At 33.6% G+C, this 115,343-nt stretch carries 96 protein-coding genes and 1 pseudogene (2 of these 97 running past the window's edge); 43 read left to right on the forward strand and 54 right to left on the reverse strand.

From position 1 onward, the window contains the following. The 3 genes in view from FGF67_RS02400 to FGF67_RS02410 are tightly spaced (at most 28 nt apart) and all read right to left on the reverse strand, a layout consistent with a single transcriptional unit that may run on beyond the window. A protein-coding gene (locus FGF67_RS02400; RefSeq protein WP_139694869.1) for a glycosyltransferase family 4 protein crosses the window boundary here: on the reverse strand, positions 1–442 show its start. It extends 839 nt beyond the left edge of the window; the window shows 442 of its 1,281 coding nt (coding positions 1–442); it begins with the start codon at positions 440–442; the stop codon falls past the left edge of the window. Positions 443–466: 24 nt separating this feature from the next. Continuing rightward, positions 467–2,896 (reverse strand): YfhO family protein, encoded by a 2,430-nt coding sequence (locus FGF67_RS02405; RefSeq protein ID WP_139694870.1) that lies wholly within the window; start codon positions 2,894–2,896, stop codon positions 467–469. 28 nt (positions 2,897–2,924) lie between these two features. Further along, positions 2,925–3,212 carry a DUF4834 family protein gene (locus FGF67_RS02410; RefSeq protein WP_139694871.1) on the reverse strand — a complete coding sequence of 96 codons (288 nt, stop codon included), beginning with the start codon at positions 3,210–3,212 and terminating at the stop codon, positions 2,925–2,927. 130 nt (positions 3,213–3,342) lie between these two features. Between FGF67_RS02410 and FGF67_RS02415 the strand changes: the two genes are divergently transcribed. Together FGF67_RS02415 and FGF67_RS02420 are read left to right on the forward strand one after the other, a co-directional pair. Then, positions 3,343–4,359, forward strand: coding sequence for a transporter (locus FGF67_RS02415; protein ID WP_139694872.1), 1,017 nt, complete (start codon positions 3,343–3,345; stop codon positions 4,357–4,359). Positions 4,360–4,384: 25 nt separating this feature from the next. Further along, positions 4,385–5,506, forward strand: a complete 1,122-nt coding sequence (locus tag FGF67_RS02420) for a GTP cyclohydrolase (RefSeq protein WP_139694873.1) — start codon at positions 4,385–4,387, stop codon at positions 5,504–5,506. Positions 5,507–5,562: 56 nt separating this feature from the next. Here the strand turns inward: FGF67_RS02420 and FGF67_RS02425 are convergent, their stop codons facing one another. The 3 genes from FGF67_RS02425 to FGF67_RS02435 form a co-directional block, all read right to left on the reverse strand. After that, complete coding sequence (locus tag FGF67_RS02425; RefSeq protein WP_139694874.1) at positions 5,563–6,822, reverse strand: aminotransferase class I/II-fold pyridoxal phosphate-dependent enzyme; 1,260 nt, start codon at positions 6,820–6,822, stop codon at positions 5,563–5,565. 240 nt (positions 6,823–7,062) lie between these two features. After that, positions 7,063–8,100 (reverse strand): PLP-dependent cysteine synthase family protein, encoded by a 1,038-nt coding sequence (locus tag FGF67_RS02430; protein ID WP_139694875.1) that lies wholly within the window; start codon positions 8,098–8,100, stop codon positions 7,063–7,065. Between the two features lie 82 nt (positions 8,101–8,182). Beyond that, positions 8,183–10,249, reverse strand: a complete 2,067-nt coding sequence (locus FGF67_RS02435) for a S9 family peptidase (protein ID WP_139694876.1) — start codon at positions 10,247–10,249, stop codon at positions 8,183–8,185. 135 nt (positions 10,250–10,384) lie between these two features. On the opposite strand from FGF67_RS02435, the gene FGF67_RS02440 reads away from it, so the two are divergent. From FGF67_RS02440 to FGF67_RS02455, 4 genes are all read left to right on the forward strand, one after another. Further along, entirely contained in the window at positions 10,385–10,708 is a 324-nt protein-coding gene (locus FGF67_RS02440; protein ID WP_139694877.1) for a YbaB/EbfC family nucleoid-associated protein, read from the forward strand. A 130-nt stretch (positions 10,709–10,838) separates the two neighbouring features. Continuing rightward, positions 10,839–11,657, forward strand: coding sequence for a 3-methyl-2-oxobutanoate hydroxymethyltransferase (gene panB / locus FGF67_RS02445; protein WP_139694878.1), 819 nt, complete (start codon positions 10,839–10,841; stop codon positions 11,655–11,657). Between the two features lie 12 nt (positions 11,658–11,669). After that, positions 11,670–12,371: an RluA family pseudouridine synthase gene (locus FGF67_RS02450; RefSeq protein WP_139694879.1), complete on the forward strand. Its 702-nt coding sequence runs from the start codon at positions 11,670–11,672 to the stop codon at positions 12,369–12,371. Positions 12,372–12,380: 9 nt separating this feature from the next. Then, complete coding sequence (locus FGF67_RS02455) at positions 12,381–13,784, forward strand: aldehyde dehydrogenase (RefSeq protein WP_139694880.1); 1,404 nt, start codon at positions 12,381–12,383, stop codon at positions 13,782–13,784. Here the strand turns inward: FGF67_RS02455 and FGF67_RS02460 are convergent. Genes FGF67_RS02460 through FGF67_RS02485 form a run of 6 tightly spaced genes read right to left on the reverse strand, consistent with a single transcriptional unit; the run spans position 13,768 to position 17,747 of the window. Further along, positions 13,768–14,592, reverse strand: coding sequence for a sensor histidine kinase (locus FGF67_RS02460; protein ID WP_139694881.1), 825 nt, complete (start codon positions 14,590–14,592; stop codon positions 13,768–13,770). The two genes, FGF67_RS02455 and FGF67_RS02460, sit on opposite strands and share 17 nt — an antisense overlap. Further along, positions 14,568–15,269 carry a hypothetical protein gene (locus tag FGF67_RS02465; RefSeq protein ID WP_139694882.1) on the reverse strand — a complete coding sequence of 234 codons (702 nt, stop codon included), beginning with the start codon at positions 15,267–15,269 and terminating at the stop codon, positions 14,568–14,570. Before FGF67_RS02465 ends, FGF67_RS02460 begins: the two co-directional genes overlap by 25 nt. Positions 15,270–15,286: 17 nt before the next feature. Continuing rightward, on the reverse strand, positions 15,287–16,033 hold the full coding sequence (locus FGF67_RS02470; RefSeq protein ID WP_139694883.1) for a hypothetical protein: 747 nt from the start codon (positions 16,031–16,033) through the stop codon (positions 15,287–15,289). Positions 16,034–16,092: 59 nt separating this feature from the next. Continuing rightward, the gene (locus tag FGF67_RS02475; RefSeq protein ID WP_139694884.1) at positions 16,093–16,599 is read right to left on the reverse strand and encodes a hypothetical protein; all 507 of its coding nucleotides are present in this window, start codon (positions 16,597–16,599) and stop codon (positions 16,093–16,095) included. A gap of 58 nt (positions 16,600–16,657) precedes the next feature. Then, positions 16,658–17,284 carry a CPBP family intramembrane glutamic endopeptidase gene (locus tag FGF67_RS02480; protein ID WP_139694885.1) on the reverse strand — a complete coding sequence of 209 codons (627 nt, stop codon included), beginning with the start codon at positions 17,282–17,284 and terminating at the stop codon, positions 16,658–16,660. Between the two features lies 1 nt (position 17,285). Then, complete coding sequence (locus FGF67_RS02485) at positions 17,286–17,747, reverse strand: Lrp/AsnC family transcriptional regulator (protein ID WP_139695013.1); 462 nt, start codon at positions 17,745–17,747, stop codon at positions 17,286–17,288. A 154-nt stretch (positions 17,748–17,901) separates the two neighbouring features. Here FGF67_RS02485 and FGF67_RS02490 point away from each other — a divergent pair, with 154 nt between their 5' ends. Further along, on the forward strand, positions 17,902–19,104 hold the full coding sequence (locus FGF67_RS02490; protein WP_139694886.1) for an aminotransferase class I/II-fold pyridoxal phosphate-dependent enzyme: 1,203 nt from the start codon (positions 17,902–17,904) through the stop codon (positions 19,102–19,104). A gap of 2 nt (positions 19,105–19,106) precedes the next feature. On the opposite strand, the gene FGF67_RS02495 is transcribed toward FGF67_RS02490, so the two are convergent. Next, a complete protein-coding gene (locus tag FGF67_RS02495; RefSeq protein WP_139694887.1) occupies positions 19,107–20,129 on the reverse strand; it encodes a metal-dependent hydrolase in 1,023 nt (340 codons plus the stop codon). A gap of 97 nt (positions 20,130–20,226) precedes the next feature. On the opposite strand from FGF67_RS02495, the gene nhaC reads away from it, so the two are divergent. From nhaC to FGF67_RS02525, 7 genes and pseudogenes are all read left to right on the forward strand, one after another. After that, positions 20,227–21,711, forward strand: a complete 1,485-nt coding sequence (nhaC, locus tag FGF67_RS02500; RefSeq protein WP_139694888.1) for a Na+/H+ antiporter NhaC — start codon at positions 20,227–20,229, stop codon at positions 21,709–21,711. Positions 21,712–21,851: 140 nt separating this feature from the next. Further along, positions 21,852–22,496, forward strand: a complete 645-nt coding sequence (locus FGF67_RS02505; protein ID WP_139694889.1) for a peroxiredoxin — start codon at positions 21,852–21,854, stop codon at positions 22,494–22,496. Positions 22,497–22,503: 7 nt separating this feature from the next. Beyond that, positions 22,504–22,818: a thioredoxin family protein gene (locus FGF67_RS02510; RefSeq protein ID WP_139694890.1), complete on the forward strand. Its 315-nt coding sequence runs from the start codon at positions 22,504–22,506 to the stop codon at positions 22,816–22,818. After that, a complete protein-coding gene (locus FGF67_RS02515; RefSeq protein WP_139694891.1) occupies positions 22,799–23,056 on the forward strand; it encodes a DUF6952 family protein in 258 nt (85 codons plus the stop codon). The genes FGF67_RS02510 and FGF67_RS02515 overlap by 20 nt, the downstream gene beginning before the upstream one ends. A 167-nt stretch (positions 23,057–23,223) precedes the next feature. Next, positions 23,224–23,468 (forward strand): annotated as a pseudogene (locus tag FGF67_RS17500) (IS3-like element ISLbl1 family transposase); the annotation flags it as partial. 11 nt (positions 23,469–23,479) lie between these two features. Further along, complete coding sequence (locus tag FGF67_RS02520; protein ID WP_139694892.1) at positions 23,480–23,815, forward strand: hypothetical protein; 336 nt, start codon at positions 23,480–23,482, stop codon at positions 23,813–23,815. After that, complete coding sequence (locus FGF67_RS02525; protein ID WP_139694893.1) at positions 23,799–24,221, forward strand: thiol-disulfide oxidoreductase DCC family protein; 423 nt, start codon at positions 23,799–23,801, stop codon at positions 24,219–24,221. Before FGF67_RS02520 ends, FGF67_RS02525 begins: the two co-directional genes overlap by 17 nt. A gap of 7 nt (positions 24,222–24,228) precedes the next feature. Here FGF67_RS02525 and FGF67_RS02530 read toward each other — a convergent pair whose 3' ends face one another. The 5 genes from FGF67_RS02530 to FGF67_RS02550 form a co-directional block, all read right to left on the reverse strand. After that, positions 24,229–25,047: a sulfurtransferase gene (locus tag FGF67_RS02530; RefSeq protein WP_139694894.1), complete on the reverse strand. Its 819-nt coding sequence runs from the start codon at positions 25,045–25,047 to the stop codon at positions 24,229–24,231. Positions 25,048–25,062: 15 nt separating this feature from the next. Continuing rightward, complete coding sequence (locus tag FGF67_RS02535; protein ID WP_139694895.1) at positions 25,063–26,385, reverse strand: dicarboxylate/amino acid:cation symporter; 1,323 nt, start codon at positions 26,383–26,385, stop codon at positions 25,063–25,065. Between the two features lie 270 nt (positions 26,386–26,655). Further along, complete coding sequence (aroC, locus tag FGF67_RS02540; protein WP_139694896.1) at positions 26,656–27,717, reverse strand: chorismate synthase; 1,062 nt, start codon at positions 27,715–27,717, stop codon at positions 26,656–26,658. Between the two features lie 279 nt (positions 27,718–27,996). After that, a complete protein-coding gene (locus FGF67_RS02545) occupies positions 27,997–28,665 on the reverse strand; it encodes an HAD family hydrolase (RefSeq protein WP_139694897.1) in 669 nt (222 codons plus the stop codon). A gap of 26 nt (positions 28,666–28,691) precedes the next feature. Continuing rightward, positions 28,692–29,714, reverse strand: coding sequence for a threonine aldolase family protein (locus FGF67_RS02550; protein WP_139694898.1), 1,023 nt, complete (start codon positions 29,712–29,714; stop codon positions 28,692–28,694). A 202-nt stretch (positions 29,715–29,916) separates the two neighbouring features. Here FGF67_RS02550 and FGF67_RS02555 point away from each other — a divergent pair, with 202 nt between their 5' ends. Continuing rightward, a complete protein-coding gene (locus tag FGF67_RS02555) occupies positions 29,917–31,041 on the forward strand; it encodes a hypothetical protein (RefSeq protein ID WP_139694899.1) in 1,125 nt (374 codons plus the stop codon). Between the two features lie 152 nt (positions 31,042–31,193). Then, complete coding sequence (locus FGF67_RS02560) at positions 31,194–31,970, forward strand: glycosyltransferase family 32 protein (protein ID WP_139694900.1); 777 nt, start codon at positions 31,194–31,196, stop codon at positions 31,968–31,970. A 104-nt stretch (positions 31,971–32,074) separates the two neighbouring features. On the opposite strand, the gene FGF67_RS02565 is transcribed toward FGF67_RS02560, so the two are convergent. From FGF67_RS02565 to FGF67_RS02575, 3 genes are read right to left on the reverse strand one after another with little or no spacing between them, the layout of a single operon-like run. Next, positions 32,075–33,043, reverse strand: coding sequence for an ATP-grasp domain-containing protein (locus FGF67_RS02565; RefSeq protein ID WP_139694901.1), 969 nt, complete (start codon positions 33,041–33,043; stop codon positions 32,075–32,077). A 24-nt stretch (positions 33,044–33,067) separates the two neighbouring features. Beyond that, positions 33,068–34,102, reverse strand: a complete 1,035-nt coding sequence (locus FGF67_RS02570) for a glycosyltransferase (protein ID WP_139694902.1) — start codon at positions 34,100–34,102, stop codon at positions 33,068–33,070. A 1-nt stretch (position 34,103) separates the two neighbouring features. Then, positions 34,104–35,123: a glycosyltransferase family 2 protein gene (locus FGF67_RS02575; RefSeq protein ID WP_139694903.1), complete on the reverse strand. Its 1,020-nt coding sequence runs from the start codon at positions 35,121–35,123 to the stop codon at positions 34,104–34,106. Positions 35,124–35,265: 142 nt separating this feature from the next. On the opposite strand from FGF67_RS02575, the gene prfB reads away from it, so the two are divergent. The 4 genes from prfB (at position 35,266) to FGF67_RS02595 (ending at position 39,845) form a co-directional block, all read left to right on the forward strand. After that, positions 35,266–36,376, forward strand: a protein-coding gene (gene prfB, locus FGF67_RS02580; RefSeq protein ID WP_139694904.1) for a peptide chain release factor 2 whose coding sequence is annotated in 2 segments (ribosomal slippage) — positions 35,266–35,328 and positions 35,330–36,376 — 1,110 coding nt in all. Because the reading frame shifts where the segments join, the coding sequence is not laid out codon by codon here. After that, positions 36,373–36,993 carry an HAD family hydrolase gene (locus FGF67_RS02585; protein WP_139694905.1) on the forward strand — a complete coding sequence of 207 codons (621 nt, stop codon included), beginning with the start codon at positions 36,373–36,375 and terminating at the stop codon, positions 36,991–36,993. The genes prfB and FGF67_RS02585 overlap by 4 nt, the downstream gene beginning before the upstream one ends. After that, a complete protein-coding gene (gene arsC, locus FGF67_RS02590) occupies positions 36,990–37,331 on the forward strand; it encodes an arsenate reductase (glutaredoxin) (RefSeq protein WP_139694906.1) in 342 nt (113 codons plus the stop codon). The genes FGF67_RS02585 and arsC overlap by 4 nt, the downstream gene beginning before the upstream one ends. Positions 37,332–37,421: 90 nt before the next feature. After that, entirely contained in the window at positions 37,422–39,845 is a 2,424-nt protein-coding gene (locus tag FGF67_RS02595; protein WP_139694907.1) for an outer membrane beta-barrel family protein, read from the forward strand. 61 nt (positions 39,846–39,906) lie between these two features. On the opposite strand, the gene FGF67_RS17435 is transcribed toward FGF67_RS02595, so the two are convergent. Next, positions 39,907–40,074 (reverse strand): hypothetical protein, encoded by a 168-nt coding sequence (locus tag FGF67_RS17435; protein WP_199240640.1) that lies wholly within the window; start codon positions 40,072–40,074, stop codon positions 39,907–39,909. A gap of 227 nt (positions 40,075–40,301) precedes the next feature. Here FGF67_RS17435 and fumC point away from each other — a divergent pair, with 227 nt between their 5' ends. Then, positions 40,302–41,699 carry a class II fumarate hydratase gene (fumC, locus tag FGF67_RS02600; RefSeq protein WP_139694908.1) on the forward strand — a complete coding sequence of 466 codons (1,398 nt, stop codon included), beginning with the start codon at positions 40,302–40,304 and terminating at the stop codon, positions 41,697–41,699. A 200-nt stretch (positions 41,700–41,899) separates the two neighbouring features. On the opposite strand, the gene FGF67_RS02605 is transcribed toward fumC, so the two are convergent. Further along, positions 41,900–42,490 carry a Crp/Fnr family transcriptional regulator gene (locus tag FGF67_RS02605; protein ID WP_139694909.1) on the reverse strand — a complete coding sequence of 197 codons (591 nt, stop codon included), beginning with the start codon at positions 42,488–42,490 and terminating at the stop codon, positions 41,900–41,902. A gap of 231 nt (positions 42,491–42,721) precedes the next feature. Continuing rightward, positions 42,722–43,600 (reverse strand): chromosome partitioning protein ParA, encoded by an 879-nt coding sequence (locus FGF67_RS02610; protein WP_139694910.1) that lies wholly within the window; start codon positions 43,598–43,600, stop codon positions 42,722–42,724. Positions 43,601–43,719: 119 nt separating this feature from the next. On the opposite strand from FGF67_RS02610, the gene FGF67_RS02615 reads away from it, so the two are divergent. After that, positions 43,720–44,733 carry a formimidoylglutamase gene (locus FGF67_RS02615; protein ID WP_139694911.1) on the forward strand — a complete coding sequence of 338 codons (1,014 nt, stop codon included), beginning with the start codon at positions 43,720–43,722 and terminating at the stop codon, positions 44,731–44,733. Between the two features lie 50 nt (positions 44,734–44,783). Here the strand turns inward: FGF67_RS02615 and FGF67_RS02620 are convergent, their stop codons facing one another. Next, complete coding sequence (locus tag FGF67_RS02620) at positions 44,784–45,371, reverse strand: NUDIX domain-containing protein (protein WP_139694912.1); 588 nt, start codon at positions 45,369–45,371, stop codon at positions 44,784–44,786. A gap of 215 nt (positions 45,372–45,586) precedes the next feature. On the opposite strand from FGF67_RS02620, the gene FGF67_RS02625 reads away from it, so the two are divergent. Then, a complete protein-coding gene (locus tag FGF67_RS02625) occupies positions 45,587–45,832 on the forward strand; it encodes a hypothetical protein (protein WP_139694913.1) in 246 nt (81 codons plus the stop codon). Positions 45,833–45,967: 135 nt separating this feature from the next. Here the strand turns inward: FGF67_RS02625 and ettA are convergent, their stop codons facing one another. The 6 genes from ettA to FGF67_RS02655 form a co-directional block, all read right to left on the reverse strand. Next, a complete protein-coding gene (gene ettA, locus FGF67_RS02630; protein ID WP_139694914.1) occupies positions 45,968–47,659 on the reverse strand; it encodes an energy-dependent translational throttle protein EttA in 1,692 nt (563 codons plus the stop codon). Positions 47,660–47,692: 33 nt separating this feature from the next. After that, the gene (locus tag FGF67_RS02635; protein ID WP_139694915.1) at positions 47,693–47,875 is read right to left on the reverse strand and encodes a CAL67264 family membrane protein; all 183 of its coding nucleotides are present in this window, start codon (positions 47,873–47,875) and stop codon (positions 47,693–47,695) included. Positions 47,876–47,973: 98 nt separating this feature from the next. After that, positions 47,974–48,690, reverse strand: coding sequence for a pirin family protein (locus tag FGF67_RS02640; protein WP_139694916.1), 717 nt, complete (start codon positions 48,688–48,690; stop codon positions 47,974–47,976). Positions 48,691–48,703: 13 nt separating this feature from the next. Next, entirely contained in the window at positions 48,704–49,573 is an 870-nt protein-coding gene (locus tag FGF67_RS02645; RefSeq protein ID WP_139694917.1) for a pirin family protein, read from the reverse strand. Positions 49,574–49,613: 40 nt separating this feature from the next. Continuing rightward, positions 49,614–50,051: a MarR family winged helix-turn-helix transcriptional regulator gene (locus tag FGF67_RS02650; RefSeq protein ID WP_139694918.1), complete on the reverse strand. Its 438-nt coding sequence runs from the start codon at positions 50,049–50,051 to the stop codon at positions 49,614–49,616. Positions 50,052–50,053: 2 nt separating this feature from the next. Beyond that, positions 50,054–50,584: an NADPH-dependent FMN reductase gene (locus FGF67_RS02655; protein ID WP_139694919.1), complete on the reverse strand. Its 531-nt coding sequence runs from the start codon at positions 50,582–50,584 to the stop codon at positions 50,054–50,056. A 142-nt stretch (positions 50,585–50,726) separates the two neighbouring features. Here FGF67_RS02655 and FGF67_RS02660 point away from each other — a divergent pair, with 142 nt between their 5' ends. Next, positions 50,727–52,370, forward strand: coding sequence for an acyl-CoA carboxylase subunit beta (locus tag FGF67_RS02660; protein WP_139694920.1), 1,644 nt, complete (start codon positions 50,727–50,729; stop codon positions 52,368–52,370). A gap of 57 nt (positions 52,371–52,427) precedes the next feature. After that, complete coding sequence (locus FGF67_RS02665; protein ID WP_139694921.1) at positions 52,428–52,850, forward strand: DoxX family protein; 423 nt, start codon at positions 52,428–52,430, stop codon at positions 52,848–52,850. 42 nt (positions 52,851–52,892) lie between these two features. Here FGF67_RS02665 and sppA read toward each other — a convergent pair whose 3' ends face one another. The 9 genes from sppA to holA form a co-directional block, all read right to left on the reverse strand. After that, complete coding sequence (gene sppA / locus FGF67_RS02670; protein WP_139694922.1) at positions 52,893–54,656, reverse strand: signal peptide peptidase SppA; 1,764 nt, start codon at positions 54,654–54,656, stop codon at positions 52,893–52,895. Positions 54,657–54,701: 45 nt separating this feature from the next. Next, on the reverse strand, positions 54,702–55,772 hold the full coding sequence (locus FGF67_RS02675; protein WP_139694923.1) for an AMP-binding protein: 1,071 nt from the start codon (positions 55,770–55,772) through the stop codon (positions 54,702–54,704). Positions 55,773–55,785: 13 nt separating this feature from the next. Continuing rightward, positions 55,786–56,742: a CPBP family intramembrane glutamic endopeptidase gene (locus FGF67_RS02680; protein ID WP_139694924.1), complete on the reverse strand. Its 957-nt coding sequence runs from the start codon at positions 56,740–56,742 to the stop codon at positions 55,786–55,788. A gap of 2 nt (positions 56,743–56,744) precedes the next feature. Further along, positions 56,745–57,782 carry an o-succinylbenzoate synthase gene (locus FGF67_RS02685; protein ID WP_139694925.1) on the reverse strand — a complete coding sequence of 346 codons (1,038 nt, stop codon included), beginning with the start codon at positions 57,780–57,782 and terminating at the stop codon, positions 56,745–56,747. Next, entirely contained in the window at positions 57,783–58,460 is a 678-nt protein-coding gene (locus FGF67_RS02690; RefSeq protein WP_139694926.1) for a metal-dependent hydrolase, read from the reverse strand. It abuts the gene before it with no gap. 36 nt (positions 58,461–58,496) lie between these two features. After that, positions 58,497–59,399 (reverse strand): 1,4-dihydroxy-2-naphthoate octaprenyltransferase, encoded by a 903-nt coding sequence (menA, locus tag FGF67_RS02695; RefSeq protein WP_199240641.1) that lies wholly within the window; start codon positions 59,397–59,399, stop codon positions 58,497–58,499. Next, complete coding sequence (locus FGF67_RS02700; protein ID WP_139694928.1) at positions 59,399–60,238, reverse strand: 1,4-dihydroxy-2-naphthoyl-CoA synthase; 840 nt, start codon at positions 60,236–60,238, stop codon at positions 59,399–59,401. Before FGF67_RS02700 ends, menA begins: the two co-directional genes overlap by 1 nt. A 527-nt stretch (positions 60,239–60,765) precedes the next feature. After that, positions 60,766–61,431 (reverse strand): uracil-DNA glycosylase, encoded by a 666-nt coding sequence (locus FGF67_RS02705; protein WP_139694929.1) that lies wholly within the window; start codon positions 61,429–61,431, stop codon positions 60,766–60,768. A gap of 13 nt (positions 61,432–61,444) precedes the next feature. Then, positions 61,445–62,449, reverse strand: a complete 1,005-nt coding sequence (gene holA, locus FGF67_RS02710; RefSeq protein WP_139694930.1) for a DNA polymerase III subunit delta — start codon at positions 62,447–62,449, stop codon at positions 61,445–61,447. Between the two features lie 88 nt (positions 62,450–62,537). Here holA and FGF67_RS02715 point away from each other — a divergent pair, with 88 nt between their 5' ends. The 3 genes from FGF67_RS02715 (at position 62,538) to FGF67_RS02725 (ending at position 64,904) form a co-directional block, all read left to right on the forward strand. After that, positions 62,538–62,984: a type I restriction enzyme HsdR N-terminal domain-containing protein gene (locus FGF67_RS02715; RefSeq protein ID WP_139694931.1), complete on the forward strand. Its 447-nt coding sequence runs from the start codon at positions 62,538–62,540 to the stop codon at positions 62,982–62,984. After that, entirely contained in the window at positions 62,981–63,970 is a 990-nt protein-coding gene (locus FGF67_RS02720) for a glycosyltransferase family 2 protein (RefSeq protein ID WP_139694932.1), read from the forward strand. Before FGF67_RS02715 ends, FGF67_RS02720 begins: the two co-directional genes overlap by 4 nt. Before the next feature lie 94 nt (positions 63,971–64,064). Next, positions 64,065–64,904: an OmpA/MotB family protein gene (locus FGF67_RS02725; protein ID WP_139694933.1), complete on the forward strand. Its 840-nt coding sequence runs from the start codon at positions 64,065–64,067 to the stop codon at positions 64,902–64,904. Between the two features lie 83 nt (positions 64,905–64,987). Here FGF67_RS02725 and FGF67_RS02730 read toward each other — a convergent pair whose 3' ends face one another. From FGF67_RS02730 to FGF67_RS02740, 3 genes are all read right to left on the reverse strand, one after another. Then, positions 64,988–65,608 carry an L-threonylcarbamoyladenylate synthase gene (locus FGF67_RS02730; RefSeq protein WP_139694934.1) on the reverse strand — a complete coding sequence of 207 codons (621 nt, stop codon included), beginning with the start codon at positions 65,606–65,608 and terminating at the stop codon, positions 64,988–64,990. Between the two features lie 148 nt (positions 65,609–65,756). Continuing rightward, on the reverse strand, positions 65,757–68,090 hold the full coding sequence (locus FGF67_RS02735) for an ATP-dependent helicase (RefSeq protein ID WP_139694935.1): 2,334 nt from the start codon (positions 68,088–68,090) through the stop codon (positions 65,757–65,759). Positions 68,091–68,169: 79 nt separating this feature from the next. After that, positions 68,170–69,720: a hypothetical protein gene (locus tag FGF67_RS02740; protein WP_139694936.1), complete on the reverse strand. Its 1,551-nt coding sequence runs from the start codon at positions 69,718–69,720 to the stop codon at positions 68,170–68,172. Positions 69,721–69,802: 82 nt separating this feature from the next. Here FGF67_RS02740 and FGF67_RS02745 point away from each other — a divergent pair, with 82 nt between their 5' ends. Continuing rightward, complete coding sequence (locus tag FGF67_RS02745) at positions 69,803–71,362, forward strand: FMN-binding glutamate synthase family protein (protein WP_139694937.1); 1,560 nt, start codon at positions 69,803–69,805, stop codon at positions 71,360–71,362. A gap of 24 nt (positions 71,363–71,386) precedes the next feature. Next, the gene (locus tag FGF67_RS02750; RefSeq protein WP_139694938.1) at positions 71,387–71,908 is read left to right on the forward strand and encodes a DUF7935 family protein; all 522 of its coding nucleotides are present in this window, start codon (positions 71,387–71,389) and stop codon (positions 71,906–71,908) included. Here the strand turns inward: FGF67_RS02750 and FGF67_RS02755 are convergent, their stop codons facing one another. The 3 genes from FGF67_RS02755 to FGF67_RS02765 form a co-directional block, all read right to left on the reverse strand. Further along, the gene (locus FGF67_RS02755; protein WP_139694939.1) at positions 71,909–72,820 is read right to left on the reverse strand and encodes a patatin-like phospholipase family protein; all 912 of its coding nucleotides are present in this window, start codon (positions 72,818–72,820) and stop codon (positions 71,909–71,911) included. 125 nt (positions 72,821–72,945) lie between these two features. Beyond that, a complete protein-coding gene (locus FGF67_RS02760) occupies positions 72,946–74,910 on the reverse strand; it encodes a M1 family metallopeptidase (protein ID WP_139694940.1) in 1,965 nt (654 codons plus the stop codon). 123 nt (positions 74,911–75,033) lie between these two features. Continuing rightward, a complete protein-coding gene (locus FGF67_RS02765; RefSeq protein ID WP_139694941.1) occupies positions 75,034–76,722 on the reverse strand; it encodes a histidinol-phosphatase HisJ family protein in 1,689 nt (562 codons plus the stop codon). Positions 76,723–76,916: 194 nt separating this feature from the next. Between FGF67_RS02765 and recG the strand changes: the two genes are divergently transcribed. Together recG and FGF67_RS02775 are read left to right on the forward strand one after the other, a co-directional pair. After that, positions 76,917–79,019 (forward strand): ATP-dependent DNA helicase RecG, encoded by a 2,103-nt coding sequence (gene recG / locus FGF67_RS02770; RefSeq protein ID WP_139694942.1) that lies wholly within the window; start codon positions 76,917–76,919, stop codon positions 79,017–79,019. A 576-nt stretch (positions 79,020–79,595) separates the two neighbouring features. Then, positions 79,596–81,761, forward strand: a complete 2,166-nt coding sequence (locus FGF67_RS02775) for an endonuclease MutS2 (RefSeq protein ID WP_139694943.1) — start codon at positions 79,596–79,598, stop codon at positions 81,759–81,761. Positions 81,762–81,883: 122 nt separating this feature from the next. Here FGF67_RS02775 and FGF67_RS02780 read toward each other — a convergent pair whose 3' ends face one another. Continuing rightward, positions 81,884–83,326 carry a sulfatase-like hydrolase/transferase gene (locus FGF67_RS02780; RefSeq protein ID WP_139694944.1) on the reverse strand — a complete coding sequence of 481 codons (1,443 nt, stop codon included), beginning with the start codon at positions 83,324–83,326 and terminating at the stop codon, positions 81,884–81,886. Between the two features lie 240 nt (positions 83,327–83,566). Between FGF67_RS02780 and galB the strand changes: the two genes are divergently transcribed. The 8 genes from galB (at position 83,567) to FGF67_RS02820 (ending at position 94,566) form a co-directional block, all read left to right on the forward strand. Continuing rightward, the gene (gene galB / locus FGF67_RS02785; protein WP_139694945.1) at positions 83,567–86,044 is read left to right on the forward strand and encodes a beta-galactosidase GalB; all 2,478 of its coding nucleotides are present in this window, start codon (positions 83,567–83,569) and stop codon (positions 86,042–86,044) included. Between the two features lie 10 nt (positions 86,045–86,054). Further along, positions 86,055–87,356 carry a sulfatase-like hydrolase/transferase gene (locus FGF67_RS02790; RefSeq protein ID WP_139694946.1) on the forward strand — a complete coding sequence of 434 codons (1,302 nt, stop codon included), beginning with the start codon at positions 86,055–86,057 and terminating at the stop codon, positions 87,354–87,356. Further along, positions 87,353–88,186, forward strand: coding sequence for an alpha/beta hydrolase family protein (locus FGF67_RS02795; RefSeq protein WP_139694947.1), 834 nt, complete (start codon positions 87,353–87,355; stop codon positions 88,184–88,186). Before FGF67_RS02790 ends, FGF67_RS02795 begins: the two co-directional genes overlap by 4 nt. A 10-nt stretch (positions 88,187–88,196) precedes the next feature. After that, positions 88,197–89,588, forward strand: coding sequence for a glycoside hydrolase family 28 protein (locus tag FGF67_RS02800; protein ID WP_139694948.1), 1,392 nt, complete (start codon positions 88,197–88,199; stop codon positions 89,586–89,588). Positions 89,589–89,620: 32 nt separating this feature from the next. Next, the gene (locus FGF67_RS02805; protein WP_139694949.1) at positions 89,621–90,790 is read left to right on the forward strand and encodes a DUF6786 family protein; all 1,170 of its coding nucleotides are present in this window, start codon (positions 89,621–89,623) and stop codon (positions 90,788–90,790) included. A gap of 243 nt (positions 90,791–91,033) precedes the next feature. Continuing rightward, complete coding sequence (locus FGF67_RS02810; protein ID WP_139694950.1) at positions 91,034–92,326, forward strand: MFS transporter; 1,293 nt, start codon at positions 91,034–91,036, stop codon at positions 92,324–92,326. Positions 92,327–92,338: 12 nt separating this feature from the next. After that, positions 92,339–93,499 (forward strand): mandelate racemase/muconate lactonizing enzyme family protein, encoded by a 1,161-nt coding sequence (locus tag FGF67_RS02815; RefSeq protein ID WP_139694951.1) that lies wholly within the window; start codon positions 92,339–92,341, stop codon positions 93,497–93,499. Positions 93,500–93,513: 14 nt separating this feature from the next. After that, a complete protein-coding gene (locus tag FGF67_RS02820) occupies positions 93,514–94,566 on the forward strand; it encodes an SMP-30/gluconolactonase/LRE family protein (RefSeq protein ID WP_139694952.1) in 1,053 nt (350 codons plus the stop codon). 3 nt (positions 94,567–94,569) lie between these two features. On the opposite strand, the gene FGF67_RS02825 is transcribed toward FGF67_RS02820, so the two are convergent. From FGF67_RS02825 to FGF67_RS02855, 7 genes are all read right to left on the reverse strand, one after another. After that, entirely contained in the window at positions 94,570–95,616 is a 1,047-nt protein-coding gene (locus tag FGF67_RS02825; protein WP_139694953.1) for a lactonase family protein, read from the reverse strand. A 38-nt stretch (positions 95,617–95,654) separates the two neighbouring features. Further along, complete coding sequence (locus tag FGF67_RS02830) at positions 95,655–96,944, reverse strand: family 43 glycosylhydrolase (RefSeq protein ID WP_158293164.1); 1,290 nt, start codon at positions 96,942–96,944, stop codon at positions 95,655–95,657. 116 nt (positions 96,945–97,060) lie between these two features. After that, positions 97,061–97,771, reverse strand: coding sequence for a fibronectin type III domain-containing protein (locus FGF67_RS02835; protein ID WP_139694955.1), 711 nt, complete (start codon positions 97,769–97,771; stop codon positions 97,061–97,063). Beyond that, on the reverse strand, positions 97,768–100,305 hold the full coding sequence (locus FGF67_RS02840; protein ID WP_139694956.1) for a T9SS type A sorting domain-containing protein: 2,538 nt from the start codon (positions 100,303–100,305) through the stop codon (positions 97,768–97,770). Before FGF67_RS02840 ends, FGF67_RS02835 begins: the two co-directional genes overlap by 4 nt. Positions 100,306–100,502: 197 nt before the next feature. Then, complete coding sequence (locus FGF67_RS02845) at positions 100,503–102,065, reverse strand: alpha-L-fucosidase (RefSeq protein ID WP_139694957.1); 1,563 nt, start codon at positions 102,063–102,065, stop codon at positions 100,503–100,505. Positions 102,066–102,189: 124 nt separating this feature from the next. Further along, complete coding sequence (locus FGF67_RS02850; RefSeq protein WP_139694958.1) at positions 102,190–104,403, reverse strand: glycoside hydrolase family 3 C-terminal domain-containing protein; 2,214 nt, start codon at positions 104,401–104,403, stop codon at positions 102,190–102,192. Between the two features lie 26 nt (positions 104,404–104,429). Further along, positions 104,430–106,112: a sulfatase family protein gene (locus FGF67_RS02855; protein WP_139694959.1), complete on the reverse strand. Its 1,683-nt coding sequence runs from the start codon at positions 106,110–106,112 to the stop codon at positions 104,430–104,432. A 437-nt stretch (positions 106,113–106,549) separates the two neighbouring features. Between FGF67_RS02855 and FGF67_RS02860 the strand changes: the two genes are divergently transcribed. The 3 genes in view from FGF67_RS02860 to FGF67_RS02870 are tightly spaced (at most 40 nt apart) and all read left to right on the forward strand, a layout consistent with a single transcriptional unit that may run on beyond the window. Continuing rightward, positions 106,550–108,061 (forward strand): sulfatase-like hydrolase/transferase, encoded by a 1,512-nt coding sequence (locus tag FGF67_RS02860; RefSeq protein WP_139694960.1) that lies wholly within the window; start codon positions 106,550–106,552, stop codon positions 108,059–108,061. Between the two features lie 40 nt (positions 108,062–108,101). Continuing rightward, positions 108,102–111,356: a glycoside hydrolase family 2 TIM barrel-domain containing protein gene (locus FGF67_RS02865; protein WP_139694961.1), complete on the forward strand. Its 3,255-nt coding sequence runs from the start codon at positions 108,102–108,104 to the stop codon at positions 111,354–111,356. Between the two features lie 31 nt (positions 111,357–111,387). Continuing rightward, positions 111,388–115,343: the 5' portion of a hybrid sensor histidine kinase/response regulator transcription factor gene (locus tag FGF67_RS02870; protein WP_139694962.1), read on the forward strand. Its footprint extends 301 nt past the window's final position; only the first 3,956 of its 4,257 coding nucleotides appear in the window; its start codon is at positions 111,388–111,390; its stop codon lies off the right edge, out of view.

Below are 115,343 nucleotides of genomic sequence, written 5' to 3' on the forward strand. Positions count from 1 at the left end.
GCGGCCCCGTTGTTATGACTGTTTCAATACCTTCTTTTTTAATGATACCCATCAAGGTTTTAATAGAAGGTTTTACCCAGCCCACTCTAGCATCAGGGATAAAACAATTTCCTCGAATAAACAGCATCATTTTTTCTACCAGTGATTGCTTTTTTTTATCAGATATAATGCCTTTACTTATAGTTTTTGAAGTTTTTTTAAAAAACAAACTAGCCCATTTATAAGGCTCATTGATTGGTTGTTTAATAATTTTTACTTCCGTTGGCACATCTTGATTAAGACTTGTATCTTGAAGAGGATAATTGGGGTTTTCAGGAATAAAAACAATAGGTTCTATGCCAAAATCAGGAAGGTACTTAACAAACTTTAACCAACGTTGTACACCTGGACCTCCAGCAGGCGGCCAGTAGTAGGTAATGATTAACACTTTCTTTTTATTCATGCAACATGGATTAAAACATAATCACTACACCCCTTCTATCTTCTTATTTCTTATCCTAAACTCATAAAATAACCCTCCCAACAACACTAAAGCAACTGCTATAGAACTTGCCAATGCAATACTGCTACCTGTTTTAACCACGTCAGGTTCAAACTTAAACTCGATAGTGTGGCTTCCTGCTGTTACAGGCAATCCTCTTAAAATATAATTAACACGTATATGATCTACTTCATTGCCATCAATAAAAGTCTTCCAGCCGTGAGGGTAATAGATTTCAGAAAACACCGCAAAACCATCATTTTTATTGTTTGATGTATACTTCAAATAGTTAGGTTTTACTTCTTTTAAAGCAATTGAAGCTAAGGAATCAAGAGTAAATGTTTTATTTGATGCAATTGAAGCTGATGTTGTAACGGCTTTAGTTTTGGTTTCTAAACTATCTAGGACTAAAATTTCATCGTTGGCAGAATTTAACCTATCCAACTCTTTTACAAACCATGCATTTCCATTAGCTGTTTCATTCATATAGGGTATAGCATTCCCTTCTTCATCCTGGCCAACAATATATTTTGTATTGAGCATATTTAAAACGTTGATATTGTTTTTAACAATATAAAAGTCAAACACTTCTCTATATCGTCTTAGTTCTGCAGCATTGTACCCATTAAGAGAATTATGGAAATAAGATGGTTTTGAGGGGCCTGAAACCAAATCATAAACTCGATAATACGTGGTGTCTCTTAAAATAAATTGGTCTGCCTCACTTGCTTGAAATGGTTCATTCATTTGCACACTAGGCACAAAATCTTCGGTATTTACATACCGTCTATCAACACCAATCAAATCAAACAGAATAAGAGCTCCAACAAGTATTAATACCACTTTTTCCTGAAGTTTTTCTTTTAGAAACGCAAACAATATACTTGCAAGTACTAACACCAGCGCCAAAGTACGTAGGGTATCTTCAGTAAATAGTGTTTTTCGATCTGCTTTTAAGGCACTTGTAAAATCTGGTCCATAATTTTGTCTATATATACCATCATTCGCTCCTACAAAATCAAATAAACTCGATTTAAACACTAAAAACAAAACACTAAGCCCAGCGGTAATAAGCGTAGTATACTTTAAAGCGTTTAATTTTTCGTCTTTATTCTCCGTTCCATTTACCCATTTAGACAATCCTACAACAGCAAGGGCAGGAACACATAGCTCTAAAACTACCTGAATAGAACTTACAGCTCTAAACTTATTGTAAAGTGGTACATAATCAATAAAAAAGTTGGTTAAAAACCCAAAGTTCTTTCCATACGACAACAAAAGGGATAGTAATGTTCCTCCAACCAACCACCACTTTAATCGTCCTTTAACCAAAAACAACGCCAAAATAAATAAGAATATTACAACCGCACCTACATAGGCTGGTGCCTCAACAATAGGTTGATTACCCCAATACATAGGCGCTCGTTTAACGGCTTCAGAGGCTTGCGCTGATGTTGCGCCTAACTTTCTATAAGCATTATAGGTGGCAGAGTTTTTTCCAACATCCTCACCATTTCCGCCTCCCATAAATCTAGGAATAAACAAGTTAAATGTTTCAACAATGCCATAGCTAAATTGTGTAATATAATCTCTGTCAAGTCCAGTTGTAGCTATCTTAGTGGAACCATCAGGGTTAATGGTTAATTCGCTTTTACTACGTTTACTTTCTTTTACATATTCTTTTGTAGCCAAAATATTAGTTGCATTCATCGCGATAGAAAGCACCACTGCAACCAACAAAACTCCAACAGATTTAAAATACTGGAACAAACTGTTTTTTTTGTAAGCATCATACAAATACACAATACCTAAAATCACCACCAAAAACATGAGATAATAGGTCATTTGAAAATGATTCGCAACCAATTCTAAGCCCATAGCTATGGTTGTGAGCAAAAAACCAGCAACATATTTTTTTCTGAAGACCAATAAAATGCCACTCAACACTAATGGCATATATGCAATAGCATGAGCTTTACTGTTGTGACCAACCCCTAATATTATAATTAAATATGTTGAAAAACCAAATGCTAACGCTCCAATAAAAGCCAGCTTAATATCTACTTTCAGCACCAATAAAAACACATAAAAGCCAAACAGATACAAAAACAAATAATCTGCAGGTCTTGGCAAAAACCGTAGAGCTGAGTCTAATTTTTTAATATAATTATGGGGGTATCTCGCGCCTAACTGATAGGTAGGCATACCACCAAAAGCACTATTTGTCCAATACGTTTCATCTCCTGTTTCTGCCTTAAAGTCCTTCTGCTGTTTACTCATTCCTATAAACTGCACTATATCACTTTGATATATAGTTTTGCCTTCTAAAACAGGACTAAAATACGCTAGAGATACTATAACAAAACCCAGCAAAATAAGTAAATGCGGTAAGAACTTTTTAATGGAAAATGACATGAGTTGGTTTTAGAAAATGATGTCGAAATTAATCAATTTCTTCGTAATCTACATATTCACCAACGTCTTTATTTGAAGTTTTGGTTTTAGGCATTTTATCAATAGTTACTTCGCCTTCTTTTTTTATGTTGTCTTGTTGGTTAGTTGTATTTTGAAAATTACCAAATTGTCCACCAAATCGTTCTTGCGCCTTCTTTGACACATATTTAAAGAGAAACGGAGACAAGAGACGTGCAATGATTTTGATACCAAAATAAACTAAAAGAATTATAAGGATCATCCTAACAAGACCTGTCACAGATGCATATTGTAGCATAACTATAGTTTTAAGGCAAAAATACAATTCTACAGCCTTAAAAAAGACCGATCAGTTATAAAAAAAATATAAAATATCTATATTTGGATAGCTATACACTAATATTTACCTATAAACACACCTAAGTTTTATGACTATATCCCCAAACAAACAAATTTTCTTTTTATTGCTTAGTTTAATGAGCATCAATGCTTTTTGCCAATATACAGACGTTATAAATTCAAACCGACCAGGTGCTTCCAGAAGTGCTTTTTCAGTAGGCACCAATGTACTTCAGTTTGAAGCTGGTCCTTTCTTAATAAAAGAAGACCGTACACCAGCTGCCGCTTATGAGGTTTCTGGTTATGGTGTAGATTTTGCTGTTCGATATGGTTTATTATTAGAACCGTTAGAAATAAATATTGAGGGCACATACCAAAACGACACAAAATCATTTAAGACTAGCATACCCAACGAAGAAGATCGAGCTAATTTTAAACACCTCGCTTTTGGCGCCAAATATTTGGTTTATGACCCTTATAAAAATACAGAAGAAGACAAACCTAATTTATATAGCTGGAAAGCTAACAGACAATTTAAATGGAAATCATTAATACCCGCTGTTTCCGTTTATTTAGGAGCAAATTATGACACCAAAACAAACCCCTATACCGCACCTGGTATTGAAGGATTTAGTCCTAAAGTGATGTTGGCTACTCAGCATAATTTTTCTGGGGGATGGGTGTTTGTCATGAACTTTATTAAAGACCGTATAGGAACCGATCAATCTGATTTTCAATACATTTTAACATTAACACATGCGTTTAGTCCGCAATGGGTTATCTTTGGGGAAACTCAGGGCATTAAAAGTGATTTTTATGCCGATAATTTATTTAGATTTGGCGGAGCTTATTTATGGGGTAAAAATTTTCAGTTAGACACCGCGGTTACATTCAACACGAAAGATACACCGTCTGTTTTTAGCGTTAATTTAGGTGCTTCGTATAGATTAGATTTTCACAAAGATAAGGAGCTGGATAATGGAACTTCAGCTAAAGATGAAGGCAAAAGAAGAAAAAATCGAAGAGGACGTAAAAAGAAAAGTAGCGCCACAGAAAACCCCGTAAACGATAAAAGACAAAAGAAAGATATTAATTTTGATGACTAATTTTACAAAGCATCAATAAAGCATTATGATAACATTAAAAGAAGTACAATCTAAAAAGGATTTAAAAACTTTTATAAAGTTTCCTTTTAAACTTTACAAGGACTCAAAGTATTGGACACCACCTATTATTAGCCAGGAAATAAAGACATTTAACAAGAAAGAAAATCCTGTGTTTAATGATGCTGATGCGCGATTGTTTTTAGCATATAAAAACAACGAGGTGGTTGGTCGGGTTGCAGCCATTGTAAATTGGCTTGAAATTAAAGACCAAAATGTAAAGAAAATGCGCTTTGGTTGGTTAGATTTTATTGATGATATTGAAGTGTCAAAAGCACTTTTAAATAAAGTGGAAGGCATAGGAAAATCATACCAACTTGAATACACTGAAGGCCCTGTTGGATTTTCAAATTTAGACAAGGTAGGTGTTTTAACTGAAGGGTTTGACTCTGTTGCTCCTATGGTCACTTGGTATAACCACCCCTACTATGCTAAACATTATGAAGCTGCTGGGTATGCTGTAGAAAAATCATACATTGAAAGTAGATTTTATTTTAGTAGCGTAAACCCTGACGTATTTACCAAAGCTAACGACTTAATAAAAAGACGGTATCAATTAGAGGTTTTAAACTTTACTAAAACAGAGCAGGTAATGCCCTATACAGATAAGATGTTTGACTTATTTAATGAAACATACGCCTCATTAGCATCCTTTGTTGCTATTAATGATATTCAAAAGGCTTATTTTAAAAAGAAGTTTATCAGTTTTATTAATCCTGAGTACATCAAATTCATTATCGATAAAAATAAAAACCTAGTAGCCTTCACTATTGTGATGCCTTATTTTGCTACAGCCTTACAGCGCGCTAAAGGCAAATTATTTCCGTTTGGTTTTAAATATATATTAGACGCCAAGAAAAATAGCAAAAATGTTGTTTTTTATCTTATTGGCGTACATCCAGATTATCAAAATAAAGGTTTGAATGCCCTTATATTCAATGAATATTACAAAGTATTTAACGAAAAAGGCATTGAAACTTGCTATAGAACACCAGAATTGGAAGATAATGAAGCGATTCAAAAAATATGGCGACATTTTAATCCTGAAGTTTACAAAAGAAGAAAAACCTTTAGAAAAAATCTAGTATAAAAAAATCCGATTCACAAGTTGTGAATCGGATTTTTTTATCTCTAATATATACCAAATTATTCTCCCATTGCAGCCATAACTGCAGCCGATAATCGTTTGTACGTTCCATTTCTTAATCGATCTCTAATAGCGTCAAACGCATCTAAAGTTTCTCTAACATCCTCTAAAGTATGCGTTGCTGTAGGAATTAATCTTAGTAAAATTAATCCTTTAGGTATTACAGGATAAACTACTATAGAACAGAATATTCCGTAATTTTCTCTTAAATCTTTTACTAACGCCATAGCCTCAGGAATACTACCTTTTAAGTACACAGGAGTCACACAACTTTGTGTTGTTCCAATATCAAAGCCACGCTCTTTTAAACCAGATTGTAACGCATTTACATTCTCCCAAAGTTTATTTTTTAACTCAGGCATGGTTCTCAGCATCTCTAAACGTTTCAGCGCCCCTTCAACCAATTGCATTTGCAAAGATTTTGCAAACATTTGAGAACGTAAATTATACTTTAAGTAATCAATAATTTCTTGATCAGCTGCTATAAAAGCGCCTGTACTTGCTAAAGATTTTGCAAACGTAGCAAAGTAAACGTCAATATCATCTTGAATTCCTTGCTCTTCTCCCGCTCCAGCTCCAGTTGCTCCTAACGTTCCAAAGCCGTGGGCATCATCAACAAATAATCTAAAATTAAATTTCTTCTTTAAAGCAACAATTTCTTTTAAACGCCCTTGTTCGCCACGCATACCGAATACACCCTCTGAAATCACCAAGATACCGCCACCTGTCTGCTCTGCCATTTTTGTAGCTCGCTCCAGATTTTTCTCTAAACTTTCAACATCATTATGCTTGTAGGTAAATCGTTTACCCATATGCAAACGCACACCATCAATAATACAAGCATGGGCATCAACATCATACACAATAATATCATCTTTGGCCACTAAAGCATCAATAGTAGAAACCATACCTTGATAACCAAAATTTAAAAGATAAGCAGCTTCTTTTTTTACAAAGGAAGCTAACTCATTTTGTAGTTTTTCATGCAAATCTGTATGACCAGACATCATTCTTGCCCCCATAGGATAAGCTGAGCCGTATTTAGCAGCTGCTTCAGCATCTACTTTTCTAACTTCAGGGTGATTTGCTAAACCTAAATAATCATTAATACTCCATGTAATCACCTCTTTTCCTTGAAATTTCATTCTATTAGAAATTTCCCCTTCTAACTTAGGAAACACAAAATACCCCTCGGCTTGAGACGCCCATTTTCCTAAAGGCCCCTTATCCTTGTAAATTTTCTCAAATAAATCTTTCATTTATTATAAATCTTGTTGCTATTAAAACTAAGACCGATGAGTTCAAGTAGTTGAATTTAAAAAAGTGTTGTGGTAACACTTTTTTGGAAACTTATTGCCCTTAGCTATTTGATGCAAAATTAAATATTTATATGATTTGAACATAATTTTTAATGCCCAATTATTAATAAAATAAGAAAAGAGGTGATATCTTACTTTTGTTGTAAAACACCACCTCTTTTGAATATGCTTATTTCTATTTTATTTTACGTATTGAATGCTTTCTGACACCTCATTAATACTATCAAAAAAGCCTTGATCATCCATCCATTTATCACTGTATATTTTACTCATATACCGTGCACCATGATCTGGATATATAGCAACAACACAATCTCCCTTCTTAAATCGACCTTCCTCTCCTAATTGCTTTAAAGCCTGAGTAACAGCGCCCGAAGTATACCCCACAAACATACCCTCAGCCTTAGCGATAGCTCTTGCGGTATGTGCACTATCTTCATCAGTAACTTTGACAAATTCATCAATCACATCAAAATCAGTAGCTGTAGGAATCAAATTTTTTCCTAAACCTTCTATTCGGTAAGGATAAATTTCTTTTTCATCAAACTCTCTGGTTTCGTGATATTTTTTAATTACCGAACCAAAAGCATCTACACCTATAACCTTAATATCAGGGTTTTTCTCCTTTAAAAATTTTGCCGTACCAGAAATAGTACCTCCTGTACCACTACAAGCAATAAGATGTGTTATTTTACCTTCTGTTTGATTCCAAATTTCAGGTCCTGTTGAATTATAATGAGCATCAATATTTAATTGATTAAAATACTGATTTATATATACAGATCCCTTAATTTCATTATGCAAGCGTTTAGCAACTTCATAGTAAGATCTAGGATCATCAGCACTAACGTGTGCTGGACAAACATAAACCTTAGCCCCCATAGTTTTTAGCATGTCAATCTTATCAGGAGACGATTTAGAACTTACTGCCAGTACACAATCATACCCTTTTATAATACTTACCATAGCAATACTAAACCCTGTATTCCCAGAAGTAGTTTCTATGATGGTATCACCCGGTGTAAGAATGCCTTGTTTTTCGGCCTGTTCAATAATGTAAAGTGCTATCCTGTCTTTGGAAGAGTGTCCTGGGTTAAACGATTCAACTTTAGCGTAAAAGTCACCATCAAACTCTGAGACTATTCTATTAAGTTTAACAAGTGGTGTGTCACCTATTAGGTCTAATATATTATCAAATACTTGATTTTTTTGTGTCATATAACATTTTTAAAAACCGTTACATTTTCACTAAAATGAGGTGGTAGTTTAAAACCTGACAAAAGTAAGACATTTTTTTTTATTAACCATGAACTCCTTCTAAATCTAATAAAAAGGCATATTCTAAAGCCACTTCTTTTAGACTTTCAAAGCGTCCTGAAGCCCCTCCATGACCAGAATCCATATCTGTATGTAGCAGTAATAAATTAGCGTCCGTTTTTAATTCACGTAGTTTAGCTACCCACTTTGCAGGTTCCCAATACTGTACCTGAGAATCATGAAGTCCAGTAGTAACCAAAGTATTTGGATAATTTTTTTTTTGAACATTATCATAAGGTGAATATGATTTCATATACGTATAAAACCTTTCTTCATTAGGATTTCCCCATTCATCATACTCCCCTGTTGTTAACGGTATGGTGTCATCAAGCATGGTAGTCACCACGTCTACAAAAGGCACAGCCGCTATCACACCATGATATAATTCAGGATTCATATTAATAACAGCCCCCATCAATAACCCACCAGCAGATCCACCGTAGGCATACAAATGTTTGTTTGAGGTGTATTTTTCCTCAATTAAAAATTTAGAACAATCAATAAAATCGGTAAACGTGTTTTTTTTTGTTAATAATTTACCATTTTCATACCATGCTCTTCCTAAATACTCCCCTCCTCTAACATGGCAAATGGCATAAATAAACCCTCTATCAATTAAACTTAACCGAATACTTGAAAAAGACGGATCAATAGTTGAGCCATAAGAACCATAAGCATATTGAAGCACAGGATTGGAGCCATTTAATATCATCCCTTTTTTATACACCATTGAAATTGGTATTTTCACCCCATCCCTACTTAGGGCCCAAACGCGTTTAGACTCATAATTTTCTTTTTTAAAGGCTCCTCCTAAAACTTCTTGTTCTTTTTTAATGACAAAAGTTTTACTTTTAAAATTATAGTCAATGACCGAACTTGGGGTGGTTAGGCTATTGTAGGCGTAACGCAATTCATTGCTATTAAAATCGGGATTATTTCCAATATATGCGGTATAGGCTTCAGAATCAAAATTCAAATAATAATCTTCGTCTCCTTTCCAACTCATTATTCTAATATTATTCAATCCATTTTCCCGTTCATTGACCACCAAATAATCTTTGAAAATTTCAATATCTTCTATTAAAACCAAAGCTCTGTGCGGAATAACATCTTGCCAGAAAACTTTTTCTGTTTGATTTACACTCGTTTTTGAAACTTTAAAATTGGTAGCTCCATCAGCATTTGAAATCACATAAAATTCATCTTTGTAATGGGCTAAATTATACTCTAAATCTTTTGTGCGTTTTTGAAACACTTTAAAGACTCCTTCTGGATTATTAGCATCTAAAAAACGGTATTCGGTTGATAGCGTACTTGCCGCACCAATCATGATATATTCCTTCGATTTTGTTTTATAAACAAAGGTATTAAAGGTTTCATCGGTTTCATGATACACTTCAATATCGGCCACACTATCTGTATGTAATATATGTTTGAAAATTTTATGAGACCGCAAAGTCACGTCATCTTTTCTGGCATAAAAAAGCGTTTTATTATCATTCGCCCAAGTAGCACTACCCGTTGTATTTAATATCTTGTCACTGTAAATTTCTCCTGTTACCAAATTTTTAATTTGAATGGTATATTGTCTTCTGCTTACAGTATCTGTTGAAAACGCCGCCATCGTATTATCTGGACTTATGGAAATGCCACCTAGATTAAAGTAGGCATGCGGTTTTGCTAGCTCATTACAATCAAACATCACCTCTTCTTCAGCGTCTAGTGTTTCCTTTTTTCTTACATAAATAGGATAATCTTTCCCTGACTCATATTTAGTAATATACCAATATCCATTGAGCTTATAAGGAACTGTAGTATCATCTTCCTTTATTCGGGCTTTCATTTCTTCAAATAATACCTTCTGAAAGGGCTCTGTATGCTGCATTACTGCTTTGGTATATGCGTTTTCTGCATTTAAATAATCAATAACTTCTGGGCTTTCTCTATCATTTAACCAATAGTAATCATCTATTCTAACATCATTATGAATCTTTAACTCTTTTGGTTTTTTGGTGGCTATTGGTGCTTTAGGAAACTTATTTTTTGTCATTGTCTCATTTCATTTTCAACGCGCCAAAAATAAGGTTTAAGATTATTTTTAAACTGTTTTTTGATTTTTAAATTTTAACCAGTCAAAATAATCGCTTTATTTAATAATTTTGTCGTAATTAAAATTATAGAAACTATGTTTGGAGATATGATGAATATGATGGGTAAATTAAAAGAAACCCAACAAAAAGTAGAGGATACAAAAAAACGTTTAGACACCGTTTTAATAGATCAAGCTAGCCACGACAATAAACTGAAAGTTACACTAACCGCTAATAGAACTATTAAATCTATTGCTATTGATGATGCCTTGTTAGAAGATAAAGAACAACTGGAAGATTACTTAATTCTTACCTTAAATAAAGCCATTGAAAAGGCAACCAGCGTAAACGAAACAGAAATAGCTGCTGTTGCTAAAGAAGGCATCCCTAACATTCCGGGGTTAGATTTGTTTAAATAGATACAATTTTATTTATCAAGCGTTAACTAACATTGTGTTGCAACTCTTTCAAAATATCATAATTAACAGGAAAGATTTATAGCACTTTATAATTTAGTACATTTACCAACCTAATTTAATAATCAAAAAAATGTCTGTTGCCCAAAAAAATTATAAGCGTGTTACCGTAAAAACATTAGTTGATATGAAAGCTAATGGTGAAAAAATATCTATGTTAACGGCTTATGACTATACCATGGCTAAAATTGTAGATGGTGCTGGTATAGATGTTATTCTGGTAGGAGACTCTGCCAGTAATGTTATGGCTGGACATGAAACAACGCTTCCTATCACACTAGACCAAATGATTTATCATGCATCATCTGTGGTTAGAGCCATTTACAGAGCCTTAATAGTAGTTGATTTACCTTTTGGAAGTTATCAAAGTGACCCTAAAGAGGCCCTACGTTCTGCCATAAGAATTATGAAAGAAAGTGGGGCGCATTCGGTAAAATTAGAAGGCGGTAAAGAAATCAAAGAGTCTATAAAGCGTATTTTGAATGCAGGTATCCCTGTTATGGGACATTTAGGGTTAACACCGCAATCTATATATAAATTTGGAACCTATACCGTTCGTGCTAAAGAAGAAGAAGAAGCTCATCGCTTAATTAGCGATGCCAAAATGCTGGAACGCTTAGGTTGTTTTGCTATTGTTTTAGAAAAAATCCCTGCTAAATTAGCCAAACAAGTGGCTGAAAGTGTGCGTATACCTATTATTGGTATTGGCGCTGGCCCTGATGTTGATGGTCAGGTTTTGGTTTTACATGATATGCTGGGCATGACCCATGAATTTAACCCGCGTTTTCTAAGAAGATACCTTAACCTATTTGACGATATGACTAATGCCATTGCGCAATATGTTGATGATGTAAAAACGCGTGATTTCCCTAACAAAAGTGAACAATATTAAGGGGTAAATACGGTGTCTGAAAAAGTTATATCTAACAAAAACAACTTACAGGTTCTTTACGAAGACAATCATATCATCATTGTAAATAAACGTGCAGGTGATATTGTACAAGGCGACAAAACAGGTGATAAACCTTTGAGTGATGTTGTTAAAGATTACATCAAAGATAAGTATAACAAACCTGGTAATGTTTTTTTGGGCACGGTGCACCGATTGGACCGACCAACCACGGGGTTAGTAATTTTTGCCAAAACAAGCAAGGTACTCCCCCGCCTTAATAAGTTATTCTTATCTAAAGACATAAAAAAAACCTACTGGGCACTGGTTAAAAACCACCCCAAAAAACGTAGTGACACGCTAGTTCATTGGCTTAAAAAAAACCCAAACAACAATAAGTCGAAAGCGTATTCAAGGGAAGTTAAAGACAGTAAAAAAGCTATTCTACATTACACGGTTAAAAAGAAACTTGATCATTATGTTTTACTTGAGGTTACACTTGAAACGGGCAGGCACCATCAAATTCGCGCACAACTTGCCGAAATTGGTTGCCCTATTAAAGGCGATTTAAAATATGGCTTTGATAGGAGTAACAGGGATGCTAGTATCAGTTTACATGCCAGACACATTGAGTTTATCCACCCTGTAAAAAAAGACGCCATTAGCATTGATGCGCCTTTACCTAATGATCCGCTTTGGGCTGCTTGTTTCGCATAAATTAGATATATTTATAGAACTAAATTATCCTATGTGGAACATATTGAATCTATTGTAAATAAGCAGCGGGCTTTCTTTAAAACACATCAAACAAAATCTGTCACAGCCAGAATCACCTATTTAAAGGCTTTAAAAAGTAAAATCAAAGATTCTGAAGTATTGATTTTCAATGCCTTAAATAAAGATTTTAAAAAACATAAATTTGAAACCTATTTAAGTGAGGTTGGTTTGGTGCTTTCTCAACTAGATTTAGTCATTAAAAAACTAAAATATTGGACAAAAAACCAATATGTATGGCCATCATTACTTAGCTTTCCTTCAAAAGATTATATGTACAAAGAGCCTTATGGCTCCATTTTGGTTATTGCCCCCTGGAATTATCCGTTTCTTTTGGCTTTTGAACCCTTAATCATGGCAATAGCGGCTGGTAATACAGTTGTTTTAAAGCCAAGTGAACTCACAAAAAACACCTCAAAATTAATTTCACAAATTATTCAAAAAGTGTTCCCAGAAGATTGGGTTATTGCTGTAGAAGGTGATGCCGAAGTGGCCTCTCAGTTACTCGCCCAAAAATGGGACTTTATTTTCTTTACAGGAAGCACAAAAGTTGGTAAAATAGTAGCCAAGGCGGCCGCAAAATACCTGACACCTGTAGTTCTCGAATTAGGAGGAAAATCTCCTTGCATTATTGACGACACTATCGATTTAAAATTAGTGGCCAGACGATTAGTTTGGGGCAAACTTCTTAATGGTGGGCAAACCTGTATTGCTCCCGACTACGTTATTGTAAAAGCCGAAATAAAAGAAGCTCTAGTCACCAACTTAATACAGGAGATTACAAAACGCTATGGAACAGACGCGAAATTATCAGAAGATTTTCCAAGAATTATAAATGATGTGCACACAAAAAGATTGGCAAACCTGATGCAAAATCAACATATTGTATTTGGCGGAGCTATTCATTTAAATTCCTGCTTCGTTGCGCCTACCTTGATAGACAATCCTAAACTTGATAGCCCCATCATGAAGGAAGAAATTTTTGGACCTATACTGCCTATACTATCTTTTCAAACAGAAAAGGATATTGAGCATATCCTTTGGAATTTAGACAAACCATTGGCATGTTATATATTTTCAAAAAATAAGACCTTTATAAAATCTATTTTAAAAACTTTTAGCTTTGGTGGTGGTGTTATTAATGATACCTTAATTCATTTTGGAAACCCCAAATTACCCTTTGGAGGTGTTGGCGCCAGTGGTTTAGGCCATTATCATGGCAAATATGGTTTTGATACTTTTACGCATCATAAATCTATTGTAAAACGTGGTACTTGGGCAGATCCTTCTTTTAGATATGCGCCGTATAATGGTAAACTCAAGGTTCTTAAAAAATTATTTAGATGGTTGGGCTAACCATTAGGTTATTAAACGGATAAGTTAAAACAAGTTCCACCCCTTTTCCTGGTTCAGATTGAATATTTATACTAGAGTGTATTAACTTTGCTCTACTCATCATATTTAACAAACCTGAACCTTTTTCAACCGTATCAGTGTCAAATCCTTTACCATCGTCTTTAACTGTAATTACTAAGTTATCAATCTGATAATCAAGCTTAATATTAATATGGTCAGCTTCGGAATATTTTACTGAATTTGATAAAAACTCTTGAATAATTCTGAACAATATAATTTCATGCTTTTTATTTGAAAATGTTCTGGTCTGCCCTAATATTTTAAGCTCAGCACCTTTAAACTTCATCTTTTTTAATCGATTCAATTCATTGTTTATAGACTTTTCAAAGCCTAGGTTTAATATCACATCATTGTTAAGTGTTTTTGAAAGTGCCCTAACCTCTGCCAAGCTTTCTTTTAACGCCTCTGAAGTATCTTTGAATTTTTCTTTAACATCATTTGGCACTTGCATTTTTAAAATACTCAATTGCATATTAGCAAATGATAACAACTGGCCAATATTATCATGGAGTTCCCAGCCTACATTTTTTAAAGTTTGCTCTTGGGTTTCTGTTTGAGCTTGAGCAATTTCAGCTTCAAAAGCCTGCTGTTGTTTTATACGGTCTTGAAGTAATTTATTTTTTCGTTTTAGAAACACTACAAAAAATACAATAACCAATGTGGTTACTATAACTAATACACCAATCATATAAACCAACAGATAACGCTCTGCTGCTGTACTTACTATTCGTTCTGTGGTTTGCACCATATTAAAGCAAAGGTAAAGGTTAAATACATGCATAAATTGGCAAATAAATAAATTTCCCATTTTAGAAAAATAAAATTCCAATCGAAATGCGCATTATAAATATCATAGAACACCAAAGGCGTTATAATGAGCCACCAAATAAAGATAGCCGCACTAATATAAAAATTTAATGACTTGTAGAAGGTAAGTATCTTGTCACTCTGTAAAACTTCAATAAAGTAAAACATGGTACACAAAAAAATAATAACAGCACCTAAAACACTTATAATTGGAAAAAACTGCTTAAAAAAAGCCTCCCAGTGCCATATTATATAAATTACTGAAAACCCTAAAAATATGCATCCCGCATATTTTAGTATTTGCTTAAAACGTTTTTTCTGGAGTATCATGTAATAATAAAAAGCAAAAAAGAGAATAGCCCCTACTTTCCAATAAATTGTAGTCCACCAATAATTACGCACCAATTTAGTACCTTGTAAAAACGAAAAAAAACCGTTTTGTATATGATGCACATAGTTATTGGCATAATCGCAAATAGTTAAATATACTAGAAACCAAATAAAGTATCTTGCCGTAGTAAGTCTATACTTTTTGTAGCATATTAAGGCTGTTATAGCTGATAAACCCTCTAAAATTGAATAAATTGCGTTGTAATGTTCTAATAAAAAATCGTTCATAAAGACCTATATCAACTTCAATGCTTATCAGTGATTTTAGATTTTTTTGCCTCTTGTCTGCACCATATAAAAGCAAAGGTAAACGTTAAATACATAAAGAGATTAACAAATAAATAAATATACCGTCTCAGAATGATGTAAGCTCTATCTTTAATTGGAACACCTATTTCATACGCAGAATAACCATCATAAAACACAATTGGTGTTATAACGAGCCACCAAATAAATAAGACAAAACTAATGTAGAAATTTATAAATTTATAGAAATTAAGTAGCTTATCAGAATTTAAAAGTTCAATAAAATAGAATATGCTACATAACATAATAAGCACTGCTCCAAAAACTTTAATACTTGGAAAAAACCTTGAAAAGTAAGCATCAAAATTTAAACCAATATAAATAAAAGCAAATATCAAGAATATTATATTACTTACTTTAAGTGTAACTTTAAACACATGTGTTTGAAGTATTTTTTCAAAATAAAACGTATAAAATACTATGGCGCCTATACTCCAATATAAGGTAGACCACCAATAATTTTTCTCTATAAGGGTTCCTATTAAAAAACTAAAAATTTTATCGGGTTCAACTAACCAAGTGTAGAAACCAATAAAATCACATATAGCAATACAGACCAAAAAGTAAATGAAATATCTGGTATAGGTATGCCTATAATATTTAAGAACGAGTAAACCTGTTAAGGCTGCTAACAACTCTACACCACTTATCAACCAAACATAATTTCTTAGTAAAAACCCTCCCAATAGCGTTGTGTTCCGTTTTAATGTTCTAAAAAAATAATAGCGTTATTTTATATTGAGAATTATTGTGGATAACCACCTTGGCCACCACCACCTTCATTTAATGGACCAACAGGTATTGTTTTATCCCCCTGAATATTTAAATTAACACTATTAGCTTCTGAAAGCGATTTTTTTCCAGTAGGCACTATAAACATAGTCGTTAAATCCTGTTTGCTTTGTCCTGCGTTTTTACCATACACCCCTAAATAAATACGAATACCTGTCATATCAAATCCTAAGATTTTAGATTCTTGTTTGGCGTAATTCAAATAATCTTCTACATCGGTTAAAGACCAATCAACGGAACGGTCGTCTACGCTTCTTCCTTGTTTTGCTGCTGCCGAATCTACCGCCTTTTTTCTGTATTTAGTCCAATTGTTACTCAATGCAGTCGCCTCTTCAACAGTAATGACACCTTTGGGTTTGGTGATAACTACTTCTTCAGTATCAACAGTTCTTGGGCAAAAATAATAGGTTAAAATAGCACCAATGGCAAATCCTATTAAGATATAAGCTAAGTTTTTCATTGTTTTGGTGTGTTAGTTATTATACTAAAATAAAGAAAACTTCTGGGACTACACGAATTTACGACGGAAATCCTAGTATATTTCCCATTCCCACAGTAAACAACCAGCAACCATAAATGGTATGTTCTATACTCACCAAAAGTGTAGAACGCGTTTTTTGATAAGTGCCTGCAAACAATAAACCTCCAATAAACGTAAGTACTAAAACCAAATTATTCTTAAAAAACAAGTGCCCCAATGTAAATAAAGCTGCGTTGAGTAATACAAAACCAATTTTACTTTTTACTAAAGTCTCATATCTGTAAAAGAAAAACGTTCGGTATAAAATTTCCTGAGGATACACAGAAAATACGGTATAAATAAACAGAATCATCAACCATAATTTGGGCTTGTTAAGTACAACAAAAAAAAGTAACTCCTTATTAGTAAACCAAATAAAAAAGGTTGTCAGCAAGGCTATAAGTAAAAACTTTATCAATGTCTGCTTCAAAAATAAGTGCCAATTGAGATGTTTTGATATATTGAGTGGTAACTTTTCTACCACAGTAAGCACATAAACCACATAGAGGAAACCAATAACCCCCAAACCTAATTTTAGCCATATTGAATAATTAATCATAAAGCTTAAAGGAATCACTACAAAAAGAATTAAACCTTCTAATACTTTATACGCTCTAACTTTCATTCTATAAATTTATAGCGGTTTCATGTTTTACTTCATTAATAACAAACATGCTATGCGTACTACCAATATGATTAATCTTGGTTAGTTTTTTTACCATAAATTCTCTGAAAGCTTCCATGTCCTTAACGATAACTTTTAGTAAATAATCATAATCACCACTTATATGATAACATTCTAAAACTTCATTAAGCTGTTTTACTTCTTTTTCAAAACGTACTACAAAATCCTGACTATGCTGCACTAGTTTTATGTGGCAAAACACCATAAAATTGCGCTCTAGCCTTAACTTATTCACTTTAGCCACATACCCATCAATAACACCTTCACGTTCCAGTTTTTTTATCCGCTCAAAAACAGCGGTAACTGAAAGCCCTAACTTAAGGGACAGTGCTTTGTTAGTTTGTTTACTATCCTCTTGCAAGAACTTAAGGAGCTTAATATCGGTATCATCAAAGGTTACCATTGAAAAATTTTCTTTTTGACGTGAATACAATTTGAATATACTATTTTATTTTCTATAAAAATAAATTTAAATAGAATAATATTTTATAAAATTAATTAACTATTGATTTTTACACATATATAAAAGACATTTGAATAAAATTAAAATCAACATCATGGCTTTTAAACCCGCAAATAACATTCAGGATTTGCAGTATTTTGGTGAATTTGGAGGCGTAAATCCATCTATTTCCGATTCATCCACCTACACCTTTCTTTCTGCAAAAACCATGTTTGACACCTTTGAAGGAAATGCCGATGGTTGTTATTTATACTCCAGGCATTCATCACCTTCAAACCTATACCTTGGAGAAGCTTTAGCCGCTATGGAAGGCACCGAAACGGCTAATGTATCAGCTTCTGGAATGGGAGCTATTACAGCGGTACTCATGCAACTTTGTGATGCTGGAGATCATATTGTTTCTAGCCGCACTATTTATGGCGGTACGTATGCTTTTCTTAAAAATTTTGCTCCAAAATTTAATATGAGCACCAGCTTTGTTGCTATTACTAATTTAGAAGCCGTAGAAGCTTCTATTACCAGTAAAACAAAAGTGTTGTATTGTGAATCGGTCAGTAACCCGCTTTTAGAAATTGCTGATATAAGAGGTTTGGCGCGCTTAGCTAAAAAATACCAGTTAACCCTTGTGGTAGACAACACGTTTTCTCCTTTATCTATTTCACCAGCTACACTGGGAGCTGATATTGTTATTCATAGTTTAACTAAATTTATTAATGGGGCAAGTGATACCGTTGGCGGTGTTGTTTGTGCCTCGCAAGCATTTATCAATGATCTACGTCATGTGAATGACGGGGCTGCCATGCTTTTGGGGGCCACGATGGATAGTTTGAGAGCGTCATCAATTTTAAAAAACCTAAGAACGCTTCATATTAGAATGCAACAGCATAGTAAAAATGCACTTTATTTAGCTGAAAAATTTGAAGCAGATGGTTTAAAAACGGTATATCCTGGCTTAAGGTCTCATCCTTCGCATGTATTGTTCAAATCAATGATGAATACAGAATATGGGTTTGGTGGCATGCTCACTATTGATGTTGGCAGCATCACTAAAGCCAATGCGCTTATGGAATTGATGCAAAATCGAAACCTTGGCTACTTAGCGGTGAGTTTAGGGTTTTATAAGACGCTATTTAGTGCACCAGGCACCTCTACGTCTTCTGAAATTCCCGAAGAAGAGCAAAAAGATATGGGTTTAAGCAATGGGTTAATTAGATTTTCCATAGGATTAGATGCCGATATAGCCCGTACATATAGTATGATGAGAGATTGCATGGCAGAACTTAATATATTGACTTAATTTTACTTTCCCTTTAGGCGCTCCCATAGCGCACGTAATGCATCCGAAATATTATCTTCATTACGCCGAAATGGTTTCATATTCAATTCGCCTTGCTCATCATATAACACAAATTTAAAAACAGATGATTTAGAATTTTCTTCAATGGTTAGCGGATACCTTAAATCGTTATATTGATAGGTGTTCTCCCCTATTTTAAATATGCTATAATATTGATTACTAAACCACGCCAACTTTTTAACCCGCTTGTAGTCACGAGGCGACAATGCCCTTTCTTTTTTAAGTGCTTTAAAATCTGAAAATATATGCTCCTTATCTAACAATGAATAATACCCTACAAAATACGTAGAGTCTGTTTCGGCTATACCATACCATAAAATATTATTGAATATAGTGGGTTGTGTATAGCACCTTTTAAAATCTATTTTGTTCTTTTTTAATGACTTTTCAAAAGTTATATCCATATATATTTTATTACCAATAGTAAATAACATATATATAGAACTTATTACTATGCCTAATTTCAAAATGAAACGTCGTTTTATAGAGATGCGGTTAAAAAACATCAAAACTATCATACATAATAAGAAAGGCAAGGTGTAAATAGGATCTACCACCGCTATATTATTAAAAGCTACACGATAATTAGTAAACGGTGTAAAAAGTTGGGTGCCGTAAGGCGTAAAACAGTCTAATATGGGGTGTGTGAATAATGACCAAAAAAACAAAAGCGTCCAGCTGTGCTGTGTAGTAAGATGGCGTCGTTTGCCTGTGTTGTATAACTTGTAGACCAGCCATCCCAATAAAAACGCAGCTAAAACAGAAAACAAAATAGAATGCATAAACCCTCTATGAAATAGCATAGCATCTATTTCATTGCCATATAACCAACTACCAACTATAACATCTAGATCTGGAATAGTGCCTCCTATAGCTCCAAAGAGTAACGCTTTGTTACCTATTTTTTTTCCAAGTACAGCCTCTCCACAGGCTGCTCCCAATACAATTTGGGTTAATGAATCCATACTTTTCAAATTATCATGGGTAAAATTACGTAACTATTTCCATTTGCGTACATGCCTTGAAAATTGTAACATTACATGATAATTTCAAAGTTACATAATGGATAGCCAAGACATAACACCCAAAACACCACAAGAAGAAAATATTATTGAAAATAAAGAACTTAATATTTGGGAGGCTTTAATTCCTGTATTTGCTTTGGTTCTTTTGTTATTTTTCAATGTTTTTTTTGTTTTTGGAGATGATTCATTAAGTGGTAGTAACCAATTCATTTTACTTATAGGGGCAGCCATAGCAGCTATAGTAGGCTTTTTTAATAAAGTATCTTATGAACAAATGCTTGATGAAGTTGCTGAAAATATAAAGTCAACGGCTGGTGCTATTCTAATTTTACTCATGGTAGGCGCTTTGGCTGGAACTTGGCTAATTAGTGGTATTATTCCGTCTATGATTTATTATGGGTTGCAACTTTTAAACCCTACTATTTTTTTAGTAGCATCTGTAGTTATAAGTGCCATTATTTCAATAGCCACAGGAAGTTCTTGGACAACATCGGCCACCGTTGGTATTGCCTTAGTTGGTATAGGCAATACGCTAGGTATACCAATTGGCATGACAGCTGGAGCCGTACTTTCGGGGGCTTATTTTGGTGATAAAATGTCGCCTTTAAGCGATACCACAAATCTGGCTCCGGCTATGGCCGGGAGCGAATTGTTTTCACATATAAAATATATGGCATTAACCACCATACCAACTATTGTGATTACCCTTGTTGTTTTTATGATTATTGGCTTTACTATTGATACAACTGGGACTCCTAATATTTCAGGTAAGTTGACAGCAATTAAAGATGCTTTCAATATTTCTCCTTGGTTGTTTTTGGTACCATTAGCGGTTATTTTTATGATTATTAAAAAAACACCACCGTTAGTGGCTTTATTAGTTGGTACGCTTTTAGGAGGCGTGGCAGCCATTATAGTACAACCTGATATTGTAGTGTCTTTAGCAGGCGCTCAAGAATTGACATTTAATTCAGCATATAAAGGGGTTATGAACGCCATTACCGTTGATAGCGCCGTAGAAACCACTAGTGAAGAACTGAATGACTTGTTTACCTCTGGAGGCATGTCTGGTATGTTAGGAACCATATGGCTTATTATCTGTGCCATGGTTTTTGGGGGAGTCATGGATGCTATTGGTGCTCTTGCGAGGATAAGTCAGGCACTCCTCAATTTGGCCTCAACAACTTTCGGGCTTTTTGCTTCAACGGTAGCCAGTTGTTTAGCACTAAATGTAACCGCATCCGATCAATATTTAGCCTTGGTTGTACCAGGTAAAATGTTTAAAAAAGCTTATGAAGATAAAAATTTAGCTCCAGAAAATTTAAGTAGAACTTTAGAAGATTCTGGTACGGTAACCTCTGTACTTATTCCTTGGAACACCTGTGGTGCCTATCAATCTGGTGTATTAGGTGTTCCTGTTGCTGAGTATTTCTTTTTTGCTATTTTCAATTGGCTAAGCCCGTTCATGACGCTTATTTTCGCAGCTTTTCAAATCAAAATAAAGCAACTCCGTTCTAAATAGATTGAAATTATTTCATTTAGCAACTACCATAAACATTTTCTATTATTTAATAAGAAATTAAGATTTTATTTGCATCAAATAATGATGCCGTGTTTTATATTTGCCCTCGAAAATTAATAACATTATAAATATATTATACTATGGCATTAGTAGGAAAAAAATTTCCAGATTTATACGTTGACGCAATGAATGATTTAGGCGATACTTTTAAAGTAAACGTTCTTGAAGAAGCCATTAAAAACAAAAAGAAAGTGGTACTTTTCTGGTACCCCAAAGATTTCACATTTGTTTGTCCAACGGAATTGCACGCGTTTCAAGCGGCCTTACCTGAATTTGAAAAACGTAATACTATTGTAATTGGAGCATCATGCGATACCCCAGAGGTTCATTTTGCTTGGTTAAACACCGCAAAGAATAATGGCGGTATAGAAGGGGTAACCTATCCTATCCTAGCTGATAGCAATAGAAATTTATCAAGCATTTTAGGTATTTTAGATATCACAAGCGAAACGTTTGATGAAGAATCAGGTACCGTTCAAGTTGAAGGTGATAATGTGACTTACAGAGCCACTTATATCATTGATGAAGATGGTGTTGTGCAGCATGAAAGCATCAATAACATGCCATTAGGACGAAATGTTGGTGAATACATTCGTTTGGTAGATGCCCTAACTCACGTTCAAGAAAAAGGTGAAGTATGTCCAGCTAACTGGGAAGAAGGTAAAGAGGCGATGCATGCTAACAGAAATGGTGTTGCAGAATATCTTGCGGCTCACACAATCTAAATTTATTATGGTAAAAGAATTAGAACAAGATAATTTAAAAACTATTGTAACTGAAAACCATACAGTTGTGGTACAATATTCGGCTACTTGGTGTGGTAACTGTAGAATTATGAAGCCTAAGGTAAAAAAGTTAGCTTCAGAATTAACAGACATCACTTTTATTATCGCTGATGCGGAAAAATTTCCTGAAAGCAGAAAATTAGCTACGGTTGATAACTTACCAACTTTTGCTACATTTAAAAATGGAGCATTTGTGAATCAAGTTCAAACCAACAAGTTTGATGTTCTAAAAAACTTAGTAAATGAAGTTACCAGTAATTAAACACCTAACACAATTCATTGAGGAAAACGACGAGGATTTTGTTGTTGAAACCATTGAAACCTTAGAAGCTTTAACAGAAGTACCGTCATTAAAAGATGAAGAATTAGATGTTATTGGAGAATTGATATCTAATATGTATGGCGCTATTGAAGTCCATAAAATGATAAAAGATGGCACACCCAAAAAGGACGCTTTAAATGGTTTCATGAAACGTGTTATGGGGTCTATAGATACCTAGAAAAAGAAAAATTATTGCTTAAAAAACCACTTCAAGTGAAGTGGTTTTTTTGTTGCTTATTTCTATATGCGGTTGTAAAACATATTAGAAGGTTCTTTTGGACTTCCTATATTAAACTGGACATAAAAGAGGATAGAAAATGTTTGTTAGCTTTTATCTTAGAAATTATGAGAACTAAACCCAAACATTAAACTTTAGAATTTAAACACAAGGCAGTGGAGTTGAGCTATGCCAAAGGCAACGTAATACAAGTACGTGAAGGTTTAGATATATTTTAATAAGTACTTTATCATTAGCCTAGAGAGTTAAAGATTACGGTAACAACTTTTTTCTAGGCTGCGGTAGTTCTAAAATGACCGGTGAAGAAAAAGAGATAGCTCGATTAAAAAGGGCATTGAAAGAAGCTGAGTTACCCATCTTTGGATGGATGGAAACCTCTTAATGCTACTCAACAAGAAAGTGGTGAAGATAAAGATTGGGAAGCTTTTAAATCTTATTTCTGTGTTACGTAATAACTTTGATAAAAAGTTGAAATTTATTGCTAGTGATGTGATTGAAAAAGAAATAAGACTTGCTTCTTTTTTACATATGGATATTCCTACTAAAGAAATTGCCGGGATGCTAAACGTATTGCCTGAAAGTGCGCTTAAAGGCAAATATCAATTAAAAAGAAGCTTCAACTTGATAAGAAATCGGACCTTTACCAATTTCTTTATACTTTGTAAGTTCATATCTTTGAAACATGGAAATTGCTATTGAAAAGAACAAAAAACTAATTTTGTTTGACGGGGTTTGCAACCTGTGCAACAGCAGTGTGCAATATGTTATAAAACGAGACAAAAACAATTTGTTTTTATTTGCTCCCCTTCAAAGTAAAACAGGATATGAAATTTTGAAAACATTTCAAATTGATTCAAAAAAAACAGACTCCATTTTACTATACAATCCCTCTACTCATAAAATAAACTACAAAAGTACAGCTGCTTTAAACATAGCTAGTAAGCTTCGGTTTCCTACTAACCTTTTAGGCATCTTTCTAGTTATTCCCGTATGTATTAGAAATTGGGTATATGATTTTATTGCCAAAAATCGTTACAAATGGTTTGGTAAGCAAGATGCTTGCATGGTTCCTACTTCAAATTTGAAGGATAAATTTTTAAGTTAAAACAAAATTACTCTACCAAAGTACCCCACTCGGTCCAAGAACCATCATACACCGAAATATTATTATAACCCGCTACAGTAGCGCCTAAAGCCAAAACACATGCTGTTATTCCTGAACCACAAGAAAAAATGAGAGCTTCATCTTTTTCAGCTAACATATAAAATGCTTTTTCTAACTCCACTTTAGGTTTTAATTCACCATTTTCTAATAAATCTGTAAATGGTAAATTAACGGAGTTCGGAATGGTTCCACTACGTAATCCAGCTCTTGGCTCAGGAACTTCACAATTAAAACGTGCTTGTGACCTGGCATCAATGATAGTATATGATGTTTCTTGAGAAGCTTTTTTAACATCACCAAAAAACTTCATAAAGTTAGGTTGCAAATTAGCCGTGAAATTTCCTTTTCCTTCGGTATACACATTCATAAATTCTGTTGGATAACCAGCCTTCTGCCAAGTTGGAAATCCTCCATTTAAAACCGCTATATTATCAAAACCAAAAGCTTTAAATAACCACCAAACTCTAGCACTGGAGTAAATCCCCTTATCATCATAAACCACAATGGCACTATCTTGATTAACGCCTAATAATTGCGCCTCTTTTTGAAACTGCTCTTGTGAAGGAAAAGCACTAGGAAACGGATTAGAAACATCACTAAACTTTTGTTTAATATCAAAGAAACGAGCCTGAGGTATTTGAACCGATTCTGGATTAAATTCTTTATTTATAGTGCCATCAAGCACTATTAAATTATCTGCATTTATATTCTTAAAAAGCCACGCTGCAGATACTATAGGTGTGGTTAATTTTATTTGTAAACCCATTTTAGCTTTTAATTTTTATTTAACCTCATCATAGTGGTCATCCCATTCTTTAGGTTTAGGTTCGTGTAATTTGTTTAATGATTTGGCTACGACCATAGATACCGTAGCATCACCAGTAACATTTACCACAGTTCTACACATATCAAGAGGTCGGTCAACTGCAAAGATTAACGCAAGACCTATGGGCAATAAGTCTGCTGGAAATCCTATAGACTCTAAAACTATAATAAGCATTACCATACCAGCGCTTGGGACAGCGGCACTCCCTATAGATGCTAACAATGCAGTTAAAATAATAACCATCTGATTGGTAAAGGTTAACCCTTCTGGCCAAATAACCTGCATAATGAATACGGCTGCAATCCCTTGATATAAACTGGTACCATCCATATTAACTGTTGCTCCCACAGGTAATACAAAACCTGCCACCTCTTTATCAACTCCTAAATGTTCTTCAACGCGTTCCATTGTTACTGGAAGGGTTGCCGCACTACTACTGGTAGAAAAAGCCAATAATTGTGCTGGGCTAATTTCTTTTAAAAACCATAATGGTGACTTTTTTGTAAAAACACTCACTAAAACCAAATAGAACAGCACCATCAAAATTAAACCACCCACTACACATAAACCATACCATAAAAGCTTAAGTAAAACTTCAGTATCATCAAAAGCAATAATCACATTTGCCATGAGTGCAAAAACTGCGTAAGGTGCAAATAGCATAATTAAATCAACCATTTTCATGACGACTTCATTTAGTGAATCAAAGAAATCAACTAATGGTTTTGCCTTTTTATCACCAATAAGCAACAAACAAATTCCCACAAAAATGGCAAAAAATATGACTTGTAACATAGAAGCTTCAGCAAGCGCATTAAAAATATTACTCGGAAAAATATCAACCAATGCCTGCAATGGTCCTGATTCTTTTTGTGCGGTGGCTTTGGCTAATTTATCGGCTACGCCTGCATCATTTTCATATTTTAATTTAATTTTTTCTAAAGTATCTTGAGACATACCTTCGCCTGGTTTTAGTGTGTTTACAATACTCAAACCTAAAACTATAGCAACTAGTGTAGTACTGATATAAATACCTATGGTTCTTAATCCCATAGATTTAATTTTTGAAATATCTTTTAAATCAGAAATCCCTTTTATTAAAGAAGCTAATATCAACGGAACTGCAATAAGTTTTAAGAGATTTATAAAAATGGTACCAAAAGGTGCAATCCAGTCTATAACGAATTCTTTACCTCCTACACTATTCATTAGAAAACCAAAAATGACTCCAAGCAGCATTCCTATAATTATTTTCCAGTGCATTGCTAGTTTCTTCATAGATATTATTTATTTCATTACGTTTCAACTTGTGGTATAAACTTGACATATCAAATTAACCCAAACAAATATATTGAATTATAAATTTTTGCAGACTTGTAGAAAGTGCCTTTAAATTATTAAGAAAGTGAAGCGTATTATTCTTAGAACTTAATTGATATTATGTCTTTTGTTATATCAAAAAAGACAACACCTTTTAATCTTCTGGTTTACAATTAACACATTACTTTCTGTTCTCTGAAATCAAATTTAAAAAGCAAAAAACAGCTTCTATTGATAAATCTTATTGATTAGATAAAAATCTGCAAGGACCAAAGCAGCCATGGCTTCAACAATAGGCACAGCTCGCGGTACAACACAGGGATCGTGACGTCCTTTTCCTTGCATCTCTACTGGATTTCCATGTTTATCAATGGTTTCATACTTTTGAATCAGCGTAGCTACTGGTTTAAACGCTACATTAAAATAGATATCCATGCCATTACTAATACCTCCTTGAATACCTCCAGAATAGTTGGTTTTTGTACTTCCGTCTGAATTAAAAGCATCGTTATGCTCTGAACCATACATAGTACTACCGTTAAAGCCACTTCCGTACTCAAATCCTTTTACGGCATTAATAGACAACATAGCTTTTCCCAATTCTGCATGTAACTTATCAAAAACAGGTTCTCCTAAACCAGCAGGTACATTTTTAATTACACAACTTACAATACCTCCTACCGTATCTCCTTTACTACGCACTTGTTTAATGTAATCTTCCATTTTTGTTGCCATATCTTGGTCTGGACAACGTACAATATTTGATTCTATTGCAGATAAATCTATTTCAGTATAGGGTTTGTTGAGTTGCATAGTACCCACACCTGAAACATAGGCTTTTATTTCAATGCCTCTAAGTACTTGTTTTGCAATGGCACCAGCTACAACTCTACAGGCTGTTTCACGAGCAGAACTACGCCCACCGCCGCGGTAATCTCGTATACCATATTTTTTATCGTACGTATAATCGGCATGGCTTGGCCTATAGCTATCTTTTATATGTGAGTAATCGTGTGACTTCTGATTGGTGTTTTCTATTACAAAACCAATAGAGGTTCCTGTGGTGACTCCTTCAAAAATACCAGAATGAAACTTAACCGTATCTGGCTCTTTACGTTGAGTTACAATAGCTGATTGCCCCGGTTTTCTTCGGTTTAATTCATTTTGAATTTCTTCTAAATCTAACTTAATTCCAGACGGACAACCATCAATAACACCGCCTAAAGCTGGTCCATGTGATTCTCCATATGTTGTTAATGTGAAAAGTTTTCCAAATGAATTTCCTGCCATAATACATTTTTTTTGCTAAAGTAAATCTATTCTAAGACATACAAAAGTGAAATGATATGATTGCTCAAAAAACCTGAGTAATTTGCTAGCTAGTTTCCTTGTTAAATAACATTATAAACATACAAGTAAAACCAAAAAAAGGATTAAAAAACCTTTGTAAAAACTACTACATTAAAATTATCATATCTAAAACCATAATATTTTAAAAAATTAAAGTTCCACATATCAATAATTCATACAAACCCTATAACCTTTATATTTAAAAATCACTTTTAAATATTAAAGTTCTAAAAGTGCTTTGATTTCATAGAAACTATTTACCTCATATTTTGCTTGATAATTTGATTGGAAATCTGTCACCTTGTTCTTATGAATATTTTGACCATGGTCAATCAAACGAATGGTAATCCAATTTAATTCATTTGGGGTAACAAAATCTTTTTTTAAATTATCTGCTATATAATAATATTGTGCATCACCATAAATGTTTTCAAAATACTTGTAATTTCTTAAACTGGGTTTTTCACTTCCAAATTCTTCTGAAATTAAAACCTCTTTAACAAAAGACTCTAAGCCCAAAGCTCTTATTTTATTTCTTTGCTGTGTACTGCGTCCGTCTGTTAAAATTCCGATAGGTATATTTTTATTGACCAAACTTTTTAATAAGTCTAATCTATCTGGAGTAAGGAAAACATTTGGAACATGGTTTCTATACATGATTAATAAATCAGAAACACTCAAGTCTACATTATACACTTCAAGAACCTTTTTAAAGACATTTTCTTTATTGTTGTACCATGTTAGCATATCTGAATAAACACATCCTTTTGAAACTTTTTTAAGTTTACTTATTTTATTAGCAATAGCGTTGTAAGCTGATTTCAAAAAATCAATTTCTTGGTACAGTGTATCATCTAAATCAAAAACAACTACTTTTTCAACTTTCATAGTTAATAACTAAATATAAACCAGCACTAAACAGATAGTTTTCTAAGTATTTGTATAAGTTTATTGTGTTTATCGTCATCATAATCCAAGTGAGTAACCATACGCAATTTACTATCCCCCATATTGATAATATGAACATGATGAGCTTCTAGTAATTTTACAAATGCTTTATCATCAATATGCCGTTCTAATTCAAATATAACAATGTTTGTTTCAATGGGCTCTACAGTCCTAATAAATGCTAATTTTGATAACTCCTGTCCTATTTCCTTGGCACGTCTATGATCATCAGCCAATCTTTCTATATGATGATCTAGAGCATACAAACCAGCAGCGGCTAAATACCCTACCTGCCTCATATTGCCTCCAAAAACCTTTCTTATTCTTAACGCATCCTCCATAATATTGTCGTTTCCAATTAAAATTGACCCAACCGGACACCCTAATCCCTTACTTAAGCAGACTGAAATAGTATCAAATGCGTTCCCATAATCGGTCAAAGATTCTTTTTTTTCAACCAAGGTATGCCATAATCTAGCCCCATCTAAATGAAACCCTAAGTTATGGGTTCGGCACACTTTACTTATTTTCATAATTTCTTTAAAATCCCAACATGCTCCTCCCCCTTTATTTGTTGTGTTTTCTATTTCAACCAAAGTAGACTTGCTATAATAGTAAGCATCTGGATTTATCGCATTTACAACTTGCTCTGCTGTAAACATACCTCTATACCCATCAATAAGTTTACAGGACACCCCACTGTTAAATGACACCCCTCCTGATTCATAATTATAAATATGGGCATACTTGTCACAAATAACTTGATCTCCAGGCTTCGTATGAAGTTTTATAGCCGTTTGATTTGCCATGGTTCCGCTAGGAAAAAATAGCGCGGTGTCTTTATTAAAAAGACTGGCCATTTTTTTTTCTAATTGGTTCATGGTTTCATCCTCCCTAAAGACATCATCACCAACTTCTGCTTGCATCATAGCTTCTAACATATGTTGTGTTGGTTTGGTTACTGTATCACTTCGAAGATCTATTATCATACCTTTAAATAACTAAATTTTAATGTTGAAAATTAATAAAAGTAAATTTAAATGAATTCTATAACTGACACATATTCTTATAGTAAATACCCTATTTTTCCATTTGACGAAAAAACAAGTAAATGGACAAAAAAAAAACAAGGTATGCATAAGATTAACTACTTTAGTATTTATTAAGCTATTAATCAAACACATAGGAAAAATGAAAAATTTTACAAAATTACTATTAATTCTTTGCTTTGTCGCATTTTCTTGCCAAAATGAAAATGTGAATTCAGAGCAGATGACTGAACAAGATTTACAGTCATTTGATGTTTTAACAACTACATGTACAGTTATTGATGCGGATAGATGTTATATAACGGGGCAACCTTCAGCTAATTTTTGGTGGCCTAATTTAACGAACAACAATGATTATTTTAACCCTACAACATATTTTGGTTCTGATGCAGAAAATGGTGTGAGTTTATCGTTTATGGAATATCCTGATGGAACGGCTCACATTTCTGGAACTACTATTAACTCTACAGGGTGTTTAGTTACAGTTGATGTATATTTGAAAGACAAGATGGATTGGACAACTTGGTCTGATTCTTTTGGAAACAATGGTCAGTTTAAAGATGAATCACCAAATAACTGTTCAAATATAGATAAAGAAACACTTTCATATTATGTTATAGATCCTGAAAAAAGTACAATTACAGCCACTGGAGGAAGTTGCTATGAAGAAGGAACTTATGATGTTATTCAACGTCCTGATGCTGATGATCCTAATACCCCTCATTTTGGAATTTATGTTGGTACAGGAGGTGCGAATTTTCATGGAGCAGATCCTGACGCTTATGGGTTAAGCGGATGGGGTTGGATGATCCACCAAGAAACTGGTAATAAATATGTGATGGACTTCAATTTTGCTACTGAATGTAGGACTACTGGATCAGACTGTGAAACTGCCTTTGCTAGAGGTAATGATGGTAATATTTGTTTTATTGATGAAGGTTTCAGTAATAAACGTTGGGGATGGAGAATTGTACTTCCTGAACCAGGAGAATATAGTTTTGAGGTTTATGCTGGCGCTGGTCAGTGTGATATATCAAAAGGAGTTAAAGTAGGTACCGTTGATGTTACCTACGCTAATGGCACTGTAGAAGTTGTTTATAATATAGATGAAGGTTATGAATTAAGAGAAACCCACGTTTATGCTGGTAAGGCAGATTACCCAACCAATAAAAAGGGTAAAAAGACTGTTGCTCCTGGCCAATATACTATTGGAACAGGTTTAGAAGGCGCAATAAGTATTATAGTGCATGCAGTAGTTTGTAATTAACATTGTGCTACGTTTTAAAGACAAATAATAAAAAAAACCTAAGATTAATTTCTTAGGTTTTTTTTATTTATAAATTTCTGCCCAAAAATCGAATAAATATAAATCATGATATCGATATTTTAATCGATATCATTTCAAGAATTAGTGACTTAATGATTCCAAAAATTATACATTTTTGCTGGTTAAGCGAAAATAAATATCCAAGAGATGTTAAAAAAAATCTTTCTATTTGGAAAAAGCAGCTGCCAGATTATCAATTTATTTTGTGGGATTCTAAAAAATTTGATGTTAATGTAACCGAATGGACCAAACAAGCTTTTGAAGTAAAAAAGTATGCTTTTGCAGCTGATTATATCAGATTTTATGCTGTTTATAATTATGGAGGGATTTATCTAGATACAGATGTAGAAGTATTAAAAAAGTTTGACAACCTCCTTCATCTGCCATATTTCATAGGAAGTCAATTTGATAATCTTATTGAAGCCGCCATTTTCGGGGCTGAGAAAAAATCCGATTGGGTTTTAGATTGTATGAAATATTATGAAAACAGACATTTCATTAAAGAAAATGGGCAAATGGATTTAAAGATATTACCAGAAATTATGCAAACTCAAATTGAGAAAAGAAGAAAACTCATTTTTCTAAATAATTCCATTGAAATCAAAAACATTTCTAGATTTATTGTTAACTCAAATATATTTTATGTTCTTCCTTTCGAATATTTTAGTCCTAAGAATCATCAAACAAGAAAAATATCGCTAACTAGCGAAACATATACAATACATCACTATAATAGTTCTTGGCTCCCACTTTCTTCTAAGATACGTTTGAATCTTATAAGGTTATTTGGTGTTAACCTTACCGAAAAATTCATAAATCTATTAAACTTGAGAAAATGCTACAGCCTACTCAAAAGACGTAAAACTTGAAGTAACGTATTTACTACTTTACTAAGAATATAGATGGCACCTAATCGGTTTATTTTAAAATATTTTTAATAAAAATGGATGGGCTAAATTGTCACCTTATTTTTTTAGGTTTCATAATTTTTCACCAAAATTTCATCATCATACCTTAACATAAGTACGTTAGCTTCCCAATCATCACAAAAGTCAATTTCCTTATTGAATAGATACTCATTTATTATCCATTTAGGAAAATTACCCCCTGCTAAATAAGACAAAGGAAATCCTCCTCCAAATCTTGCATTTATCTCAATCCCTTTTACTTCTTTTGTTTCTTTATGCATAAATAATTGTACAGTAATACAACCTCTTGCTCCCTTTAAATAAGAAAATTTAGACTCTATAATAATTTTTATTTTGTTCTTTTTTGTAACCCCTTTACTCACTTCTCCTCCTCTAACCTCTATTCGTTTTCTTGGGATTACACATTTTAAGTACCCTTGTTTTGAATAATATAAATCACATGTATATTCTTCGTAATCATTATGATCTAAATATTCAAAAAAATATAATGAACTATTTTTTAAAAAATAATTTGAAATTTGATCTTTATCTTTAATAATGTAATTCTCTACACTATTACTTCCATTTATTGGTTTTATAAAAAATGGTATTTTGTAATTGTTTTTAGTAAAGACTTGAGGTGTATTTATACCATTTTCTTCAAAAAGCAACTTAGTTTTTAATTTGTCTTCAGCAATATCAATAAAATCTATGTCAGAAATGACAACTAAAATATTATGCATAGAAAAAAGATGCTTATGCTTTGCTAATAATTTCAGCTCAGGATCCAGCATTGGTATTAATAGCGAAACATCATTATCTACACACTTTTTTAATAAGTCTTCAATATATCTTCTATCATTAATACGAAACGTCTTAAGATAATCATCAGCTATTTGAGCTGCTGAAGATAGTTCGGGTTCAGCATCTGAAACAATCACTTTTGATGATGGGCTTTGCTTTTTTAATTCAACCATAAAGGCCTTTACTAATGATACTCTTCTTCCTCCTGAAGTTATTAAAATATTATTCATAAATTTCTTAAATCAAATAAGCAATTATTTTATTTTTTTATGGGTTACCCATTTAAGAAAAGGGTTTCCAACAATAAACGAAATATAAAACAAGTGCCTAATATTGAATGTTGGTACCAAAATATAATAAATTTTCCTACCATATTCTTTTCCTAAAAAAGAATTTAATGGATAGGCACTTACTTCGGTCATTTTAGTTAATATAGCCTTAAGTTCCTGCAATGTTATTGCAGAACTTAGCATCCTTACCATCATAAAAAAAACAAAAGATTGCTGTCTTGTTTTCAAACGTTTTATACAAGAATTAACAAAAGGAATTGATTTATCCAAATTGTCAATAATATCTTTAAATACAATAGCTGCATTAGCATTATCCCTTATAACCCTTAAAAATTGAACGCTTTCCCTGCTTGTCATAGCTGAATTTGGAACCACCATATGCCTATGAGCATCAATATCAAAATATAAAACCCTATTGGCCTTAAGAAATAATTTTGTAGTAAAAATGGCATCTTCCATCCAGCGTCCTTTTATAAACTGAATTCTTGTTGCTAACAAGAAACTTCTTTTTACAAAATACCACCAAACTTCATTTTTATAAGGCATGTCTGCGATAATCTGAACACCTGTTTTAACACATTCTAAAAAACGTCCTTCTTTTTTATCTAATATATTATTAATGTGCGGATTAGTCGTTGCTATTGATTTAAAAGCAAGTATTTCTAAATCATGCTTCGTTAAAGTATTAAGTAAAACGTTCAAAACATTATCTGCTAAATAATCATCGGCATCTATAAAATAGATATACTCTCCTAAAGCCAATTCTATACCTTTATTTCTAGCAACTCCTACTCCTGAATTCTTTTGGGTATAAAGTTTTACATTTGAATAAGCACCCATGAATTCTTTTACAATAAAACAACTCTTATCTGTAGAACCATCATCAATAATTACAATTTCATACTGATCCACTGAAATATCTTGACATAACAAACTTTCAAGGCATCTCGAAATATATTTTTCTGCATTGTAAACAGGAACAATAATGCTTAACTTCATATTAAAAAAATTTTAATACTTTAGATTTATAAAGAATTCTTAAAGGGTAAAGGAATGTATAAAAAAGGTATTTATGATTAAACAGATAAATTGTTGTTTTATGAAGCTTGTTTTCAATAAAATATGAAATAGGATAAGCACCCAAAGTTTCAAATTCATTTAAAATTCCATCAACCTTTTTAATTGAAATATTTGCCTTTATAATTCTAAAAAACATATAATATATGTTCACATCTCTAAAAAATTTCACTTTATTGAGTATCTCATGCGGTATATTCTTTTTTTTATTTGAAAACTCCGCTAGAAGTTTATTAAAACTATATGTTACATTTATATAATCGTCTATTATTCTTCTTGAATGATTTTGACTATTATTATTCATTATAGAAGAAGGGACTTGTACATATCTATGTACGTCTATTGGGAGATAAATAATTTTTTTTGCATAAAACATAGCTCTAAGCGAAAAAGGACCATCTTCAAACGGATTATCTTCTTCAAAATAAATACTATTTTCATAAATAAAATCTTTTCTGACAAAATACCACCAAACAGTTATGTTAAAATGTTTAGTTTTTGATAAAAAATCAATCCCCTTATAAATCATAATTTCCGTTTCCTTCTCTGAATTTGATTTAAACAAATCTAGTTGCCTTGTTTTAAGAGAATTAAACCCCACAATATCAGCATTATATTCAAATGCTCTATCTAACAATAAACTTAAAGAATTATAGACTATATAATCATCAGCATCTATGTTATATATATATATTCCTTTAGCTAATCTTAATAATTTATTCCTAGTTGCATATAACCCTTTATTACTTTGAGTATATAGATGAATATTATCATTAACATGAATGAATTCTTGCACTATTTTTACTGAATCGTCTACCGAACCATCATCTAATACTAAAATTTCATAATCATCTTTAGGAACATCTTGATTTATCAAACTAGTAATACAATTACCAATATACTTTTCAGCATTATACATAGGAATCAAAATACTCAACTTCATTATAAAAGGTTTTATAAATACTAAAGATATATGGGTGTTATAATATGATTAAATAAATTCGTTAATTAACACAATAACTACCATGAATTAAAACTTTTGTTTTTTATGGATTAACCCTATTTTTGCTCAAAATACAACAACTATGATAACATACGATCAGATTAAAGATCTTAATACCCGCCTAGACAAACTTAGGCACTATCTTTGACATAGATACCAAACTTATAGAAATTCAAAACGAAGAAGAACAGACGTTTGATCCAAATTTCTGGAATGACCCAAAAGCCGCAGAACTTATTATGAAATCACTGCGGGTGAAAAAAAAATGGGTTGAAGACTACAAAACTGCTAAATCAAACATTGAAGAATTAGAACTTCTTTATGAGTTTCATAAAGAAGGTGAATATTCAGCAGAAGAAGTTCAAGACCATTATGATAAAACAGCTTCCTTTCTTGAGGATATTGAATTTAAAAACATGCTTTCTGATGAAGGAGATAGCTTAAGTGCCGTACTTCAAATTACTGCTGGCGCTGGGGGTACCGAAAGTTGTGATTGGGCTAGCATGCTCATGCGTATGTACCTCATGTATGCCGAAAAAAGTGGATTCAAAGTTAAAGAACTGAATTATCAGGAAGGTGATGTTGCTGGTATAAAAACGGTGACTCTAGAAATAGAGGGCGACTTTGCTTTTGGCTGGCTAAAAGGAGAAAATGGGGTACACCGATTAGTGAGAATTTCACCGTTTGATAGTAATGCTAAACGCCATACCAGTTTTGCTTCTGTTTATGTATACCCTCTAGTTGATGATACTATTGAAATTGACATAAATCCTGCCGATATTGAAATCACCACCGCACGTTCTAGTGGCGCCGGAGGGCAAAATGTGAACAAGGTAGAAACCAAAGTGCAGCTAACCCATAAACCTACAGGTATTCAAATATCCTGTTCTGAAACGCGCTCTCAGCATGATAACCGAGCTCGTGCCTTGCAAATGTTGAAATCGCAACTCTATGAAATTGAGTTACAAAAACAACTCTCGCAACGTGAAGATATAGAAGCAAGCAAAATGAAAATTGAGTGGGGAAGCCAAATTCGTAACTATGTTATGCATCCGTACAAATTAGTAAAAGATGTAAGAACAGGTCATGAAACGGGTAATGTAGATGCTATTATGGATGGTAATATTGAACCCTTTTTAAAAGCATACCTCATGATGATGGGACAAAAAGTTGAAGAGGAAGATCAATTATGAAAACAATAAACACAATCATCTTCGATTTGGGTGGTGTTCTCATTGATTGGAATCCGGAATACGTTTTTATAGATGTTTTTAATGGTGACCGAGATAAAATGCATTGGTTTTTAAAACATGTTTGCACACCAGACTGGAATGAAAACCAAGATGCCGGTTATACTTTAGAACAAGCTACAAAAGATAGAATTACCCTTTTTCCTGAATACGAAAATGAAATTGGAGCATTTTATGGTAGGTGGCCAGAAATGCTAGGTGGTGCCATAGAAGGCAGCGTGAGTATTTTAAACAGATTACGGGAGTCTAAACACTATAAAATTATCGCGCTTACAAATTGGAGTGCAGAAACATTTCCTATTGCTCTAAAAAAATTTGATTTCTTACAATGGTTTGAGGGCATTGTTGTTTCGGGAGAAGAAAAGACGAGAAAACCTTTTGATGACATCTATAAACTCACCCTTCAACGGTATAATATTAACCCAGAGCAGGCTCTATTTATTGACGACAATTTAAGAAATATAGAAGCGGCGCAAGCTCTTGGAATTCGCAGTATACATTTCAAGTCACCGGAACAACTTCTTGTCGCACTAAAACATTTTAATATTCATTTACAATGATAACCATATACCATAATAATAGATGCAGTAAATCTCGTAGCGGATTAAAAATACTAGAAGATTCAGGCAAAGATTTCAAAATTTCAAAATATTTAGACGACCCGTTAACCGAAGATGAATTAGTTAAAATTATTGAACTACTTCAAATAAAACCTATGGACTTAGTAAGACAAAATGAGGCCATTTGGAAAAGTGAATTTAAGCATAAAGCACTCACCGATGCTGAGATTATCTCTGCCATGGTAAAGAATCCAAAACTCATAGAAAGACCCATTGTTGTTAATGGTAATAAAGCTGTAATTGGCAGGCCACCTGAAAACATATCAGAAATTATTTAATATGTTTCATTTACATACAGGTTAACAAAATATTAACCTTTCTTCTATAAACCATACTCTACATTTATAGTCTAACCACCAAAACTATTTATGAATAAACGAGCTATCTTGTTAATGAGCTTGTGCTTTTTCACGTTGAAATCTATTTCTCAAAAACCATTATCAAAAGAAGTAGAAATTTCAGGAACAGTTATTGACAAAGAAACAAACGAACCTTTAGAATATGCTACTATTGCTTTTTTCAATAAACAAGACAATAAAATAGTTTCTGGAGGAATAACTGATACTAAAGGAACATTTAAAATTCCTGTAAGCACTGGTGTTTATGATATTACCATTGAATACATCTCGTTTAAAACCATAACTATTCCAAATAAAAAAATTACTATCTCTGAAAATATAGGACGTTTTGCGCTTGAAATAAATACAGAATCGCTTGATGAAGTAGAAATAATTGCAGAACGAACTACGGTTGAAATTAAACTCGATAAGAAAATTTATAACGTTGGAAAAGATTTGACCGTTAGCGGCGGAAATGTTAGTGATGTTTTAGACAATGTGCCATCCGTTTCTGTTGACGCTGATGGTGCTGTATCTTTAAGAGGAAATGACAATGTTCGTATTTTGATTAATGGAAAACCCTCTGGGTTGGTAGGCTTAAATTCTGCTGAAGCACTTCAACAATTGCCTGCTGAAGCCATTGAAAAAGTAGAAGTTATTACATCTCCATCGGCTAGATACGAAGCTGAAGGAACTGCAGGTATTTTGAATATTATTCTGCGAAGGAGTAAATTACAAGGTCTTAATGGTGCCATAACTGCAAACTTAGGACATCCTAAATCTGCTGGTATTTCAGGAAATATCAACTATAGAACTGGTGATTTAAATTTCTTTAACACAACCTCATACAGATACAGAACCACACTGGGTAAATGGTATAACGATGTTAAATATTATGACATCAACACACCCGACTTAAATGAACGAAGAAATTGGACAGACATTAGAAAGGGTATAAATACAGACACAGGTGTAGAGTGGTATATCAATGAATCTTCATCCCTTACGGCAGCTCTGGTATATGCAAACAACCAAAGTGACAATCTATCTAAAAACTACTTATATCAGTTTGACAAGATTAATCAAACATCGAAAACCAATATTAGACTTACTCCTGAAATAGGAGAACGAGAAACCATTCAGTATTCTGTTAACTACACCAAAGATTTTAAAGAGACCAATCATAAACTCTCGTTTGATTTTCAGTTTGAAGATACTACGGATGATGAAAATTCTGTAATAAATTTTGATGGTGTTGACTCTGAAAAAGTAAAAAACCTTGAAGATCAACAACGCATATTGCTTCAAACCGATTACGTATTGCCTGTTGGTAAAATGAGTCAGTTTGAACTGGGGTACAGAGGTGACTTTAATAAAAATATTACAGATTTTAGAGTGGATACGCTTAATGTTGACACCAATATGTTTGAGGTTAATAAAAACTTAACCAATATTTTTAATTTTAAACAATACATTAATGCCGCTTATCTTCAATTTGGTAGTAAAATTGGAAAATTTTCTTTTTTAGCAGGATTAAGATTAGAAAATACTAGAACCACATTAGACCAGCCTAACACAGGTGATTTTAAAAGAAAAAACCTAACAGGCTTGTTTCCTACAATGAATTTAAATTATGAAATAACAGAAGGGCAAAGTTTAATGTTAGGCTACAATAGACGCCTAGGAAGACCACGCGGGTTTATGTTAAACCCATTTCCTTCACGCTCAAGTATAACCAACATTTTTCAAGGGAATCCAGATCTTGACCCCACCTACACAGACCGTTTTGAGGTTGGCTATTTAAACAGCTTTAATAATTTCACCATAAGCTCTGCTATTTATTTCGCCTACTCTACCAACGTTATTACATTTGTGAGTAGAAAAACAGGAGAAACGGTTATTATTGACGGAAAAGAATTTCCTGTTATAGCCAGAGGCCCAGTTAACTTAGCAACAAACAATAGGTATGGTTTTGAGCTAAATGTAAACTATAGTCCTTCGAGAAAATGGCGGGTTAATACAGATTTTAATCTATACAAACTAAAACGAGATGGTGAATTTGAAGGTATTGACTTAAGTGCCAATAATATAAATTGGTCGGCACGATTAACCAATAAATTGACAATCCCATATCGTATAGACTGGCAAACTAACTTAAATTATCGGGGACCAAGTATTGATGCTCAAAACGACAGAAAAGGACGGTTTTCAACAAATATGGCGTTTAGCAAAGACTTATTCAAGGAAAAAGCATCTCTTGCTTTTAATGTTCGCGATATTTTTAATAGTAATATTTCAAGAAACCAAATCAGTACGGCAACTTTTACCTCTCTTCAAGAGATTCAGTTTAGAGGAGGCAGAACCTACAATCTATCGTTCACGTACAGATTCAATCAACAAAAAAAACGTGAACGTTCTAGTGGCGGATTTGAAGGTGGAGATGTAGACATGTAATAAAAAAGGGAAGCTATTTAATTTAGCTTCCCTTTTTTATATCTTTTTTATATTTAAACTCTTAACGCTTAGCTTTCTTTTCTTCTCTAATTTCTTTAATTCTTTCAATTAAAGAACCTCCAATCCAATAAGGAATTACAAAAGTTAATAAAAAAATCATTAACCAAAATCCTATGGTTAATATGGTAAGAAACGCTAAAAAGCCTAAGTACTGATCAAAATCAAACATAATGTTACGTGTCGGTTATAAATCTTCTGCAAATATAATGTAAACACTTTTGTTATACAATATCAATATAACAATTATTAACAAGATTATAAACAGTTATTTAGGTTGCAAACTACTTAATTTTAAATATAAATAATCCGTTTAAAAAAGCAAAAAACTAACATAAATCATATATAAAAAAATGCTAAAAACCGTAACTTAGCTACTTCAAATTAAATGATTAAACGATGAGTTTTAGAATAGAAAAAGACACCATGGGTGAGGTAAAAGTACCCACCGATAAACTTTGGGGCGCACAAACAGAACGCTCTAGAAACAACTTTAAAATTGGTCCTTCAGCCTCTATGCCTTTAGAAATAGTTTATGGTTTTGCTTATTTAAAAAAGGCAGCAGCCCATACTAATTGTGAATTAGGTGTATTATCAGAAGAAAAGCGTAATTTGATTTCTCAAGTTTGTGATGAAATTCTTGATGGTAAGCATGATGACCAATTTCCTTTAGTTATATGGCAAACAGGTTCTGGTACTCAAAGCAATATGAATGTTAATGAAGTAATTGCTAATCGTGCACATCAAATAGCGGGTAAAGCAATAGGTGAAGGGGAAAAAACAATTCAACCAAATGACGATGTGAATAAATCACAGTCTTCAAATGATACATTTCCAACAGGTATGCATATCGCTGCTTACAAGAAAATTGTTGAAACTACCATTCCTGGAGTAAAACAATTACGAAATACTTTAGCCAAAAAATCTGAAGATTTCAAAAATGTTGTAAAGATTGGTCGTACACATTTAATGGATGCAACACCTTTAACTTTAGGACAAGAATTATCAGGTTATGTAGCTCAATTAGATCACGGTTTAAAAGCCTTAACCAATACCTTGTCTCATTTAAGTGAACTGGCCTTAGGAGGAACTGCTGTGGGAACGGGTTTAAACACACCTAAAGGATATAGTGAACTTGTAGCAAAGTATATTGCCCAGTTTACAGAATTACCATTTGTTACAGCTCCTAACAAGTTTGAGGCTTTAGCTGCTCATGATGCACTTGTAGAAACACATGGAGCTTTAAAACAGATTGCTGTGTCATTAAATAAAATAGCAAATGACATTAGAATGATGGCTTCTGGACCAAGATCGGGTATAGGTGAAATAATTATACCTGCCAATGAGCCAGGAAGTTCTATCATGCCCGGAAAAGTAAACCCTACGCAATGTGAAGCTATGACTATGGTTTGTGCACAAGTTATTGGTAATGACGTGGCGGTATCTGTTGGCGGCCTACAAGGTCATTATGAACTTAATGTGTTTAAACCTGTTATGGCTGCTAATGTTTTACAATCTGCTCAATTAATTGGAGATGCTTGTGTAAGTTTTGACGTAAATTGTGCTGTAGGTATTGAGCCTAATCATGAGGTGATTAATAAGCTTTTAAATAATTCTTTAATGCTTGTTACAGCGCTAAACACCAAAATTGGATATTATAAAGCGGCTGAAATAGCTAACACTGCCCACAAAAATGGAACAACCTTAAGAGAAGAGGCTGTTAGACTTGGGTATGTTTCAGAGGAAGATTATGACGCCTGGGTAAAACCAGAAGACATGGTAGGCAGTTTAAAGTAAATACGCCATATACAACATTCCAATATAAAAAAACAGGTAATAAAAAAAATTACCTGTTTTTTTGGTTGGTTAGCTATCAATCCTTCAAACTTATTTGTTGAATCGCTTCAAAGGTATAACTTTGTTTAAACAAAAAAATTAACATTTGTTAACATTTGTGACTTTTGAGCAAATAGAAGGTGCTAATAATTTATTTTTATCTAACTAGAAATACCCTCTTCTTCTTTTAATTTTTTTCTTATTCTACTGAGCTGAACCGGAGTTACACTAAGGTAAGCCGCGATTTGATATTGAGGTACTAAAACTTCCAATTCTGGAATTTCCTTATTGAGCTTTAAATACCTTTGGGTGGCATCCATAGAAATTAAATCTAAATGTCTTGACTCATGTTTTATAAATAAATGTTCCAAAACTCTATTATACAAATTACTTACACAAATGTCTGTTTCACATAATTTCATAAAACTTGAATAATCAATTTCATACACCTTACAGTCTGTTAAGGTTTCATATACTAATTTTGACGGTTCTCTTTTTATTAAAGCGGTGTAGGAGCCAACAAAACTTGGTGCCATAAAAAAGTTTTTGTTATACTCTTTACCTTTCTCATCGCCTAAATATGCTCTTACCACCCCTGTAAGTAACATATATAGTTTTGTTGGTTGTTCTCCCTCTTTAGCCAGCTGAACTCCTGAGTTTACCTTTTTAAAGGTTGATATAGCCGCCAACTTTGAAAACGTGTCTTCTGAAATAAATGAAAATGAATTTAAGAAAGTTAGATTGCGATGCATTGGGGCCTAAAATTTTTATAACGTGTTAAATAGTAAACAAACATAAAAGTAACACCTCATTTTATATTACAATTAATTAATCTTTCATTTACAAATAAAACTTGTTTAAGTGATTTTTTAAAATTTTAACGTTATTAAATATGATTCCTCAATTTCAAAAACTTAAAATTACAGATAAAAAAAGGTTTCAAGCTTAACTTGAAACCTTTTAAGTGCTACGTTTAGTTTTATCTATTTCATAGTAAATTCTGAAGTAGAAACTAAATCCTTCTCGTTAAATACATTAACAATATATCTTCCTTTTTCAAAATCATCTTTCGCAGTTACAAATTCACAAACATTTAAGTTTGCATTTTCATAATTAAATTTACTAATAAGACTATAATTTAAAGTTTTATCTTCAAAAGTAACTTGTTCGTTTAAACCCAAAGTATTGTTTTTAGGGTCAATAACTTGTATATATAGCTCTTGATCACCCGCCTGAACCAAGGTGTTTTTAGCAACAGTGAAGCAAATTCTAATTTTATCAGCACGTCTTGCTCTTTCTGTTGGAATTACTTTTCCTGAAGTTCTTTCAATAACCCCTGAACCTTTTAAATCTACGGTATTCAAAATTGATGCATTTTCAACGACTTCTGCTAAGGCATTGTTCTGTACCAATAAAGAATCAGTAAAGATAGTTCGTTCTTCTAAACGTACTCTAGTACTATCTAAAGACGTTGCCAAATAAGAATTTTCTATTCTTAAAGAATCGTTTTGAGCTAATAAGGCATCCATCTCTTTTTGTAAAGAAGCATACTTTTGTTTATACCTCCATAAACTTTTCACATTAGTTTCTGAAATTTTTAATGAATCTATTAAACCTTGAATACGTTCTCTGGCTTCAATTAAATCTTTGTTAGCAACTTCATTTTCGCTAATGGCATCATCATACTGCTTGGCCATGGCATTTAAATCGTTCATCACCAACTGCTTTTGCTCAGTCAAATCATTCTGGACTTTTTTACTACTATTATATAAATTCATAGTATAAAAACCTGTTGCTAAAAATAAAACTACAGCTATTCCTAATGCTACTTTTAGACCTGTGCTACTTTTGTTGTTTTCCATAATAAAAAGTTTTAATGTTGTTAAGGTTAATTCTTGATCGCCTACTATTTTTGTTCGGTTTTTATAATGCTGCAAATAAATTAATGACTAATTTTAGTTTGTCTAAATATATTTACTTTATGGATAAACTAGTATTATTTAATAGAAAAACTTGTAACAGCCTTTTAAAAAAACGAACTGGTGAATCCAAGTTTGGTCAACATATTCAAACATTAACCAGCATTTCCAATATATACGAGCAACTTGAAAATTTGGATGTTACGTATGTTATTTTGGGTTTACCAGAGGATGTTGGAGTGTTTGCTAATCATGGAAAAACAGGTGCTTCAAAAACTTGGGAGGCATTTATAACCACCTTATTAAATATACAAAGTAACCGTTTTTACAATGCCAATAGAATATTGCTCTTAGGACATTTAGATTTTAGTGAAGAACAGGATCAAATGGCCAAACTTAATCAATCTAGAAAAAAAGATGTTTTAAAGTCTAGAAAAATAGTAGAACAAATAGATAAACAGGTTACGCATATTATATATCAAATAGTCTTAGCTGGAAAAACACCTATTATAATTGGCGGCGGGCACAACAACGCTTATGGCAACATAAAAGGTACTAGTTTAGCTTATGGTAAACCCATAAACGCCATAAATTTTGATGCACATACCGATTTTCGAGCTGAAGAAGGGCGCCATAGTGGTAATGGATTTAGTTATGCTTTGTCCGAAGGATTTCTTAATAAATATTTTGTTTTTGGTTTACATGAAAACTATACATCTGACCAAATTTTAGATACGTTTGAAAACTCTGAAAATTTAGATTATAACACCTACGAAGCCCTTGAAGTTAAAAATGAATTAAAATTTAAGAAAGAATTAAAAAGAGCTTCTGCATTTGTTTCAGAAAATAAATTTGGGCTTGAAATTGATTGTGATGCTATAGAAAACATTCCTAGTAGTGCCTTAACTCCAAGCGGATTTTCGGTTAATAAGGTTAGGTATTTTGTAAATTATTTTGCCAAAAATGAACATGTGGCCTATTTACATATTTGCGAAGGTATTGCTAATAAGAAAAAGTCAAACCATGTAGCTAAACTTATTACCTATTTGGTCACCGATTTCATAAAAGAGAGGTAATATTTATATACTTACTTTTCAAAAAAATGGCATCAGGTTTTTAACAATTACTATTCGTCAAAAACCTGATGAATTTGAGCATATTGAAGCAAAACAATGGTTCTTGTATCTTCAATATCGCCATTGTTCAACATCGTTATAGCATCATCAAAATGTATTTCTAATACTTCAATATCTTCATGCTCTGTATGTAGGCCACCTCCATCACTTACTTTCATATCATCTGTATATTCGCCAATAAAAAAATGCATTTTTTCAGTTAATACACCTGGTGACGAATAAGCTTCATATACCTTTTTTACATCTTTTATTCTATACCCTACCTCTTCCTCGGTTTCTCTAATAATACAAGCTTCGGGATTATCTTTATCGAGCATACCTGCACAAATTTCAACGAGAAAACCGTCCTTATTGTCATTCATATAAGTAGGCATCCTAAACTGCTTAGTGAGAATAACAGTACGCTTCGTTTTATTATAAAGCAAAATACCTGCCCCATCTCCCCTATTATACACTTCACGCATCTGGTTTACCCAAGCTCCATTTTCCATTAAATAATCAAAATGTAACTTTTTCAGAATATAATAATTATCTGAAAGTAACGTACTCTCAATATTTTTAACTCGATCACTCTGCATACAATAAATTATTTCAAGCTAATTTAAAAAAAGGATTCTATTTATACTGTTAGTTCTCCTTAAGCCTTTGAAAAACTTACTGAATATGTTATAGAAAATGAACTATACATATGATTATGAACAGGTTTGTTAAAAACTTAATCGTTTTAATAAATACTAAAATTGACAAAATATAGTATCTTTGAATTAGCTATTAATCCCAAATTTGCATTTATATGCTATATAACTATCTTAATTCTATTGTCTTGGTTCCCTTTGCTATGCAGCAATCACAAATTGTTAATGTCCTTATTATAGTTGCCGTTTTTTTTGGAATTTTATTGATTTTAGGTATCAGAAAGTCGTATAAATTAAATAAAGAAAAACAACGACTGGAAGAAATTGATAAAAAATTAGCTGAAGAAAAAGAAAAGCCTTACCGTGATTTTACCGAAGGCCATATTTATGGTGGAGATAACTAAGTATATTTCAAGATGCGCTATCTTATCTTTTCTTTAATTCGATATTTTTAATACTCACATAGAACTTGTTTCTAAATACAAAATAAAAAAAGCTCACATGTATTGTGAGCTTTTTTTATAACTTATTACGATATCTTATCTAATCAGTTTTTTATACTTAATCCTTTTTGGCATAAGATCACCACCAAGACGCTTTTTCTTATTTTCTTCGTAATCTGAAAAACTACCTTCAAAGAAGTATACTTGCGAATCTCCTTCAAAAGCCAAAATGTGTGTACATATTCTATCTAAAAACCATCTATCATGTGAAATAACTACTGCACACCCTGCAAAACTTTCTAAACCTTCTTCTAAAGCTCTTAGGGTATTAACATCTAAATCATTGGTGGGCTCATCTAAAAGCAAAACATTGCCTTCTTCTTTTAAGGTCATGGCAAGGTGCAATCGGTTTCGCTCCCCACCCGATAATAGTTTTACCTTTTTGTTTTGTTCACTACCAGAAAAATTAAATCGACTCAAATACGCTCTTGAATTCACTTGTTTTCCTCCCATCATAATAAGTTCCTGCTCGTCACTAAAATTCTGCCAAATTGTTTTTTCTGGATCAATATTAGAGTGACTCTGATCTACATAAGCCAATTTCGCTGTATCCCCTACAATAAACTCTCCTTTATCTGGCGTTTCTTCACCCATTATCATTCTGAATATGGTTGTTTTACCTGCGCCGTTAGGACCAATGATACCAACAATTCCTGCCTGTGGTAAATTAAAGTTTAAATTATCATACAACAACTTATCATCATACCCTTTTGCAACACCTTTCGCTTCAATAACATTAGTACCAAGCCTAGGACCATTTGGTATGTATATTTCTAATTTTTCATCCAATTGCTTTTGATCCTGACTTAATAGCTTATCATAGTTCTTTAAACGTGCTTTTTGTTTAGTTTGACGGCCTTTAGCGCCTTGCCTAACCCACTCTAACTCACGTTCTAAAGTTTTCTGGCGTTTTGAAGCAGCCTTACCTTCTTGAGCCATACGTTTCGATTTTTGATCTAGCCAAGAGGAATAATTACCTTTCCAAGGTATACCTTCTCCTCTATCTAACTCTAAAATCCAGCCAGCTACATTATCAAGAAAATACCTATCATGTGTCACAGCAATCACCGTACCTTTGTATTGTGCCAAATGGTGTTCTAACCAATGTACAGACTCCGCATCAAGATGGTTGGTGGGCTCATCTAAAAGCAACACATCTGGTTCTTTTAACAACAATCGGCATAATGCTACCCGTCTTTTTTCACCTCCTGAAAGTACCCCAATCTTTTTATCACCATCTGGAGTGCGAAGCGCATCCATTGCAATTTCAAGTTTCGTATCAAGCTCCCAGGCATTAGCAGCATCAATTTGATCTTGAAGTTCAGCCTGACGGTTCATTAACTTCTCCATTTTGTCTGGATCAGAGTAGACTTCCTCTAAACCAAACATATCGTTAATTTTATTGTATTCATCAAGAATGGCAACGGTTTCGGCGGCGCCTTCTTTTACAACTTCCAATACCGTTTTTTCGTTATCTAATTGCGGTTCTTGCTCTAAATACCCAACAGAATAATCTTGAGAAAACACAACATCACCCTGATAATTTTTGTCAACCCCCGCAATAATTTTTAATAACGTAGATTTTCCAGAACCATTAAGTCCTAAAATTCCAATTTTAGCACCATAAAAAAAACTTAAATAAATGTTTTTTAATACTGGTGTATTTGCACTTTGAAATGTCTTGGTTACTCCAGACATTGAAAAGATAATTTTTTTGTCGTCACTCATACCTATAATTCAAAAAAATTAATTATTAACTCACTAAACGCGTCCTTTAAGCGCATTAAAAACCCAGGCATTTGCAAAAAAACCAATACCTACTGCCGCAAAACCCCAACCTGCCACATCATCATACCTAAATGCTCCAAGTGCTATAAGACTTAAACCCACTATTATCATTATGGTAGTGGCCCAAGCCAAAACCGTATTTTTATTCATTGCCATAATTTTTTGCTATTATATTTTCAGAAAAACAAATATCGTATTTTTAAACAAAAAAGCACCTAAAAAAGGTGCTTTTCGCTATTAATCATTCTGAACACTTAGTTCATAGGAACTTCTATAATAATTAGTTTTGAAGCTTGCTTTGCTTGAATATTTATTGTTTCTGTATCCCAAACACCAATAGCATCTCTGCTTTTCAATACTTCATGTTCTACTTCAACTGCGCCATCTACAACAAAAACGTACAACCCATTCATTTTATCTTTAACAGATATTGAAATAGTGTGATTTTCACTTAAACTCGATCTGTAAATATACGCTTGCTGACTTATTGGTAGGGCATTTTCAATACCTTTATTTTTTGGAGCCACAACCGTTTGTAAACTATTTATTTGAGCTTGTTCATCAAATTTACGTTGCTCATAATTTGGCTTAACACCTAATGCTTCAGGAATAATCCACAGTTGTAAAAAATTCACTTCTTCTGATTCGCTATCATTAAATTCAGAATGTGTTAACCCTGTACCTGCACTCATGACCTGAATTTCACCAACCTCTATAGCGCGTTTATTTCCCATACTATCTTTATGAGATAAAGCGCCTTTTAATGGAATAGAAATAATTTCCATGTTTTGATGTGGATGTGTACCAAACCCCATACTGGGTTGTACTACATCATCATTTAGCACCCGAAGTTTACCAAAATTCATTCGATTTGGGTTTTGATACCCTGCAAAGCTAAACGTGTGAAAGGATTTTAACCATCCGTGATTAGCAAATCCTCTAGAATCTGCTTTATGAATAATTGTTTTCATAACTTTTATGTTTTTAAGCTGGAAGAAACCCCATTTTACCCATTTGGTAATCGCGCATAGCTTCCAAGATTTCTGTTTGTGTATTCATTACATACGGCCCATAAGTGGCTACAGGCTCATTAAGTGGTTCTCCCGATAAGAAAAGAAGTTTACTTCCTTTTATTCCTTTAATAGATATACCATCACCATCTTGATTAAATTCAATGATTTGGTTGTCATCTACTTTGAGTACCGCGTCATTATTTATTTCAACTTCGCCATCAATTAAATACACCAAAGCCTTATGAGTTTTTTGAATATCAAGCTCAAAATACCCACTTTCCTCTATTTGAAGCAAAAAAGCATTGACAGGTGTTTGCGTTTTTATTCTACCAAAGGTACCATTAAGCTCTCCTGCAACAATTTTAATACGTGCTTTTTCATCTGAAGAAGTGACAACTCTAAAATCTTCATGTTTTTCATGTTGATAATTTGCAGGTAACATCTTTTTGGCCGCAGGCAAATTAATCCATAACTGAATCCCCTCAATAAAGCCTCCTTTTTCAACAAACGCTTTGGTTGGTGCTTCTGCATGAATAATACCTCTACCAGCCGTTGTCCACTGTACATCACCCGATTTTACAACACTTTCATTTCCTAAGGAATCTCTGTGTAATTGCTCCCCTTGAATTAAAAAAGTAACAGGTTCAAAGCCGCGATGTGGATGCGGTCCTAAATCGAAAGGATTATTCTTGGGTGAAATTTCATATGGACCATAATGATGTAGTAATATAAAAGGATCGACCATATCAATTGAAGGGCTAGGCAGCGGTTGACGCAATCGTATGGGCCCCATGTTAACAAAATCACTTCGTCCTATTGTTTTAATACTATTCTTTTTCATAACATTTACCACTTTTCTTGAAAAAATGTGGATTTAAATTTTATCTAATTTTATCTAACAAATCACTTAACATCTGAGCTTCTTCGTCTGTTAATTTTTCTAACAAGTCTTCTTTAAACTCTTTGTCTATAGCTTTTAACAGTAGCAAGCCCTTTTCTGTAATTTCTATATGTACTACCCGTCTATCATCAGGGCAAGGCAATCTATTTATCAATGTTTTAGCGCACAACTTATCCATCAATCTGGTAGCATTAGGAGCCCGCTCAAGCATGCGTTCCTTAATAGTTTGTACCTTAATAGGCTTTCCCGCACCACGCAATATTCTTAAAATGTTAAACTGCTGAGGCGAAATTCCATAAGGTTTAAAAAACTCGTTTTGATGACTATTGATCCAATTAGCGGTATAAATAATATTAATTAAAGCCTTTACTTTAGTATTCTTGAAAGTAGAATGTATATCTTTAGAAATATCACCCATAATTATAACGCGTTTTTAAAATGATTTACTTTCTGCTTTAATTCAGCATCTAATGCTTCATTTATAATTTTACCATCTACAAAATTAGAAGCAAATGAGGGCAATGAAAATACCTCTATAATTTTGGCATCATGACGCGGAAATCTATCTTGAGCCATAGCTAAAACGGATACGCCTCCTCTACCTCCTGGTGAAGTAGCCATCAATAACATGGGTTTACCACAAAAGGTTTTACTTTCAATTCTAGACATCCAGTCAAATAAATTTTTAAACACCGCGGAGTACGCTCCATTATGTTCTGCCAATGACACTATTATACCATCTGCACTTTTAATAGCCTCTAAAAACTTATGAGCATTACTTGGGATACCTTTTTCTCTTTCAAGATCAATACCAAAAAGAGGCAATTCAAAATCATTTAAGTCTAAAATATCCACCTGCACATTTTCAATCAAGCTAGAAGCATAGGTCACTAGCACTTTATTGATTGAATGTTTACTATTACTCCCAGAAAAACTTAGTATTCTTTTCATATTCTTTTTTGTTTAAAGATAGTAAAATTATTTAATATATTCCATGGTATATATTTCCTTGGAATTATTTTTATGATTTCATTAACAAATATAGATTCAGAACATTCAAACTTTTGTACTTTAGCCTAAAACTTGAAATTAGATGGATATCAACTTCAATAAAAACGAAGATCATAATAAACTCCTCCTTTCAGAGTTAAAAAGAAGACTAGCCACAGTAAGTATAGGAGGCGGCAAAAAAAGAATAGAAAAACTTCACCAAAAAGGAAAACTAACGGCCAGAGAACGTATTGATTTTTTGTTGGATGATAAATCTGAAACTATTGAAATTGGTGCTTTTGCTGGTGAAGGTATGTATGCCGAACACGGCGGATGCCCCTCCGGAGGTGTGGTGGTAAAGATGGGATACATTAAAGGAAAACAATGTATTGTTGTGGCTAATGACGCTACGGTGAAAGCAGGTGCTTGGTTTCCTATTACAGGTAAAAAGAATCTTCGGGCGCAAGAAATAGCCATTGAAAATAAGCTTCCTATTATTTATTTGGTTGATTCGGCTGGTGTTTATTTACCTCTTCAAGATGAAATTTTCCCCGATAAAGAACATTTTGGTCGTATTTTTAGAAATAATGCGATTATGAGCAGTATGGGTATTACACAAATTGCAGCCGTTATGGGCAGTTGTGTTGCTGGCGGTGCTTACCTCCCTATTATGAGTGATGAAGCTTTAATTGTAGACAAAACAGGAAGTATTTTTCTAGCTGGTAGTTATCTGGTAAAAGCGGCTATTGGAGAACATATTGATAATGAAACTTTAGGTGGTGCTACAACCCATTGCGAAATTTCAGGAGTTACTGATTATAAAGCCAAAGATGATAAAGACGCCTTAGATACCATTAAAAACATTATTGATAAAATTGGCGATTATGACAAGGCTGGTTTTAACAGAATTCCGTCTAAAAAACCTAAAGACAATCCAGAAGACATTTATGGTGTACTTCCAAAGTCAAGAGCCGATCAATATGACATGTACCAAATCATTAGCAGACTGGTTGATGATTCTGATTTTGAGGAGTATAAAGCAGGTTACGGACAAACCATTATTACAGGTTATGCCAGAATAGACGGCTGGGCTGTTGGTATTGTTGCTAACCAGCGTAAATTGGTGAAAACTACAGGATCTAAAACCAAACCTACCGAAATGCAGTTTGGAGGCGTTATTTACAATGATAGTGCGGATAAAGCCACTCGATTTATAGCTAATTGTAACCAAAAGAAAATTCCTTTAGTTTTTTTACAAGATGTAACAGGCTTTATGGTGGGGAGCAAAAGCGAACATAGCGGCATTATAAAAGATGGTGCTAAAATGGTAAATGCAGTAAGTAATTCTGTAGTGCCTAAATTTACTATTATTATTGGAAACAGCTACGGTGCTGGTAATTATGCCATGTGCGGCAAAGCCTATGATCCAAGACTAATTGTGGCATGGCCAAGTGCCGAACTTGCAGTAATGAGTGGTAATTCTGCGGCTAAAGTACTATTACAGATTGAAAAAGCCTCTTTAGAAAAGTCTGGAGAGAAAATAACAGCCGAAAAGGAAGAAGCATTATTTAATAAAATTAAAGATCGTTATGATAATCAGGTATCTCCTTATTATGCTGCTGCAAGATTGTGGACAGATGCCATTATAGATCCTCTAGATACAAGAAAATGGATTAGTATGGGGATTGAAGCGGCTAACCACGCCCCTATTCAAAAACCCTTTAATTTGGGTGTACTTCAAGTTTAACTTTTAAATCTCATTAAAAAATTGTAACTTATTGATTGAAAATCAAACCTTTCAATCATGGGAACTATAAAAACATTAAACAAATGGGCGAATGCACACACGTACATTCCCCTTGATTTAGTACGCATCGCTTTAGGTGTTTTTCTTTTTTTTAAAGGCATCAATTTCATGGCAAATTCTGAAATGCTCATGAAACTTTTTGAACCATTTCAAAATATGGCAGGCGGTATGATTATTATCCACTATGTAGCACCAGCTCATTTTATTGGAGGTATTCTAATTGCTTTTGGACTACTTACCAGATGGGCCATTTTAGCGCAACTACCCGTAATCATTGGTGCTGTTGTTATCAACTTTGCAGGAGAAATGAATACTGGAAACCTTATTATGGCTTTAATTACACTTTTTGTGTGTGCCTTCTTTTTAGCCTATGGTTCTGGGAAACACTCCGCCGATTATTATTTTAAAATGCAGCAATAAAAAAAGCGACCATTGGTCGCTTTTTTGTCCAAAACTAATATCTTATTTTATTTCTGTACTAAAAGGAAATAGTAACTGAACGCCTTTCTTTTTAGATAGCGATTTAATTTCTTTAAGAATCTTATAATTTTCTTCGCCTAGTTCTTCTTTCAATATCGTTTCTTTCGCTTTAACTATTCCAAATTGTTCCAATATTTTATCAAGATTTTTCTCAAAAACAGGAAACTCTTTTATTCTGTAATCTTCAATTTTGGCCGCTCTAGCCGCTTCATTTAAGGCTACATCCAATCCGCCAAGCGCATCTACCAAACCATGATTTACAGCATCAACTCCCGTCCAAACCCGACCCTGAGCGATAGCTTCAACTTGATCTTTAGTAAGCTGTCTACCTGCTGACACCCGATCTATAAACAACTCATAAACATCTAAAACACCTTCTTGGATAAACTGACGCTGTGTTTCATTTAATGGCTCAAACAAACTATAAGTAACCGCATTTTGATTGGTAGTTACCTGTTCTGCATTAATACCCATGTTACGAGCCAGTTGCTCTACATTTGGCAAAACACCAAACACACCAATGCTTCCTGTTATAGTTGTGGATTCTGCAATTATTTTATCGGCGTTACAGGCTATATAATACCCGCCAGATGCTGCCATATTTCCCATAGATACAACCACAGGTTTTACCTTTTTAGTAAGTGCTACTTCACGCCAAATTAACTCACTAGCCAAAGCGCTTCCTCCTGGAGAATTAATTCTCAAAACAACCGCTTTTACCCGATCATCTTCCCTTGCTTTTTTTAATGATTTATTTATAGCACCCTGGCCCACAACACCAACATCACCTTCTCCATAAATGATTTCACCTTCAGCAAAAATTACGGCAATTTTATTTTTAGTGCTATAATTTTTCACATTAGTTGAAGCGTATTCGGCATAATCTTTAATTTTAATATACTTTAGATCATCAGATTTTGTTAGACCTGAAGCAGCTTTCATCACATCAACATATTGATCATGATACACAATTTTATCAATCAATTTTGATTCAAGAGCTAAATGTGGATTTCGAGCCAATAAACTATCTGCTATAATATCTAATCTCTCTACAGAAACATGTCTACTCTCCGAAATCTCTTTCTTGATTTCACTCCATAACGAATTGAGATACACTGAAATTTGTTCACGGTTATTTTCACTCATTTCATTACTTAAAAATGGTTCTACTGCACTTTTATATTTTCCATGCCTTACAACCTCCATTTTTAAACCTGTTTTCTCTTGAAAATCTTTAAAATACAGTCGCTCTGAATACAATCCTTTAAACTCCATTAAACCTGCGGGGCTCATATAAATAGTATCTGCAACAGAACTTAAATAATAATCCTTTTGAGTAAACACATCTGCATAAGCCAACACAAACTTGCCAGATTCTTTAAATTTCAACAAAGCTCTTCTTAACTCTTTAAGTTGTGAAACGCCTGCGTTTACAAAGTTGTTATCTATAGATATGCCTTTTATTTTATCATCAAAAGCGGCATAATTTATGGCGTCAATGATATTAAACAGGCCGTCTTTTCTATGCTCATTTAAAAAGGTATATTCTTTAAATTCAACTTTTCCTGCATAATCTTGAATTGGAAAATCTAAAGTTAAATCTAAAACAGTATTAGGTTTAACTTGAATGGTTTTTTCAGCGCCCGAGCCTAAAACGACTCCAAGAATAATGAGTCCGAAAAAACAAATAACAAAAAACAGAATCAGCCCTGTTAGTGTAGACAAAACACGTTTAAAAAAGTTCATATATTTAATTTCCTATCAGTTGTGTAAAAACCTTAATTGTTACAATTAATTGGCTAATAATTCTAAGGTTTTCTTTCTATGAATTTTGCCAGATGAGGTTTCAACAAATTTTGGTATTGAAATAATTTCTTTAGGTTTTTCATATTTACCAAGCACATCAAAAACAGATTGATCTAGTTTATTTGCATCTCCTTCTAAAATAAGTACTAATTTCTGCCCCAAAGTATCATCTGGTTTAGACGTAATAAAAAATTCTCCTGCTATTTTACTCTGTAATTTCTTTTCAATAGTTTCCGGAACCAATTTGATACCTCCAGAATTAACGAGGTTATCAATACGTCCTAACCATTCAAAAGTTGTATCTGAATGCACTTCAACCAAATCATTTGTCACTATTTTTTTGTTTGCAATATGAGGTGCCTCAATCAACAAACAGCCACGATCATCTTTTGAAACCGTAATATTTGGCAATGTTTTAAAATAACCAACCTTGTCCTCTTCTGTAAAATTATTAAGTTTTTTTACTGCGATATGCGACACAGTCTCTGTCATGCCATATGTTTCATAGATATTAGGCTTTTTATCCTTTATCATTTCAATAATTGGAGCGGAAACTTGTCCTCCTCCAACTATAACCGTTTTTATTTTCTTTAGATATCTAGCAAAGTTTTTTAATTGCATAGGTGTAAAAGCACAAAATGCATAATCTTTTTCATAATCAATTTGCGGAAGACCGGCAGGCCTAATCATATCAAGTTCTAAACCTAAAATGATGGCTCTAACAATCATCATTTTTCCTGCTATGAAATTTGACGGTAAGCAGTGTAAAACTTTATCACCAGGCTTTAAATTGAAAAAATCACCCGTAACTATGGCAGAATTTACCATAGCCTGCTTTTTAATTTTTAACCTTTTTGGCTTTCCAGTAGAACCAGAAGTTTGAACCACAATATGGTCTTTATCATCTAACCAGTCTAATAAAAAATTTCCTAATTCTTGCTGGTAAGGCAATCCTTCTTTTACAAAACTGTAGGCAACCTCCATAAGGTCATCATGGTTATAACTTACATTATCTAACTTAAATTTTAAGTGAACGTTTGTGTAATTGGGCGTCATAGCTTATTTGATTTTAATGATCTATAGTATTGTTTGGACTCACAACCTTTCCTAAGAGTTTCTCTTTCCAGTTGGTCCAATTATATTTTTTTGAAAGCACAAATAACAATATTGGGAATACCACAAAAACAGGTATTAGAATATCCATTAATACCATTTCTGTAGGATCGGACAAATCTTTTAAAATAGAATGTGTTTGAAAAGCCGTCCAGTCTGCCGTAACTAAAAGTGCTGTAAATAAATTATTTGCGGCATGAAAACCAAGGGCTAGTTCAAGTCCGTCATCCATTAAAGTTAGGATACCAAGAAATAGGCCTGTACCAATGTAATATACCATTATAATATACCCAAGTTTACTTACTTCTGGGTTAAAAATATGCATAACACCAAAGCCTATAGATGTGATGATTAATGGCGCCCATTTATTTTGAAAAAGTACACCTAATCCTTGCATTAAGTAACCTCTAAAAAAGTACTCTTCAAAACTAGTTTGCAAAGGAATTAATAAAATACCTATAACACATAGAATTAAAAATGGAACTAGGTTAAAGTTAAGTTCAAAATCATCTGGGGAATAAAAAAAGTAATCAACCAATACAAAACTACTAGAAACCACTCCCCAAAGTATAAATATGAACCAAAAGCGTTTCCAATCTATCTTATTTCTGGCGGTTGTAAGGCTAACAATAGATTGCTTATGTAATAACTTTGTTGTTAATAGCACAGCCACTAAACCTACAACAAATGATAGTAGCATTAAAAACAAAAATAAATTGCTTCCTAGTAATTCTATAATCCCTGATAAATCTGATGGTATTTTATCTAAATCCTTTACCAGATACATTTTTATTGTTACCGCTCCGCCTAACGGAATGGCACCTATAAATTGCCATGCAAAAAAGATAATTACAACACCTACTAAATAACGCCATGAATCATGCAATCCTTTGTATGCTTGAGCTATATACATAGTTATAAATTAAAATTCCAGTTTAAATGTGTGTTATATTTTAAGGTTCCTTTTTCAACATATAAAGGACTATCAAAATTATTAGTAAACAATGCCCCGGTACCTAGACCTTGTGGCAAATCATTAATTTTTGTAAAGGTATATTGAGCAATAGCATTAAGCCCTACATTACTTTCTAAGGCGCTTGTTATCCACCATTCTATATTAAGGTCTTCAGCTTGTTCTATCCACTCATTACTTCCTTTAAAACCTCCAACTAAACTGGGCTTCAATATAATATATTGAGGCTTTATTTCTTGTAAAAGCTGCTGTTTTTCTTCCCTATTGAACACGCCTATCAACTCTTCATCTAGAGCTACAGGTAAGGGCGTTTCTTTACATAATTTTGCCATCTCTTGAATATGGCCCTGTTTTATAGGTTGTTCAATAGAATGTAAATCTAGTTTGGATAGAATTTCTAACTTACTAAGAGCTTCTGATGGTAAAAATGCGCCATTGGCATCAACTCTTAGTTCAATATCCTTGGAAGAAAATTGTTTTCGGATAGATTTAAGTAACTTCACTTCGGTATTAAAATCAATAGCTCCTATTTTCATTTTAATACACGTAAAACCAGAAGCTATTTTCTCTTGAATCTGCTGCCTCATAAAATCTTCATGCCCCATCCAAATTAACCCATTTATAGGAATTGAAGCCTTTCCTTTTACAAAATTTGAGGCGAATAGATTAAACGGATTGTGACTAACCAAAGATTTAAAGGCTATTTCTAAACCAAATTGTATACTTGGATACTGGTTTAGTTCGTGTAATAAAACCTCTTTTCCTAGATTTATATTGGCACAAACCCATTGTAATTTAGCTTCATAATCTGGCCTATCATCAATAGAAAGCCCTTTAAATAGTCCACACTCCCCTATACCTTGATTTGAATTTTCTTCTAAAATTAAAAAATACGTTTCTTTCGTTTTTAAAATTCCACGTGATGTACCACTTGCTTGTTTGAATTTTAAAACGTACTTTTTAAAAAATGCTTTTATCATCTACAATTCAATAAATTCACCAATTTCAAGAAGCATTAAATCTTTATTTTTTTCGAAGAATTTTTGTTTCGCTTCTTTATGATCTATTTCAATATACCCAAATGTATCATAGTGATACCCTAAAACTTTGTCGCAATTAACAAAATCACTAGCTACAATGGCGTCATCAACCCCCATGGTAAAGTTATCTCCAATGGGTAGAATGGCTAAATCTAATTGGGTTTGAAGCGGAATTAATTTCATATCATAAGTTAAAGCCGTATCTCCTGCTATATAAATATTTTTGTGCTCTCCTTCAATAACAAAACCTCCTGGCTGCCCGCCATAACTACCATCAGGAAATGAAGATGTATGAATGGCATTCACATATTTAACGGTGCCAAATTCAAAATCCCATTTTCCACCGTGGTTCATTGGGTGGCCATCAATACCAAGCTTTTCGTAATGCGATACGATTTCAAAATTTGAAATAACAATAGCACCTGTTCTTTTCGCAATAGATTCTACATCTACAATATGATCTTGATGAGCGTGCGTTACTAAGATAAAATCTGCTGCTAATTCATCTATATTTATATGAGACGCTTTGGAGTTTGCTGAAATAAATGGATCTACTAAAATGTTCACATTATTAACTTCAATCCCTAAGCTAGCATGACCATAAAATGTAATTTTCATAGTTAAACTTTTAAGCCATGAAATTACGAAAAAATTCTACAATAAATGCCCAATACCCATCAATACTGCCAATAAAACTGTAGTTAACGCTAGTTTTTTTAATTCAGGATCTAAATCCCTTGGATTCTCATTATATCTAACTTTTTTTAGGTGAATTATGAGCGGTATATAAGTCACTAAATAGATAAAATTAAACACAGAAGTGTAGTATAAAATGCCGAATAAAGCCGAAAAAACAATGGCTAATCCCACTAAGATATAATGATAGTTTTTTGCACCATGCTCCCCTAATTTTACTGCTAGAGTCATTTTATTTGATTTAGCGTCTGGCACACGATCTCTCATATTATTTAAATTCAGTACAGCGGTACTTAACAACCCAATGGACAAGGCTGGTAAAAATACCACATGATCAATAGTTTTAGCAAACAAAACATAACACCCTGCTACACTTACCCCTCCAAAGAAAATAAACACAAAAATATCTCCAAATCCTTTGTAACCATAAGCTCCGCCACCAACGGTATAGCGGATTGCTGCCACAATAGACATAATGCCCAGAATGAAGAAGATTAAAGTCAACCAAAAATACTTAACCCCAAAAGCTTTAAAAATAAGAAAACAGGCTAAAGCAATTGAAATTAGCACATTAATTTTAATAGCATTAAATAACTCTTCGGGAGATATTTTACCTGACTGAATAGCTCTTTCTGGTCCTACTCTATCATTATTATCCGTTCCTTTTACGCCGTCGCCATAATCATTGGCCAAGTTTGATAATATTTGAAAACTTAACGTGGTTAAGATAGCCAAAGTAAAAATAGACCAATTAAAATAACCGTTATATTCAGCTAAACAAGCAGCCAGTATGATTCCCGATATAGATAATGGAAGCGTCCTTAAACGCATGGCAGAAATCCACGTAGAAAATTTCTCCATTATGGAATCCATTTTTTTTCAAAATTAGGCTTACGCTTCTCTAAAAATGCGTTTCTACCTTCTTTTGCTTCTTCTGTCATATAAGCTAATCGTGTTGCTTCTCCTGCAAACACTTGTTGCCCAACCATACCATCATCAGTTAGGTTCATGGCAAATTTTAACATTTTTATTGATGTTGGTGATTTTGCTAATATTTCTTGAGCCCATTGAAAGGCAGTAATCTCTAACTCTTCATGTGGTATAACTGCATTTACCATTCCCATTTCAAACGCTTCTTGCGCCGAATAATTTCTTCCTAAGAAAAATATTTCTCTTGCCTTTTTCTGCCCAACCATTTTTGCTAAATAAGCTGAACCATAACCTCCATCAAAACTCGTTACATCGGCATCTGTTTGTTTAAAAATAGCATATTCCTTACTTGCCAATGTTAAATCACAGACTACATGCAAACTATGCCCGCCTCCTACAGCCCAACCAGGAACCACTGCTATAACAGCCTTTGGCATAAACCTAATTAAGCGTTGCACCTCTAAAATATTTAATCTGTGATAGCCGTCTTCACCTACATAACCTTGATGACCCCGTGCTTTTTGATCTCCACCACTACAAAAGGAATACACACCATCTTTTGTAGAAGGGCCTTCTGCAGACAATAAAACAACTCCTATGTTTACATCCTCATTAGCATCATAAAATGCGTCATATAATTCACTTGTTGTTTTTGGTCGGAATGCATTTCTTACATTAGGACGATTAAAAGCAATTCTTGCAACACCATCACACTTTCTGTAAGTGATGTCTTCATAATCTTTTACGGTAACCCAATTAGGTTCTTTCATGTTTGTAATTTTGCTCAAAAATAAATTTTATTTCTAGAAAATTCATATTTTGATAATTTAAAAATATCATTTGTTTTGTAATATATTCCTTCACTTTCAGCTATAAAACACTCTAATCTTATACTTTAATTACTATAAATTAAATTAACATAAATGAATACTTCTTGTTAAGATGTTAATATTTTGCAAATTAAACAGGCATTGTATACAAAAAACAAGAAATACTCAAAATAAAAAAATAAGTGCTTCTACGTACAAATTTGTAGTACTTTATTTATTATATTTGTACTAAAGCTATTAATTAAAGTATCCCCCAATGCCTATGTTAACGACTATTACTCTAATTATTTTCTTCTTAGTGTGTGTTAACTTTCTTCTTTTAAAGTTTAGCACAAATAAAGTTTTAAAAACTTCTAAGGAAGGTAAAAAACCTGTTATCTTAAAATCTGATGAAAAAATTAAAACGTTACCAACTTTAGCTCCTACTGGAAGTTAAAATTAGGCAACTTATTTAATCACAAAAAGACTTACCATTCTATGGGTGTTATGCCAATATGCTCCAGATAATTATTTGTTGCACTAAAACATTTATTACCAAACCAATACCCTCTGTTAGCGCTTAAAGGCGATGGATGGCCTGAAGTTAATATTTGGTGCTTCTTAGAATCAATAAACTTAGATTTTTTCTTTGCAAATCCTCCCCAAAGCAAAAACACAATATTGTGGTGCTTTTCGTTGATTAATTGAATTACAGCATCTGTGAATTGCTCCCATCCTTTATTTTGATGGCTTCCTGCCTGATGTGCTCTTACCGTTAACGTTGCATTCAAAAGTAATACCCCTTGTTTTGCCCACCTTGACAAATCACCACTTTTAGGATATGGTACACCTCTATCTGTTTCTATTTCTTTAAAAATATTTATCAATGAAGGTGGATGAGCTACATTATCATGCACCGAAAAACATAACCCATTTGCTTGTCCGTAACCATGATAAGGATCTTGCCCTATGATAACCACTTTTACATCATTAAAATGGCAATAGTTAAATGCATTAAAAATTTCATCCCCAGAAGGAAAACAGGTGTGTTTTTGATACTCTTCTTTTACAAAAACAACTAAATCGTCAAAATATTTCTTTTCAAATTCTTCCTTTAAGTATGGCTTCCAGCTTTCATGTATTTTAACATCCATAACTTTTGTTTCTTTAATTAAGAATTTTAACTAATAATTCTTTTAATAAGTCGCCTTGAGACACAGAATTAGCACCTACCCCTTTACTTTTTAAGTCAAAATCCCGTAAGGTAGCCACTACAGTACTTACTTTTTTCATCGGGTAATTACGCGCAGCAGAAACATATTCATTCACAAAGTAAGGGTTAATTTTTAAAGCTGATGCCACATGCCTGGGTGACTTGTCCTGCAAGCCATGAAAATGTAATAACTGTGAAAAAAAATTAAAGAGCAGGGAAACCGTAACCACCATAGGATTATCTTTCGGGTTGTCTCCAAAATAATTCACAATTTTATACGCTTTGATACTATTGCGTTCACCAATTGCTTTTCGTAACTCAAAATTATTATAATCTTTACTAATCCCTATATTTTCTTCAATATGTTCTGGGGATATTTGCGTGTTCTCGGGTAAAATAATCTGTAATTTTTCTAATTCATTATTGATTTTGCTTAAATCGGTTCCTAAAAACTCAACAAGCATTTGTGCTGCCTTAGGTGTTATAGTATATTTTCTTGGAGATAAAACCCGTCGAATCCAATCAGCCACTTGATTTTCATAAAGCTTCTTGCTTTCATACACAACCCCAATTTTATTTATGGCTTTATAAAGCGACTTTCGTTTATCTATTTTTTTATATTTATAGTTCACAACCAATATGGTAGTAGGCTGCGGGTTTTCGGCATATTTTGATAATTTCTCTATAGATCTTGCTAAATCTTGTGCTTCTTTTACCATAACCACTTGGTATTCAGCCATCATAGGAAAACGTTTGGCACTACTAACAATATCTTCAACAGACACATCTCTGCCATACAAAACCATTTGGTTAAAGCCTCTTTCTTCTTCTGAAAGGACAGAATCTTCAATTAAATCAGATATCTTGTCTATATAGTATGGCTCCTCTCCCATTAAGAAATAAATGGGTTTAAAGTTTCTTTTTTTTATTTCAGCAACTAGCTGTTTTACATCGTCCAATTACAATCATCTATTTACAATCAAAGCATCACTTTGATTATTTGTTCTTTTATAAAAGAAATTTAACTTTGAAGATTAAATAAAACCATTGACAGAACTCAATTTTTCAAAGTATTCATTTCGATTCAAAAATAGCGAAAATAAAGTATCCATATTTGATACTATTCGCAAAAAATTTGTGATTTTACAACCCGAAGAATGGGTAAGACAGCATTGTATTAAATTTTTAATTGAGGAAAAAGGATATCCTGAATCCCTCATAAATATTGAAAAAGAGCTAAAAATAAACTCCTTAAAAAAACGTTATGATATTGTTGTTTTTAACACAGATGGCAGTATACATTTGGTTATAGAGTGCAAAGCTCCAACCATTAAAATAAGTCAAGATACTTTTGACCAGATAGCACAATACAACATGGAATTAAACGCGAGCTATTTAATGGTCACCAATGGAATAAATCATTATTATTGTCAAATGGATTTTAAAAACGAACGTTATCAATTCTTAAGAGAAATCCCTGACTATAAAACATGAATATAGCGGTTGTCATATTAAATTGGAATGGTAAAAAACTTCTTGAACAGTTTTTACCTTCAGTAGTCAATTATTCACAAGAAGCTGACATTTATATTGCTGACAATGCCTCTACGGATGATTCTATAGCATATATAAAACAAACTTTTCCTTCTGTAAGCATTATTCAAAATAAAGAAAATGGAGGGTACGCCAAAGGATATAACGATGCCTTAAAACAAATTAATGGAGATATTTTTTGCTTACTTAATAGTGATATTGAAGTAACTAAAAACTGGTTAAAACCCATTTTGTCTCGATTTAAAAATCACAAAGAAACAGACATTATACAACCCAAAATATTAGATTATAAAAACAAACAATACTTTGAATATGCGGGTGCTGCAGGTGGTTTTATAGACCAATATGGCTATCCTTATTGCAGAGGCAGAATTTTTAATACTGTTGAAGCAGATTATGGCCAGTATGATGATAATTCTCAGATTTTTTGGGCTTCTGGAGCATGTTTATTCATCAAAAAGAGGGTTTTTGAGCACTTGAATGGGTTTGATGAATCTTTTTTCGCCCATATGGAAGAAATTGACCTGTGTTGGAGAGCCATAAATAAAGGATATCATATTTGGTATATTCATGATTCTGTGGTTTATCACGTTGGTGGCGCTACACTTAATGATCAAAACCCTAAAAAAACATTTCTGAATTTTAGAAATAGTTTGTTCACACTTACAAAAAATGCACGAGGCCTTCTTTTTAAACTCATATTAATCCGATTGATTTTAGATGGCGTTGCTGGCTTAAAATTTCTTTTTAATCTCAAACCAAAACATACCCTAGCCATTATTAAAGCTCACTTTAGTTTTTATAGTCATTTCCCTAAATTACTCAAGCAGAGACATACCGTAAAAAACAAAAAAAAATATTACAACCGCACATCCATTATTGTAGACTATTTCGTAAATAACAAAAGAAAATACAGCGATTTATAACTCGTTAGTAAAAGTTTTGTTAAAATGTTAAAAACTGCTTATTTTTCTATATTTTTGTGTAACATTTTTGAAAATTAAATCCTTAATTATAATTATGAAGAAAATTTTATTACTTAGCTTATCAGCTATGGTATTCCTAAGTTCATGTGTATCTAAAAAACAATTTACAGATCTTCAAGCAAAACAAAAAGAAACTCAAGATTTGCTTAATTCAGCCACCGTTAAACTAAATTCTTGTTTAGAAGAGAGAGCGTCTGCTACGGCACGAGCTTCAGCTTTAGAAGAACAAGTTGAAGATTTAAGAAAAAGCAATGACAACTTAACTATGCTTTCTGCAAAAGGAGCTAGTAATGTTGAGAAAACTCTTGAAAGTATTAAGGAAAAAGAATTAAAAATTACGCGCTTACAAGATGCTTTAACTCAAAAAGACAGTGTTACCTTAGCTTTAGTTACAAGCTTAAAGCGTGAAGTAGGTATTAATGACCCTGATATTGAAGTAAATGTTGAAAAAGGTGTAGTATTTATATCTATTGCTGACAAATTATTATTCAAAACAGGAAGTTACAATGTATCTGCTAGAGCAAAAGAAGTTTTGGGGAAAGTTGCTAAAGTAGTAAACAGTAAGCCGGACTTTGAATGTATGGTAGAAAGTCACACTGATAATGTACCTTACAGAAAAGAGCCTTTATTAGACAACTGGGATTTAAGTGTAAAACGTGCTACTTCTGTAGTAAGAGTTTTAGAAGACCTAGGTGTTAACCCTAAGCAACTTATTGCTGCCGGTCGTGCTGAATACCAACCGTTAGTTGATAATGACACTGCTGAAAACAGAGCAAAAAACAGAAGAACAAGAATTGTTGTGCTTCCTAAGATTGATCAATTCTATGACATGATTGAAAAAGAAATGAAAAATCTTGCAGAAGGAGGGAACTAAAAACAACTTCTTAACAAATAATAAAAAAGCTCAATTTTAAAAAATTGAGCTTTTTTATTATATCTGATTTTAACTTTTTAGTTTTAAAAAATATCTAAACTTCCTTTACCCTCTCTAACTACTAAAGGATCGGAGTCTGACAAATCTATCACTGTAGAAGGTTCATTGCCACCATAACCCCCATCTATTACCAAATCAACTAGGTTGTCCCATTTTTCTAATATTAACTCAGGATCGGTAGTGTATTCTAAAACCTCATCATCATCTCGTATTGATGTTGATATAATAGGATTCCCAAGAGTTTTAACAATATCTAAAGCTATATTATTATTAGGTACTCTTATCCCAACAGTTTTTCTTCTCTTAAACGGGTTTGGCAATGATTTTGAACCCGGTAAAATAAAAGTGTATGGCCCAGGTAACGCTCGTTTCAAAATTTTAAATACAGTATTATCAATCTGTTTCACGTAGTCGCTCAGATTACTTAAATCATGGCAAACAAATGAAAAATTCGCCTTTTCTAGCTTAACACCTTTTATTCTCGCCACACGATCTAGCGCTTTAATATTAGTGATATCACAACCTAAACCATAAACCGTATCTGTAGGATATATAATTAAGCCACCTCGCTTCAGTACTTTAACAGCCTTATCAATTTCCCTTTGATTTGGATTTTCTTCATAAATTCTAATAAACTCAGCCATACTACCTGTATTATCAATAATTGTACAAAATAACTATTATTTTTGGTATGATAGATAACTCGTAGTAATTATTCACATATCATATCGAACTCACAATATTTATGTTTTTAGAAAAAATTGAATATTTTATCATTAGCCCCCCTGTTAACTAGCCTATCACCTCTAGCTTTGCAAACCGTAGCAACAATTTTTTTACTCCGCCGTGTTGGAATTTAATTTCTGCCTTAACATCACCTCCGTCACCTTCTATTTTTAGCACTTCACCCGTACCAAAACGGATATGTTTTACCACATTACCTACCGCAAGTTTGTTATCAAATAAATTAGTAGTTCCTCCAGATTTTGTTACCGGTTTTAAGTTCTTTTGCGTAGGTGCTTGGTATTTCTCTGGTTCTTTTTTTACTGTCTTTGTTTTTTTAAATGTGGGATGCTTTGCAGGTTTATATCTTATCTTATTAGGTTCTACATCACCAAAAATATCGGCTGAAAGCATCGGGTTTATTCTTCTTTCTTCAACTGGCGTTAATACTTCTAAATATTGCTCGTCAATTTCTTCTATAAATCGGCTGGGATCAGAATCTACCAATTTACCCCAGCGGTATCGTGACAACGCATAGGTTAAATAGGCCTGTTTCTCTGCTCTGGTTAACGCCACATAAAATAGGCGACGCTCTTCTTCAAGTTCACTGCGAGTATTCATACTCATAGCACTGGGAAACAAATCTTCCTCTAAACCAACAATAAACACATGAGGAAACTCTAACCCCTTTGCCAAATGGATGGTCATAAGTGACACCTGATCCTCATCACCCTTCTCATTATCTAAATCTGTAGCTAGGGCTACATCCTCTAAAAACTCTGCTAAAGAACCCGTAGCATCAGCTATTTCTTTTTGCCCCTCAACAAAATCTTTCATACCATTCAAGAGTTCCTCTATATTCTCCATTCTGGTAACCCCTTCAGGTGTAGCATCTTTTCCAAATTCTCTTATAAGACCGCTACTTTTGGTAACATGTTCTGCCAACTCAAAAACATCGGCAGACTGATTCATAACTTGAAAACTCTCTATCAGTGTTACAAAATTTTGAAGCTTAGTTTTTGTTCCAGCATTCATTCTTATATCGGTCTTATCAATATTTTTGATAACCTCAAAAATGCTTCGCTTATAGCCATTAGCCGCCACAATAAGTTTATCCATAGTGGTTTGACCAATACCTCTTGGCGGGAAGTTTATAACACGTTTTAAAGCTTCCTCATCAGCGGGATTTATAATCAGCCTTAGATAAGACAACACATCTTTTATTTCTTTACGTTGATAAAAAGACAACCCGCCGTAAATACGGTAAGGGATATCTCTTTTACGCAAAGCATCTTCAATAGAACGCGATTGTGCATTAGTTCTATATAAAATAGCAAAATCACTATTATTTAGCTGCTGATTCATTTTGGTTTCAAAAATAGTACTCGCTACATAACGCCCCTCATCACCATCGGTAAGCGATCTATGAACCATTACCTTACCTCCTTCATCATTGGCCGTCCAAACTATTTTATCAAGCTTGGTTTGGTTTTTATCAATGATAGAGTTTGCTGCATTCACAATATTCTTTGTAGAACGGTAATTTTGCTCTAACCTGAATACTTTTACATCATCATAATCTTTTTGAAAATTAAGTATATTGTTAATGTTTGCACCACGAAAGGCATAAATACTTTGTGCATCATCACCTACCACACAAATGTTTTGAAACTTATCTGAAAGCGCTCTAACAATTAAATACTGTGAGTGGTTTGTATCTTGGTACTCATCAACCAAAATATATTTAAAACGATTTTGATATTTTGCCAATACCTCAGGAAAACGCGTTAGCAACTCATTGGTTTTGAGCAATAAGTCATCAAAATCCATAGCTCCAGCCTTAAAACATCTATCTACATACTCTTTGTAAATATCACCCATTCTAGGCCGTCTAGCCATAGCATCAGCTTCTTTTAATTCCGGGTTTTGAAAATAAGCCCTGACAGTAATTAAGCTATTCTTATAAGAAGATATTCTAGAGCGTACTTGCTTTGCTTTATAAATGTCTTTATCAAGCTGCATTTCTCTTATAATAGAGCCTATTAATTTATCTGAATCTTGAGCATCATAAATAGTGAAATTACTTGGATACCCCAACTTATCAGATTCAATTCTTAATATTTTAGCGAAAATAGAGTGAAACGTACCCATCCATAAATTTTTAGCCTCACTAGCCCCCACAATAGAAGCAATACGTTCTTTCATTTCCCGTGCTGCTTTATTGGTAAAGGTTAACGACAAAATATTGAAGGGATCAATACCCTTACTCATCATATACGCAATACGATAAGTAAGCACTCTTGTTTTTCCTGAACCTGCTCCTGCTATTACAATCATAGGGCCATCTATTTGAATGGTAGGCTCTAATTGTGCATCATTTAATTGGCTTAAATACTTTTCCAAATCATCATCAATTTTAAGAGGTGAAAATAACCAATGTTATACTTTTACTAAATTGAATTTGCTAATAATTATGAACAAATTAGTTTTTCAAGTGAAGAAGCCCTGATTTTATATTTAACCAAATGTAATTAAACACAGATTTTGTTTTATCGCGCTGAATACCGTCTCTTACTGCTTCAGAATATTTATCTAATCCGCCCTCACTATCTTTTTTCATAAAAATATTAGCCAACGGTGTCAATAATTTATTGGTTTTCCGATTTTTCTTTTGAAACACCACCGCTTTAAGCTGATCAAAATTTGACTTTAAATCAATAGAAGATCTGTTTTTATCAGCATCTATAGTAAAATATGTTTCTTTCATTACTCCCGATAATTGAATCTTTAAGTTTGGCATTAAAAATTCATTAACCCTATTTACATGTAGTAGACCTAATTGTCCTTTTAAAAGAAAAGCATCTTGGTCATCAGTCACATCAAACCCCCAATTAACATGTAATGAAGCTTCTCCCATAAATTTAGTATCAATATCTATAACTGTTAGTTGTTCTCCTTCCGAGTAAGTATTACTGAAATTTTTAATATTAGCATTAAATGCGGCAAATGAAATGCTACCAGGTATTTTTTCCTCATTAACACGTTCTTCATAAACTACTTCCCCATTGAAAATATTAATAGTATCTAAGGTTAAGTAAAAATCTAAATCTCGTAACATTTTACTATATAAAGACTTCTCTCTATAACTATCTCTAACCGTTTTATCTCGGTAACTAACATAACTGGGGTTAAATACATTAGTTTCTCCACTACTAAAACTGAAAACAGAATCATTTTTAAATGCGATATCTAATTGCTTAATAACAATGGAGTCTATTCCTAAAGTGGTATGATCGCGTTCTTCCCTTATAATTTGTGATAATTGTTTTTTTGAATATTTTGTTTTGAACGCAACTTCTTTTAAAATAGCCGAATGACTATTGGTATACAAGTCTTCCGCTTGAAAATTTTCATAATCACCTACATTCATAAAAATATGTTTTGCAGAAAACTTATAATCATCAAAAGAAATGGGCGTGTTATACCTTTTATAAACCTGATTACGCACATTATTTAACTGTAAATCAAATTGTTTCAAAGACATCATCAGTGAATCTGACGCTTTATCAAACATGGTGAAAGTCCCTTCTTTAAATGAAACGGTCTTAACACTAATACTTTGCACTATACCTACACTATCCTGTTTGAAGTAGGCTTCCTTTTCTACTACCTTGTTGTGATAGTAAATAATTTCTGGCTTTTTTAATTCAATATGATCCATGTCGATATCTTTATCAAAAAGAAGTTTTCTGAAATTTACATCATCAAGACGTATACTTTTCAAATTCACTTGAAGATTTGTATCGTTCGTTACTTGCCCCAGTACAGTAATTGTTACATCATTAAGTTCTACATGGTTTGAAAAAATATCAGCATCAAGGTCTTCAAACTGAATTTCAATATGATTTGGTAAAACTAAAAGTTGCTCTGTTATTTTTTTTTCAAGGAAATAATTAGCAATCGGAATTGACGATACCCCAATAACAAGTAACACCCCTATTACTAATAATAACCGCTTTACCCATAATCTCATAAGATAAATATAGCCAATCACTTTTATTGTACCAAGGTTTTTAAATACCTTTAAGCTAACTTTTACTTTTTAAATCATTTACATGGAAACGATTTTAGATTTTTTATCAAGCTTACCGTGGTGGGGATGGATTCTTATTATGCTAGCCCTTGTTGCTATTCGAGATATTTTTTTCCAGAAAGCACATACCATAAGCCACAACTATCCAATTGTTGGCCACCTCAGATATTGGTTAGAAAGTATAGGCCCCGAAATGCGTCAATACTTTGTAGCTAACAATAGAGAAGAATTACCTTTTAATCGTATTGAACGCAGCTGGATTTATGCCTCTGCTAAAAAAGAAAATAATTACGAAGGCTTTGGAACCGACAGAAATATTTTTGAGCATCAGCATATTTTTATTAATAATGCGATGATGCCTTTTAAATTACCCCAAAATCACCCTAATCAAATAGATCACTCTTTTTTACCTTGTGCTAAAGTTATTGGCGCATTTCATAAGAGAAAAAAGCCTTATAGACCCGCTTCGGTTATCAATGTATCTGCTATGAGCTTTGGGTCGCTTTCCGCAAAAGCAATTGAATCCTTAAATAAAGGGGTTAAAATAGCTGGTGCTTATCACAATACAGGAGAAGGAGGCTTATCACCATACCATTGTAATGGAGGTGATATTATTTTTCATTTTGGAACAGGATATTTTGGGGTACGTGATGAAAATGGACTTTTTTCTATGAAGAAATTAGTAAAACTAGTTAAAGCCAATCCAGTTATCCGGGCTATTGAAATTAAGCTATCTCAAGGTGCAAAGCCGGGTAAGGGAGGTGTTTTACCAGGTGCAAAAATAACAAAGGAAATTGCCATCATAAGAGGCGTTGACGTAGGTAAAGATGTTTTATCACCTCCCAATCATTCAGCCTTTTCAACCGTATCTGAAATGGTTTATTTTATTGAACAAATAGCTGAAGCAACGGGTCTTCCCGTGGGTATAAAAGCCGCTATTGGCAAATTAGAACAATGGGATGAATTAGCTGATATTATGCTCAAAACAGGCAAGGGACCCGATTTTATTACCGTTGATGGCGGTGAAGGCGGTACTGGTGCCGCTCCTCCTAGTTTTGCCGATCATGTGTCACTACCTTGGGTTTATGGGTTTAGTGACCTTTACAAACTGTTCAAACAAAAAAAACTTACCGAGCGTATTTGTTTTATTGGTAGCGGAAAACTGGGTTTTCCTGCCAAAGCTGCTATGGCCTTTGCTATGGGAGCCGATTGTATTAATGTAGCACGAGAAGCTATGATGAGCATAGGCTGTATTCAGGCTCAAGTTTGTCATACAAACAGATGTCCTACAGGGGTTGCAACACAAAGTAAATGGTTGCAAAATGGTATTGACCCTACCTTAAAATCTGAACGACTAGCGCAATACTTTAAAACGTTTAGAAAAGAATTGATTGAGATAACACATGCTGCGGGGTATGAACACCCGTGCCAATTCACCATGCTGGACATTGAAATGAATGTTGATGATCATAACTTATCCAAAGAGTTGAACAAAACATACATGTATACCAAAACTCCTGTTCCTTTTAATGGCATGCAAAGTTTAAAAGATTGTTTATATTTGGGTTATCATCCAAATTAACCAAAACTATTTAACCCATTGTCTATGGAAATCTCCAAAATATTTGATCTTTTTTTATATGGCGTTCCTTCAATAATCACAGGTGTAATTGCTTTCTATTTTTTTAAAGAACATACTAAAAATGAAGATGGTCGCAGACGTTTTCTTTTGAAAAAAGATTTACAGGTGAATGCTATGCCCCTGCGCCTTCAAGCTTATGAGCGGATGGCACTTTTTTTAGAGCGCATTTCACCATCCAAATTGCTTATACGGGTTTCACCTAATTCCTCCAATAAAAATGACTACGAGTCCTTACTCATTAAAAGTATAGAACAAGAATATGAGCATAATTTATCACAACAAATTTACATTAGTGATAAATGCTGGAATATTATAACTACAGCAAAAAACGCCACTATTCAATTGATAATAAAAGCTAGTATGCTTGAAAAAACAGACACAGCTGACACTTTAAGAGAGGTATTATTAAGAGAAATGACGGAACGCCATTCTCCCAGCGATGCAGCTTTATCATTTATAAAACAAGAAGTTTCTGAAATTTGGTAATTAATCTAAACGCAGTTCGTTTGATTCGGCTTCCTCACATTTTTTCTTGGCATAGTCATAGCCTTGTTGCCACCAAGAAGTCATCAGCTTTTTATTAAAAATCAAAGAGTTTTCTGTGAGCTTTGAGGGTGTGTAATATAAATTCAATTTAACACCTCTGTTTTTAGCGGCCAGTTTTCCAATAATGATATCGCTCCGTTCCACCTGATCTAATAAATGTCCGAACAAATTAATCATTAAAGAATACGGGTTTTTACCAAGCACCTTATTGTATTCCATGTTTTCAGACTCCAAAATAACAGCATCTACTTCAGTTGCACCTCTTAAAATAGCCTCTCGTATGGGTACCACACACCCTAGTCCTCCATCAGCATACTCATAGCCATTTCTTTTTACTAATGACATAAAGGGAATGTAATTACAAGAAATCCAAATCCAATCACAAAACTCCTCGTAGCTAAAATCCTTTATAGACTTATATTCTACATTGTTTCTGGATAAGTTAGATACGGTAACCACCACATCATGCTTGGTTTCTTTGATTAACTGATATTCTTCAAACGTAAAGGCTTTTCTAATATTTCTTCTTAAAGCTTTACTTTCTCCAAACGTACGTTTCATTTTTATGAATTGCCAAAGGGAATTTATGAAATCTATGGATACGTATTCACGATCTCCTTTTTTACGAACCACAAAAGGATTTACACTAAATATTTTACTTTGATTTACGTTGGTAAAAACTTGATGAATCTTTTCTAGTTTCCCTGCTGCCAAATGCGGAATTAGCAGACTTCCTGTTGATGTTCCTAAAAACATATCGTAATTTCTGTGCTCTTCTTCAATTAAATACTGCGCTACGCCCCCGGCATACGCACCTTTACTTCCTCCTCCTGAAATTACTAAAGCTTTCAAATAAAAATATTAATACATCTAATATAAGAAGTCTGGTTTCAAAATAAAAATAAATGCATGTATGAACTTCTTATAACCTCTTTAATTTGCAGAAATCCAGCCAATACAGAACGTAAAAATAATCGCTACTCTTTTGTCTCTAACAATTGTTTTGCAAACTTTTTAAATTGCCAGTTATGATGGTTAGTGGCTTGTTTTAAATTTGCTTTACAGAGACTATGACATGCTTGAATTTGGCTTAAGTACTGAAAGGCATTCATACGTATATCAAATCCGTACTTTGCACCAGTATAATCCGTTAATTCATCAAAATACACTTTCTTTTTATCTGTATGATAATCTTCCGTAATTAAAGCTAAAGTTAACCACAGCATTCTAATATTTTTATCATGAAACCCCTCAATATCTTTAGTTTGATTCAAATATTTAATCCTGTCATAAGGAAAATTGCGCCACAAATTAAATAAAGCTGTTTCAATGGTGATATATGACGCATCATAGAGTAAAGTTTCATAATCAGCCTTTACTTCTATGGGAATCTTAATTACAGATTGGGTCAACGCTTGACGCACCATAATATTGTCACTTTTAAATAATCGCTTAGAAACATTTTCATTGAGTCTTTTTATAACTGCCGATTTTAAATAGGAATTTGTAGTTGTTTCTATAAATTCCATACATGATTCAATATCAGTTTCAAAATTCAATTTAAAAAATGACTGAAAATCTTCAGATTTTGATGCAATATAGTTTTCCATATCATCATAAAACAACTGTTTTGACAGCAACCACTTTGCTACAAAGCCACTTAAATCTTCTCCACTCACTTTCTCTACTTCGCTAATAAAGTTATCAGATTCTACATTTTTATATTGATAGATTTCTAAGTAGTTTTTTACAGCTGCTTTAAAGGCTACATCTCCTACCTGTTCACGCAATATATGCAAGGCCCAAGCTCCTTTTTTATAAAATGTAGCACTACTTGATTTTGGATTCAATAAAGAAGTACTTAAACCCGCTTTATCTTGCGTCAACAGTTCTTGTACATATTCATATAACCTCCAATAGTAGTAAGCTTCACCAAAAATCTCCTTTTCAACTAATAAGGCATAGTAGGTTGCAAATCCTTCCTGTAGCCAATGATGTGTGCCTGAAGTTTCGGTCACTAAATCGCCAAACCATTGATGCGCTAATTCATGGGCATTGATGTTAACAAAATTCTTATCATTAAAAGCAATAGAATCTATTACAAATGCATCTGAATAAATATTAAGACTTGTATTTTCCATTCCTGCATAAAGAAAATCTTTTACGGGAACCATTTTATAATTCTGCCAAGGATATGATACCCCTATTTCATTTTCTAAAACATTAAACACCTCTTCGGTATAACGGTACGTGGGTTCAAATTTTAAGGAATCTTTAGGGTAGTAATACATTTCTAGAGGTACGTTGCTTTTTGAATATGCCAACCGTCTTTTATACTTCCCAACAACTAAAGCTACGAGGTAACTAGACATAGGCTGCTCCATGTTATATCGCCAAGTTACCATTGAATTGCTTTCCTTTTTCTCAACCAACTTGCCATTACTTATAACCTCATAATCTTTATTAAATGTTATAGATATATCAAACTCCATTTTCTCATTCAGATCATCTATAGAAGGTAACCAATGGCTTGTGTATTTACCTTGCCCTTGAGTCCAGATTTGTTTGTTTCCGTCATCATATGCCCAATCAATAAAATACATCGCCTTTTGAGCCTTGGTTTTCCAAGTAACTTTAAGTACATGTGTTGCGTTGGCTTTAAATCTGTTTTTTATAATTAGCCTAGAGTTATCATAAGAATGCGATATGATATGATTATCCAGCTTTACCGAAAGCTCTTGAAAATTTTTAGCATCTAAATAAACAGAATCTATATCCTTGAGTATTTCAATCTTATAATCAACCGTTCCTAAAACTTCTTTATCTAAGGTATTACCAAAAGTAATTTCTGCTTTTGCCCTTTTAAAATCGATAAACTCTACTTGTTGACAAAAAAAAGTTAATGGTATGAAAACCAAAATCAGTGAAAGCGTACATTTCATATTTTAAAACTTGCAAAGATTAATCCAAAGTACTAAAAATCTCATGCTTTATTTGTGAATGATGAGAATAAAAAAACTCGCCTTAAAAATTAAAGCGAGTTTTTTTAAAACATTTCTTAAGCCTTAAAAACTATGAAACTCTATTAAATTTGCTTCATAGTATTGTTCTCCTAACTTACTTAACAACCCATTAATGATGTTTGAATCTCCATTCACAGCTATAGCAGAATACCCCACATCATTACGTTTGCCTAACCTTAAATCAATAATATTAATGTTTCTGGAGGCTAAAGCCGATAACAATATTAATAATACGCCTGGGGCATTATGATGCTTTGTTAAAATGACTTTTTGGCCAAGCGCTAAATTAAGACGCACACCATCCATTTCTAATAAATAGACGCCTTCATTATAATAATTTGGCAATACAGCATTTTCTTGATACGTTAGTTCTTTGAATAAACCAACATCAGTTCCCTTTATAAAATCAATGGCACTTTTTACATTACCATTATCAGCATCAATTGATAAGAATGCAGTTGCTGTACCATCTTTATTTGATTTTAAGCGTGCGGTTTCTACATTAATACCTTCTGAAGCTAAAGTGTTAAATAACGAGGAGATTACTCCTGGTTTGTCTAAGTGTTCAGAAAACAAACCATTTACAATATTTTTTGAGTCTTTTGGCATTTCACTAGTCACTGTAATAGACTTCCCCCACTTTCTTATTCGAATGGCATTATAATCACCCATACCTGTTGAGTTTTTATACAAATCAACAAACTCTAAAAACGAACCGCCAAATGAAAAATCTGGAATAATACGTCTTTCAGACTCTTTTAAACGCTGATTTAACAACTCAATACCTTTATTGAGTACGGTGTATTTCACTTTAAGTTCATGATCATCATAAATAGTGCGGTTTTCAGGAATCAGTTTAGAATAACTCACGTAGCTTTCATAACCAGCCTCTTGAATATACTCTAAACTTTCTTTATAATTCAATCCGTAATACTTCACATGATGTGTATCTGTACCCACACAAACAGGAATTTGAAGTGCATTAGCACGTCTTAAAATGTTTTGCGTAGGATACACCCCAACACCTTTGAATTTTCCAGCCATATTCACATCAAGAGATAAATTACGATCTGCAATCAACTCTAAAAGTGTTCTGAATTTATTAGCCAAAGGATGTGAACTTGTTTCAAAATTTATCAATGCCTCAGGCATATCAACGTTTAGTTTAGGCAAATCAATATGGCCAATAATTTGAATCATATCTCCAAAACTCTCAATCATTTGAATCATTTCATTGAAATAACCATCCCAGTAGGCCTCTAAACTCCCACGAAGTTTTAGTAATTCTTCCGCTTCCTCCTTTGAACCATCATAAGGCAAGCCTTCAGGCGCAAAATGCACGGAACCAATCACATAATCGGCATCCTCCGCTTGAAAGATTTTTGATCTACTCCATTGCAAGCCTAAACCTGGGCCCATCCATTCTAACTCAACACCGTATTTTATATTAATTTGTCCTTCGTATTTTTTTCGAAGATTAGAAATTCGCTTCGGATAATTAAGATATGATTTATTTCCTCTAATAAATTTTACGTTAGTTTCTCTTTCAGCGATATAACGAAAATTAGTTAAGCGAGGTGAATGAATAATAAACGTAATACTCGGGTTTCCTGCCTCAATAGCCTTATCAATAATATCTTCCAGCCTATCAATACCATGTTTTACATGATCTTGCTCTGTTCCCGCATGAATACCATGCGTTTCCCAAATAAATTCGTTGAGTTTTCTCATCAATCAATATGCTTTAGTTACTTTTAAAGACATCAAATTTAACTATTGAAAAAGAATAATTAACTATAACCTAATGCTTTTAATTATATTTTAAGAAGAAAACTTTTTTACCGATAATATTTTTTTAAAATAAGCCAGTTATTATGAATTCAATAAGTGTTTAAATTTATGTAGGTTTTGTTTAAATTCGCTTCATGTCTGTTAACCTACAAACTCCTATAGATTATTTAAAAGGTGTTGGTCCTAGTAGAGCTGATTTACTTAGGAAAGAATTAGGTATTCATACCTACCAAGATTTAATCAATTTATTCCCAAATAGGTATCTAGACCGAACACACTATTACAAAATCAATCAATTACAGCGTAATAATGCCGACGTTCAGGTAATTGGAAAAATCACCCATTTTAAAGAGGTAGCTCAAAAGCGAGGCAAACGTTTGGTGGCAACATTTCAAGATGATACGGGTACTATGGAACTTGTTTGGTTTAGGGGACAAAAGTGGATAAAAGACAAATTAAAATGTAACAAACCTTATGTGGTATTTGGTAAGACCAATTGGTTTGGTGGAAAATTCAACATGCCGCATCCTGAGGTTGAAGCTTTAGAGGAACATGAAAACAATCTGCGTTCGGCCATGCAGCCTGTGTATCCTTCTACTGAAAAACTTACCAATAGTGGCATCACCAATAGAGCCTTAAGTAAAATTATGCAACAGCTGTTTATTGAAACAGGGGGCAAATTTTCAGAAACCTTGCCCGATAGTCTTCGGGCCGAATTACAATTAATAAATAAACAATCTGCACTGTTTAATGTACATTTTCCCAAAAACCAAGAACTGCTGGCTAGAGCACAATTCCGATTGAAATTTGAGGAGTTATTTTATATTCAATTACAACTTATCATTAAGAATTTGATTCATAAATCAAAAATAAAAGGGTTCCCATTTAACCATGTTGGAGATTATTTTAATTCCTTTTTTAAGAACCATTTACCTTTCAATTTAACGTATGCCCAGAAACGTGTTTTAAAAGAAATTAGAGCTGATTTAGGGAGTCATGCTCAAATGAATAGATTATTACAAGGTGATGTAGGTTCAGGCAAAACAATTGTGGGGTTCATGTCAATGCTCATGGCACTTGACAACGGTTTTCAAGCCTGTTTAATGGCTCCGACTGAAATTTTGTCAGTTCAACACTATAGCGGATTACTTCAATGGTGTAAAAAACTGAATATCAATATAAAAATACTCACAGGTTCAACTAAAACTTCAGAAAGAAAAAAAATCCACGAAACTTTAGAAAATGGTCAGCTTCAAATAGTAATTGGAACGCATGCACTACTTGAAGACAAGGTCAAATTTAAAAATTTGGGGTTAGCTATTATTGACGAACAACATAGATTTGGAGTAGCACAAAGAAGTAAATTATGGCACAAGAACACCTCTCCTCCTCACATTTTAGTCATGACAGCAACTCCTATACCCAGAACCTTAGCTATGTCGGTTTATGGCGATTTAGATATATCAGTTATTGATGAGCTTCCACCTGGCAGAAAACCTATTAAAACAGTGCATCGTTATGATAACAACAGGTTAAACGTATTTCGATTTATACGTGATGAAATATCTAAAGGCAGACAAATCTATGTAGTTTACCCATTAATTCAAGAAAGCGAAAAAATGGATTACAAAGATCTTATGGACGGCTATGAAAGCTTATCAAGAGATTTCCCCATGCCTGATTATCAAATTTCTATTGTTCATGGTAAAATGAAACCTGAAGATAAAGATTATGAAATGCGGCGCTTTTTAAAGGGGGAAACTCAAATTATGGTTGCCACCACAGTTATTGAAGTGGGTGTAAACGTACCAAACGCCTCTGTAATGATTATTGAAAGCGCCGAACGGTTTGGGCTTTCACAATTACATCAACTACGTGGTAGAGTTGGCAGAGGCGCTAAACAAAGCTATTGTATTTTAATGACTAGCCACAAGCTAAGTAATGATAGCAAAGTGCGTTTGGAAACTATGGTTAAAACCAACGATGGTTTTGAAATTGCCGAAGTTGATTTAAAACTTAGAGGCCCTGGAGATATCATGGGCACTCAACAAAGCGGTGTGTTAAATTTAAAAATAGCTGATCTTATAAAAGACCAAGACATTCTGCAACATGCTAGATATCACGCTAAAAATATTTTAAAAATAGATCCTAAATTAGAGCTTTCAGAAAACAAATCTATCCTTAACACTTACAGACAGTTAAGTAAATTTAAAAACATTTGGAATTACATAAGTTAAAAAGCTCACCTTAACCATAAAGTGAGCTTTAAAAACTGATTGTAGTTTGATTGATGTTGACTTTTCTAATTTATAATTTGCCTAGTTTTTAATTTTATATAGTTGTTTTTCAAACCGACTAAGGGATTTATTGCTGTTTAAATTCAAATCATTCATACCACAGCCGCCCTGACTTGACACCAATTTATGCCCAGTATGAAATACTTGATACTAACTTTATAAATTCCTGTAATTTGAAAAACTGGTGCTTTAGAACTTGCTTGCAGGGTATGAAATTGCGTCTCTGTACTTACGCAACTTAAAAGACAAAAAAACAAAAAAATAGAGGAGATAATAATTTCCATAGGGTTGCTTAGTTGTTAAATGGATTTTCAAGTTAGGCAGAAAATCAAATCACAAATGTTAGCATTATGTTAAACAAGACTTAACGACTGTTAATTAACATTTTACAGCATGCATCTAACCTCTCTTATCACCTCATTAACACACAGAATTAAGTCTTTTTTTAATTACAACTAAAGAAGATTAAAAGAATGTTTAACTTTGCTTCTATTTATTTTCTATTCTACAGTAAGAATGATAAACATTCACCCAAAAACATTAAAAGATTTAGAATTTCCAACGGTTTTAGATCAAGTAAGCGAACTATGCATAACACCTTTAGGGCATCAAAAGACTTTAGAAATAAAGCCCTTTAAAGAACAAGAAGATTTGCTTTTTTCTTTACACTTAACAAATGAATACACGTCTTCATTTCATAATGATAACCGCATACCTAATCATGGTTTTGACACCATAGCTAAAGAAATTAAGCTCTTACAGATAGAAAACACGTATTTAGAAGTTCATGGCTTAAAGAAAATAGTAGCCATGTCAACCACTGTAAATGACATCATTGTCTTTTTAAAAAAATTTGAAGAATACTACCCCAACTTAAACACACTTGCTGCTTCTATTGAAGTTACTAAAGTTCTTATTGAAAAAATTGAAACCATTGTAGACCGTTTTGGAGACATCAAAGATAACGCCTCTCCACTTCTGGCAGAATTACGACAATCTATTAACAAAGTAAAGGGTAAAATTAATGCTAGTTTTAGTACAGCACTTAACACCTACCACAGTTTAGAATATCTTGATGACATTAGAGAAACTGTTGTAGACAACAAACGTGTTTTGGCCGTAAAAGCCATGTACAGGCGTAAGGTTAAAGGCTCTATTATGGGGAGTAGCAAAACAGGAAGTATTGTTTATATTGAACCTGAAGCCACCTTACAACACACCAGAGAACTCAATAATTTAGAATATGAAGAACACGAAGAAATTATTAGAATTCTAAAAGAAGTAACCAATTTTATTCGTCCGTTTTTACCGCTCTTGAAAGATTATCAGAAGTTTTTAATAGACCTTGATGTCATTTCAGCAAAAGCAAAATATGCACAATCTATGCATGCTATTCTTCCTGAGTTTTCAGAAGACAAAAGCATGTTTTTGCGTGACGCTTATCACCCCTTGCTTTATTTAAACAACCTCATAAAAAACGAAAAAACCTTTCCGCAAACTATAAGCCTTCAAAACGACAGTCGCATTATAGTTATTTCTGGTCCTAATGCTGGCGGAAAAAGTATTACCTTAAAAACCATTGGTTTATTACAAACTATGTTGCAATGCGGTATGCTCATACCCGTGCATGAACGTAGTCGCGTATGTTTATTCGACCGAATTTTAAGTGATATAGGAGATAATCAATCTATTGAAAATCACCTAAGTACTTACAGCTATCGCCTAAAACAAATGAATTACTTTTTAAAAAAATGCAACAAGAACACGCTTTTTTTAATTGATGAATTTGGTACAGGCTCTGATCCTGAACTAGGAGGTGCATTAGCCGAGATTTTTTTAGAAGAATTTTACCATCGTGAAGCTTTTGGTATCATCACGACACATTATTCCAACTTAAAAATATTAGCTAATGAATTGCCTTATATGGTAAATGCTAATATGTTATTTAATGAAAAAACATTAGAACCATTATTTAAGCTTGTAATTGGCCAGGCAGGAAGTAGTTTTACTTTTGAAGTTGCTCAAAAAAACGGCATCCCATTTAGCTTAATTAACAGAGCTAAAAAGAAGATTGAGCGCAGTAAAGTACGTTTTGATGCTACCATTGCCAAACTTCAAAAGGAACGTTCTAAACTAGAAAAAACAGGACTATCCTTAAAGTTAAACGAAAAAAAGAAAAGTGAAGAAGCGGATAAACTAGAGGAGATCAATGCAAAAATTCAAAAAAAACTAGAAGATTATCAGGAGCTATATGATAGCAATCAACGTCTTATTTACCTTGGTCAGAAAGTAAATGATATTGCCGAAAAGTATTTTAACAACAAACAAAAACGTGCAGCGATTGATGAGCTTTTTAAATTAATTCAGATTGAAAACTCAAAGCGCAAAAAAGTTTCCAAAAAACAAAAACAAGCTGAAAAAAATAAGGAAAAACAAATACAACAAGAGGTAAAAAATAAAGTTGAGGTTATTAGAAAAAAGAAACAAGAAGAAAAGAAAAAAAACATTGAAGCACCAAAACCAAAGCCTATTATAAAACTTGGTGATCGTGTACGCCTTGAAGATGGACGCGCCATTGGCACGGTTGATAAAATTGAAAAAAATAAAGCGGTAGTAAACTACGGTATATTTACTACAAATGTAAATCTTGATTTATTAGAACTGGTTGAAGCAAAAAAATAAATTTATCTAAAGCAGCCCACTAATCTTCAAACCCTTATATTTCAATTTTTACAGTTAAAATCAGCGAGAGATTTGGGTTTTCCCTGTTTTTAAATCTTCCTCTTTTTGCGATACAGAAGCCATTATTTACCTTTCGGCCTCAAAGACTTTTTTCGAGCGCTTTCAAATATTTCCTCTTCCTTTAACACATTTTCTTCATGAGGGTCAAACCAGCCCGGTTTCATATTTTTTGAATCCCATAATTTGTATTCTTCTTCTAATTCGGCAACCATATCAGGATTGTCTTTTGCAATATCATGACGTTCTAAAGCATCATGTTTTAAATCGAAAAGCAATGTTTTATTTTTATAAGCGCTCTTGTACAATTTATAATCGCCCTTTCTAACCGCATATTCAAAACCTCCTGAAGACCGCCAAAACAACTTCTCATGCGGTTTAGCTGACTTTTCTTTATGACTTAAATAAGGCAAAAGATTCACGCCTTCTAATTGAGGTTCATCACTCAAATTTCCTCCTGCAGCCGACAATAATGTTGGAAACAAATCCAACGAAGAAACCACCTGCTCATAACGTTGATAATTTTTCAGACCCTGTGGCCAGGAAATAAAAAATGGTACTTTAATGCCACCTTCAAAAAGCATCCCTTTATGACCGCGGTTGGGTCTGTTGTCTGCATGCGTACCTCTACCTCCATTATCACTTAAAAAGACTATAACTGTATTATCTTTAATACCGTGAGCTACTAAGGTGGAGTCTATTCTACCCACACCATTATCCACAGCGTTTACCATGGCACCATATATGCTTCTTCCTGCATATTCAATATGTTTTGTGTTTTCTAAATATTGCTTTGTAGCATGGTCTGGGGCATGTGGCGCGTTATAAGCTAAATACATAAAGAATGGTTTCTTCTTATGCTGAGAAATAAAGTTAATCGCTTCATTGGTAAAATCATCTGTTAAATATGTTAGTTCACTTTCAGGAACTTTTTTTCCATTTCTATAAATAGTTCTCAAAGGCCCGTCTGAAATTCCCCAATAATTCATACCTCCTCCTGGAAACCCAAACCAATGATCAAACCCTTGTTGTGTAGGATGTAAATTAGGGTGATCTCCTACATGCCACTTCCCTATAGCGCTAGTGGTATAACCTTGTTCTTTTAAGGCTTCTGATAGCATTTTTTCACTTAGCGGGGTTCCTACTGAATCATCATTTTCACCTTCGTAAGGCATATTACAATCATGACCAAACCTTGCTTGATATCTTCCTGTTAACAGACCTGCTCTTGACGGGCTGCAGTATGGATGAGAAACGTAACCATTTGAAAACACAATCCCCTCTGATGCAATTCTATCTAAATTTTCTGTAGGAATATCAGTTCCTCCATTAAAGCCAACATCTGCCCACCCTTGATCATCCGTTAAAACAATTATAATGTTTGGCTTTTCTGCTTTTGGCTTTACGCTTTCGCCGCCTTCTTTTCTTAAAAATGCAGAACAAGCCAATACCACAAAACTTAATGTACTAAATATCAATATTATATTAAGAATTTTATTTTTTTTCATTCTAATTCATTTTAAAATTAATTAACCAGACACAATAAATATAAGGGGTTACTTATCAATCCAATCCATTATAACTTCTTGGTAAAATTAAATTATGAAATTCAAAACAACCTGATCTTTGAGTTTTTTTATATAACATATGGTTAAATTTAAAATTTTGGTTCTCGATGATTTTTATAACGTAGATTAATAAATTATTTTTAAACACTACACTAAAACTAAACTTATAAAACATCTTATATGAGGCATCTAAAACGAACCGTAATTCTAACTTTTTGTTTAAGTATTTTTATATTTTTCTCGTGTCATTCAGAGAAATTACAACCTACGAAAGATCAAAATTTCAACAAAGATTGGTTATTTAAAAAGGGCGCATTATCAAATGGCGAAACCACCGATTTAGATGATAGTGCTTGGCGAAAACTAAACTTACCACATGACTGGGCTATTGAAGGCCCTTTCAGCAACACATACAATGCGAGAACAGGCGGGCTACCTGTTCATGGAGAAGCTTGGTACAGAAAACATTTTTCTGTAAATCCTTTAGAAAAAGGAAAACGTATTTCAATTGAATTTGATGGTGCCATGAATAATGCTAAAGTTTGGTTAAATGGGCATTACATAGGCGAACGCCCCTACGGATATATTGGTTTTGAATTAGATTTAACCGAACACATAAAATTTGGAGAAGACAACCTCATTGCAGTTCAACTTACCCCTCAAGATTTAGCCGCACGTTGGTACTCTGGTGCTGGTATATACAGAAATGTTCGCTTAAAAATCAATAACCCTGTACATATTCCTCAATACGGAACGTATGTAACAACGCCTGAAGTTTCAAAAGAAAAGGCTCTTATCAACATAAAAACAAAGGTGGTTAGCTTTGACTCCAAAACCTCAAAAGCTGTTTTAAAAACAAGCATTCACGATGAAAATGGACTAATTGTTGCTGAAAATAATCAAGATATTACATTGAGTTCTGAGGTTGACACAGAGGTTTTACTAACGGTTAACAATCCTAATCTTTGGGATATTACAACCCCTGTTCTATACCAAGCAAAAAGCATGGTGTATATTGATAATCAACTAGTAGACACCTATATTACACATTTTGGCATAAGATCTATTGCTTTTGACAAAGACAAAGGATTTATGCTCAATGAAAATCAGGTTGAATTGAATGGTGTTTGTATGCATCATGATCAAGGGCCGTTAGGAGCAGCCATAAATTATAGAGCCAAAGAACGCCAAATGCAAATTATGAAAAGTATGGGTGTTAATGCTTTAAGAACCAGTCACAATCCGCCTTCACCTGAAATGCTTGAAGTGTGTGATAAATTAGGTATTTTGGTTATTGTTGAAGCTTTTGATGAATGGAAAATGGGTAAGGTTCCCAATGGGTATAATCAATATTTTGATCAATGGCATGAAACTGATTTGCGAGATATGATTAAAAGAGATAGAAATCACCCTTCGGTCATCATGTGGAGTATAGGAAATGAAATTCTAGAACAAGGAAAAAAGGATGGTTGGAAAATTGCAAAACAACTAAATGATATTTGTCATGATGAAGACCCCACTAGACCAACTACGGTAGGTTTCAATTATTTTCCTGCTCCTTTTGAAAATCACTTGGCGGAACATGTCGATATTGTTGGTATGAACTATTGGCCAGAGCAATACAACTCGATTTTAGAAAATAATCCTGATATGATTGTTTATGGATCCGAAACTTCTTCACAAACCAGCAGTCGTGGCGTATACCATCTACCCATTGCATTTAAAGAACAACACGAAACCAATCATGTTTCAAGTTATGATGTTACGGTAGGTCCACCTTGGGCCTATGCACCAGATATTGAGTTTGACGCACAAGCCAAAGAACCACGATCTTTGGGCGAATTTATCTGGACAGGGTTTGATTATTTAGGAGAACCTACACCCTATGGAGGTCGAGACAATTCAACCAATGGCTATTGGAATGATGATTGGCCATCACGATCTTCATATTTTGCTCCTGTAGATCTATGCGGTTTTCCTAAAGACAGGTATTATTTATATCAAAGCCAATGGACATCAAAACCCATGGTACATGTATTGCCACATTGGAATTGGGAGGGTAAAGAAGGACAGGATATTCCTGTTTTCGCATATACAAATGCTGAAGAAGTTGAATTGTTTGTAAATGGGGCATCGTATGGAAAAAAGGTAAAAGGAAAAGATGTTACCGAAATACCAGCTGAATATCATGATTATAAAAAAGGCTGGTACAAATCAAAATACCGTTTATCATGGCAAGTTCCTTACCAACCAGGTAGCATTAAAGTTGTAGCTTATACAGACAATAAAATAGTAGCTACTAAAGAAATAAAAACAGCCGACAAACCAGCTAAATTAACGTTAATAGCAGATAGAACAGAAATTCAGGCTGATGGAACCGACTTATCATTCGTTACCGTTAAAATTGAGGACGAAAACGGAAACCTATGCCCATTAGCTAGTAACTTAGTAAACTTTTCAATTGATGGCGAAGCAACTCTGGCTGCAGTAGGCAATGGTGATCAAACATCATTAGCTTCCTTTCAAGCTAATGAAAGAAAGGCATTCAATGGGTTGTGTATGCTTATAATCAAATCAACAGAAAATTCAGGTATTGTAAAAATTACCGCATCTTCTGAAGGTTTACAACCTAGCACAGTGAACATCACAACCAAATAAACCATACAAAATGAAATTTTTGCTATTTAACATTCTATGGTTTTTATTAGGTTTTTCAGTATACGCGCAGTACAATATTGTTTTTATTGAATCTGATGATCAAAGCAATCAAACTATTGGGGCTTTTGGAAATACCTTAATAAAAACACCTAACATGGATAGGCTTGCTTCAGAAGGCATAGCGTTTACTGCGGCCTATAATATGGGATGTTGGTCGCCTGCTGTTTGTATTCCGAGTAGAACCATGCTGTTCTACGGAAAGTATCTCTGGGATTCACAAAAAATAACAAAAACCAATGCTCCCAAAGCGCTTCCAGAATTACTAAAAGACAAAGGCTATAATACGTATATGACTGGAAAATGGCATGCTTGGGGAAAGCCTCCAAATGACATTTTTGATGACTTAGGAAGCATTCAGCCAGGGCAATTAAAAACGTACCATACTAAACAAGGACATGTAACCGATATTACGGGACAGGAAGCAGTAAGCTATATTAAGAGTTATAAACATGAAGCGCCTTTCTTTTTATATGTTGGCTTCAATGCGCCTCATGTACCGAGACAAACAAAACAAAAGTACTATGACATGTACCCCACAGAGCAAATTCAATTACCTCCTAGTGTAGTACATAATGGGCCTTTAAACCCTAATATAAAATACAACTACACCAATCCGCCTATAAAACATAAAACCATGAAAAGTAGGGTTCAGCAGAATAACGCCATGGTAAGTCATATGGATGAACGGGTTGGAGATATTTTAAATGCTCTTCAAGAAAAAGGACTTTATGATAAAACTATTATTGTTTTTATGTCTGATCACGGCATCAGTTTTGGAGAAAACGGTGTGGCCGGAAAAGTATGCCTATATGAACCGAGTGTTACGGCTCCACTTATTATAAAAGCGCCAAATTTAGATAAGAATAAAATATACAATGACCGTGTTTATCTGCAAGACATAACTCCTACGCTTTTAAATATGCTAGACATTGAAATACCTCATTATGTAAAATTTCAGAGTCTTATTCCCATAATAAAACACAACGCCAAACCAAGAGCATCTATTTATTTAGCCATGTTTGACGACCAAAGAGGTATTATACGCAATAACAAAAAACTAATCATGTATCCCAAATCTGGTGACATTGAATTGTATGATTTAGAAAAAGACCCTTGGGAAACCAAAAATCTAAAAAACACAAAGGGAGCCAGAACTCTAATATCAAGTTTAATAGCAGATTTTAAAACTTGGCAAAAAGAAACAGGAGACACTTTAGATATCTCTCCTATATTCAAAGCCTTTACAGAATGAAAATTACAGTAATCATAGTAGGTCTTGCGCTTTTATGTGGTATTGTCTCTAATAAAGTTCAATCACAATCAAACATTGTGCATGATACGCTTACCACAACATGGAAAGGTTTCAAAAGATTAGATTTTAAACTAGAAAATCATGAGGTAAGGCTAACTATACCTCATAAAAAAGCAACTGGAGCTCCTTGGATTTGGCGTGCGCGTTTTCCTGACTATCATAGTGACATTAACAGCTTATTGTTGGATGCAGGTTTTCATGTTGCTTACATAAATACCAATAACATGTATGGAAGTCCTAAAGCTATTACTGTTTGGAATAACTTTTACAAGTTTTTAACCCACAAGTTTCAATTAAATAAAAAAGTTGTGTTTCATGGGCATAGCAGAGGCGGATTGTTTGTTTATAATTGGGCAAAATTAAATCCTGATAAAGTGTCTTGCCTCTATCTGGATGCGCCTGTATGTGACTTTAAAAGCTGGCCTGTTGGATTTGGTTATTCTAAAAGAAATCATAAAGACTGGAATCAATTAAAACTAGTTTATGGTTTTACTTCAGACTCAGAAGCGAAGTCATATACCAACAACCCCATTGATCATTTACATGAATTAGCCAAAGCACAAATTCCTGTGCTGCATACCATAAACCTTAATGATAGCGTGGTGCCCCCTCATGAAAACACCATAAAACTAATCAACACTTATATAAGTTTAGGTGGCATTGCCAGCGTTTATCCTTGCTCAACCGAAAAAGCAAGTTTAGACGAGCATCATTATGATATCCCTAATACCGAATATGTAGTAAATTTTATAAAGCAAAATCTGAATTAAAAATATAGCAATGAAAAACCTTATTATTTTTTTTGTCATACTATGCCATGCAACAATACATGCAGACACTTATAATATTTTAGACTATGGTGCAAAGGCAGATGGTAAAACATTAGACACCAAATCGGTGCAAAACGCTATTGATGCCTGTACTCAAAATGGCGGAGGTACAGTTATCATTCCGTCAGGTAAAACAGTTTTGATAGGTACTATCTACTTAAAAGATTTTGTTACGCTTTATTTAGAAAATGGTTCCGTTTTATTAGGCAGCCCTAACATATCAGATTATGCCACAGACACCTATAAAAACATGTATAAAAATGAACCACACATGGATCGTTGTTTAATCTTTGCCAAAAATGCTAAATCATTTACCATAAAAGGAGAAGGTACTATTGATGGCAATGGATATACCAAGAATTTCACAAGAGAAAAAGGCGGTAGGCCTATGATGATACGTTTTTTGCATTGTAATGATATTAAAATTAAAAATGTTTCTTTAATAAACCCAGCGGCATGGACCTCTGCTTGGTTATATTGTAATGAGATTGTTGTTGAAGGCATTAAAATTGTGAGCAGAGTTAACAACAACGGAGATGGTTTAGATTTTGATGGCTGCACCAATGTAAGAGTAAGTAATAGTTCTTTTGATACCAGCGATGACTCTATATGTTTACAAACGTCACATCCAGATTTTCCTTGTAAAGACATTGTGGTGACAAACTGTGTATTTACTAGTAAATGGGCTGGTATGCGTATTGGATTATCATCAAGAGGTGATTTTGAATCCGTAACCGTTTCAAATTGCACCTTTCATGACATCCAAGACTCAGGACTAAAAATTCAAATGAATGAAGGTGGAGAAATGAAAAACATGGCATTTTCTAATCTCGTTATGAGAAATGTTCCCAGACCTATTTTTATGACCTTCTGCCAGCAAAGAGCTGGTGTTGAGTCTCCAATGGAAATGTTTCCCATGAAGGCTATGCATGGTTTTCTTTTTAGCAATTTTATTGTTGATAATCGAGAATTAGACAAGAATTCAGCCATTTTTATAACAGGCATGCCAAACCACTATATTACAGATATTCAACTCAATAATGTTTTATTTACGGTTTCAGGAAAGGGTTCAAAAGTAGATGCTAGTAAATCCGATTTTAATGAATATACTTTAGATGTTTTAAACGGTTGGTGGCCAGAATTCCGTTTGGTAGGCACACTGCCTGCCTATGGTATTTTTGCACGTCACGTTGACAGAATTTCAATTAATAATGTTCAAATAAAAACTATAGATTTAGACGAAAGACCTCCTATAGTATTTGATGATGTTCCTGAATTTAGTCTAAATCAAATTTTTGCCAATCAAATTCCTGTAAAAGTACCAAAGATATTAAATAAGTAGGCATTTAATGATTCTCAAAAAAAGCAAAACCAATGTTTAAAAAATCAGTTCTATTCGTTTTTATCATTTTTTATGGATGTATTGAGAATCAATTCACTTACCAAAACCAGCTCGACTCTTTTAAAAATAAAACTCAAATTATTGAGCTAGTTTCTAGCGATGGGATTGGTAGAATTGCTGTTGCCCCCAAAATTCAAGGTAAAATATTATTTTCAACCACGCAGGGTTTACAAGGTTCTCCCAACGGATGGATAAATAAAACGTGCTTTCAAGGAGATACTATAAATATGGCTGCTGTTGGTGGTGAAGACCGCATATGGGTTGGCCCTTTAGGTGGCCAATACTCATTTTATTACCAACAAATAAAACCGCTTCATGAAGACCATTGGAAAGTGCCAAAATCATTAAGCGTAGAACCCTATATTTTAATAGAACATGATGATAAGAAAGTGGTCATGCAAAAGAAATTTCAACTTACAAATTTCATGGGAACCAAGTTTAATTTCACCATTAATCGTCAAATAAAGCTATTAGAAAAAGATGATATTGAAACCAACTTAAATATAACGCTTCCTAAAGATTTAAAGCATGTAGCTTATGAAAGTCGTCATGTTTTAACCAATAAGGACACTATCCCATGGCAAAAAAACACGGGTTTAATTTCTCTGTGGAGCGCTGGTATGTTTCAGGGTCATGATAAAAATACGGTTATTATTCCTTTGGAAAACAAAGGTGCTTTAAACAACATGTATAAATATATGGGACAGTTGAATCATGACAGGCTCAGGGTTACTAACCATGTTGTGCTTTTTAAAGCCGATGGAAAATATAGAAGCAAAATTGGTATACCAAACCTGTATGCGCCTTCCGTGTATGGCTGCTATTCAAAAAGCAAAAACCAACTAACTATTGTGCAATTCAAAAAAACTCAGGACACGTTATTTTCAAATTCCCATGCCACCGTTCAAAATAACCCGTATCGCGGCGAGGTAATTCCTATTTATAATAATGGACCTATGGATTTATCAATAGCAGAAAGCAATGGCTTTTTTGAATTAGAATCCACCTCTTCGTTTAAAGCGCTTTTACCTTCAGAAAGCTTAAATCACTATCATCGTATCTATCATTTTTCAGGAAACGAGTCTGTTTTAAACAGGTTATCTACTGATTTATTAGGGATTTCACTAAACCAATGCTTCTAATAAACAACATGTAATGCTGTTTTTAGAATATCTTTTATCTTTTACTACATTATTCTATAGTAATACATAGATCTTTTACTCAATACCGTTATAAAATCCGAGCTAATTCGTTTTTTTGACCATAAGTTTTACCATTTAATTAATATATTATACTGTACTGATTATATCACCACTATATTTACATGAGAAAAAAGTGGCTATCAATTTGAAAGACACCCTCATAATAATCAATTAACTTAATACATGGGTAAAAAACTCCAAACCAAAAAAAGATACAATATACTAGCTATGCTTTTTATCACTGTGGTCATAAATTACCTAGACCGCAGTAATATTTCAATTGCAGCTCCCGATTTACGAAAAGATCTTAACATTGATACTGTACAAATGGGTTATATTTTTGCGGCTTTTTCATGGACTTATGCCTTACTGCAAATTCCAGGAGGCATTATTGCAGACAAGATCAAATCTAGAGTATTATACACCTTTATTTTAACATTTTGGTCTATCGCCACCCTATTACAAGGTTTAATTAATTCCTTAGTCATTTTAATAGGTTTAAGGGGAAGTATTGGGGTTTTTGAAGCACCTTCATACCCTATCAATAACTTAGTAGTTAGTAGGTGGTTCCCTGAAAACGAACGCGCCTCGGCCATAGCTATATATACTTCTGGGCAATTTTTAGGATTAGCTTTTTTAACCCCTGTTTTAGCTGCTATTCAAAATTATTTAGGTTGGAGAGGTCTGTTTATTGTATCTGGTGTTATTGGAATTATTTGGGCTGGCGTTTGGTATTATTTTTACCGAGACCCAAGAGATCACTCTTCTGTTAGCGATTCCGAATTAAAGCTTATTGAAGAAGGTGGCGGTCTAGTAGGGTCAAAAAACAAAAACAAACCTTCCGAAAAATTCAAATGGAGTGACTTAAAATATGCCTTCGTTTATCGTAAATTATGGGGTATTTATATTGGTCAATTTTGCTTGGGGGCTACCACTATGTTTTTTCTAACTTGGTTTCCAACTTACCTTATTGAGTATAGAGGTCTAAACTTTCTAGAAACAGGATTCCTAGGTTCTATTCCATTTTTAGCAGCCTTTACAGGTGTTTTATTATCAGGCTTTACATCCGACTTATTAATCAAAAAAGGGTTTTCTGCTGAAATATCAAGAAAGGTACCTATCATTTTTGGTATGCTTCTCTCAACCATCATTATAGGCGCTAATTATACAGATAATACTACTTATGTTATTGTATTTTTAGCCTTGGCTTTTTTTGGTAATGGGCTAGCTAGTATTGCTTGGGTTTTTGTATCGCTTCTTGCTCCTAAAAAACATTTAGGTCTTATAGGAGGTACGTTTAATTTTATTGGCGGCTTATCGGGCGTTGTAGTGTCCATTGTTATAGGGTTTTTAGTTCAAGATGGTGACTTTCGCCCAGCCCTTTTCTTTGTTGGAGCATTAGCACTTACTGGGTTTTTATCCTACACATTAATTGTAGGCAAAGTAGAACGCATTGTAATAAAAGAAAAACACTAAACTTTAGTAAACATGAAAATCACAAATATTATAGCATACCCAATTAATGTTGGCACAGGAAGCCAACTTGTTGTAAAAGTAGAAACCCAATCAGGTATTTATGGTTGGGGCGCCTCTGGTTTATCTGGCCGGGAATATGCTGTTATGGGAGCTATTAAGCATTATAAACCCCTCTTAATAGGTAAAGATGCTAGGCATATAGGTGCTATTTGGCAAGATTTATACAGAGGTCAATATTTTGAAGGCGGACGCGTATTAACAGCAGCTATCTCTGCCATTGATATTGCTTTACATGACATAAAAGGAAAAGCGCTTGGTGTACCAGTCTATGAACTTTTAGGTGGTAAACAACGTGATTATGTTGATTGCTTTGCTTCCGTAAGGTTTTCAACTCTGGACGAATTATTAACACTATCTAAAAATTTTGTTGCAGAAGGCTGGGATATGTTAAGATTAGCTCCTGCCGAATTTGAGCGTATAAAAGGAAAAGAGCACATTTTCAATCCTAGAGAATCTATTTCTATTATTTCAGATTGGCTCATTAAATTACGTGAAGAAGTAGGCACCAAAGTAACCATTGGAATTGATTATCATACGCGCTTAAGCATTCCCGAAACCTATTCGTTTATAAAGCGATTACCCGTTGGAACCTTAGATTTTATTGAAGAACCTATAAGAGATGAAAATCCAGAAGCCTATCAAGAGTTAAGAAAATTGATTGATGTACCATTTGCAATTGGCGAAGAATTTTCAAGTAAATGGCAATTTATGCCTTTTATTGAAAAAAATATTACACAATATGCTAGAATTGATGTTTGTAATGTAGGCGGTATTACAGAAGCCATGAAAGTAGCCGCTATGGCCGAAGCACACTATATTGATTTAATGCCACATAATCCATTAGGGCCTATCTGTACAGCAGCCACGATACATGTTGCGGCAGCATCACCCAACTTTAGCTGGCTTGAAGAAGTGAATACAGGCGCACACACCTTGACCAATGATCCGAAGTATTACCCTAAACAGCCTAAAAGAGAAGGTCCTAGATACCCCATTCCAACGGAACCTGGTTTAGGGGTTGATCTTGACGAGGCCTTCATTAAAACTCAAGTTTTTAAACCTGTTGAAATTCCTAGGCTTTATAGAAATGATCAGTCATTAACCAATTGGTAAAATCTGGAATTGAAATGAGATACGTACAACTTATTACATTTTTCTTCTTAAGCATATGCTTGATTTCCTGTAAAAATTCAACAAAATATGCTTCAATAGAAACTGGAAACACCTCAAATCATGATGATGTTAAAGCCAATTTTTCTATTGAAATACTAGACCAAAGAGCGCTTAAACTTCTTAATCCGAATTCTAAAATTGAAATACTAGCTAGTGGTTTTTCATGGACAGAGGGTCCTCTTTGGATAGATAATGAAAATAGTTTATTGTTTTCAGACATTCCTCGAAATAAAATTTACAAACTTAACTCAATAAATGACACACTCACCTATTTAAAACCTTCTGGGTATACCAGTGAACAAGTAAGTGAAAAAGAACCAGGTTCAAACGGATTGTTACTAAACCACAACAAACAACTCGTTTTGATGCAGCAAGGCGACAGGCGTATTGCTATGATGAACGCCCCTTTAAACCAACCAGAACCAACCTATGTAACCTTAGTTAATAATTTTCAAGAAAAGAGACTTAACAGTCCGAACGATGGCGTTTTTGATTCTAATGGCAATTTATATTTTACAGATCCTTGCTACGGTTTGCCGCTTATGGAAGAAGATCCTGAAAGAGAACTAGACTTTAACGGTGTTTATTGCTTACTAACTAATGGTGACTTAATATTACTTGATAAGCTATCAAAACCGAATGGTATTGCATTATCTCAAGACGAAACTAAACTGTATGTTGCTGTATCTGATGCATCTCATGCTGTTTGGTACAGCTATGATATAAAGGCTCCAGCGCGTATTGAGAATAAACAACTATTTTATGATGCCACGGAAATTGTAAAAGAAAAAGGCGTACATATAGGGCTTCCTGATGGGTTAACCATAACCTCTGAAGATTATATATTTGCAACGGGCCCTGAAGGTGTTTGGTTATTCACCAATCAAGGTGATGTTATTGCCAAAATTTGTACAGGTTTAAAAACATCAAATTGCACATTATCAACAGATGAAAAACGTTTGTTTTTAACAGCTAGCAGTTATATTCTTGCCGTTAATTTAAATTAGGCTTCATAAAAAAGCCACGCAAACAGGAGACACTAATAATTTGGTTTTAAAAACTTGATGAAGTAAGCCGTCTTCCTTTATTTTATAAACAATAGTGTCATCAGAATCTTGAAAGCAAGCTATTAACCATTTTCCGTTAGGCGAAATATTAAATTCACGCAACGTGGTTCCTTCTCCATATTGGTAGCCTAATAATTCCAAATGACTATCTTTTATTTTAAAAATAGTCAAGGCATTTAGAGTCCTATTGGCAACATATAAAAACTGTCCGTTAGGATGCAATCGTATGGCCGATGCACTTGGAATGGCTTGAAAAGAATCAGGAAGCGTTTTTACATTATCAATAACACGGAAAATTTGATATTCATTTTGCTTAATAATTGAAATTTCTGCCGTTAGTTCATTGAATACATACCCTAAATCACCATTACGATTAAAAACTAAATGTCTTGGACCAAAGCCCGCAGGAATTTGAATATCTTGTGAATGATTCAATCTCAAAACATTTTGCTCAAACTGATACGCTTTAACCTGATCTATTCCTAAGTCTGGAACAAATAAAGTAGTGTTATTAGGATGTATCACCACTTGATGTGCATGAGGCCCTTCCTGTCTCACTTTGTTAATGCTTGAACCAGAATGTTTAAAATTTTGATTACACTCAAGTAACGCGCCTTCATTAGTGGTGTTATAATGAAGCATGTTACCTGTACCATAACATGCTATAAAAATATGTTTGCCCTGGCAAGCTATATGGCAAGGTAAGCTCCCTGGAATACTAACCTCATTTATTAGGCTCAATGAAAAATCTGGATAAATTTTAAAGGCTTTAACCTTAGGCTCTTTTTTCGACTCAACCTCAGTGATGGTGTATAAATATCTTTTATCTTCACTTAATGCTAAATAGGCAGGGTTTAAAGACTCTGTAGCATATAAACATCTTAATTTGCCTGTGGTGTCATCTAAACTAACGGTATAAATCCCTGAACCTTTGCCTCCAAAAGTATCTGTAATCATTTCGGTATAACTTCCTACATAAAAAACAGTCATAACATATTCTTATAAAAACGACAACCAAAATTTCTAGCTTATTTGAGTAACAACCAATTTAAATTTACAATTTTAGTAGCTCCCCATTCTGACACAAATACAACCACAATGTCTTGAACTCCTTTTACCTGTTCTAATAAATTTGTTTCTATAGTTTGCCAACTATTCCAACCACCTGTATATTGAACAGGGAACGTAGCGATGAGTTTTCCCTTAGAATTATTTAACCTAATTTCAAAAGCTCCTTTTCTTTGCCCACTAGCCACACGAGCTTTTATGAGTTTTGCTTGCCCTTTTTCAAAATCTACACCATTAAATTTTACATGGCTCATCATTTTAGTATCACAAACCATCCATCCTTTTGGTTCATTTCCCCCAACAAATGTAGTTTTTGCGTTGTAAATTTCGTTATACCTATCAATTTGAATGGTATCTCCAATTTTTGGATGCCCAATTCCACGCATAGTAGGCTCTACTTTTTTTATGGAACCATCTTTTTTAAACTCTAAATAATCAGCACGCATGGATCGCAACTTATTAAAACCGCTAATATCCCACCAGTGATAAAACAAAATCCATCTATCATTGTATTTAACTACCGAATGATGATTGGTTCCATTATCAATATTATCCATTATTTTTCCACAATAAATATATGGTCCGAGAGGTGTTTTACTAGTAGCATATCCAATAGTATACCCCTCATTAGGAAACACATGCGCAAATGTTAGGTAATAAACTCCATGATGTTTGAAAGGAAAAGGGCCTTCAACATATCCCTTAGGTATGCCTTGAATTTGAATAGGTTCACTATCAATTTCCTTCATATTTGCCTTTAGTTTAACCCCCTTTAGTCTCTTTTCACTAGCGTAGAACAAATAGGTTTTCCCATCATCATCTAATAATAATCCTGGATCTATACCTTCAATCCCTTGAATATAATTCTTCTCCCAAACAAAAGGACCTATTGGACTTTTTGAAACACCAACACCAATTCTTCTAAAACTAGATTCATCTTTAGGAGGTGCAGGAAAATAATAGTAGTATAAGTCTCCATTTTTTATACAATCTGGTGCCCACATACCGTTGGCATTCTTCTTACCCCATGGTACCTCATTTTGATCTAGTATAACACCATAATCTTTCCACGTACTACCGTTTTCTAGAGAAAACATATGATAATCTGGCATATAAAACCTTGGCGCATCTTCCTCATTTTTTGGAATAGCATCATGCGATGGGTAGATATATAACTTACCATCAAAAACCCTTGCTGTTGGATCTGCAGTATAAATATGAGTAACTAGGGGGTTCTGTGCAGATAGCATAGAACTTGTTAACAACAAATAGCAACAAAACTTTAAAAACCTCTTTTGAAACATTGAATTCATAAAAAATGGAACATTATGCTAATTTAAAATATTAAAACCATCCGCTTTATATACTAACTTCCAGTTTTAAACTCAAATATTTGTGATTCAGAGTTATTTCCAGCGGCATCTTTACTCACAACTTTCCAATAATAATTTGTATCTGAATTTAATGTCACATCAATAATAGATGTAGTTTCTGTAGTAGTATGTAAAGTAGTTGGAGGGTTGGCTGTTGACAAATAAAAATCGTATGATACAATATCATTGTCTATATCATTACCATTCCAACTAAACGAAACTATGCTCCCTATTAAACCACCCATTTCTGGACTTATAAGTTCTGCAGGAAATGGAGCATATTGTTCAATACCTAGCCCTGCATTATAGAATTTCCATAGATCACTTTTAGCCGTTTCAGAGACCGCTTTTGATTTTGAAACTATATACCAAGAATATGGCGTTCCACGAAGCAATCTTTCGGTTTTTTTAGTTTCTGTAGTATTTACAGTGTGTTCACTACCATCTTTTAAATTTTTTATAACCAATGTATATTCATCAGTATGTGCTGCGCTGTTCCATTCAAAAGTCACATTACTTTCAGTTTCAGATATTATATTCCCCTGATTACACTCGGCATCCTTTAATGGTGAAATTAAGTTGGTGGCTTCAGGATTCCTTTTAACTGGTGCTTCTTCTTCATCGCTTCCACCACTACAGCCTAATAAAACTAATACTAAAAAAAGTACAATTATATTCTTAGCTTGGGTAATATTGACAATCATTTCTTTATAATTTTTGTCTTAATGTTAATATTAGAATTAGTTATATGTAAAAAATAAACACCACTTGACAAACCATTTAAATTAACATTCAACATTTGTTCTTTTAAATCAATTATTCTATCTAAAACCAACTCACCTGTCATTGAAACAACCTTATAAGCAATTGGTTCTTTTGGTATGTTTAAAAGTGCTATAGTCAATATTTCTTCAACTATTGTTGGAAATACAAGCACTTTAGCGTTTGAAAAAATAATAGTTTCATTATACACACCTTGACAATCTTTATCAGTACTTACCCTAACTGTATTGTAATCTGATTGCAAATTTAAGATGATGCTACTTTTATCTGTTACCAAAATAGAATCATTTACCTCTATCCGATAAATATCACTACCTTTAAGATTTAGAGTTACAAGCTTCTTTGAATGATTTACCTTTGAAAATACAGATAGTGATTCTGGTTCATTTATGATGAGCTTTGCACTCATAGATAATGAGACATCTGTGGGCGAGGTAATAGTAACGGTGTAGGTACCTGCCTTCAGATTCTCTAAAGTAAAATTATCTGTAAAGGTTTGCAAAATGTTAACTCCATCTCCTGTAATTTTTATATTATAAGTTCCACTGACAATTGAAATTGCACTAATCGTTCCGTTGGATTTTCCCTTACATGAAACACTGGTAGTTTTTAACATGGCAACCGCTCCACCCGAAGGAACTTTATCATAGGTTTCTACAGAAAGGATTAAAGAGCTCACACTACCTCCATTATCCGGAAATTCAACTGAAACAATATTATTTTCTTTCAAAAGGCTTGAAGAAAAAGGAACTTCTATCATGCCAAAAAAGTCATCTCGGTCAGTTTGGTCATAGCCTTTCCAATTACCAGGAACTTCAACAACTTTATCATTTACTTTTATAACAGGCCTTTTACTCACATTATGTTTTCTTCCAATACCTAACCTTAAAGTAGCAAAACCAATTCCGCTGGTTACCCCATTGAAATTAAAAGCGATTGGTGTATTTGCTGTAATGGCTTGCAAATGTTTTGTTGTATAATAGTTTTTGGTTCTGATTGCATTATTAAACTTTATATCTGAGCTAAACGAATATTCTAAAATTACAGTTTCATCTTTTATTAAACTCAGAGAACTTGGAGCTGTCGTATGAATTTTTGTGTCTAATTCTGGTAATTGGTCTTTGTACACTTTCAAAGATTTTATTTTAACATCTACAAAATTAGAAACACTTGACATCATGGTTAGGTTTACCAATTGCGTATTATCATCAAGATTACTTAAGGCAATAAACATTTTATTACCATCAACAAAGGCATGAGTTTGCACATCAGGATTATCGCTTTTAATAAAAATACGTTTTCCTTTTACATCTTTCCAAAGTTCATAGAACAAAATTCTAGGACTGTATTCCCACTCTGTATTACTATCAATAGGTTGACCTATATTTTTGGGAATCCATAACACAGGCGTATAGGGCTGATAATTATTTGCTTCTGTAATGTGCCAAGTCGCTTTCCCTGTTATAAAAGGAATTGAGCAGGTTATTCTGTCTTGCCTGTCCAATAGACTTAGCAAAATGTGATTAATGGACGTCATAGTTTGCGCACTAGCAATTTCGCTATAATCATCACCATACCCTTTCTCTATTGCTCCATATTCAGTAATGGCATGCGGCTTAACAATTCCCCATTTTGCAAAACTGTAAGTTTCTATTAAATCTAAAATAGCTTCAGAATTACTACCAGATCGCTTAGTATCCTGCCCCGTAACATTAATACCGTCATATAAATGGGTTGAAAAACCATACATGTTATCTCCAGCGACATCCATAAACATCATCATATTTTCTTTCCAGTGGCCAAAATCATTAAGTTCCATAGATGGCCAAGCCGAAGAATAGCCAATTACCTTCATATTGGCCAATGCAGGTGTTTCATGAATACGCTTCCCTACAGCACCATAAAACTCAGCCATTTGTTTTTTTATTCTATTATTTTCACTAACACTCCATCCTGAATAAAAATCCTTTGCGTGCACAAAAGGTTCGTTCATCAATTCAAAAAATTCTTGTGCATCTCCATTATTAATGTCATTCTTAAAATATTCTACTGCCCAATCAGCAGCTGCATTAACATCAAGTCCATCAATAAAAGCATCCCTTGGATGCTGTGTACTTACATACCCTTTTTTTACCTCACGTAAATTATCATCGCCTGATTTAGCTGAAGGATATGCACCAACCTCCCCTGTAACTTGTTTTGCTCTGGCATGCGGTCCCCAAAATTGACGTCCTCCAGTAACATTATAATCATTTCTAAACTTTACAGCCTCTGTATCATTTGAGGCGTCATGAATTGAAAAATACTTTGTTCGATCTAGCTCAGATTCATTACCAATATAGCGCTCACATCGATTATCAATTTGAACCGACGTATTTTGCGCCATTAACTCTAAACTAATAGAACCAAGTAAAAGAGTAAAAAGAAGCAATGGGTGCTTTAAAACAAATCTCATATATTCTAACTTAATTTCCGTCAAATTTATTGTTAAATTGAAACAAAAGAAGCATTAAATGATTAAAATAGGATTACGAATGTTCTGCTGTAATAAGTAAAAAAAATCTCAAAGACTTACCTATTTATATCATATTGTTACAATTAAAAAAGTAATACCTAATATCACCAGATGTCACTTCTTTAATTGATTACAAACTATTTTTTTGGTATAATTTTAAATGAAAATGCATAATCACCAGCTTTTTGTGGTAATTCAATTTTTAAACCTTCAGCATCTGTTTTAAAATTCAACTTGCCTTCTACCCCTAGCATTTCTATTGAATCAATCTCATAATCATACAAGTTGTTACCTGCTTTTAGGCTACGAATTGTTAATTCTTGACCTTGTGGCCAATCTAACACTATGGCATAAAGCACATCTTCTTTGGTGGTAAAACGAATATCTTTAGCGGTGTTATCTGCATTTTTTTCTTCGCTTAAATGACCTTCAATAACTTGAGCATCTCCTTCTCCATATATTTTAAAGGTTCTGGTACCATAAATAGCCTCTCCATTTACTTTTAACCATGCCCCCATTTCTAATAAGCGCTCTTTAACAGGTTCTGGTATCGTACCATCTGCTCTAGGTGTAATATTTAATAATACTGCCCCATTTTTACTTACTACATCAACTAAAAAATCTATGAGTCTATTGGTAGATTTATACCTTGGGTTACTTATATGCGACCAAGATTTCCAATCGATAGAATCATCTGTTAACCAAGGAAAGTCTTGTTTTTCACTCATTCTTGCACGTTCTAAATCTAACACCGCCGAACCTTTAGCAAAGTCATAGAACTTATATGTTGACACCACATCTTTACCTTGTTTTTCAGCATGATTGTAATAGTAGGCCAAAAACTCCTTTCGGTGTTCTTCACTAATCACGTCCATTTTGTTATCAAACCAAACTAAATCTGGGTCATATTTATCAACAATTTCCTTAAGTCTATTTAACCATTCATCGTTAAATGCCTTATCTGCTAAAGGGTAATAACGTTTAACTCCTGCATCAATTTCATGTGGATGTAATGGCATTTGGTTATCCCCTTTTTTTAATTTAGGCCCGTATAAACCAGCATATTTAGGATTGGAAGCATCTGTTGTTTCATCCCAAGTTGGATACCAGCCAAACAACCAGTGACGGTGATATGTTGCAATAAACTTCATATCACGTTTACGAATTTCTTTTGAAAGTTCACCCATAATATCGCGTTTTGGCCCCATATCTTTGACATCCCACTCTGTTAAATCACTGTCCCACATAGCAAAACCATCGGCGTGTTCTGAAACGGGTCCAGCAAATTTGGCTCCTGCCTTTTGAAACAGATCGGCCCATTCGGCGGCATTAAATTTTTCAGCCTTAAACATGGGAATAAAATCCTTGTAACCAAATTCATTAAGAGGTCCATACGTTTTTACATGATGCTCATAAAACTTTGTGGGTTTGCCATTTTTAGCTTCTGGGTTATCGGCATTCACATACATCCAGTGTGCATACCATTCATTTTCATATTCTGGCACAGAATATGGCCCCCAATGACAATAAATACCAAATTTAGCATCTAAAAACCACTCCGGTGTTTCATGTTGTTTTAAAGATTCCCAATCTTTGGTATATTTAGGTTCTTTTTCACCTTGAGCCTGTTCGTGTTTAACCTCCTTACATGAAATTGCAATTAAGCAAGTTGCTAGTATAAACTGTGTTAAATATCTCATTCTTCTTTAGTTTAATTATATTTTTTGAGCCAATCCAAAAAAATCAGCACCTTTTATTACATTAATATATTTACAAAAGAACGACAATATTTTTATATATAAAAAATTATTTCATATATGATGACTAAAAATTAATACTCATTTTAACAGGTTTAGCCCCTCCAAGCTTTTCACTTAACTTTGAAGGCAAAGCACCACTCACAAAAATGATATGTTCTCCCTTTCTTAACACCTTTTTTCCATTTTCATCAAATTGATGAAACGCAGTTTCTGTTAATGGAATGGTAACTAACTTTTTCTCTCCTGATTTTAAAAACACGCGTTTAAACGATTTTAAATCGTATAAAGGATCTTTTATACCCCCAAAAGGCGAACTAATATATAATTGAACAACTTCTTCAGCATCAACAGTCCCCGTATTGGTTACTTCAACACTAACATTATAATCGGTATCAATAGTAAGGTTATCATATACAAAAGTGGTATATGTTAAACCAAAACCAAAAGGAAACTGAGGTTCTTCTTTCATGTATTTATACGTTCTGCCTTTCATATTATAATCTTCATACGGCGGTAATTGATCAACAGATTTAGGAAACGTTATTGGTAATTTTCCAGACGGAGATACATCTCCGAATAACACATCGGCTACAGCATTACCACCTTCTTCACCAGGATACCAGACAAATAACACGGCATCTACTATATCATACAGCTCAGGAATAGCAATAGGGCTTCCCCCTGTTAAAACCAGTACAATAGGTTTATCTGTCTGTTTTCTAATCTTCTTAATATAATTAATTTGATTTTGAGGTAATTTAATATCCGTTCTATCCCCTTTTTCACTTGATGCAATAGCTTCTCCTTCTTCTCCCTCTAATAACGCAGAAATCCCCATTACAGCGATACAAACATCAGACTTTCCGGCTTCACCTGTAGACCAATCAATTGGGTTAACATTCTCTCTAAATGGTAAAATACCTGCTTTATAATTTATACTAGTACCAGGGCTAACTTTACTCACTATACCATCAAGAATGGTTTGAGTACTACTTGTTAAACCATAATAATTGCCTAATAATACTTCTTCATTTGACGCATTAGGACCAACAACATATAAAGTACGCGTATCTTTTTTAAGAGGTAAAACTTGGTTCTTGTTTTTTAATAAAACGATAGATTTTTGTGCCACCTCACGTGCAATTTTTCTATGGTCGTCAGAATCAACAACATCTGCTGTAATACTATCAAATGGATTTAGCCCTACAGGGTCAAACAAGCCCAGCTTGAATCTTGTCATTAGGTTTTCCTTTAATCTTTCATCAAGTAAATCTTCAGTTATAAAGCCTTTATTTATAGCATTTTTTAAAACCGTATACACATTACCACAATTAATATTTGTGCCGCTTTTTAATGCTAAAGCTGCCGATTCTTCGCGCGTTTTTGTTACTTTATGAAATGCATGAAAATCATTAATAGCACCACAATCTGAAACTATATACCCTTTAAACCCCCATTCTTTGCGTAGTATATCTTGTAATAAATACGGACTACCACAACAAGGCACCCCTAAGGTTCTATTATACGCCCCCATAACCCCTTCTACGTCGGCTTCTTTTACCAGCGCCTCAAAAGCAGGTAAATAGGTTTCAAACAAATCTTTTTTAGTAACTACAGCATCAAACTCATGCCTAAACTCCTCTGGGCCACTATGCACGGCATAATGTTTAGCACAGGCTGCAGCTTTAATATAATTAGGGTTATCACCTTGCAAGCCTTTTACAAAAGCCACTCCTATTCTAGACGTAAGAAAAGGGTCTTCTCCATAGGTTTCTTGCCCTCTACCCCAACGTGGATCTCTAAAAATATTAACATTAGGCGACCAAAAGGTTAGTCCTGCATATCGGCTTCTGTTATTTATTTTTATGGCTTCATTATACTTTGCTCGTGCTTCATTGGAAATAGCATTTCCCACTTTTAAAATCAAGTCCTCGTCAAAAGTAGCCCCCATAGCTATGGCTTGTGGAAAAACTGTAGCTCTACCATTGCGAGCCACCCCATGCAATGCCTCATTCCACCAATTGTATTCAGGCATACCCAAACGTTCTATTGGAGGGCAAACATCTAACATTTGAGAGCACTTTTCTTCTAAGGTCATCTCTTTTACCAAAAGATCAACGCGCTCTTCTTTAGAAAGCTTCGTGTTTTCCCATGGAAATTTATATGCAATTTCCTTTTGAGGTGACAGTGTCTCTTTAGCCTTTTGGTTTTTTTTACAATTAAAAAAAACTAAAATGGATACTATGACTATACCTAAAACTCTAATTCTGTTGTTCATTTTCATCTTTTACTTACGCTATAAAATCAATCATTCCAATGTGCATCAATAACTTTTTGAATATGCGGAAACTTCTCGCCATCTTCTTCATTTAATTCTAATCGCTTTGCCTTTAACTGCTCTTTCAAATTTGCTATGACAGATTTATATTTAGGATTATCATAGGCATTATTCATTTCTTGAGGATCATTCTTTAAATCATAAAACTCCCAAGCCACTGGCGTGTGCATGGTAAACCTATTACCCCAACTTTTCTTATTCCACTCAGCGTTCGGATCATCTGTATCTACCCAATATCTTCCATAGTAAAAAATTAATTTATACTCCTTGGTTCTAATTCCAAAGTGAGCTGGATTGGCATGAGCATGTGCCATGTGCATCCAATACCTATAGTAGGTTGATTGTTGCCAACCTTCTGGCTCTTCACCCGTTTGCAAAATATGTTTAAAACTGTGCCCCTGCATTTGTTCTGGTGCGGTTCCTCCTGCTAATTCAATTAAAGTAGGTGCAAAATCTGTATTATTTATAATGGCATCGGTTCTAGTTCCTGCTTTAATGGATTTTGGATATCTTACAAAAAATGGCATACGCATAGATTCATCATACATCCATCGTTTATCTATATAATCATGTTCTCCTAACATAAAACCCTGATCGCCAGTATAAACAATAATAGTGTTGTCATATAACCCTTCCTCCTTTAAATACTTCACTAATCTAGCAACGTTGTCATCTACACCTTTTACACATCTTAAGTAACGCTTTAAATATTCCTGATAAGTCTTACTAGTATAAGCATTTCCTTCTAAATGATCTGCTTGCGTAATATCAAAATCTGGATTATTGTGCTTAATATAATTATCACTCCAAAGACGCATACCCATATGACGAATAGTATTACGTTTTGACACAGAGGAACCAATATCATGAATTAAAGAATCGTTTTTTCCTCTGGTGGCCACAGAACCATTATTCGCATTATAATACAAACTGGCTGGTTCAGGAATAAACGTATCTTCTAAATACTCTTTGTATCGCGGGGCATATTCAAAGTCGTCATGTGGTGCTTTAAATTGATGTACTAGGAAGAAGGGCTTGTCTTTATCTCTTTTGTTTTTTAACCACTCCAATGTAATATCAGTAATAACGTCTGAACTATGCCCTTTGTATTGTTTTCCTTCATAACCAGGGAGTTCTGCAAATGGTTTGTATGGTACTCCACTTTCTGTCAAAATTGGATCAAAATATGAACCCTGCTGATGGTGTTGTGAAAATATATTATAATAATCAAAATTAGGTTGATGTGTTAAATGCCATTTCCCTACAAGAGCAGTTTGGTATCCCAATTTTTTCATCTCCATAGGTAAATATTGTCTATTCGTTTCTACTTCACCCTCTAGGTCTAATACGCCATTAGCCTGACTATATTGACCAGATATAATAGAAGCTCTACTTGGAGTACAAATAGAATTCGTTACAAAACAATTGTCAAAAATCAAGCCTTCTTTCGCTATTTGATCTAAAGTTGGCGTTGGATTCAGTCCTGCTAAACGACTTCCATAAATACCAAATGCCTGCGTGGTATGGTCATCAGACATGATAAAAATAACATTAGGCTGCTTTGATTGTTTTTGAGCATTTTGAGCACAGGATAACATTGATAAACCTGTAAAAAAAACAGCTGCGAAATATAATAATTTGTGGGTCATAAATAATTTAATTTAGAAACTATAAATATCGGAAAAACTCATAAGCTATAAGGACAAGATATGGTTTTAAACACACATGTATTGTTCAAATCAAGTAAGTTTTAGCCTGATTTTAAAATAAAATATAAAATAAACCTTTTTAAATTTTAATAATTGAAGCTACATAATAATAAATACATCATTCTAAAACATAAAAGTATCAACTCTAATTTTGCTTTAAACTACTTTGAATCATACTTAACACAAACAGCCTCTATTTCGCAAAATTTAAAGCTATGTTTATAGTTTAGTGGTTAGCTATTGAAACAAAATTATCTTTTATTACATTAGCTAAATATTTGTGGTGTTAATTTAAACATATGTCATACGGCATATGTTTAATAATTATGATTTTTATAAACTAAAAACAGATCTTAACTATAATAACAGAAAAAAGAATGACTAAATACTATTTACTTTTTATTATACTAACATTATATGCTTGTCAGTCAAAAAACAAAGAAAACAAAACTCCTAATAAACCCAATATTGTTTTCATTTTCACAGATGATCAAACCTACTCCTCCATTCATGCATTAGGTAATAATGAAATAATTACCCCGACTTTAGATAAACTGGTTGCAGAGGGCACCACCTTTACCCATGCCTATAATATGGGTTCATGGAGTGGAGCGGTTTGTGCAGCTTCTAGAGCAATGCTCAATTCAGGACGTTTTGTTTGGAGAGCAAATGCATTTAGAAAAAATTGGATAAAAAATGACTCTATTAACAAATCATGGGGTAAACTTTTAGAAAACGTGGGCTATGATACTTACATGACAGGAAAATGGCATGTAGATGCTCCCGCCAATAAAATGTATCAGCATGTAACCCATGTAAGACCTGGTATGCCTGGTGATGCGTGGGATCATGAAACCATGGTTAAAAAGTTTGATTCTATTTCAAAAATACCAAATGCAAATCCAGAAAAAATTATGCCAAATGGCTATAACAGACCGCAGGGTGTAAATGATATTTCTTGGTCACCAACAGACACCTCAAAAGGCGGCTTTTGGGAAGGCGGCAAACATTGGAGTGAAGTATTAAAAGATGACGCCATTGGTTTTATTAATCAAGCAAAAACAAAAGACAAGCCTTTCTTTATGTACCTTGCATTTAACGCGCCTCATGACCCAAGACAGGCTCCTAAAGAATTCGTAGATATGTATCCACTAAAAAATATTTCGGTTCCTAAAAGCTATTTACCGGAGTATCCTTATAGGCATGACATTGCCAATGGTGATGATTTAAGAGATGAAGCCTTAGCGCCATTCCCTAGAACTGAATATGCTATAAAAGTACACAAACAAGAATATTATGCTAGCATCTCACATTTAGACACCCAAATAGGTTTAATATTGGAAGCTTTGAAAAAATCAGGAAAAATAGACAACACCTACATATTCTTAACAGCAGATCATGGGTTGGCAATGGGAAGGCACGGCTTATTAGGTAAACAGAATTTATTTGATCATAGTATAAGGCCACCAATGATTATTCTAGGTCCTAATATTCCAAAAAACCAAAAAGTTCATGCCGATGTATATTTACAAGATATCATGGCTACTTCTTTGGAAATTGCGGGGGCAGAAAAACCGAAGTATGTTGAGTTTAATAGCTTTTTAGATTTAGCTACAAAGAAGAGAAGCAAAAGTCATTATAATGCCATTTATGGTGCTTATTTGGATGTGCAACGTATGATTAGAAAAAATGGTTATAAATTACTGGTTTATCCTGAAGCCAATAAAATACTGCTATTCGATTTAAAAAATGATCCTGAGGAAATGCATGATCTTTCCGAAAATCCAGAACAGAAAGAACGTATAAATGCTCTATTGAAAGATTTATTAAAACTTCAAAAGGAAATGGACGATCCTTTAGACCTTTCATCTCAGTTTAATTTACTGTAAACATGATAAATCTATTTTAAATACTTTTAAATACTTTTGGATGAAGAACACCTTTTTATTCCTATTTATTCTAATAACAATAGGTTCATTCTCGCAACAAAATGATTGGGAAAACCCTCTTGTCAACTATATTAACAAATTACCTGCTCATGCTACATTTTATAATTTTGATAATGAAGTACAAGCGCTCTTAGGAGATAGAACAAAATCATCTTACTATAAATCATTAAATGGCAACTGGAAATTTAAGTGGGTAGCTACACCCAATGATGCTTCAAATAATTTTCAAAACTTAGATTTTAAAAGTAAAGACTGGGATACCATTGCAGTGCCCGGTAATTGGGAAATGAAAGGATATGGTATACCTATTTATACAAACTCAACTTACCCTTTTTTTAGTGACTTCCCCTATATCAATAAACATGATAATCCTGTAGGACACTACATAACAACGTTTTCAATTAATGAAAACTGGACTGATAAAGATGTTATTCTACACTTTGGTGGGGTCTCATCAGCTTTCTATGTATGGGTAAATGGGAAGTTTGTTGGATATAGTGAAGATACACGGTTACCCTCTGAATTTGACATCACAAAACATTTAAAGGAAGGAGAAAATAAGCTAGCAGTAAAAGTATATCGTTGGGCTGATGGTAGTTATTTAGAAGCGCAAGATCATTGGCGTATGAGTGGTATAGAACGGGAAGTTTATTTGCATGCCATGCCTAAAATAAGATTGGCTGATTTTACGATAAGAACAGATTTTGATGATACCTACCAGGATGCCCTTTTGCAAATACGCCCTAATTTTGTTTTGAATGTTAATGATAAATACATTGAAAAAGTGGGTCACTTTGGAGATGCACCATTACATACCATTGCTGATAACTGGTCTCTAACTACCAAATTATTTGACGCTCAAGGCAATATGGCAGCCGAATCAAATACAACTAAATTAAGCAAAATACTCGGAGAGTCTTATCCCCAAAGAGATAATGTTTACTTTGGGCTTATTGAAACAAAAGTAAAGACTCCGAAACAATGGTCTTCAGACTCACCTTATCTTTATACGCTTTTATTTGAAGTTAAGGACGAAACAGGAAACATAGTTCAAACCACGAGTACCAAGGTAGGTTTCAGAGAGCTCAAAATAGATGACCGTGGACGTTTTTTAGTGAATGGAAACTCGGTTAAAATGATTGGGGTTAATCGCCACGATCATGACCATATCCATGGTAAAACAGTAACAAGAGAAGATATAGAAACAGACGTTAAACTGTTAAAGAGGTTTAATTTTAATGCTGTTAGAACCTCGCACTACCCGAATGATCCTTATTTCTACGATTTATGTGACCAATATGGCATATACGTAATGGATGAAGCCAACTTGGAAACGCATGGAACAAGAGGTAAATTATCCAATGTTCCAGAATGGGGAAGTGCTTTTTTAGAGCGCGCCATAAGAATGGTTCAGCGTGACAAGAACCATCCAAGCATTGTAATATGGAGTTTAGGCAATGAATCTGGTACTGGCCCAAATCATGCTGCTATGGCAGGTTGGATTAAAGACTTTGATCCAACAAGATATATTCATTATGAAGGTGCCCAAGGTGACCCTACATCTTCAAATTACAAAAAAGCTTACTATAGCCATGGTAAAGGCAACCCTACAGACCCTAAATGGGTGGATATGCTAAGTAGAATGTATCCTCAGTCATGGGAATTACAAAGTCTTATCGATCATACAAATCCTATTGACAATCGCCCTGTAATCATGTGTGAGTATGCACATTCTATGGGAAACTCAACTGGAAACATGAAAGAGTATTGGGATGTTATTTATAAAAATGATAGAGCCATTGGTGGTTATATTTGGGATTGGATTGATCAAGGTATTTTGAAAAAAGATGAAAATGGAAATGAATTTTTGGCCTATGGTGGCGATTTTGGAGACAAACCTAACTCTGGAAGTTTTTGCTTAAATGGTATTATTGCTTCTGACAGAACCCCTAAACCAGCCACTTACGAGTGTAAAAAAGTTAATCAACCTGCACGAATAACTGCTATTGATGCAAAAAAAGGGTTATTTAAAATATTAAATCGTCATCATGCCATAGATTTGTCAACTTACAGCATAGAATGGGAAATAACCCAGAATGGTAATATTATTGATTTTGGTCAAATAAATGATTTAAAAACAAAACCCTACCAAACGGATGACCTAAATATAAACTTTAAATCACCCAAGTTGAAGTCGGGTTCAGAATACTTTATCAATATTTATGGTAAATTAAAATATGAAACCCAATGGGCGCAAAAAGGTTTTCTTGTTTTTAAAGAGCAGTTTAAACTAGATTATGAAATTGCAGACATTAAGTCTTTATCTGTTAAAGGTAGCCTAACAATTTCTGAAAATGACACAACATTTAACATTTTTGGAAAACAATCAACTGTGGTAATTAACAAGCAATTAGGGCTCATTTCCTCTTTTAAATATCTTGATGAAGATTATTTAAAATCACCTATAAAGCTTAATTTTTGGAGAGCACAAACAGAGAACGATGAAGCCTATAGAAAAGCAAAAAAACTAGACTCTGAGGTTGAATGGATGAATGCAGGAAGATCATTTAAGCCCTCAAAAATTAATGTTATTTCAAACAAAAATGGTAAGGCTGTAATAAGCGTTCAAGGTATAATCGAGCAACCAAAAACTAATGTAACTTTAACCTACACCATATTATATTCAGGCGAAATTCGAGTAGACTATACCATTCAAACGGATAAAAATGTTCCAAATATTCCTAGAATAGGTATGGCATTTGATATAAACAAGACCTATAACGATGTGACTTATTTTGGTAGAGGACCTCACCCTAACTATGCTGACCGTAACTATGCGTCTCATATCGGATTGTACAAATCTAAGGCATCAACTATGAATTACATGTATGCTTATCCAGAAGAATATGGAAACAGAACGGATATTAGATGGTTTAAGTTAGAAAACAATGGCAAAGGAGGTATTATGGTCAAAGGAAGCCAAGAGCTTAACTTTAGTATAATTCCTTATAGCCTTGAAAATCTTCAAAAGGCTAAACATACAAATGAATTAATAGAAAGAGACATTTATACCGTTAATATTGATTTAAGGCAACAAGGGGTTGGTGGTGATGATACTTGGTCAAAAAGAGCTCAAGCTCATGAAAACTATCTTATACCACCTGACAAGTATAATTACTCCTTCTATATTGTACCTTTCAAATCTAGAATTAAACCTGAATTTGTGAAATTCTAATAATTTCATTTCGCATATTTAAAATACTGCTATGATACATCCTATCCAAAGTTTTAAACTCAAGCTGCTAGCTACGTTAGTGACTTACTTCTGTTTAAATTTTGGCTTTTCTCAAAACAACGTACATTTTGAACATATAACAACTAATAACGGTCTGTCTCAAAGTGATGTTAATAGTATTTATCAAGATAATAAGGGATTTTTATGGTTTGGTACACATGAAGGTTTAAATAAATTTGATGGCTACAATTTCAAGGTGTACACACCAAACTCCCAAACTCATGATTATGAAGGTATAAGTAGCAGCTTAATATTTGCAATTACAGGAGATGATGATGATAATCTTTGGGTAGGTACTACTGGTGATGGACTAAATTACTTCGATACCTCTGTTGAACGTTTTAAGGTTTTCAAACATGAAGATAAAAATCCAAATAGTTTAATTAGTAATCATATTAGTTCCCTTTTCAGAGACTCCAGCAATAAGCTTTGGATTGGTACTTTTAATGGACTTGATATGATTGACCTAAATAAAGGATTAGACTCCATCCATTTCAATCATTTTAACTTTGATGGCGGTAATTTTGTATCCAACTTTGAAAATAAAACGATCTATTCAATCTTTGAAGATAAGCATGGACAAATTTGGGTGGGAGGAGCTAGAGGACTTTATAAATTGTCTCGGGACTCTAGCGGTGAACTCTATCTTAGATTTATCAATGAATTGATAAATCTCCCCTATACGTCGGTACGATGTATTGCAGAAGATCAGTTTGGGAGATTATTAATTGGTACTGTTGGTGGTTTATATGTATTAAAAAATGAAGGTGACTCTTATTGGGCAGATTGGATTCATAAAGGGTTCTATAATGATATACTCGTAGAAAAAAACAATATTTGGGCTGGAACAAACAGTGGCTTAATAAGTTTCAAATATAGCGGTAATACCGGAAAAATTATTGTTTTTAAGCAATATAGCTATGACCCAATGAGTCCCATGAGTTTAAGCAAAAATATTGTAAAATCTCTTTATAAAGACAAAACTGGTATTATTTGGATTGGAACAAATGGTGGTGGAGTTAATAAGTTTGATCCTTACAGAAAGGATTTCAAGCATATTAAAAAAACCTTAAATTCCACAAGTTTAAGTTATGACAAAATACGATCTCTTTTTGAAGACAGTAACGGTACGTTATGGATAGGAACAGAGGGAGGAGGTTTGAATATGCTCTTAAAAGCGAATGAGGATGAATTGTACACTAGCTTTCAACATTTGTCATCCCCTCGCAAACCTTTCACTATCTATGAAGTAAAACGTGGAGATCGCAAAATATTGTTGATTGGAACTGAAGGGGCTCCTAAATTACTAGAAATTGACATTACCAACCCTCGCCCCCTTTCAAATAAGGATGTTAAAAAATACGAAGACGTCTCTGGAAGCGTTTTTGCCTTATTAGAAGATAAACATAAAAATTTGTGGATTGGAACTTACAATGCAGGAATCAATAGGTGGTTATATGATTCAGAAACCAATAGTTTCAAAAAAGATATTCTCTTTGCCGATAAAAATGACCCGCATAGTTTATCAAGTAATATTATAAGAAACATCCTTGAAGATCATTCAGGAAACCTTTGGTTTGCAACTGGTAATGGTTTATGCAAACTAACTCCAAACGAAGCTCTTAAAGATAAACCAAAGTTTGAAGTTTTTCAAAATGATCCTAAAAATAATAGGTCCATAAGTCATAATTATATTTTAGAGTTATTTGAAAGTTCCAAGAATGAGCTTTGGATTGGAACATTTGGAGGTGGATTGAATAAGTTTATCCCATCTAAAAACAAATTAAAAGGAGAGTTCGTTTCTTATCTTATGAAAGATGGTTTACCTAACAATGTAATCAAAGGAATTCTAGAAGATGACCAAGGATTTTTGTGGCTCTCAACAAATAAAGGCCTATCAAAGTTTGACCCTAAAAAGGTATCTTTTAAGAATTATGACATGAATGATGGGTTGCAAAATAATGAGTTTCAAGAATTAGCCAGACTGAAAAGGAGAAATGGTGAGATGCTTTTTGGGGGTATAAACGGATTCAATGCTTTTTTTCCCGAAAACATAAAGGACAATCATGTTGAAGCTGAAACGGTTATTACCAAATTATCTGTTTCTAATCAGGTCGTAAATATTGGAGATCAAGTTAACGGAAGGGTTATCTTAGAACAAAGTATTAATCAGACAGACAAAATAACTTTGAAACATAATGAGAATAATCTTTCTTTTGAATTTGGTGCTCTTCATTATGCTTCTCCAGATAAGAATAAGTTTGCCTACATACTTGAGGGTTTTGATGAAGACTGGGTCTATACCACTTCAAGCAAACGCTTTGCAACGTATACTAATCTATCACCAGGCACCTATACCTTAAAGGTAAAAGCCTCCAATAACGATGGTATTTGGGATAAAACTCCTTCCGAAATAAAAATTGAGATTATACCTCCATTTTGGCGTACTACATGGGCCTATCTAATATATTATGTCCTAATAATTGGATTACTATTATTATTTAGACGGTATACGGTTATAAGTACAACTAAAAAACATCAACTTGAACTAGAACATTTTGAAAAAGAAAAAAGTGAAGAACTTCAAAAAATAAAGTTGGAATTCTTTACCAATATTTCTCATGAGTTAAGAACACCCCTTACTCTTATAAAGGGCCCCTTGAAATATCTCCAAAAAAATGGCGATCAACTTAATAGGAAAGTACTTCAAGAACAGTACACTTTGATGCAAAAAAACTGTGACTATCTATTACGTTTAGTAAATCAGTTACTTGACTTTAGAAAAATAAATCAAGGAAAAATGAGATTAGTTATGCGCAAAGGAAATATTGTTGAATTTATAAAAGAAGTATGTGAACCTTTTCAATTCTTATCGCTGAAAAATCATGTTAACTTCCAATTTAAAACCAGAAATCCAAAAATCATAGCGTGGTTTGATCATGACGTAATTGAGAAAATCCTAAATAACCTATTATCAAATGCATTTAACTATACTCCCGATAATGGAGAAATAAGGGTTGAAATTAATACCATTAAAGAAACCGTAAATTCTAATCTAGGGAAAAGAAATTTAAACTTTGTTGAAATACAAGTTATTGATTCTGGTTTAGGTATAGAAAGTAACCGCTTGGAAAACATATTTGAACGATTTTACACAGAAAATAACCAGGCTAGAAATCACAGTAAAGGTGTTGGTATTGGTCTTGCATTTGTCAAAGACATCGTAGAACTTCATCAAGGAAAAATACATGTAATAAGTGAAATAAACAAAGGTAGTACTTTTACTGTTCATTTGCCTATAGAAAAGGAAGCCTACGAAGGAATTCCAGAGATAATATGTAAAGATGTTTCTGATAGTGATTTTAAACTAAGAACTTCAGAAACAGACTCAATGGCAATTAGTATGAATGACGATATTGTTGATCAAGACATTGATAAGTCTAGAGCTCAAAAGCCTGTTTTGCTTGTTGTTGATGACAATGAAGATATTAGGTCTTTTCTAAAGCAAGCCTTGTATAATAAATATATTGTCTATGAAGCCGAAAATGGCAAAGTTGGTCTTGAGCTTGCTGGAAAAATTATACCAAATGTCATTTTAACAGATATTTTAATGCCTGAAATGGACGGAATTGAATTTTGTAAACATGTTAAAAACCACAAAGAAACGAGTCATATCCCAGTAATAATACTTACCGCAAAACTCTCACAAGAAGATGAAATAGAGGGTCTAAAAACAGGGGCCGATGATTACATAAGAAAACCTTTTGATATTGAACTCTTAGAACTAAAGCTTAAAAACATTGTTAATCATAGAAATAAATTAAGAAACAAATTCAATTCAGAAATCACGTTCAAACCAAAAGATGTGACCGTAACTACCCAAGACGAACAGTTCTTACAACAAGCCATAGAAATTGTTGAAAAACA

The organism is Allotamlana fucoidanivorans, assembly GCF_006265225.1.
Lineage (GTDB): Bacteria > Bacteroidota > Bacteroidia > Flavobacteriales > Flavobacteriaceae > Allotamlana > Allotamlana fucoidanivorans.

What these genes read in the sequence shown, in the direction of transcription:
- FGF67_RS02405 (WP_139694870.1), bottom strand. Translation starts at nt 2,896, where the DNA reads ATGTCATTTTCCATTAAAAAGTTCTTACCGCATTTACTTATTTTGCTG.
- FGF67_RS02410 (WP_139694871.1), bottom strand. Translation starts at nt 3,212, where the DNA reads ATGCTACAATATGCATCTGTGACAGGTCTTGTTAGGATGATCCTTATA.
- FGF67_RS02415 (WP_139694872.1), top strand. Translation starts at nt 3,343, where the DNA reads ATGACTATATCCCCAAACAAACAAATTTTCTTTTTATTGCTTAGTTTA.
- FGF67_RS02420 (WP_139694873.1), top strand. Translation starts at nt 4,385, where the DNA reads ATGATAACATTAAAAGAAGTACAATCTAAAAAGGATTTAAAAACTTTT.
- FGF67_RS02425 (WP_139694874.1), bottom strand. Translation starts at nt 6,822, where the DNA reads ATGAAAGATTTATTTGAGAAAATTTACAAGGATAAGGGGCCTTTAGGA.
- FGF67_RS02430 (WP_139694875.1), bottom strand. Translation starts at nt 8,100, where the DNA reads ATGACACAAAAAAATCAAGTATTTGATAATATATTAGACCTAATAGGT.
- FGF67_RS02435 (WP_139694876.1), bottom strand. Translation starts at nt 10,249, where the DNA reads ATGACAAAAAATAAGTTTCCTAAAGCACCAATAGCCACCAAAAAACCA.
- FGF67_RS02440 (WP_139694877.1), top strand. Translation starts at nt 10,385, where the DNA reads ATGTTTGGAGATATGATGAATATGATGGGTAAATTAAAAGAAACCCAA.
- panB (WP_139694878.1), top strand. Translation starts at nt 10,839, where the DNA reads ATGTCTGTTGCCCAAAAAAATTATAAGCGTGTTACCGTAAAAACATTA.
- FGF67_RS02460 (WP_139694881.1), bottom strand. Translation starts at nt 14,592, where the DNA reads ATGGTGCAAACCACAGAACGAATAGTAAGTACAGCAGCAGAGCGTTAT.
- FGF67_RS02465 (WP_139694882.1), bottom strand. Translation starts at nt 15,269, where the DNA reads ATGAACGATTTTTTATTAGAACATTACAACGCAATTTATTCAATTTTA.
- FGF67_RS02475 (WP_139694884.1), bottom strand. Translation starts at nt 16,599, where the DNA reads ATGAAAAACTTAGCTTATATCTTAATAGGATTTGCCATTGGTGCTATT.
- FGF67_RS02480 (WP_139694885.1), bottom strand. Translation starts at nt 17,284, where the DNA reads ATGAAAGTTAGAGCGTATAAAGTATTAGAAGGTTTAATTCTTTTTGTA.
- FGF67_RS02485 (WP_139695013.1), bottom strand. Translation starts at nt 17,747, where the DNA reads ATGGTAACCTTTGATGATACCGATATTAAGCTCCTTAAGTTCTTGCAA.
- FGF67_RS02490 (WP_139694886.1), top strand. Translation starts at nt 17,902, where the DNA reads ATGGCTTTTAAACCCGCAAATAACATTCAGGATTTGCAGTATTTTGGT.
- FGF67_RS02495 (WP_139694887.1), bottom strand. Translation starts at nt 20,129, where the DNA reads ATGGATTCATTAACCCAAATTGTATTGGGAGCAGCCTGTGGAGAGGCT.
- nhaC (WP_139694888.1), top strand. Translation starts at nt 20,227, where the DNA reads ATGGATAGCCAAGACATAACACCCAAAACACCACAAGAAGAAAATATT.
- FGF67_RS02505 (WP_139694889.1), top strand. Translation starts at nt 21,852, where the DNA reads ATGGCATTAGTAGGAAAAAAATTTCCAGATTTATACGTTGACGCAATG.
- FGF67_RS02510 (WP_139694890.1), top strand. Translation starts at nt 22,504, where the DNA reads ATGGTAAAAGAATTAGAACAAGATAATTTAAAAACTATTGTAACTGAA.
- FGF67_RS02515 (WP_139694891.1), top strand. Translation starts at nt 22,799, where the DNA reads ATGAAGTTACCAGTAATTAAACACCTAACACAATTCATTGAGGAAAAC.
- FGF67_RS02520 (WP_139694892.1), top strand. Translation starts at nt 23,480, where the DNA reads ATGGATGGAAACCTCTTAATGCTACTCAACAAGAAAGTGGTGAAGATA.
- FGF67_RS02525 (WP_139694893.1), top strand. Translation starts at nt 23,799, where the DNA reads ATGGAAATTGCTATTGAAAAGAACAAAAAACTAATTTTGTTTGACGGG.
- FGF67_RS02530 (WP_139694894.1), bottom strand. Translation starts at nt 25,047, where the DNA reads ATGGGTTTACAAATAAAATTAACCACACCTATAGTATCTGCAGCGTGG.
- FGF67_RS02535 (WP_139694895.1), bottom strand. Translation starts at nt 26,385, where the DNA reads ATGAAGAAACTAGCAATGCACTGGAAAATAATTATAGGAATGCTGCTT.
- aroC (WP_139694896.1), bottom strand. Translation starts at nt 27,717, where the DNA reads ATGGCAGGAAATTCATTTGGAAAACTTTTCACATTAACAACATATGGA.
- FGF67_RS02545 (WP_139694897.1), bottom strand. Translation starts at nt 28,665, where the DNA reads ATGAAAGTTGAAAAAGTAGTTGTTTTTGATTTAGATGATACACTGTAC.
- FGF67_RS02550 (WP_139694898.1), bottom strand. Translation starts at nt 29,714, where the DNA reads ATGATAATAGATCTTCGAAGTGATACAGTAACCAAACCAACACAACAT.
- FGF67_RS02555 (WP_139694899.1), top strand. Translation starts at nt 29,917, where the DNA reads ATGAAAAATTTTACAAAATTACTATTAATTCTTTGCTTTGTCGCATTT.
- FGF67_RS02560 (WP_139694900.1), top strand. Translation starts at nt 31,194, where the DNA reads ATGATTCCAAAAATTATACATTTTTGCTGGTTAAGCGAAAATAAATAT.
- FGF67_RS02565 (WP_139694901.1), bottom strand. Translation starts at nt 33,043, where the DNA reads ATGAATAATATTTTAATAACTTCAGGAGGAAGAAGAGTATCATTAGTA.
- FGF67_RS02570 (WP_139694902.1), bottom strand. Translation starts at nt 34,102, where the DNA reads ATGAAGTTAAGCATTATTGTTCCTGTTTACAATGCAGAAAAATATATT.
- FGF67_RS02575 (WP_139694903.1), bottom strand. Translation starts at nt 35,123, where the DNA reads ATGAAGTTGAGTATTTTGATTCCTATGTATAATGCTGAAAAGTATATT.
- FGF67_RS02585 (WP_139694905.1), top strand. Translation starts at nt 36,373, where the DNA reads ATGAAAACAATAAACACAATCATCTTCGATTTGGGTGGTGTTCTCATT.
- arsC (WP_139694906.1), top strand. Translation starts at nt 36,990, where the DNA reads ATGATAACCATATACCATAATAATAGATGCAGTAAATCTCGTAGCGGA.
- FGF67_RS02595 (WP_139694907.1), top strand. Translation starts at nt 37,422, where the DNA reads ATGAATAAACGAGCTATCTTGTTAATGAGCTTGTGCTTTTTCACGTTG.
- FGF67_RS17435 (WP_199240640.1), bottom strand. Translation starts at nt 40,074, where the DNA reads ATGTTTGATTTTGATCAGTACTTAGGCTTTTTAGCGTTTCTTACCATA.
- fumC (WP_139694908.1), top strand. Translation starts at nt 40,302, where the DNA reads ATGAGTTTTAGAATAGAAAAAGACACCATGGGTGAGGTAAAAGTACCC.
- FGF67_RS02605 (WP_139694909.1), bottom strand. Translation starts at nt 42,490, where the DNA reads ATGCATCGCAATCTAACTTTCTTAAATTCATTTTCATTTATTTCAGAA.
- FGF67_RS02610 (WP_139694910.1), bottom strand. Translation starts at nt 43,600, where the DNA reads ATGGAAAACAACAAAAGTAGCACAGGTCTAAAAGTAGCATTAGGAATA.
- FGF67_RS02615 (WP_139694911.1), top strand. Translation starts at nt 43,720, where the DNA reads ATGGATAAACTAGTATTATTTAATAGAAAAACTTGTAACAGCCTTTTA.
- FGF67_RS02620 (WP_139694912.1), bottom strand. Translation starts at nt 45,371, where the DNA reads ATGCAGAGTGATCGAGTTAAAAATATTGAGAGTACGTTACTTTCAGAT.
- FGF67_RS02625 (WP_139694913.1), top strand. Translation starts at nt 45,587, where the DNA reads ATGCTATATAACTATCTTAATTCTATTGTCTTGGTTCCCTTTGCTATG.
- ettA (WP_139694914.1), bottom strand. Translation starts at nt 47,659, where the DNA reads ATGAGTGACGACAAAAAAATTATCTTTTCAATGTCTGGAGTAACCAAG.
- FGF67_RS02635 (WP_139694915.1), bottom strand. Translation starts at nt 47,875, where the DNA reads ATGGCAATGAATAAAAATACGGTTTTGGCTTGGGCCACTACCATAATG.
- FGF67_RS02640 (WP_139694916.1), bottom strand. Translation starts at nt 48,690, where the DNA reads ATGAAAACAATTATTCATAAAGCAGATTCTAGAGGATTTGCTAATCAC.
- FGF67_RS02645 (WP_139694917.1), bottom strand. Translation starts at nt 49,573, where the DNA reads ATGAAAAAGAATAGTATTAAAACAATAGGACGAAGTGATTTTGTTAAC.
- FGF67_RS02650 (WP_139694918.1), bottom strand. Translation starts at nt 50,051, where the DNA reads ATGGGTGATATTTCTAAAGATATACATTCTACTTTCAAGAATACTAAA.
- FGF67_RS02655 (WP_139694919.1), bottom strand. Translation starts at nt 50,584, where the DNA reads ATGAAAAGAATACTAAGTTTTTCTGGGAGTAATAGTAAACATTCAATC.
- FGF67_RS02660 (WP_139694920.1), top strand. Translation starts at nt 50,727, where the DNA reads ATGGATATCAACTTCAATAAAAACGAAGATCATAATAAACTCCTCCTT.
- FGF67_RS02665 (WP_139694921.1), top strand. Translation starts at nt 52,428, where the DNA reads ATGGGAACTATAAAAACATTAAACAAATGGGCGAATGCACACACGTAC.
- sppA (WP_139694922.1), bottom strand. Translation starts at nt 54,656, where the DNA reads ATGAACTTTTTTAAACGTGTTTTGTCTACACTAACAGGGCTGATTCTG.
- FGF67_RS02675 (WP_139694923.1), bottom strand. Translation starts at nt 55,772, where the DNA reads ATGACGCCCAATTACACAAACGTTCACTTAAAATTTAAGTTAGATAAT.
- FGF67_RS02680 (WP_139694924.1), bottom strand. Translation starts at nt 56,742, where the DNA reads ATGTATATAGCTCAAGCATACAAAGGATTGCATGATTCATGGCGTTAT.
- FGF67_RS02685 (WP_139694925.1), bottom strand. Translation starts at nt 57,782, where the DNA reads ATGATAAAAGCATTTTTTAAAAAGTACGTTTTAAAATTCAAACAAGCA.
- FGF67_RS02690 (WP_139694926.1), bottom strand. Translation starts at nt 58,460, where the DNA reads ATGAAAATTACATTTTATGGTCATGCTAGCTTAGGGATTGAAGTTAAT.
- menA (WP_199240641.1), bottom strand. Translation starts at nt 59,399, where the DNA reads ATGGAGAAATTTTCTACGTGGATTTCTGCCATGCGTTTAAGGACGCTT.
- FGF67_RS02700 (WP_139694928.1), bottom strand. Translation starts at nt 60,238, where the DNA reads ATGAAAGAACCTAATTGGGTTACCGTAAAAGATTATGAAGACATCACT.
- FGF67_RS02705 (WP_139694929.1), bottom strand. Translation starts at nt 61,431, where the DNA reads ATGGATGTTAAAATACATGAAAGCTGGAAGCCATACTTAAAGGAAGAA.
- FGF67_RS02720 (WP_139694932.1), top strand. Translation starts at nt 62,981, where the DNA reads ATGAATATAGCGGTTGTCATATTAAATTGGAATGGTAAAAAACTTCTT.
- FGF67_RS02725 (WP_139694933.1), top strand. Translation starts at nt 64,065, where the DNA reads ATGAAGAAAATTTTATTACTTAGCTTATCAGCTATGGTATTCCTAAGT.
- FGF67_RS02730 (WP_139694934.1), bottom strand. Translation starts at nt 65,608, where the DNA reads ATGGCTGAGTTTATTAGAATTTATGAAGAAAATCCAAATCAAAGGGAA.
- FGF67_RS02740 (WP_139694936.1), bottom strand. Translation starts at nt 69,720, where the DNA reads ATGAGATTATGGGTAAAGCGGTTATTATTAGTAATAGGGGTGTTACTT.
- FGF67_RS02745 (WP_139694937.1), top strand. Translation starts at nt 69,803, where the DNA reads ATGGAAACGATTTTAGATTTTTTATCAAGCTTACCGTGGTGGGGATGG.
- FGF67_RS02750 (WP_139694938.1), top strand. Translation starts at nt 71,387, where the DNA reads ATGGAAATCTCCAAAATATTTGATCTTTTTTTATATGGCGTTCCTTCA.
- FGF67_RS02760 (WP_139694940.1), bottom strand. Translation starts at nt 74,910, where the DNA reads ATGAAATGTACGCTTTCACTGATTTTGGTTTTCATACCATTAACTTTT.
- FGF67_RS02765 (WP_139694941.1), bottom strand. Translation starts at nt 76,722, where the DNA reads ATGAGAAAACTCAACGAATTTATTTGGGAAACGCATGGTATTCATGCG.
- recG (WP_139694942.1), top strand. Translation starts at nt 76,917, where the DNA reads ATGTCTGTTAACCTACAAACTCCTATAGATTATTTAAAAGGTGTTGGT.
- FGF67_RS02775 (WP_139694943.1), top strand. Translation starts at nt 79,596, where the DNA reads ATGATAAACATTCACCCAAAAACATTAAAAGATTTAGAATTTCCAACG.
- FGF67_RS02780 (WP_139694944.1), bottom strand. Translation starts at nt 83,326, where the DNA reads ATGAAAAAAAATAAAATTCTTAATATAATATTGATATTTAGTACATTA.
- galB (WP_139694945.1), top strand. Translation starts at nt 83,567, where the DNA reads ATGAGGCATCTAAAACGAACCGTAATTCTAACTTTTTGTTTAAGTATT.
- FGF67_RS02790 (WP_139694946.1), top strand. Translation starts at nt 86,055, where the DNA reads ATGAAATTTTTGCTATTTAACATTCTATGGTTTTTATTAGGTTTTTCA.
- FGF67_RS02795 (WP_139694947.1), top strand. Translation starts at nt 87,353, where the DNA reads ATGAAAATTACAGTAATCATAGTAGGTCTTGCGCTTTTATGTGGTATT.
- FGF67_RS02800 (WP_139694948.1), top strand. Translation starts at nt 88,197, where the DNA reads ATGAAAAACCTTATTATTTTTTTTGTCATACTATGCCATGCAACAATA.
- FGF67_RS02805 (WP_139694949.1), top strand. Translation starts at nt 89,621, where the DNA reads ATGTTTAAAAAATCAGTTCTATTCGTTTTTATCATTTTTTATGGATGT.
- FGF67_RS02810 (WP_139694950.1), top strand. Translation starts at nt 91,034, where the DNA reads ATGGGTAAAAAACTCCAAACCAAAAAAAGATACAATATACTAGCTATG.
- FGF67_RS02815 (WP_139694951.1), top strand. Translation starts at nt 92,339, where the DNA reads ATGAAAATCACAAATATTATAGCATACCCAATTAATGTTGGCACAGGA.
- FGF67_RS02820 (WP_139694952.1), top strand. Translation starts at nt 93,514, where the DNA reads ATGAGATACGTACAACTTATTACATTTTTCTTCTTAAGCATATGCTTG.
- FGF67_RS02825 (WP_139694953.1), bottom strand. Translation starts at nt 95,616, where the DNA reads ATGACTGTTTTTTATGTAGGAAGTTATACCGAAATGATTACAGATACT.
- FGF67_RS02830 (WP_158293164.1), bottom strand. Translation starts at nt 96,944, where the DNA reads ATGCTATCTGCACAGAACCCCCTAGTTACTCATATTTATACTGCAGAT.
- FGF67_RS02835 (WP_139694955.1), bottom strand. Translation starts at nt 97,771, where the DNA reads ATGATTGTCAATATTACCCAAGCTAAGAATATAATTGTACTTTTTTTA.
- FGF67_RS02840 (WP_139694956.1), bottom strand. Translation starts at nt 100,305, where the DNA reads ATGAGATTTGTTTTAAAGCACCCATTGCTTCTTTTTACTCTTTTACTT.
- FGF67_RS02845 (WP_139694957.1), bottom strand. Translation starts at nt 102,065, where the DNA reads ATGAGATATTTAACACAGTTTATACTAGCAACTTGCTTAATTGCAATT.
- FGF67_RS02850 (WP_139694958.1), bottom strand. Translation starts at nt 104,403, where the DNA reads ATGAACAACAGAATTAGAGTTTTAGGTATAGTCATAGTATCCATTTTA.
- FGF67_RS02855 (WP_139694959.1), bottom strand. Translation starts at nt 106,112, where the DNA reads ATGACCCACAAATTATTATATTTCGCAGCTGTTTTTTTTACAGGTTTA.
- FGF67_RS02860 (WP_139694960.1), top strand. Translation starts at nt 106,550, where the DNA reads ATGACTAAATACTATTTACTTTTTATTATACTAACATTATATGCTTGT.
- FGF67_RS02865 (WP_139694961.1), top strand. Translation starts at nt 108,102, where the DNA reads ATGAAGAACACCTTTTTATTCCTATTTATTCTAATAACAATAGGTTCA.